We start from the raw sequence: 98,351 nt of genomic DNA on the forward strand, positions 1-98,351 counted from the left end.
TATTCTAGTTTGGGCGGCCCGCGGGGGGGGGGGGGGGGGGGGGGGGGGGTGTGTGTTTTGTGTTTTGGGGGATTACCCCACAACCCCCCCCCCCCCCCCCCCCCCGACCCCCCTCGCTAGGAAGTCACCAGGACGACGGTCAGCCCGTCGTATCCCTTCATGCCGACGGTCTGCAGCGCGGTCGCGTCGACCCGAGGTTCGGCGGCGATCAGTTCGTGCATCCGCCGGAGTCCCACGATCTCGTCGGCGGTGCTCGACGCGTCGGCCACCCTCCCGGCGCGGACGACGTTGTCGATCACGATCACCCCGCCCGGCCGGGCCAGCCGCAGCGCCTCCTGGAAGTAGGCGGGGTTGTTGACCCTGTCCGCGTCGATGAACGTCAGGTCGATCGGGCCTTCGACGCCGGGCAGCAGGTCCAGCGCCTCCCCGATGCGGATGTCGACGAGCTTGCCGACACCGGCGGCGTCGATGCTCTTTCGCGCGACATCGGCGAATTTCGGGTAGTACTCGAGCGTCACGAGACGGCCTTCGGGCGGCAGGGCGCGGGCGAGCCAGATGGTGCTGTAGCCGCCGAGTGTGCCGATCTCCAGGATCGAGCGGGCGCCGATCATCCTCGCCAGCAGGTGGAGCAGCTTGCCCTGGTTCGGGGCGACGGCGATGGCGGGCATCCCCGCCTCCGTCGAGGCGGCGAGAGCCGCGTCGAGGGTCGGATCGGACGGGATGAGCGCGTCGAAGATGTACTCGTCTACTTCGGACCAGATTTCTTGAGACATGGAACCTCCCCAGGTCAACCTAGCGCCGTGGGTCGGAGCCGCGTGCGTCCATCGGGGCGGTCGTCCGGACGAACCTCAGGCGGCGCGGCGGCCCGCCTTCGGGATGACCAGCGGGGTCCCGGTTTCGGGGCACGGCATGACCCGGCACGGCAGTTCGAAGATTTTTTCGACGTTGTCGGCGGTCACGACGTCTTCAGGTGTACCTGTCGCCAGGACCTCTCCGTTCCGCATCGCGATCATGTGCGTCGCGTAGCGGGCCGCGTGGTTGAGGTCGTGCAGCACCGCGACCAGCGTCCGGCCCTGCTCCTGGTGCAGCTGCGCGCACAGGTCCAAAATGTCCATCTGGTGTGCGATGTCCAGATAGGTCGTCGGCTCGTCGAGCAACAGGAGGTCGGTCTCCTGCGCGAGTGCCATCGCCATCCACACGCGCTGCCGCTGGCCGCCCGACAGTTCGTCGACCAGCCGCTCGGCGAGGTCGTCGACGCCGGTGGCGCGCATCGACTCCGTGACCACGGTGGCGTCCTCTCGGGACCACTGGCGCAGCAGGCGCTGGTGCGGGTACCGGCCGCGCGCGACGAGGTCGGCGACGGTGATGCCGTCGGGCGCGATCGAGCTCTGCGGCAGCAGGCCGAGCCTGCGGGCGACCTCCTTGGCGGGGAAGGAGCTGATCACCTGACCGTCGAGGAACACCGAGCCCTGGCGGGGTTTGAGCATCCGCGCGAGCGCGCGCAGCAGGGTCGTCTTGCCGCAGGCGTTCGGGCCGACGATGACGGTGAAAGACCGGTCGGGGATGACCACCCCGAGGTCTTCGGCCACGGTCCGGCCGTCGTAGGCCAGCGTCAGGGCGTCCGCGTGCAGGCGTGACGTCGTGCGCTGCTCGGTGAGGGTTTCCACGGTCTCCACGCAGGTTAGGCTAACCTAGTAGTCCGCCGGTGTGGTGTTCCGTAGGTCGCAGTCGGCTCACATCGCCCTTCGATGGCATCATCCGCAGTGCGCTTTCGCGGTGCAATTCCGCGTGCGTTCTCGGTGCGATCGAAGGGGAGGCATGGAGGACTACCGGATAGTCGCGGACGAGATCTCCGCCGATGTCGAGGCGGGCAGGCTTCGTCCTGGCGACAGGCTGCCTCCGCAGCGGCGGTTCGCCCGTGAGCGCGGAATCGCCAACTCGACCGCCGCCAGGGTCTACGGCGAACTCGTCCGGCGAGGTGTCGTGGTCGGCGAGGTCGGCCGGGGCACGTTCGTCCGCGCCGGGAGGCCGCCGCTGGAGACCGCGCTCGCCGAGCCGGGCGGCGCGACGGTCGACCTCGAACTCAACTTCGCCGTCCTCCCGGAGCAATCGGCGCTGGTCGGGAAGGCATTGGAGCCGCTCCTGCGGGACGACGTCCTGACAGCGGCGTTGCGGCCAGGGAGCGTCACAGGCTCGAAGCAGGCCAGAGACGCTGTCGCCGGACTGTTCGCGAAGGACGGCTGGACGCCGGAAATCCTCTTCGCCGGAAGCGGCCGCGAAGCCATCGCGGCTGCCATCGCCGCCTTCGTGCCGATGGGGGAGCGGCTCGCCGTCGAGGCCATCACCTACCCCGTGGTCAAGGCGCTCGCCGGGCGGCTCGGCGTCCAGCTGGTGCCAGTCGAAACCGACGACAAGGGTCTCATTCCCGAGGCGCTCGAAGCCACGTCCGTCCGCGCCCTCTACGTCCAGCCGACCCTGCACAATCCGCTCGGGTCCACAATGGACGAAGCTCGGCGCGTCGAGCTGGCGGAAACCGTGCGCCGGCTGGACATCCCGGTGATCGAGGACGGGATCTACACCTTCCTTCGGCCCGAGATCGCTCCTTTCGCGACGTACGCGCCGGAGCGCACGGTGTTCACCGACAGCATGTCCAAACGGCTCGCCCCGGGGCTGACCACCGGATTCCTCGCCGTCCCGGCGGAATGGACGGAGCGGCTGGCCGCGGCGGTGCGCTCGGGCGGCTGGGTCGCGCCCCGGTTCGCCGTCGAAGCCGCCACCCGGTGGATCACCGGCGGCACACTGGAAACCGTCGAACGGGCGAAACGGCTCGACGCGGCCGAACGCCAGCGGATGACGGCGGCACGGTTGGCCGGGTTCACGCTGCGCGCCGATCCGGCGGCGTACCACTGCTGGTGGGAACTCCCGGAACACTGGCGTGCCGAAACCTTCGTCGCCGCGGCCGCGCGGCGCGGGATCGCGGTCACCCCGGCGGCCGCGTTCGCCGTCGTCCCCGGCCACGCCCCGAACGCGGTGCGGCTCGCGGTCTCGTCGCCGCCTCTCGAGACGCTCGGCGCGGCTCTGGACGTCCTGGCCGGTCTCGCTTCCGGGCGCCCCGAGGACGCCGGCGTCGACTGACTGCCCGAAACGCGTCAGGGGCGGGGCATCCACTTGCCGATGAAGCTGCCGCAGGTGACGGTCTGCCCGGTGAGCCGCGACCTCAGCGCGTTCTCCAGCCCGAGGTAGTCGAAGATCGGCGCGTCGCCCGCGACCTCGGCGGGCACCGGCCCGCCCTTGGCCAGGGTCGGCATGCTCACCGTCTGGAACAGCACGAGGTAGTCGCCGTCGCGGTTGAGTTCGTCGGCCGTCGCGAGCATGCGCTGTGGGGCGTCGGCGACGATTTCCAGCGGTAGCGGCCATTCCAGCGGGAACGGGTTGCGCAGGCCGAAAGCGGGATAGGCGAACGGGTTGTCGGGCAGGACAGCTGTCCGCCCCGCGGGGAATCGCGTGACGCAGTCGTGGATCTGGGAGATGTAGGCGAAAGTGCCCGGGTTCGTCCGGATCCCGCGCATCGACGGCGTCACCGTGCCGAGGTCACCGGTCAGCTTCTCGTGCGCCATGTCCAAGTACGCGGCCTTGTCGTGGTGCGCGATCACGGCCCAGCCCGACACCAGCACCGCGACCATGCCCATCGCGGTGGCGGCCAGCAGACCGAGCGGGCGGGGCGGCTCGGGCAGTGGCGGCAGCGCGTCCGACAGCTCCAGGATCGCCGTCAGCGCCAGTGTCCCGGTGAACAGCGTCGGGGTGTCGTTACCCCAGGACAGGCTGGTCATGAACCCGGTCGCGAAGACCAGCGCGCCCATTCGGGGAAAACACCGCAACCGCCCCTTCGCCACCCAGTTCACCAGCAGCGCGACACCGAGGATCCACCAGAGGACGTCCGCCCAGCGCGACGCGCCGGTGAAGTGCCCGTCGACGACAGTGCCGACCACCACCGCCACACCCGCCAAGAGCAGCAGCCGCGCGACGATCGCGCCGGTGAATCCGGCGCGGTCGCGGAAGTGCCCGAGCAGCGCGAGAAGTGCTCCCGCGATCGCGAAGAAGGTCAAGCCCCGCACCGGGGCCCGCAACAGGGTCTCGGGATTTTCCAGCCACAGACCGAGAAGCCGTTGGCCGTACGCGGGAAGGCCGCCGGTGAGCTGCTCGGCCATCGCGCCGAGCCCGCCGTCGAAGGTGACGAGTCCGATGTAGAAGAGCAGAAAAGTGCCCAGAGCAAGCAGATCCCAGGCCAGGCGTCCCCACCAGCGGCCGACGCGGAACGCACCCTCCCGCAGCGAAGGGTGCAGCAGCAACCAGCACAGCGCGATCACCGGGACCGGCGCGAAACTCTGCTTGACGAACACCGCGGCGCCCAGCAGCACCAGGCCGAGCCGTCGCGGCCACGCCTTGCCTTCGCGCAGCCCGGAATCCAGCGCCCAGAAGCCGCAGGCGGTCAGGAAGATCCCGTCGATCGTGTGCCACGCCATCAGCGGGAAGGCGTTGAGGTTCAGCAGCGACGCGGCCGCCGTCAGCCCGGTGAGCCCCGGGCCCCAGTCACGGACCCGGCGACGGGTGACCAGCACGGCGAACGCGATGGTCGCCAGGATGATCTCCAGCATGCTGAGCACGCTGGAGACGAAGAACAGCGGCCCCGGCAGTACGAAGTCGACGGCGTGCAGGAACGCCGAACCCAGCGGCCGCGCGGAGATGATGTCGGAGTGCGGGACCTCGCCGTGCATCACCCGCCACGCCTGGGCGAGGATGAAGCCCTGATCAGACGGGTGGAAACCGAAGCGTCCCACCCGGAGTTCGGTGGCGAAGGCGAGTGCGAGCACCCAGGCCGCGTGCAGCGAAAGCCGCAGCACTGTCCGGGACGGACGTACCACTGCCACGTCCGGTCCGGCCGAAACCGGGGGACTGGCGACGTCCACACTGCCCCTTCCCGCTCGTCACTGCCTCGGCCCGTGCCCGCCGACCCCCCGGCGTATCGGAAACCGATGGTAGCGGCCGGGGGCGTCCCCCGATCGAGCCCGGCGGCAGCGACGTCAGGGACGACGGCGCCAGACCAGCCTGGTGACCGCGCCCGCCACCGACGCGAGCGGAGCCTTCCGGGGCAGGCCACGGGATTCCGGCGCGGACTCCGGCATCGCGCGGTAGACGAGATGGGCGAAGAACCGAGCCGTCTTCGGTGCGACGAGCGTCACCAACTCGGCGGCCGTGCCTTCGGGCAGGTTCAGGATCTCCGGTCGTTTCTCCAGGGCCTTCACCACGAGAGCGGCGGCGCGCTCGGGGGAGCTCGACGGCATGCCGCGGTAGGACCCGGTGGGCGTGATCATGTCGGTGCGCACCAGCGGCATGCGGACCGAGGTGAAGGTGACGCCGTCGGAAAGCGTTTCCCGGCCGGCGGTCAGCCCGAACTCCTCCAGCGCCGCCTTCGACGCCAGGTACGCGGAAAACCGCGGTGTGTCGGTCTGCAGTCCTTGGGTGGTCACGTTGACGACGTGGCCGAACCCGCGCGCGGTCATCGACGGCAGCAGGCCCAGCGTCAGCCGCACCGGGCCGAAGTAGTTGATCGCCATCGTGCGCTCGAAGTCGTGGAACCGTTCGGTGGACAGCGAAAGCGAGCGCCGGATCGAGCGGCCCGCGTTGTTGACCAGCATGTCGACGGCGCCGTGCGCGGCGAGCACGTCCTTGACCAGAGCGTCGACTGCGTCGCCGTCGGTGAGGTCGCACGGATACGCCGACGCCTTCCCGCCCGCCGCGACGATCTGCTCACGAACCTCTTCGAGGTCGTCGGCGCGCCTGGCCACGAGGATCACTTCGCCGCCCTTCGCGGCGACGGCGAGCGCGGACGCGCGCCCGATGCCCGACGAGGCGCCGGTGATCAGCACCTTGCGGCCGTCGAGCGGTTCCGGCCCCGGACGGCGGCGGCCGCGATCGGGGTCCAGGTGCGCGAGCCAGTACCGGTAGAGCGGACCGGCGTACTCCTTCAACGGCGGCAAGGTGATCCCGCTGCCGTCGAGGGCGGCCGTGGTCGCGCTCGTGTCGAAGTCGACCTCCAGGCTCAGATGGGGCAGGACTTCGAGCGGGATGCCGAGTTCCGTCAGCACCGCCGCGCGGGCCGAACGCCCGCCCGGGACCTGGTCGAATCCGGCGGCCGCGGATTTCGCCAGCCGGGTTCCGGCGCGCTTCAGCGCTCCGGACGGTCGTGAGGGGAGGACGGCGGAGATCTTCGGCGCGTTCGCGGCCCGCGCGAAGGCGTTGTAGACCTCGTGCAGCGGCTGGGGGCGCGGCGACGCGAGGTGGTACGTGCTGCCACTGGGCGCGTCGACGTGCATGAGGTGTTCCATCGCCTCGACGACGTAGTCGACCGGGACGATGTTCGTGGCGCCGAGATCCGGCGCGGCCAGCGGGAGACGGCGTGGCAGCGCGGAGAGCCGCGAGATCGCGGGGAGGAAGTAGTACGGGCCGTCGATCTTGTCCATCTCGCCGGTGCGCGAATCGCCGGCGACGGCGGACGGCCGGTACACCCGGAACGGCGTTTTCCCGTGCCGTCGCACGAGTTTCTCCGCCTCGAACTTCGTCGCGTGATACGGCGACGCGAAGCTCTGGCCGAGGTCGAAGTCGGCCTCGGTGAACCGTCCGGCGTACTGCCCGGCCACCGCGATCGAGGAGACGTGGTGGAAGAGGCCGGCGTTCGCGGCCGCGGCGAACTCGAGGACGTTGCGGGTGCCGTCGACGTTGGCCGCGCGGTTGGCCGCTTCGTCCGCGGTGAGGTCGTAGATCGCGCCGAGGTGCACGACGTGGTCGAGGTGGCCCAGGCGGGCGGGATCGATGCCCAGCGAGGGTTCGGTCAGATCGCCGGTGACGGGAACGAGCTTCTCGTGGCTCGGGAGCTTCCCGCGCGAGGTCTCCCTCACGAGAACATGGACGGCTACGGTCTCAGGTCGCCGCAGTAGGTGTGCGACCAGGCGTTTTCCCAGAAAACCCGTCGCGCCCGTCACAAAGTAGGTGGTCATGGCCGGCTCCTTCCGAACGGGGCCGACTCTACCTACTCAGAAGTAGGAACGGTAGTTGTCATTCACTGTGATCCGGATGTTCGGCCACCGCGACCACGGCGTCGCGGAGCGCGGCGCGCAGGCGCCCCACGTCCAGCGGCCCGAGTACGGCGGCCTCGCCGGGCGGAGCCACGAGCACGATCTTGTCGCTGCTCACGAACACCGTCACGTCCCGGCGCCTGCCCGCGAGATCCCGGCAGCCGACCGACCATTCGTCCCGCGGTGCCAACGTCCTCATCCTCCCGTATCCCATGGTCTCCCTTTCTCGTTCGTGGCTGGGACGAGGTGGTTTCGGGGCCGTGACGCGGGTTACGCCACATTCCTACTGATGGGTTAACCGACCGTGCGTCCTGTGATCGACTTCGGGTTTCACTAGGCCGGACGAGGGTGGACCGGAGTAGCGTCCGAGGGAACGCCTGCCCGGGAGGTCTTTGTGTCCGAACCCAGGAAGATCGTCATCGTCGGTGCCGGCCTCGCGGGGGCGACGGCCGCCGGGACGCTGCGAGAACGTGGCTACGCGGGTGAAATCCTGCTGCTCGGTACCGACACGCATCGCCCGTACGAATTACCGCCGTTGTCCAAAGGGCTGCTGATGGGCAATACCGATGAACCCGATTGGGTGCACGACGCGGGTTTCTACGAAGAGAAGGACATCGCTTTCCGGAGCGGTGCCACCGCGACCAAGATCGAACTCGGCTCGCGGCTCGTGCACGACGACGCGGGCGGTGAGCACCGCTTCGACCGGCTCGTGCTCGCGACCGGCTCACGGCCTCGGTCGTTGCCGGTGCCCGGCGGCGACCTCCCCGGCCTGCGGACCCTGCGGACTCTCGACGACGCGCTGGCACTGCGTTCGGCGTTCAAGGACGCCGAACGGGTGGTGATCGTCGGCGCGGGCTGGATCGGCACCGAAGCCGCGGCGGCCGCCCGGGAACACGGCGCCGAGGTGACCGTGGTCGACCAGGTGAGCTCGCCGCTGCACGCGGTACTTGGCGAGCAGGTGTCCGGTGTCTTCAAGGACCTCCACACCGCGCACGGGGTGAACTGGCGGCTGGGTGAAGGTGTCGCGGGGTTCACCGGCGGTCCGGACGGGGTGACCGGCGTCCGTCTCCAGAGCGGTGACGAGCTTCCCGCGGACGTCGTGCTGGTCGCCGTCGGCGCCGCCCCGCGGATCGACCTCGCGCACGCCGCCGGACTGGAACTGTCCGACGACGGCGGTGTCTGCGCCGACGCCGGTCTGCGGACGGCCGCGCCCGACGTCTACGCGATCGGCGACATCGCCGCGCATTTCCATCCTCGGTACGGGAAACGCGTGCGGGTCGAGCACTGGTCGAACGCGAAATGGCAGGGCGAACATGTCGCGGGGAACCTGCTGGGGGAGACCGAGCCGTACTTGAAGAGCCCGTACTTCTTCTCGGACCAGTACGACCTCGGCTGCGAATACCGTGGCCTCGCCGATCCCGAAACCGATCAGCTGGTGGTGCGCGGTGATCTCGCGGCGCGGGACTTCACGGCGTTCTGGACGCGGGACGGGCAGGTGACGGCCGCGATGAACGTCAACCAGTGGGATGACGGGGACGCGCTGAAGGCCCTTGTCGACGGTCGCGCGACTGTGACCGCGGAACAGCTGGAGACGGCTGATCTCAAGGGGCTTGTCTGATCCTTCGGGATGTTATGAACGGGACTTTCATGGCAAATTTTGAGATGAAAGTCCCGTTCATAACACGCGCCGAGTCAGGATTCAGGGGGTCAGGCCTCCTGCGCGACCGCCAAAGGCACCGAAGCGACCGAGGGCCGCGTCAGGGTCCCGAAGGCCAGCAGCGCGAGCACGCCGAAGGCCGCCATCACGATCCCCATCGGGACCGCCGTACCCGGACCACCCAGCCCGACCAGCGGCGTCGCCAGCCCGCCGACGACGAACTGCAGCACGCCCAGCAGCGCCGACGCCGAACCGGCGGACCGCGCCTGCTCGGCGAGCGCCAGCGAACTCGCGTTCGGCGCCACCATGCCGATGCTCGACACCAGGATGAACAGCGGGATCAGCAGCCCGATCAGGCCGAGGTCCAGCACGGTCGCGGCGAGCACGCCGAACCCGGCCACCCCGGCGATGACGAGGCCGACGGTCAGCAGTGTCCGCTCCGGGAAACGTCCGACGATGCGCCCGTTCAGCTGGCCGACGAGCACGATGCCGATGCCGTTGAGCCCGAACACCAGGCTGTACGCCTGCGGGCTGAGCCCGTAGACACCCTGCAGTGCGAAGGACGAGCCGGAGATGTACGCGAACAGGCTGCCGAACATGAGCCCGGAGGCCAGCGCGTAGCCGAGGAAAGGGCGATCGCGGAGCAGGCTCGCGTACTTCCGCATCACGGAACCGAAGCGCGCCGGCGTGCGGCGTTCCTCGGGCAGGGGTTCCGGCAGCAGGAAGAAGACGACGGCGAGCAGGATCGCGCCGAACACGGTCAGGCAGACGAACACGCCGCGCCACGAGGTCCAGTTCAGGATCTGGCCGCCGATGATCGGCGCCAGGATCGGGGCGAGCCCGTTGACCAGCATCAGCAGCGAGAAGAACTTCGTCATCGCCGTGCCGGAGTAGAAGTCGCGCACGGTCGCCCTGGCGATCACGATGCCGGCCGCGGCACCGAAGGCCTGCACGCCGCGGGCGGCGATGAGCAGTTCGGCGGTCGGGGCGACGGCGCACAGGATCGAGCCGACCATGTAGAGCGCGAGGCCGGCGACGAGCGGTTTGCGGCGGCCGATCGCGTCGGACAGCGGTCCGAGGATCAGCTGGCCGAGGGCGAGCCCGATGATGAACGCGCTGAGCGTCAGCTGGACGGTCGCGTCCGCGGCGCGGAGTTCGCCTGCCATCTGCGGCAGCGCGGGCAGGTACATGTCGATGGACAGGGGCCCGAAGGCGGACAGGCCGCCGAGGATCAGGACGAACCGGGCGCGTCCGGTCATGGGCGGTCGTTGCGCGACGATTTCTTCCACTCGCTCGGGCGCGATGGTCATGCTCTTTCCTTCCCCAGCACACGGTTCCGCGAGGAACAACTTGCTTAGAGTAGGTAACTATTCCCACTGTGAGTCTCGCCACCCGGACTTCGCAAGACTGATCCGATCAATTTTCGACACAAATCCCGGCGACCCCTAGATCTTGCCGGAGGTCGTCGGGTATACATCGGATGTCTGTTCGTTGCTGTTGGAGCCGTTGATTGTTGACGGTTCGGCCGGAAGGGAAAATCCGTGCAGCTGTTGCGACTCGGGGAGCCGGGGAGTGAGCGTCCGTTCGTACGTGCCGGGGACGGCACGGTGCGCGATCTCTCGGGGCTGACCGCCGACATCGATGGCAGCTTCTTCGCGAGCGACGGGGTCGCCAGGGTCGCGGCCGCGCTGGCCGCCGGTGAGCTGCCCGAAGCCGGTCCCGAATTCGCGCGAGCCAGGGTCGGCGCGCCGATCGCGCGACCCGGCAAGGTCGTCTGCGTCGGCCTCAACTACCGGCAGCACGCCGAGGAGTCCGGCGCCGAGGTCCCGACCGAGCCGGTCGTCTTCATGAAGGCCGCAGACGTCGTCGTCGGCCCGGAAGACGACGTGCTCGTGCCGCGTGACTCGACCAAGACCGACTGGGAGGTCGAGCTCGGCGTCGTCATCGGCAAGACCGCGCGCTACCTCGAAAGCGCCGAAGAGGCCCTCGAGTACGTCGCCGGGTACACCGTCTCGAACGACGTGTCGGAGCGCGAGTTCCAGCTCGAACGCGGCGGCACCTGGGACAAGGGCAAGTCGTGCGAGAACTTCAATCCGCTCGGCCCGTGGCTGGTCACCGCCGACGAGGTGCCCGATCCGCAGGACCTGGGCCTGCGGCTGTGGGTCAACGGCGAGAAGAAACAGGACTCGTCCACCAAGGACATGATTTTCACGGTCGCCGAGATCGTGCATTATCTGAGTCGGTTCATGGTGCTTCGCCCTGGCGATCTCATCAACACCGGTACCCCGCAGGGCGTCGCGCTCGGCCGGCCCGATCCCAAGCCGTACCTGCGGGAAGGTGACGTCATCGAGCTCGAGATCGACGGCCTCGGCCGCCAGCGCCAGACCGTCAGGCAGGCGTGATGGCGAAGATCGTGGGCATGGAGGTGCTCGACGTCCGCTTCCCCACTTCGCGGGAGCTGGACGGTTCGGACGCCATGAACCCGGACCCGGACTACTCGGCCGCGTACGTCGTGCTGCACACCGACGGCGGCCCGGACGGCTACGGCCTCGCCTTCACCATCGGCCGCGGCAACGACGTCCAGGCCGCGGCGATCCGCGCGCTGGAACCGCACGTCGTCGGCCTGGACGTGCCGACCGACGCGGCCGCGCTCGGCGCGCTGTCGAGGGCACTGGTCGGCGACTCGCAACTGCGGTGGCTCGGCCCGGAAAAGGGTGTCTCGCATATGGCGATCGGCGCGGTGGTCAACGCCGCGTGGGACCTCGCCGCGCGCGTCGCCGGGCTCCCGGTCTGGCGCTTCGCCGCCGAGATGTCGCCCGAGGACCTCGTGTCCCTCGTCGACTTCCGCTACCTGTCCGACGCGCTGACCGAGCAGGAGGCGCTCGACATCCTCCGCGCCGCCGAGCCCGGCCGCGCCGAGCGGATCGCCAAGATCGAGCGCGACGGATACCGCGCGTACAGCACTTCCCCCGGCTGGCTCGGCTACTCGGACGCGAAACTCGCCCGGCTCGCCGAACAGGCCGTCGCGGACGGCTTCGAGATGATCAAGCTGAAGGTCGGCGGTGATCTGGAGGACGACGTCCGCCGGATGAAGATCGCCAGGGAGACCGTCGGTGCGGACATCCGGGTCGCGGTCGACGCGAACCAGCGCTGGGACGTCTCGTCGGCGATCGCCTGGATGACCGAGCTGGCGCCGTACGACCCGTACTGGATCGAGGAACCCACCTCGCCGGACGACGTGCTCGGGCACGCCGCGATCGCCAAGGCGCTCGCCCCGATCCGCGTGGCCACCGGTGAGCACGTCCAGAACCGTGTGGTCTTCAAGCAACTGCTGCAGGCGGGCGCGATCTCGGTGCTGCAGCTGGACGCCGCCCGGGTCGGCGGGTTCAACGAGAACCTGGCGATCCTGTTGCTGGCGGCCAAATTCGACGTCCCGGTGTGCCCGCACGCCGGCGGGGTCGGGCTGTGCGAACTCGTGCGGCACCTGTCGATGTTCGACTTCGCGGCGGTGTCCGGCTCGGAGGTCGACCGGTCCATCGAGTGGGTCGACCACCTCCACGAGCACTTCACCGACCCGGCCGTCGTGACCCGCGGCCGCTACCTGGCGCCTTCCGCGCCGGGCTTCTCGGCACGGATGCACGACGCGACCCTGCGCCGGTTCACCTTCCCCGACGGTCCAGAATGGACGGAGATCGACAGTGAGTGAGTTCGAAGGCCTTGTCGCCGCCGTCACCGGCGGTGCCTCCGGCATCGGCAGGGCGACCGCGGATCTGCTCGCCTCGCGCGGGGCGACGGTCGCGGTGCTCGACCTGAAACCGGACGACCTCCCCGAAGGGCTCACCGGGTTCCGCTGCGACGTCGGTTCCGACGACGAGGTCCGTTCGGCGATCGACGCGGTCGCCGAGCGTTTCGGCAGGCTCGACGTCCTGGTCAACAACGCGGGTATCGGCGCCCAGGGCGACGTCGCCTCGAACAGCGACGACGAATGGCACCGGGTGCTCGACATCAACGTCGTCGGCATGGTGCGGCTCGCGCGGGCCGCGTTGCCGCATCTGAAGAATTCGCCGTCGGCGGCGATCGTCAACACCTGTTCGATCGCCGCGTGGGCGGGCCTGCCCAACCGCGCGCTGTACTCGGCCAGCAAGGGCGCGGTGCTCTCGCTGACCCTGGCGATGGCGACCGACCACCTCGCCGACCGGATCCGCGTCAACTGCGTCTGCCCCGGCACCGCGGACACCCCGTGGGTCGGCAGGCTGCTCGACTCCGCCGGCGACCCGGAGGCCGAGCGGGCCGCGCTGGCCGCTCGTCAGCCGATGGGCAGGCTGGTGACGGCGGACGAGGTCGCGAACGCGATCGTGTATCTCGCCAGTCCGCTTTCGGCTTCGACCACCGGCACGGCGCTCGCCGTCGACGGCGGTATGTACGGGCTGCGCCCGCGCGGCCCGGTCCAGCAGTAGCTCCCTACCCGGTTCCGGCTGTCATCAAGGAGGATGCGGTGCGTACGAGGGTGATCAAGGTGGCCGCCGCGGCCACCGCGCTCGGGCTGGCCCTGTCGGCCTGTGGGTCCACGAAGGACAACGTTCCGAAACCGGGTGCCGGTGGAGCGCAAGGCGGCAAGGTCGGCGCGACGATCCCGTTGCTGACCTCGCCGTTCTGGCAGGCCTACAACAACTACGTACCGTTGAAGGCGAAGGAACAGGGCGTTGACGCGTTGCCGACGGTCAACGCGGACAGCGACTCGGCGAAGCAGATCACCGACGTCAACACCCTGCTCAACCAGGGCGTCAAGGGTCTTGTCGTGACGCCGCTGGACTCCGCGGCCGTCGTGGCGGGCCTCAAGGCCGCGGAGAACAAGGGTGTCCCGGTCGTGGCTGTCGACGTCGCGCCCGAGAGCGGCAAGGTCGCGATGGTGGTGCGCGCGGACAACAAGGCGTACGGCACCAAGGCTTGCGAGGCGATCGGCGCGAAGGTCACGTCGGGCAAGGTCGTGCAGGTCATGGGCGATCTCGCCTCGGTCAACGGCCGCGACCGTTCCGAAGCGTTCCGGGAATGCATGAAGGCGAAGTTCCCGGGTGTACAGGTGCTGGAGGTCGCCGCCGAATGGAAGGCGGACAAGGCTTCGTCCGGTTTGGACAGTCTGCTGACCGCCAACCCGGACATCAAGGCCGTGTACATGCAGGCGGGCGGTGTCTACCTGGCGCCGACGCAGCAGGCGCTCAAACGCAAGAACCTCTACTTCCCGGTCGGTGACCCGAAGCACGTCGTGCTGGTCAGCAACGACGGGATCCCGCAGGAACTGGCCGCGATCCGCGCGGGCGAACTCGACGCGACCGTCTCCCAGCCCGCCGACGACTACGCCAAGTACGGCATGTACTGGGTCAAGAAGGCGATGGCGGGGGAGACCTTCAAGGCCGGGCCGACCGACCACGGCAGCACGATCGTCGAGGTCCGGCCCGGGATCCTCGAAGACCAGCTTCCCGCGCCTGTCGTCACCAAGGACAACGTGGACGACAAGGCCCTGTGGGGGAACAACCTGTGAGCGCGCTGCCCGCCGGGTCCGCCGCCGTGCCGGTGGTCAGCGCACAGGGCGTCGGCAAACGCTACGGCCCGACCGTGGCGCTGTCCGACGTCAGCATCACCGTCAACCCCGGCGAGTCGCACGCGCTCGTCGGGCGCAACGGCGCGGGGAAGTCGACGCTGGTCTCGATCCTCACCGGACTGTCCAAAACGGATACCGGGTCGGTCGAGTTCGGCGGCGTCCCCGCGCCGCCCTTGTCCAAACAGGACGACTGGAAACGCGCCGTCGCCTGTGTCTACCAGCACGCGATGGTCGTCCCGCAGCTGACCGTCGCGGAGAACCTGTTCCTCAATCGGCAGTCCGGCAAGGGTTTCGCGATCGGCTGGCAGCGGTTGCGCCGCGAGGCCAGGGAACTGCTCGACTCCTGGGACGTGGGTGTCGACGTCGACACCCTGGCGGGCGAACTTTCGGTCGAGGACAGGCAGTTCGTCGAGATCGCCAGGGCGCTCTCCTACGGCGCCCGGTTCATCGTGCTCGACGAGCCGACGGCGCAACTGGACAGCCAGGCGATCGAGCGGCTTTTCGACCGGATGCGCCAGATGCAGGCGAACGGGGTGACGTTCCTGTTCATCTCGCATCACCTCCACGAGGTGTACGAGGTGTGCCAGGCGGTCACCGTGCTGCGCGACGCCAAGCACATCCTGACAGCGCCGGTCTCGGAAGTCGGCCGCGCCGAGCTGATCGACGCGATGACCGGTGAGCAGGGCGGGCTTTCCGTCCGTGACGCCTCGACGCGTGAGGCGCTCGCTCCGGACGCCGCCGAGGTGCTGGCCGTCGACGGGCTTTCCGGTGACGGCTTCGAGGACGTGACGTTCCGGATCCACCGCGGTGAGGTGATCGGGCTCGCGGGCAGCAACGCCAGCGGCAAGCACCAGGTCGCCGAAACCGTGTACGGACTGCGTTCGCCGATCGCCGGCACGATCCGGATGGACGGGAAGCCGCTGAAGCGCGGTGACATCCCGGCCGCGATCCGCGCCGGGATCGGCTGTGTGCCGAGAGATCGGCATCACGAAGGACTCGTCCTCGAACACTCGATCGCGGACAACGCCACACTGTCCATTTTGGACCGTATGGGCAAGGGTGGCCTCGCGTCGCCGGGCGCGCGATACGGGCGGGCCGCCAAGGCGCTGACGGATTACGACATCGTCGCGGCCGACGCAGACCAGCCGGTGTCCGACCTTTCCGGGGGCAACCAGCAGAAGGTCGTCCTGGCCCGCGCGCTGGCCGGGGATCCGCGCCTGGTCGTGCTGATCAATCCGACGGCGGGCGTGGACGTGAAATCGAAGGAGGCACTGCTCGCGGTCGTCGACCGGGTGCGGGCCGAGGGCAAGGCGGTGCTGATCGTCAGCGACGAGCTGGACGATCTTCGCCTGAGCGACCGGGTACTGGTGCTGCGCGCCGGCGCCGTGGTCGCCGAACACCGGGCAGGCTGGTCCGACGGCGACCTCGTGGCCGACATCGAAGGAGTCGAGCGGTGACCGAGTTGATGACCGATCCGAAGACTTCGTCGTTCGCGGCCCCGCCGCGCCGCCGGAAGTTCCGCTGGCTGCGCGAACTCGCCCTGGTGCCGGCGCTCGTCGTGGTGCTGATCATCGGAGGACTGATCAGTGACACGTTCCTGACCTTCGGCAGCATCGTCGGCATCCTGTCCGCCTCGGCGGCGCTGTCGATGGTGGTGCTGGGCGAATCACTCGTCCTGCTGACCGGGAAGTTCGACCTGTCGCTGGAATCCACCATGGGCATGGCGCCCGCGCTCGGCGCGATGCTCGTCATCCCGGTGGCGTCCTCGGGCTTCGGCACCGAGATCCCCGGCTTCGCGGGCATCCTCGCCGTGCTGGTGGCCGGTGCCGCGATCGGGTTCGTGAACGGGTTCCTGATCATCAAGCTGAAGCTGAACGCCTTCATCGTCACCTTGGCGATGCTGACGGTGCTGCGCGGCACGCAGATCGGATCCACGCAGGGGAAGACGCTCTTCGACCAGCTGGACGTGTTCACCGCGCTGGCGACGACGACGTTCGTCGGGCTGCCGATGTCGGTGTGGCTGGCCGCGGCGCTGTTCACCGCTTTCGGCCTGGGGCTCCGGTATCACCGGATCGGCCGGTCGCTCTACGCCATCGGCGGGAACCGGGAAGCCGCGCGGGCCGCGGGTATCCGCGTCGACCGGATCTCGTGGGGCGTGTTCGTCGTGGCCGGTGTGCTGGCCGCGCTCGGCGGGCTCGCGTACACGGGTTACGTCGGCGCGCTCGGCGCGGATCAGGGCGATGGGCTGATCCTGCAGGTTTTCGCCGCTGCGGTGATCGGCGGTGTCTCCCTGGACGGTGGGAAGGGCACGCTGGTCGGGGCACTCACCGGCGTCCTGCTCCTGCAGACGGTCACCAACCTGCTGCAGGTCGCGCAGGTGCCGCCCGAGTGGCTCAAGGCGATCTACGGCGTGATCATCCTGGTCGCGTTGATCATCTCGCGCTATGCGAGCGGAAAAGCCCAGACGTGAAAGGGGAGTCGACGTTGCCGACGGAACCACTCGGTCTCCCCAAGGGCGCCCCGCGCCCGACGGAGACTTCAGCGCGCGTCAGGAGGCACAGCGTCGTCCGCCGTGCCGAGGGCGTTGCGGAGCCACTGCTCCACCCCCGCCACGTGCACGGTGGCCCAGGAACGCGCGAGTTCGGGTTCGCGGGCGGCGATGGCCTCGTAGATCGCCGTGTGCTGCTCGCGGGTCTTCGCGACCGCGCCCTCCTGGGTGAGCCCACGCCAGATGCGGGCGCGCGCGGTGGGGCCGGACAGGCTGTCCAGCAGCGAGCACAGCACCGGATTGCCGGAGCCGTCCGCGATCTTGCGGTGGAACTGCAGGTCGTTCGCGACCAGCGCCTCCACCGTCGGCGAGTCGGCGAGTTCGTCGAGCAGGCGGCCTAGTTCCGCGATGTCCTCGTCGCCCATGTGCATCGCGGCCAACGCCGTCGCCGCCGGTTCGAGGATCCGGCGGACGGCGAGGAAGTCCAGCACGGTGTCGTCGCGGTGGAAGTCCACCACGAACGTCATCGCGTCGAGGAGGAGATTCGGTTCGAGGCTGGTGACGTACGTTCCGTCGCCCTGGCGGACGTCGAGCACGCGGATCAGGCACAACGCCTTCACCGCTTCGCGCAGCGAGCTGCGGGACAGGCCGAGCCGTTGGGCCAGTTCGGCCTCTTTCGGCAGCCTGTCGCCAGGAGCAAGCTCGCCGGAGATGATCATGTCCTTGATCTTGTCGATCGCGACATCGGTGACCGGCATGTTCCACCGCCCTCCCCGAAGACCTCGGATGTTTGAGTGTCAGTTGACAGAGTGCCATGTTTCGAGTTGAGGAGGCGCGGTGACCCACGGTGTCGCACTACAAAGAGTGGCACTCCACACCCGGTTGAAGCCGGGCAAGGAGGCCGAATACGAGTCGGTCCACGCCGTCATCCCGCCTGACCTGGACGAAGCCCTGCGTGGTGCGGGCGTGCGTTCGTGGCGGATCTGGCGTGACGGTCTCGACCTGTTCCACGTGGTGGAGGTGGAGGACTACGCGAAGATGCGCGAGGTCCTGCGCGAGCATCCGGCCAACATTCCGTGGCAGGCGCGGATGTCGGAACTGCTCGACGTCGAAGACGACTACTCGGGCGGCGATTCGGGTCTCGGCCTGGTTTGGGAGCTTCCGTGAAGATCTCCCTGTCCCCACTGGGGCTCGGCTGCGCGCAGCTGGGCAACCTGTACCACGCCATCGCCGACGAGACGGCCGAAGCGACCGTCCGGCAGGCGTGGGACGAAGGCATCCGGTATTTCGACACCGCGCCGCACTACGGTCTCGGGCTGTCGGAAAGACGGCTGGGCGCGGCGCTTTCGGCGTATCCCCGCGCGGACTTCGTGGTGTCGACGAAGGTCGGCCGGGTGCTGGAGCCCGATCCCGGCGGTGCGTCGCGCACCGACTCCCAGGGCTTCGTCGTTCCCGCCGCCTACAAACGCCGCTGGGACTTCAGCCGCGACGGGATCCTCCGGTCGCTTGAGGACAGCCTGGAACGCCTCGGGCTCGACCGGGTGGACGTCGTCTACGTGCACGACCCGGACGAACATTTCGAGGACACCGTCAACGGCGCGTTCCCCACGCTGCTCGAACTGCGGGAGCAGGGGGTCGTCGACGCCATCGGCGCCGGGATGAACCAGGCGCCGATGCTCTCGGAATTCGTCCGCCGCTTCGATCTCGACGTGATCCTGCTGGCGGGCCGGTACACCCTGCTCGACCAGCCCGCTCTCGACGATCTTCTCCCGCTGTGCACGGAACGCGGGGTGGACGTGGTGGTGGGTGGCGCGTTCAACGCCGGGATCCTCGCCACCGCTTCGCCGGGCACGATGTACGACTACGCCGAGGCTCCGGCCGAACTGGTCGAGCGGGCCCAGCGGATCGCCGAGATCTGCGAGCGGCACGGTGTCGAACTCCCGCAGGCCGCGCTCGGTTTGCCCGCCGCGCATCCGGCCGTGGTGTCCGTCGTCGTCGGCGCGCACGATCCCGGCCAGGTCCGGCTCAACGCCGAACGGTTCCGGCGGCCGGTGCCGCGCGAGTTGTGGACGGACCTGATCCGTGCGGGACTGTTGCGTGAGGACACCGTGCTGCGACAGGAGGACCGGCCGTGATCGACGCGCACCACCATCTTTGGGACCCGTCGCGGCGGGACTACCCGTGGATGACGGGCACGGCGCTGGAACCGATCCGCCGTCCGTACACAGTGGACGATCTCCGCGCGGTGACCGAAGCGGCCGGGGTGAAGGGGACCGTGTTGGTGCAGACGGTCTCGTCGGAGGAGGAGACGCGCGAGTTCCTCGCCACCGCTCAGGCCGAACCGCCGATCGTGGGCGTGGTCGGCTGGACCGACCTCGCCGCCCCTGACGTCGCCGAGCGCGTGGCCGCGTTTTCCGGTCCACTGGTGGGAATCCGGCATCAGGTGGAGAACGAGCCAGACCCGTCTTGGCTGACGCGGCCCGACGTCCTGCGTGGTCTCGCCGCTCTCGGCGAGGCAGGGCTGGCGTACGACCTGCTGGTGAAACCGCCCCAGCTTCCCGCGGCACTCGCCGCGGCGAAAGCGTTGCCGGATCAGGTTTTCGTGCTCGACCACGCCGCGAAGCCGCCGATCTCCTCGGGGGACTGGCAGCCGTGGGCGGACGGTGTCGCGGCCTTGGGCGAGCTGGACAACGTGTACTGCAAGCTCTCGGGGCTGGTGACCGAGGCGGACTGGGCGCGGTGGAAGGTCGGGCAGCTGGCGCGCTGGGCGGAGCACGTGCTGGAGTCCTTCGGGGCTTCGCGGCTGATGTTCGGCTCGGACTGGCCGGTCTGCGAACTCGCGGCCGCGTACGAGGTCGTCGTGGACACGGCGTTCTCGCTGACGGGCTCGTTGAGCGACGCTGAGCGGCTGGAGTTCTTCGAGCACACCGCGCGGCGTGCGTACCGGCTCTCGTGAGCACGAGAGTTCGGGTATGACAAAGGACCGGCGCGAAGCCGGTTCGAAGAAGAAGGTGGGCGGCGCGGGGTCCGGGCGCCTGAGAGCCGCCGATCAACGACCTGCGACAGGGGGAAACAAGATCAGAATTCGTCCTGCTTGACCATCGTCCGCAAGCGGGCCAGTGCGCGGTGCTGCGTCACACGCACGTTGCCGGCGGAGATGCCCAGCGCCTCGGCGGTCTCGGCGGCGGAAAGGCCGACGGCGATACGGAGGGCGAGGATCTCCTGCTGTACTCGCGGCAGGGTGGAGAGCAGGCGGCTCAGCCGGGCACCGAGGTCCAGGTGCAGGGCGTGCGTTTCGGGTTCGTTGTCGCCGATGGGCCGTTCCGGCAGTTCCGGTACCGGCTCCGACCGGTCACGGGAGACCGAACGGTAGGCGTCGGCGACCTTGTTGGCGGCGATCGCGTGCACGAGATAAAGGAACGAGCCACCGCGATCCTGATAGCCCGGCAATGCCTTGAGCACCGCCATGCACACTTCCTGCGCGACGTCGTCCGCCGACAGGTAGGACAGGTCGCGGCCGCCCATTCTGGCGCGGCAGTACCGGACCACGACGGGGCCGATCATCCGCAGCAGTGACTGGATCGCGGCGGGATTCCCGTCGCCCGCGTCCTTGACGAGAGGATCGAGGTCCTCTTTCGTCAGCCGTCCGCCCGGTCGAGGCAGGTTCTCCGGAGTCGTGTATCCGGGGACCGCATCGGGGGTGACGGTTCTGGACGCGCTTGAAGTTGCTTGCATGGTCGTCCTCCCCGGCCGACCCTGCGACCGTCGCTGTCGAGGGGTCAACACTCCGTAACGATTGAGGGCGGCAGGTGCTCCGTAAGATCAGATCCACCTACCGCCGTTGCGACGCAGCGTAATCGTAGGCGTCGATCGGACGGCAGTAAAGATTTCAACTAGAGATAGCCCATTAGACGGAGTCGGCTTAATACAACCGAGACTCTGCGTCGCGAAAAGGGCCTCGGTGATCGCAGCATGTGCGCGGCACTTAGCGTACCGCGACCAAGGCGACCGCGGTCGCTACGACGAGTGCCGCCGTTGTGACAGCAAGGATCGGGTTAAGGGGTTTCGGGGTTTCGGGCCTGCGCAGTGCTCGTTCACGGAACGAACCGATGGCGACCAAGGTGATCACCATGGCGCCCGCGAACACGACCGGGACGACCGTCGTTCCCCAACCTCGGCGAGCGGCCGCGTGCAAAAGCAGGAGTGTGCAGGCGGTAGCCGCGAGCGCCGTCCGGCGCCAGGCCAGCCCGGTCCGTTCCGCTTGCGCTCCGTGATCAGTCGAACTCATGAGAAGACCACCAAGGCCGCGGCCGTCAGGGTGATCGCGAGGATCCCGGCGGTCAGCAGGATCAGCATCCCGCTCTTCGGCAGCGGCCGCCCCGCGCGCATCGCCGTCTGCACCTGCCGCCAGCGCGGGTACGCGCTCGCCGCGAGCACGGCGGCCAGTACGACGCACAGGCCCGCGAGCACGGTGCTCAGCGCGGTCGGGCCGGGGACCAGCTGATGGACGGCGACGCCGCCGGCGAGCAGGCCCAGCGCCGTCCGGAGCCAGGCGAGGAAGGTCCGTTCGTTGGCGAGGGTGAATCGGTAATCGGGTTCCGAACCGCCGTCGTGCGGTCCGTTGATCTCTGCCACGCCACGAACACTAAGCCTTGCGACGCGCGAAGACCCACCAGCGAAGAACCGCGAAGCGCGCGATGCCGCCCACGACGCTGGCCGCGAGCAGGGCACCGGTCTGTTCCAGCGCGGTCGGCTCGGTGATCACCGCGTCGAGGGACGCGAGCACGATCGAGCCGTACACGGCGTAGAAGGCGAACGTCACCAGGTCCTGGAAGTGCCGTTTGCCCGCATGACTCTTCCGGGTGGCGAAGGTGACCCGGCGGTGGAACTCGGTGTTCCCGACGGTCGTGACCGCGAGCGCGACCAGATTGGCCACCTGGGGGCCGAGGATCGGTTGCAGAAGAAGGAACAGCACCGCTTGCAGGCCGGTGGCCACGACACCGGCCACGACGTACCAAGCGGCGTGGTGGCCGAGCTCGTGGTGTCGTTCCGGCGCGCGCCGGATGATCCGGTGCCCTGGCGCCCACCTGGTGGTGGTCATACCGACGACGCTACCCCGTTTCACAAACTTGTGAAGCTAATGAACTACCTGAGAAAATGTGATCCCGGCGACAGCGTCGCCGTTTGGCCTGCGAAGACGCCGGGTACGCCACGGGAACCGGGTCGAGTACAGCACGCCCCGGACAACGTCCGACGAGGAGGGAGCGGCCGATGAGCGACCGTGAGACGGCAGAGCCGGAAACGTTGAATCCCAGCGAGGCGCTCGACGAGGACGAACTCCGCGTCGACCCGCTCGAAGAAGGTGTCGAACCACCGGAGCACTGGAGCGGGGCCGACCGGTTCGGGACCACGCCCGCGGAGATCCGCGAGGGGGAGTCGCACGCCATGAGGCTGGCCGAAGAGGAGCCGGACGTCGGCGAAAAATGATCTTCACTCAGACGGCAGGCCATGGCGCGACCCCCTAGCGTGGTCGGTCAGGTGCAAGACCGCGACGAAGGAAGGGCAGAGATGCTGACAGTCACCGAAGCCGCCGCCGAGGCGATCACAGCACTGACCGGGCAGGAAAACGGGCAAGACGGAGGCGGACTGCGGTTCGCGATGCATTCCCAGCAGGGGGACAGTCCCCAGCTCGCGGTTTCCGTCACGCCCGAGCCGGAAAGCGGCGACAAGGTACTCGGCGCAGACGGCGGCCCGAAGGTGTTTTTGGAGCCCGAAGCGGCCGCGTTGCTCGACGACAAGGTGCTCGACGTCCAGCAGGACGAGACCGGTGAAGTCGCTTTCGCCGTACTCCCGCAGGCTCAGCCCCAGCCTGGCAGCTGAGCCCGGCGGGTTCAGGCTTCAAGTCCGGGCCCAGGCACGGACCAGCTCGCCGGCCCGTTCGCGCAAGAGCTTCGCCGCGTGCGTACGCGCGTGGTCGAGCGAAGGCGCGTGGTCGATCAGGGCGGCGCTGCCCACGACCCCGAGGCCGGCGAGCTGGCTCTCGTCCAGCTGGATCCGTCCGGCCAGCACCATCAGCGGTACCGCGTGTTCCCGCGCGCGGTCCGCGATACCCGCCGGAGCCTTGCCGTCGAGACTTTGCTCGTCCAGCGAGCCCTCACCGGTGATGACGAGGTCGGCGCGTTCGATGGCGTCCGCGACCCCGGTGAGCCCGGCGATGAGCTGGAAGCCGGATTCGACCGTCGCGCCGAGTCCCGCGATCGCGCCGGCGGCGACCCCGCCGCCGGCCCCCGCTCCGGGAAGGTCGGAGACGTCGGGAGTCCCGGCGTTCCGTAACGCCTGCGCCCAGCGGGACAAGGATTCGTCCAGCTGCTCGACCTCGCGCGGGCCCGCTCCCTTCTGCGGGCCGAAGATCGCGGCCGCGCCACGAGAGCCGAGCAGCGGGTTCGTCACGTCGGTGGCGACGGCGACCTCGACGGAGCCGAGCCTTTCCCGCACCGGGCCGAGTTCGGCCGAAGCGACGCGGCCCAGCGTGCCGCCGCCGAGTCCGACCGGTGCGCCGAACGCGTCGAACACGCCGGCGCCCAGCGCCGCCAGCATCCCGGCGCCGCCGTCGGTGCTCGCGGTCCCGCCGACGGTCAGGACCAGCCGCCGCGCTCCGTTGTCGAGCGCGTGCGCGAGGAGTTCGCCGACGCCCCAGGTGTGCGCGGCGAGCGCCACTCCCGGGCTCGGCTCGACGAACTCGATCCCGCACGCGCGGGCCGACTCGATGTAGGCCGTTCCGTCCAGCATCACGTAGCGCGCGTCGACGGTGTCTTCGAGCGGCCCGCGGACCGGAAGTTCCACGAGGTGCCCGCCCGCCGCGACGAGGACGTCGAGCGTTCCTTCGCCGCCGTCGGCGACCGGGCAGGAGGAGACCTCGGCCTCGGGCAGCGCGTCGCGGACGCCGTGGGCGATCGCCTCCGCGGCCTCGACCGCGGTCAGGCTTCCCTTGAACTTGTCGGGCGCGATGACCACACGAGTCATGGACGAACCTCCGTCAGCGGGTTTCCGCCGGTGAGCACCGACGCGACGTTCTCGGCCGCGAGCACGGCCATGGCAGTACGGGTCTCGACCGTCGCCGATCCGAGATGCGGCGTCAAGACGACGTTTTCGCGATCGAGCAGGCGCGGCTCGACCTCGGGCTCGGCCTCGAACACGTCGAGGCCCGCTCCGGCGATCTCCCCGGCTTCGAGCGCGTCCGCCAGCGCCGCTTCGTGGACGACGGGACCGCGTGTGGTGTTGATCAGGTACGCGCCGGGTTTCATCGACCTCAGCGCGTCCGCGTCGATGAGGTGCCTGGTCTCCGGCGTCAGGGGGCAGTGCAGCGAAACGACGTCGGAGCTTTCCAGCAGTTCTTCGAAGGGCACATATTTCGCGCCCAAGGTCTTCTCGACGTCTTCGGCGGCCCGTGACCGTCCTGAGTAGACGATCCGCATGCCGAAACCGAGCGCTCGCCGTGCGACCGCCTGCCCGATCTGGCCGAGGCCGACTATCCCGAGCGTCTTGTCCTGCAGCGAGGCCCCGAGCAGGAACCCCAGGTGGAACGACCACGGGGTGCCCGAGCGGAGCAGTCGTTCGCCCTCGCCGAGCCGTCGCGTGACCGCGAGGATCAGCCCGAAGGCCAGATCCGCTGTCGCGTCGGTGAGCACGCCGGGCGTGTTGGTGACGGTGATCCCGCGGCCTGACAGCGCCGCGACGTCGACGTTGTCGTAGCCGACGGCCACGTTCGCCACGACCTTCAGGTCCGGGCCCGCCGCGTCGGCGACCGCGCCGTCGATCCGGTCGTGCAGCATGCCGACGATCGCGGACGCGCCCCGGACGAACTCGTGCAGCTCGTCCGGCGTCAGCGGCCTGTCGGCGCGCGACAGTTTCACCTCCCCGGCTTCGGCGAGCACTTTCAGCGCTTCGTCGGGGATCCACCGGGTCACCGCGATCGTCGAGGTCACCCCCTCAGCCTAGTGTGCGGCAGTTGGTATCCCAAACCTGAGAGATCCCCGGTATGAGGGAGGTGCTTCCCCTGTGCGGGGGAGTCGTCACGGCCGGGCGCCGCGGGATGGTCGGAGTGCGGAAAGGTTCCGCGACCAGGGAATTCCAGGGGTGGGAAATGAACCGATCACGAGAACTTGCGGCAGTCGGTGCCGCGACGGTCCTCGACTGTCTGGTCGTCGGCGGCCCGGTCGCCGTGGTCACCGGCATCGTCGAGGACACGAACGTCCCGGGTCTCAAGGACCGCAGGGTCGGGATGTCGGTGTACGACAACGGCAAGCGTGACAGGGTCGGCTATAGCCGGGGGCCTGATCCGGACCGCGAGTTCGTCGTGCCGCCCTGTATGAGCAGCGCGACCTTCGAACGGGTCGAGACCGGGGATTTCAAGGCTGTCGAATGGTTCCCGCCCGGCAGCGGGATCAGCTGAGCCGAATCACGGGAGGCCGGCGACCTTCTTGCCGCTGACCTGCACGAGGGCGCCGATCTCAGTAGGCGCTTAGATCGACGATGAAGGAATTGGGACGTTGAGTGTCCCAATTCCTTCATCGTCACGTGTGCACTGTCGACACTGGCCGGACCTGCCTTCCTGTCGTGGATGCCGCAACTGGAGCTCCTGTGCTATGTTCATATGAAGAACACGTGTGCGCAATACGAACAATGCGACAAGCCGGGAGTGCGGATGGCGGAGCTTCTGTCGTTGAAGGAGGCCGTGGCGCGGCTGGTGCGTGACGGGGACATCGTCGCGCTCGAGGGCTTCACGCACCTCATTCCCGTGGCCGCGGGCCAGGAGATCATCCGTCAGCGCCGCACCGGCCTGACGCTGGTCCGCATGACCCCGGACATCGTCTACGACCAGCTCATCGGCGCGGGCTGCGCGAGCAAGCTGATCTTCTCCTGGGGCGGCAATCCCGGTGTCGGCTCACTGCACCGCTTCCGCGACGCTGTCCAGCATTCGTGGCCGGTACCCCTGGAAATAGAGGAACACAGTCACGCGGGCATGGCGAATCGGTACGTCGCCGGTGCTTCGGGGCTGCCGTTCGCCGTCTTGCGCGGCTACACCGGCACCGATCTGCCCGCTCAGACGGACACGATCAAGCCCATCACCTGCCCGTTCACCGGTGAGCTGCTCGCCGCCGTCCCCGCCCTCAACCCGGACGTGACGATCGTGCACGCCCAGCGCGCCGACAGGTCCGGGAACGTCCAGATCCGGGGGATCACGGGCGTGCAGAAGGAAGCGGTGTTGGCGGCGAAGCGTTCGCTGGTCACCGTCGAGGAGGTCGTGGACGAACTGGAGCCCCGGCCGGGCGCGATCGTGCTGCCCTCGTGGGCGGTCACCGCCGTCGCCGAGGTGCCCGGCGGTGCGAAGCCGTCGTACGCGGCGGGGTACTACGAACGGGACAACGACGCCTACCAGGCATGGGACGCGATCGGCCGGGACAGGGAGAGCTTCACCCGCTGGCTCGACGAGCTGACGGGAGTGAAGGCATGACCGGGTACACCTCCGACGAGATGATGAGCGTCGCCGCCGCCCGCGCGCTCGGCGACGGGATGTCCTGTTTCGTGGGCATCGGCCTGCCCAGCACGGCCGCCAACCTGGCCCGCCGCGGGCACGCGCCGAACCTGACGCTGATCTACGAATCCGGCTGTCTCGGCGCCAAACCGACCAGGCTCCCGCTGTCCATCGGCGACGGCGAACTCGCCGACACCGCGGACGCTTTGGTCAGCGTCCCCGAGGTCTTCAACTACTGGCTCCAGCCGGGCCGGATCGACGTCGGCTTCCTCGGTGCCGCCCAGCTGGACAAGTTCGGCAACATCAACACCACCGTCATCGGCCCCGACTACGCCAACCCCAAGGTGCGCCTGCCCGGGGCGGGCGGGGCGCCGGAGATCGCCGCGTCCTGCCGCGAGGTGTTCGTGGTGCTGCGGCAGAGCACCCGCACGTTCGTCGAGAAGGTCGACTTCGTGACATCGTTCGGTCATGGCACCGGAAAGGGCGACCGCGAGCGGCTCGGCCTGCCCGGCGCCGGGCCGACGCTGGTGGTCACCGACCTCGGCCTGATGCGCCCCGACCCCGAGACCGCCGAGCTCACGCTCACCGAACTGCACCCCGGGGTCGCCGTCGATCAGGTCGTCGAGGCGACCGGGTGGAAACTGAAGGTGTCCGGCGACCTGGGGACCACCCCGGCGCCGACCGAGGCAGAACTCCGCATCCTCCGAGACCTCAAAAGGGCGAGCGCATGACCGACGTCTTCCTGTTCGACGCCATCCGGACCCCGTTCGGCAAGTACGGCGGCGCCCTGTCCGGGGTCCGCCCGGACGACCTCGCCGCCACCGTGCTGCGGGCACTGGCCGAGCGCAACGACCTCGACCCGGCCACCGTGGACGAGGTCGTGCTCGGTGACGCCAACGGCGCGGGCGAGGACAACCGCAACGTCGCGCGGATGGCGGCGCTGCTGGCCGGCTGGCCGACGACCGTGCCAGGTGCCACGGTCAACCGGCTGTGCGGCTCCGGCCTCGACGCGGTCATGCAGGCGAGCCGGTCGGTCCAGGTCGGCGACGCGTCGCTCGCCGTGGCGGGCGGGGTCGAGTCGATGAGCCGTTCGCCGCTGGTCATGCAGAAGCCGGAGAAGGCCTTCCCCGCAGGCAACCAGACGCTGTACTCCACCGCGCTGGGCTGGCGCATGGTCAACCCGGAGATGCCGGAGCAGTGGACGGTCTCGCTCGGCGAGTCCACCGAGCTGCTCGCCGAGCGCTACGGCATCGGCCGTGACGAGCAGGACGCGTTCGCCGTGCGCAGTCACGTCAACGCCGCCCGCGCCTGGGACGAGGGGTTCTACGACGACCACGTCGTCCCCGTCGAAGGCGTCGAACTCACTCGTGACGAAGGCATCCGGCCGGGCTCCAGCACAGAGAAGCTCGCGAAGCTCAAGCCCGTCTTCCGTCCACAAGGGACGGTCACGGCCGCGAACGCGTCGCCGCTGAACGACGGCGCTTCCGCGCTGCTGCTCGGTGACGAGGCGGCAGGGAAACGGCTCGGCAAGGCGCCGCTGGCCCGGATCGCCGGCCGCGGCGCGGCGGGTGTCGACCCCGACGTCTTCGGCATCGGCCCGGTCCGCGCGGCCGAGATCGCCCTGGAGCGCGCCGGGATCGGCTGGGAAGACCTGGCGGCGGTGGAACTGAACGAGGCGTTCGCCGCGCAGTCGCTGGCCTGCCTGCGTGACTGGTCGAAGCTCGATCCGGAGATCGTCAACGTGAACGGCGGCGCGATCGCGATCGGGCATCCGCTGGGCGCCTCCGGCGGCCGGATCCTCGGCACGCTGGCCCATCACCTGCGCCGCACCGGCGGCCGGTGGGGACTGGCCGCGATCTGCATCGGCGTCGGCCAGGGGCTGGCCGTCGTCCTCGAAGCCCAGTGACCCACTGACCCGCGCTGGAGGGAACACCATGTCCGCAGAACTGAGGCTCCCGCGCTACCGGCGCGATCCGGAAGGGACGCATCCACCGCTCGACCACGCCGGCTACCGGTCGACGGCGCTGCGGCACCCCCAGGAGCCGCTGATCGTGCTCCCGCACCTGCTGACCGAGGTCACCGGTCCCGCGCTCGGGCCGAGGCGGATCGGCGAGTTCGACAACGACCTCACCCAGGGACATCCGGGGGAGCCGCAAGGGCAGCGGATCATCGTCACCGGACGGCTGCTCGACGGTGACGGGCGGCCGATCCGGGATTCGCTCGTGGAGGTCTGGCAGGCGAACGCGGGCGGCCGCTACCGGCACACCTTGGACCGCTGGCCGTCGCCGATCGACCCCAACTTCGACGGCGCGGGCCGGACGCTGACAGACGGCGAGGGGCGCTACACCTTCACCACCATCAAACCGGGCGCGTACCCGTGGAAGAACCACGACAACGCCTGGCGGCCGGCGCACATCCACTTCTCCGTCTTCGGCAGCGCGTTCACCCAGCGGCTGGTCACCCAGATGTACTTCCCGGAAGACCCGCTGTTCTCGCAGGACCCGATCTTCAACTCCATCCCGGACGAGAAGGCGCGGCAGCGGATGATCGCGCGATTCGACCTGGACCGCACCGAAGCCGAGTGGGCGCTGGCCTTCCAGTTCGACATCGTCGTGCGCGGCCGCGAGGCGTCGGTCTTCGAAGACGAGGAGGACGAGCACTGATGCCGGAGACGACGCCTTCCCAGACGGTCGGCCCGTACCTGTCCATCGGCCTGCCCTGGCCGGACGGGCCGGACGTCGTCCCCGCGGGCGAACCGGCCGCGATCCGCGTCCACGGCCGGGTGTTCGACGGTGCGGGCGAACCGGTCCCGGACGCGATGATCGAGACCTGGCAGGCCGACGCCGACGGCCGGTTCGACCACCCCGACGACCCGCGCGGAGCGGTCGCGAGCGGGTTCCGGGGCTTCGGGCGCTGCCCGACCGATCCTGGCGGCAACTACGGGATCCGGACGATCATGCCCGGCTCGCTTCCCGGTCCGGCGGGCAGCACACAGGCGCCGCACATCGACGTCTCGGTGCTGGCCCGCGGTCTCCTGCACCGCGTCGTCACCCGGATCTACTTCGAGGACAACGACAATTCCCAGGATCCGGTGCTGGCTTCGGTCCCGGAGGCCCGCCGGGGCACCTTGATCGCCACCAAGACGGACGAGGGCTACCGGTTCGACGTCCGGCTGCAGGGCGAGGGGGAGACGGTGTTCTTCGATGTCTAGCTTTTCGATGTCCGAGCCGGTGACGGTGCACAGCATCGCGGAAGGACCCGCGGACGGTCCTGTCGTGGTGTTCAGCGGATCGCTCGGCAGTGATCACCGCATGTGGGAGCCACAGGTGAAACCCTTGGTAGAGCAGGGTTTCCGGGTGATCCGCTACGACAGTCGCGGGCACGGCGCGTCCCCGGTGCCGCCCGGGCCGTACACGCTCGAAGACCTCGGCGGCGATCTGCTCGCGCTGCTCGACGAGCACGGTGTCGAACGTGCCCACATCGTCGGGCTCTCGCTCGGCGGCATGACCGGGATGTGGCTCGGCGTGCACGCGCCGGACCGGATCGAGAGCCTCGTGCTCTGCTGCACGTCCGCGAAGCTCGGGCCGCCGAGCATGTGGGCGGACAGGGCGAAAACGGTCCGCGAGAGCGGCACCGCGGCGGTCGCCGAAGCCGGGGTCGGCCGCTGGCTCACCCCTGGCCACGTCGCCGCGTATCCCGAGCAGGCCGCCTTCCTGCGCGAGATGATCGCCGCCGTCCCCGCCGAGGGATACGCGGCGTCCTGCCAGGCCATCGAACGGATGGACCTCGTCGGCGACCTGCCCAAGATCGAGGCGCGGACACTGGTCATCGCCGGAGCCGAGGATCCGGCGACCCCGGTCGAGCACGCCGAGGTGATCGCGGGCGGTATCCCGGACGCGCGGCTCGCGGTCGTCGAAGGCGCCGCACACTTGGGGAGTTTCGAACAGCCGGAGCGATTCACCGCGCTCATCCTCGAACATCTGGAGGTCGCTCGATGAGTGAAGACCCCTACGAGACCGGCATGAGGGTGCGCCGCGAAGTCCTCGGCGACGCGCACGTCGATCGGGCGGTGGCCCGCACCACCGAGTTCAGCCGACCGTTCCAGGACTACATCACCCGGGGCGCCTGGGGTTCGGTCTGGTCGCGCGACGGGCTCGACCGCAAGACCCGCAGCTGCGTCACGCTGGCCACGCTCACCGCGCTGCACGCCCACGACGAACTCGCGATGCACGTCCGGGCAGCGGTCCACAATGGACTCACCGCCGAGGAGATCTCCGAGGTGCTGTTGCACACCGCCGTCTACACGGGCGCCCCGGCAGCCAACGCGGCGTTCGCCGTGGCACAGCGGGTACTGGCCGAACTCGGTGAGCCTGCCGCCAAGGAAGAGGGTGAAGGTTAGGGTTCTCCTATGGACGAAGGCGAGGTGACCGAGCGCGGAGCGCACCATGTCCAGTCTCTGGAACGCGGACTGGCCGTGATCAAGGCGTTCAACGCGGAGGCGGCGGAACTCACGCTGAGCGACGTCGCCCGCTCCACCGGGCTGACCAGGGCGGCCGCCCGCCGGTTCCTGCTCACCCTCGTCGACCTGGGGTACGTCCGCACGGACGGCAAGTACTTCTCGCTCACCGCGCGGGTCCTCGAACTCGGCTACTCGTACCTGTCGAGCCTGTCTCTGCCGGAGGTCGCCCAGCCGCATCTCGAACGGCTGTCCGCCAGGGTGCACGAGTCGAGTTCGGTCTCCGTGCTCGAAGGGCTGGACATCGTCTACGTCGCGCGCGTGGCCGTTTCGCGGATCATGACCGTCAGCATCAACGTCGGCACCCGCTTCCCGGCCCACGCGACGTCGATGGGGCACGTTCTGCTGGCCGACCTCGAAGGCGAAGACCTGCACGGCTACTTCGACGCGGCCAAGCTCGAGAAACTGACCGCGCACACGCTGACCAGGCAAAAAGACCTGATCGCCGAGTTGGAGCGGGTCTACCGGCAGGGATACGCGGTGGTCGACCAAGAACTCGAAGAGGGCCTCCGCTCGATCGCCGCGCCGATCCGGGACAGGCGGGGCAAGGTCGTCGCCGCGGTCAACCTCTCCACCCACGCGAGCCGCACGACACCCGAGTCCGTCGAGCACGAACTGCTGCCGTCGCTGCTCGAAGCGGCACGCGCCATCGAGACCGATCTGGCTTCGGCGCCGCCGACCAAGGCGAGACATGGCTGAGACCGCCGGATTGCTGCTCGCGGCCGGGGCCGGGCGCCGGTTCGGCGGGCCGAAGGCGCTGGCCGTCCTTGACGGTGAGCCGCTCGTCGTCCGGGCGCTGCGGGTGCTCACCGACGCGGGCTGCACACCGGTCCGGGTGGTGCTGGGTGCTTCGGCCGACGAAGTCCGCGCGCTCCTGCCCGCCGCCGAGGCCGCCGTCGTGGCCGAAGACTGGGAGTCCGGCATGGGCGCGTCGCTGCGCGCGGGACTGAGGGCCTTGGAAGCGACAGGAGCCGAGGCCGCCGTCGTGCATCTCGTGGACCTGCCCGGGGTCGGTGCCGAAGTGGTGCGCAGGGTCGCGACTGGGGCAGACGAGAACACCGTCGCGCGTGCCGCTTACGACGGTGTCCCCGGTCATCCCGTCGTGCTCGGCCGCCGCTGGTGGCCGGAGATCGTGGCGAGCGCGTCCGGGGACAAGGGCGCGCGGGACTGGCTCAAGGACCGCCCCGATCTGCGGCTCGTCGAATGCGGCGACCTCGGCACCGGACACGACGTGGACCGCCGCGAGGATCTTCCAGGCTGATCTCCGGCTCCCCGAGGCTTACGATCGGGACGTGACCGTCGAATCGCCGGAGAAACTGGCCGAAGCCCTCGAATCGGTCGGCTACCTCGCCGACGACGGCATCGCCACGGCCGGGTTCCTCGCCTTGCGGCTCGGCCGCCCGCTGTTCTGCGAAGGCGAACCGGGTACCGGCAAGACCTCGCTCGCCTTGGGACTGGCCGAAGCGCTCGGCCTGCCGCTCATCCGCCTCCAGTGTCACGAGGGGATCGACGCGGCGCAGGCACTGTACGAATGGGACTTCCCCCGGCAGCTGCTGCATCTGCGGGCGCTGGAAGCCGCCGGTGACGGCGGCCTCGATGTCGAGGCCGCCGAACAATCCCTCTACACCGAACGTTTCCTGCTCTCCCGGCCGCTGCTGAAGGCGTTGCAGACCGCGCCGTGCGTACTGCTGGTCGACGAGATCGACCGGGCCGACGACGAGTTCGAAGCCTTCCTGCTGCAACTCCTCGACGAGAACGCGGTGACGATCCCCGAGTTCGGCGAGGTGCGCGCCGAGCATCCGCCGCTCGTGGTGCTCACCTCCAACCGGACCCGGGAGGTGCACGACGCGCTGAAGCGCCGCTGCCTCTATCACTGGCTCGAACATCCGGACCTCGGCCGCGAGATCGAGATCCTGCGCCGCAAGATCCCGGACCTGGGCGAAGGGCTCGCGGCGCAGGTCGCGACGGCCGTGCACCGGCTCCGCGAGATGGAGCTGCTGAAGCCGCCCGGGGTGGCGGAATCCCTCGACTGGGCTCAGGCGCTCCTCGCGCTGGGAATGTCCGAATTGGACGCCACGGCCGGCGCGCGGACCCTCGGTTCGGTGCTCAAGTACAGCGAAGACCTCGACAGGGTCCGCGCCAAATTGGACAAACTGCTCGCCTGAACGTCAGCGCCGCCGCAGCGAAGCGTCGAGCAGTGCGGGCGGGGTGTCGTGCTTCTCCTCCGGCGCGAGATCGGTGCCCGGGGCGACGATCTCGTCGATCGCGTCGAGGACGTCCGCCGAGAGCACCGTGTCCGCGGCGGCGAGCTGCGACTCCAGATGCTCCAGCGTGCGCGGCCCGATGATCGCGCTCGTCACGCCCGGATGCGCGACGGCGAAGCCCAGCGCGAGCTGGATCAGGCTCAACCCCGCCTCGTCGGCGACCTTGACCAGCCGCTCGACGGCTTCGAGCCGGGCCTGGTTGATGGGCCGGGCCAGGTCGAAACGCTGCGGCAGGACGGCCGAACGATTTGTTTTGATCTCCCGGCCTTCCCGGACCGCGCCGGACAGCCAGCCCGAAGCGAGCGGGCTCCACACCAGCACGCCCATCCCGTACTCCTCGGTCACGGGCAGCACCTGCGTTTCGATGCCGCGCTGCAGGATCGAATAGCCGGGCTGCTCGGTGACGTACCGGCTCAGGTGGTGTTCGCGGGCGGCCCACTGGGCCTGCACGATCCGGTACGCGGGGAAGGTCGACGAACCGAAGTAGCGGATCTTTCCCGCGCGCTGCAGATCGGTCAGCGCGGAAAGCGTCTCCTCGTCGCCGGTCTTCGGGTCCCAGCGGTGGATCTGGTAGAGATCGACGTGGTCGACGCCGAGCCGGCGCAGGCTGTTGTCCAGTTCGGTGACCAGCCATCGGCGTGAGGCGCCCTGGTGGTTGCGTTCGTCGCCCATCGGCAAGACGGCCTTCGTGGCCAGCACGAGGTCTTCGCGACGGCCGGCGATGGCCTTGCCGACCATCTTCTCCGACTCGCCGTCGCTGTACCTGTCGGCGGTGTCGACGACGTTGATCCCGCCCTCGATCGCGGCGTCGACGATGGCGGTGGCCTCGTCCTGGGTGGTGCGCCCGATCGCGCCGAAGTTCATCGCGCCGAGCGCGAGGGTGCTGACCTGCACACCGGTCCTGCCCAAGGTGCGGTACTGCATGACGGTGTCCTCCATGGCAAGATAAGCAAGCGGAACAATGCTCCGCTAACGATACGGAGCATTGTTCCGCTTGGCAACCCGTGCAGGTGGAGGAGTGGCGTGATGAGTGAAGAGGGCACCAAAGGCAAACGCGCGGACGCCCGGCGCAACGAGAAGACCCTGCTCGACGCGGCCGCCGCCGTCTTCGTCACCTCGGGCGTCGAAGCGCCGGTCCGCGACATCGCGGCCAAGGCGGGTGTCGGGATGGGCACGATCTACCGGCACTTCCCGACCAGGGCCGACCTCATCGTCGCCGTCTACCGGCACCAGGTCGACGCGTGCGCCGCGGCCGGGCCGGAACTGCTGGCGGCGAACGATTCCCCGTACGAGGCGTTACGGCGCTGGATCGACCTCTTCGTCGATTTCCTGGTCACCAAACACGGTCTGGCGGCGGTCCTGCAGTCCGACAACGCCGGGTTCGAGACGCTGCACACCTACTTCCTCGACACCCTCCTGCCCGTCTGCGCCCGGTTGCTCGACGCCGCGGCGGAGGCCGGCGAGATCCGCTCGGACCTGCAGGCGATCGAGGTCATGCGCGGCGTCGGGAACCTCTGCATCGGCGCCGGCAACGATCCCCGCTACGACGCGCGCCGGATGGTCGGCGTCCTCATCGCCGGACTCCGCGCCTAGCCGTTGAGCATCTTCAGGAAGCCGTTCTCCCACAACGCAGAGTCCGCGTCGTAGCCGACGTACTGCGAAGTTCCCTTCGGCGTCACGTAAGTACGGCCCGCCGCGGCGCCGTCCTGCCGCACGTCGACCTTCGCCTGCCGCAGCTTGACCGGGCTCACGGCGTCGAACACCTCGGACGACGCGAGCGCGTCCCACCAGAACGCCGACCCGTCCTGGACGTACGGCGCCAGATCGGGCTGCGTGACGATGTCGTGCACCAGTTTCGCTTCCGCGGTCCGCCCTTCCTTGCCCAGACGCTCCACATAGGACGGTGTGATGGGGACGTCGTTCGTGGCGTCGAGCGGGACGATGTCCACCCGGCGGATCCCGGCGAAGACCTTGTCCGCCGAAGCGGGGTCGAGCCACATGTTGACCTCTTGGGTACCGTCGAACTTCGCCGCGTCGGGGCCGAACACGTTGCCCGGGACGTCGAACGCGCCGCCCATCACCGCCAGCCGTGAGATCCGTTGCGCCACACCGGGAACGTCCATCGCCTTCGCGACATTGGTGAGCGGGCCGGTCGCGATCACGACGACGGGCTTGGCGGACGTGAGCACCGTCGCGGCCAGCAGCGTCGACGCCCGGACCCGTGACGGACGATCCGGTACGCCCGCGTCGCCGAGGGCGCCGTTGAGGATGCTTTCGGTCCAGGCGCGGCTGTCTGCGGGCATCGGGTTCACCCCGGTGTCGGAACCGTCGGCGACCGGAATGCCGGAGAGGCCGCATTTCCCGAGGGCGGTCCGCACGTGGGTCAGCCCGCGCCCGGGGATTCCGGCGCCGTTGTTGGTGACGGTGACCGCGCGCAGGTCGATGCGGTGCTGTTTGTGCGCCTGGCAGAGGTACGCGAGCGTCGCGATGTCCGCGAAATCGGAGTCGCCGTCGAACACGACAGGGACCGGCGAAGAGGCGGGGGCCGCCGAGGCGGCGGGGGCGGCCGCCGCGCCGACGACACAGGCGAGCAGGACGGCGAGCACGGCACGGGACGAGAACATGGCGTCACCGTAGCGAGAATTCCCGGCAGGACCTAGGTCCTCTTCGGAGCCGAACACCTGGCGACGGCTCGGCGAGCGCGCTACAACTCGACTATGGAACGGACACAGTGTTGTGTGGTGGGGGGCGGTCCGGCGGGGATGGTGCTGGGGCTCCTGTTGGCGCGGGCCGGGGTCGAAGTCACCGTTCTCGAAAAGCACAAGGACTTCTTCCGCGATTTCCGCGGCGACACGGTGCATCCCCCGACGCTGATGCTGCTCGACGACCTCGGGCTCGGCGAACGGTTCGCGGAACTGCCGTCGCGAAGGCTGGAGAAGATGCGGATGGTGATCGGCGGCACGACGATCGTCGCCGCCGACTTCAGCCGGATTCCCGGGCCGCACAAGTACATCGCGATGGTCCCGCAGTGGGACTTCCTGAACCTGCTCGCCGAAGCCGCGGCCGGCGAACCGACGTTCACCTTGAAGATGGGGGCGGAGGTGACCGGCCTGCGCGAGGGCGGCGGCGTGCGCTATCGCGATTCCGACGGTGCCGAGCGGGAACTGGCCGCGTCGCTCGTGGTCGGCTGCGACGGCCGGGATTCACTCATCCGGGCCGAAGCGGGCCTCGTTTCGACGGACTACGACGTGCCGATGGACGTCTGGTGGGTCCGGGTGCCCAAACGCGAAGACACCGGCAAGGAAGCCCAGGTGTTCGGCTGTTTCGCGAACGGGCTCGCCGGCGTGACCATGGACCGCGGCGACTACTTCCAGACCTCGTATCTGATCAGGAAGGGGCAGGACGCCGAGCGCCGGGCCGAGGGGATCGAGAAGTTCCGGGAGCGGATCGGCGGCCTGTTCGGCTGGACCGACGAGCAGCTGAACGAGATCGGCGGCTGGGACGACGTCAAGCTGCTGAAGGTCCGGATGTCCAAGCTCCCGCACTGGTACTCCGGCAGGGTGCTCTGCATCGGCGACGCCGCGCACGCGATGTCGCCGGTCGGCGGGATGGGCGTCAACATCGCGGTGCAGGACGCCGTGGCGGCCGCGCGGATCCTCGCCGCCCCGCTGCTGCGCGGCACGCTGACCGCGCGGGATCTCGCCCGCGTGCAGCGGCGGCGGTCCGTGGCGGTCTCGCTCGCCCAGAAGCAGCAACTGGGGGAGCACAAGATGCTCATCGAGCCCGCCCTGGACGGCACGCTGACCGCGCGGACCATCCCGCTGCCGCTGCGGATTTCCGACCGCTTTCCGCAGCTCACCGCCATCGCGGCGTTCCTCGGCGGCGTCGGCCCGCTGCGCGAGAAGACCCCGGTCTTCGCCCGGCGAGGCACATAATGAAGGAGTGAGCGATCCATTGGCCGGGTTCGTCGGCTTCGCGGAGGCACTGCGCGAAGCCGGTTTGCCGTGCGACGCGCACCGGGTCCAGGCGTACCTCGCGGCCGTGGGCGAGGTCGATCTGGCCGATCCCGAGCAGCTGTACTGGGCCGGGCGGCTGACGCTGTGCGCCGACCCCGACGACCTCCCGCGCTACGACGCCGCGTTCGACGCCTGGTTCACCGAAAAGAAGGTCGGACCACGACGGCGAGGGCGGGAGACGCCCCCGAAGCGCGCGAAGATCGCCTCGCTCGCCCAAGCGCCGAGCCAGGGCGAGTCCGGAGCGGAGCCCGATCAGCTCCGCGTGGCGGCGAGCGAGGACGAGATCCTGCGACAGCGTGACCTCGCCGAACTGAGCGTCGCCGAACGCGCTCACCTTCGGGAACTGCTCGCGAAGCTGCGCCCGGCCCTCCCACCGCGGTCGTCGTCGCGTCGTCGCGTGGCCAGGCGGGGCACGCTCGATCCATCGCGCACGCTCCGGGCGATGCTGGCGGGCGGCGGCGAGCCCGTGCGCCTGGCGTATCGGCGAAAAGGCACCAAACCCCGTCGTCTCGTCTTCCTGATCGACGTCTCCGGCTCGATGGGGCCGTACGCCGACGCCCTGCTGCGGTTCGCGCACGTCGTCGCCCGGCACGCTCCCGGCCGCGTCGAGGTGTTCACCCTGGGCACCCGGCTCACCAGGGTGTCCCGCCAGCTCCGGCTGCGCGACCCCGAGCACGCGATGCTCGCCGCGGCCGCCGCGGTCCCCGATTTCGCGGGCGGGACGCGGCTCGGCGAGACCCTGCGGGCCTTCCTCGACCGCTGGGGACAACGCGGCGTGGCCAGGCGATCCGTGGTCACCGTGTTCTCCGACGGCTGGGAGCGGGGCGACCCCGGCCTGCTCGGCGAGCAGCTCGCCAGGCTGCGGCGGCTCGCGCACGTCGTATTCTGGGTTAATCCGCACGCGGGGCGGGCAGGTTACGCTCCCGTGCAGTCCGGCATCGTGGCCGCGCTCCCGTACCTCGATCGGCTGCTCGCCGGGCACAGCATGGCCACATTGGAACGACTGCTGGTGGAGATCGCCGATGCGTGACGTACTGGACGAACTGCACCGCCGCTGGGCGGCAGGCGAGACCGTGGGGGTCGGCACGGTGGTGGCGACGTTCTCGTCGGCACCGCGCAGCCCCGGCGCGGCGATGCTCGTCGCCCCGGACGGCACGGTCACCGGCAGCGTCTCCGGCGGCTGCGTCGAAGGCGCCGTCTACGAACTCGCGCAGCAGGTCGTCTCCGAGCGGGCCCCCGTGCTGCAGCGCTACGGCGTCAGCGACGACGACGCGTTCGCCGTCGGGCTGACCTGCGGCGGGATCATCGACATCTATGTCCAGCACGTCGATCGCGACTCGATGCCGGAGCTCGGCGACGTCGTCGAATCGGTCCACAGTGGACAGCCGGTCGCCGTGGCCACGGTGATCGAGCACGAGCGGGAAGGCCTGGTCGGCGAGCATCTGATCGTCTGGCCGGACCGGGTCGCCGGTTCGCTCGGATCGTCCCGGATGGACGACGCCGTCGTCGACGACGCGCGCGGCATGCTCGTCGGCGGCCGCACCGGCACCCTGCACTACGGGCCGGACGGGCAGCGCCGCGGCGAGGGGATGACGGTCTTCGTCAACTCCTTCGAGCCGCCCGCGCGCCTGCTGGTCTTCGGCGCGATCGACTTCGCGGCAGCGATGGCGAAGATGGGCGCGTACCTCGGCTACCAGGTCACGGTCTGCGACGCGCGGCCCGTGTTCGCGACGAAGAGCCGCTTCCCCGACGCGCACGAGGTCGTCGTCGACTGGCCGCATCGCTATCTCAAGGCCGAAGCCGACGCGGGCCGGATCGACGGCCGGACCGCGATCGCCGTGCTCACCCACGACCCGAAGTTCGACGTGCCGCTGCTGGAGGTCGCGTTGCGGCTCGACGTCGGCTACGTCGGCGCGATGGGTTCACGCAAGACCCACGACGACCGGTTCTCGCGGCTGCGTGAGGCCGGGGTCAGCGAGGCGAAGCTGGAACGGCTGTCGTCGCCGATCGGCCTCGATCTCGGCGCGCGGACGCCGGAGGAGACAGCGGTGTCGATCGCGGCGGAGATCATCGCGCTGCGGTGGAGCGGTTCGGGGTCGCGGCTCGCGGAACTCACCGGCCGGATCCACGGCTGACACCGGGCACCGGGACGGCCTGGCTGGACTTGACCACCTCGAAGGCGGGCAGGGTCTCGAACCGTTTGACGTGCTCGTCGAACAGGTCCCTGGACAGGTACCGGCTCGTCTTGAGATCCGCGGTGAGCAGGACGACGACGTAGTCCCACTGTCCGACGATGCTGTAGCAGTGCTGGACGCGGGGTTCGGCCAGCATGCGCTCGCGGAACGCCGTGTGGTGCTTCAGGTCGTCGTCGGTCAGCGCGACCAGGATGACCGACGTCATCGCGGCGCTCAACGCCTCCGGATCGAGCACGGCGACCTGCGCGCGGATCACGCCCTCGGCGCGCAGCCGGGTCAGCCGCCGCTGGACCGCGCTCGGGGAGAGGCCGACGGCGTCCCCCAGGTCGTGCAGCGGGCGGGCCGCGTCGGCCTGGACGAGGCCGAGCAGCAGATGGTCGATCTCGTCCAGAGGCACGCAAGATTTTTGCACGCGGGCGGGAAAATTTACAATCGGTGTGATCGTCTTCCGCTCTAGCTTGGGCTTCATGACCGACCTGCAGCTGGACCACGTCGCCGAGGCGGCGAAGGTGATCGATCCCCTTTTCCTGAACTCCCCGCAGTACAGCGACGAACAGCTGAACGAACGGCTCGGCCGGCCGGTGCTGGTGAAGGTCGAGACGCTGAATCCGTTGCGCAGCTTCAAAGGCCGCGGCGCGGACTACTTCGCCGCCGGACTGGAGCCGGGCACCACCATGGTGTGCGGGACCAGCGGCAACTTCGGACAGGCTCTCGCGTTCGCCGCCCGGAAACGCGGTTTGCGGGCCGAAGTGTTCGTCCCCGCCGACATCTCGCCGGTCAAACTGCGGCGGATGAAGGCGCTGGGGGCGCGGGTGCGCCGGGTCGACGGCGAGGCGAAGGACGCCGCGGCCGCCTTCGCCGCCGAAGCCCCGGATCGCGTCTTCGTGGTCGACGGCAGGGAGCCCGCGATCTCCGAAGGCGCGGGCACGATCGGCCTGGAACTGGCGCGCGAGAGCGGGATCGACACGGTCGTGCTCCCGGTCGGTGACGGCGCGCTGATCGCCGGTGTCGCGCTCTGGCTCAAAGCGCATTCGCCGGACATCCGGATCGTCGGCGTCGGGGCCGAGTCCGCGCCGGCGATGGTGAAGAGCTGGCGGGCGGGCGAGCCGATCACCGTCGATCGAGTCAACTCGTTCGCCGCCGGCATCACGATCCGGTCCCCGGAAGCGGAATCCGTGCGGCGGCTGCGGTCGCTGGTCGACGACTTCGTGCTGGTCGGCGACGACGATCTGCGCGCGGCCATGCGGCTGGGCGCGGAAACCCTCGGCGTCCTACCGGAACCCGCCGGTGCCGCCGGCCTCGCCGCGCTGACCGTGCACGATCTCCCGGGGGATCGGGTCGCCACCGTGATCACGGGCGCGAACGCCGTTTGGCCTCGTGAGTGGTAAGTGCCGTTAGAACGACACTTACCACTCACGACCCGCTGTACCGAATGGACACTCGCCCATTCTCCGCATCTGCGCCCCTTTACCTTCTCTGGAAACGCACCTGCGGACCCATACCTGAGTCACCCCCTGGTGGGGGTTGTCCCCGTCGATCAGAAGTAGCACGCTCGGCTGTGAGTCCGATCACGGTCGCTCCGGGGTCGGTCCGTGACAACTGCAATGACCGGCCGCTCCCGAACGACCCCGGACCAGCGCGGGGTTTCTCTTTGCTTTTGGAGGCCTGATGCGCATCACCGTCACCGTCGACGGCACCAGCTACACAGACGACGTCGAACCCCGAACCCTGCTCGTGCACCACTTGCGCGAACAGGTCGGGAAGGTAGGCACCGTGGTCGGTTGCGACACCAGCAACTGCGGGGCCTGCACCGTCCACCTCGACGGGCAGAGCGTGAAATCCTGTTCGGTCCTCGCGGTACAGGCCGACGGCTGCGAGATCACCACGATCGAGGGACTTGCCCGCGACGGCGAACTGCATCCGGTGCAGAAGGCCTTCCACGAGAATCACGCGCTCCAGTGCGGTTTCTGCACTCCCGGCATGATCATGCAGTCGATCGACCTGCTCGCCGACAATCCCGATCCGGACGAAAAGGCCGTCCGAGAAGGACTCGAAGGCAATCTGTGCCGCTGCACGGGGTACCAGAACATCGTCCGCGCGGTCCGCGACGCCGCCCACCAGATGCGGCCCGGCGCCGGTCCGGAAGCCGAGCGGCTCGCCTCGGACACCGCCTCCCGTGTCGGCGCGGGTGGTGAGTGATGACCTCCACGATCGAACCGGAGGTCGGCAAGGCCCGCCGCCGCAAGGAGGACGAGCGCCTCATCACCGGCCGGACCCGCTGGACCGACAACCTGACGCTGCCCGGGATGCTGCATCTCGCGGTGCTCCGCAGCCCGTTCGCGCACGCCAAGATCGTCTCGATCGACGTCACCGAGGCCAAGTCCGCGCCGGGTGTCGTCGCGGTGTTCACCGGGAAGGACCTCGACCCGGAAAGCGCCATCGGCATGCCGTGCGCGTGGCCGATCACCCCGGACATGAAGTCGCCGAGGCGGCCCATCCTCGCTTCGGACACGGTGAACTTCGCCGGTGAGGGTGTCGCGGTGGTCGTCGCCCGGACGTCGGCCGAAGCGCATGACGCGCTCGAAGCGATCGACGTCGACTACGACGAACTGCCGGTCGTCCTCGGTCTCGAAAACGCGCTCGCCGAGGGTGCGCCCCTGGTGCACGAGGAGCTCGGCACCAACCAGAACGCGGTCTGGGTCTTCGATTCCGCCGATGCGGGAACGGGTTCCAGCGTCGAAGACGCGATCTCGAACGCAGAGAAGTCGGGGATCGTGCTCAAACGGCGGTTCCGCCAACAGCGGCTGGTGCCGGCTTTCATGGAACCGCGCGCGTGCGTCGTCGACCCGACAGGCAGCCAGCTGGTCATGTGGTCGGCCACCCAGGTCCCGCACATCCTCAAGACGATGACGGCGGCCACGCTCGGCCTCCCCGAGCACAAGGTGCGGGTGATCGCGCCGGACGTCGGCGGCGGATTCGGCGGCAAGATCGCCGTCCTGCCCGAAGAGATGATGTCGACGCTGATCGCGCGGCGGCTCGGCAAACCGGTCAAGTGGACGGAGTCCCGGTCGGAGACGATGGTCGCCGCGCACCACGGCCGCGACCAGATCCAGGACCTCACCATCACCGCGAACCGCGACGGCACGGTGACCGGCCTCAAGGTCGAACTGCTCGCCGACATGGGCGCGTACCTCGGCCTCGTCGGCCCCGGCGTGCCCATCCTGGGCGCGTTCATGTTCAACGCCATCTACAAGTTCCCGGCGTACCACTTCGCCTGCACCAACGTGTTCACCACCACCACGCTCACCGACGCCTATCGCGGCGCCGGGCGGCCGGAGGCCACGTTCGGGATCGAGCGGATCATGGACGAGCTCGCCGTCGAACTGGGCATGGACCCGATGGAGCTGCGCGAGAAGAACTGGATCAAGCACGAGGAGTTCCCGTTCACCACGGTGGCCGGGCTGACCTACGACACGGGCAACTACGAGGCCGCCACCGGCAAGGCCAAGGAACTCTTCGACTACGACGGCCTCCGCCGCGAACAGAAGGAGCGCCGGGACTCGGGCGATCCGGTCCAGCTCGGCATCGGCATCTCGACGTTCACCGAGATGTGCGGTCTCGCGCCGTCGCGGGTGCTCGGCTCGCTGGACTACGCGGCGGGCGGCTGGGAGCACGCGGAGATCCGGGTGCTGCCCACCGGCAAGATCGAGGTGATCACCGGCGCCTCCGCGCACGGTCAGGGCCACGAGACGGCGTGGAGCCAGATCGTCGCCGACAAACTCGGCGTCCCGTTCGAGGACATCGAGGTCATCCACGGCGACACGCAGTCCTCGCACAAGGGGATGGACACCTACGGCTCCCGGTCGCTGGTGGTCGGCGGCATCGCGGTGGTCAACGCGGCGGACAAGGTGCTCGCGAAGGCCAAGCCGATCGCGGCGCATCTGATGGAGTGCGCCGAGGACGACCTCGAGTTCTCGGCGGGCAAGTTCTCGGTCAAGGGCACGGATTCCGCGACGTCCATCCAGGACATCGCGTGGGCCGTGTTCTCGGCGCACAACCTGCCGGACGGCGTCGAACCCTCGCTGGATTCGTCGGACACGTTCGATCCGGAGAACTTCTCCTTCCCGCACGGCACGCATCTGTGCGCGGCCGAGGTCGACACCGAGACCGGGCGCGTGCGGTTGCGCTCCTACGTCTGTGTCGACGACGTCGGCGTGGTCGTCAACCCGCTGATCGTCGAAGGCCAGGTGCACGGCGGGCTCGCGCAGGGCATCGCGCAGGCGCTGTTCGAGGAGGCCGTCCACGACGAAGGCGGGACGCTCACCACCGGGACGTTCGCCGACTACCTCCTGCCGTCGGCGGCGGATCTGCCCAGCTTCACCACCGACCGCACCGAGACACCGTCGACGACGAACCCGTTGGGCGCCAAGGGAGTCGGCGAGGCGGGCACGATCGCCTCGACCCCGGCGGTGGTCAACGCCGTCATCGACGCCGTCCGGCACTTCGGGGTGAACGACATCGAAATGCCGTTGACCCCGATGCGGGTCTGGCACGCCATCCGGTACGGGTCGGCCGCCGCGGGCGGGCTGGGTTCCGAAGCCGGTGGCGGTCTCGGTTCGATCGACGCCACCGGAGGTGCCCAGTGATCCCGGCCCCGTTCGACTACGTCGCTCCGTCCACAGTGGACGAAGCGGTGGCCGCTCTCGCCGAAGCGGGCGAGGACGCCAAGGTGCTGGCGGGCGGGCAAAGCCTGCTGCCGGTGCTGCGGATGCGGCTCGCCACGCCGACCACGCTGGTCGACCTCGGGAAGGTCGGCGAGCTGCGCGGTGTCCGCGAGGACGGCGACGTGCTGGTCATCGGTTCGATGACCACGCATTACGACGTCCAGCGGGACGTGCTGGTCGCCGAGCACGCCGCGCTGCTCAAGGCCGCCACCGACACGGTGGCCGATCCGCAGATCCGCCATCGCGGCACGTTCGGCGGCGCCATCGCGCACGCCGATCCCGCCGGTGACCTGCTGGCTCCCGTCCTCGCGCTCGGCTGCGAACTCGTCGTCGCCGGTCCGGGCGGGCGGCGGACGGTCGCCGCGGCGGACTTCTTCCAGGACATGTTCACCACCGCGCTCGCCGCGGACGAACTCCTGGTCGAGGTCCGCGTGCCGAAGCACACCGGCTGGCGCGCCCACTACGAGAAGTTCAACCGGGTCGCGCAGGCGTGGTCGATGGTCGCGGTCGCGGCCTGCGTCCGCACCGAAGCGGGCACCATCGAGGAGGCGCGGGTCGCGCTCACCAACATGGGTTCGACACCGGTGCGGGCGGCGGCTGTCGAGGCGGCTTTGGTCGGCTGCGCGGCCACCGCCGACGCGATCCGCGGGGCCGCCGAACACGCGGCCGAGGGCACGAACCCGACGGCCGACGGCAACTCCGATGTCGAATACCGGCAGCACCTCGCGCGGGTGCTGACCGGCCGGGCGGTTCTCGCCGCGGCAGGGTCCTAGAGAGAAGGGAGGTCGGCCCGTGCGGCTCGACCACGCGTTCACCGTTCCCGCCCCGGTCGGCGAGGTCTGGAAGGCCGTCGTCGACCCGGAGCGGGTGGCGCCGTGCATGCCGGGTGCCACCGTCACCGAAGTAGACGGGGACGCCTTCAAAGGCACGGTGAAGGTCAAGCTCGGGCCGATCTCCCTGCTCTACAAGGGATCCGGCCATTTCGTCGAGAAGGACGCCGAAGCGAAGAAGGTGGTGATCAAGGCTTCCGGCAAGGACGCCAGGGGAGCGGGTACGGCATCGGCGACGGTGACACTCACCCTGTCCGAGAAGGACGGCGTCACCCACGGCGCCGTCGCGACGGAACTGGCCGTCACCGGTAAGCCGGCGCAGTTCGGGCGCGGGATGATCTCCGAGGTCGGCGGCAAGATCCTCGACTCGTTCGCGGACTGCCTGTCCGGCAAGCTCGCCACCACGCCCGAACCCGAGAAGCCCGAAACCCCGGAGCGTCCGCCGTTGAAAGCGGTGAAGCCGGTGGCCGACGGCGAGGCCATCGACCTGATGGAGTACGCGGGCGAATCCGTGGTCAAACGGGCGGGGCCGATGCTGGTGGCCCTCGCCGGGGTCCTCCTGATCGTCGCGATCGTGCGGGCTGTGACGCAGCGGACGAAATAGCGGCTTCCGCCAGCCGTTGAACCCGGTATGAAGGCGGATCACGAAGTCGACGTGGCGGTGATCGGGGCGGGCCAGGCCGGTCTGTCGGCGGCGTACCACCTGCGCCGCGCGGGATTCGCCAACGAGGCGGGTTTCGTCGTGCTCGACCACGGGAAACGGCCCGGCGGCGCGTGGCAGTACCGCTGGCCTTCGCTGCTCGTGGAGAAGGTCCACGGCATCTACGACCTCCCGGGGATGGCCTTCGGCACCCCTGATCCGCAACTGCCCGCCGCCGACGTCGTCTCCGAGTACTTCGGCCGCTTCGAACGCACCTACGACCTTCCGGTCCATCGCCCCGTCGACATCCTGTCGGTGAGCTCCGTGGGAGATCGGCTGGTTGTGACGAGCGCGGCGGAGACCTGGGCCGCCCGCGCGGTGATCAGCGCGACAGGCACCTGGGACAGGCCGTTCTGGCCGCACTACCCGGGGCAGGAGACCTTCCGCGGCCGCCAGGTGCACACCGCCGGCTACACCGGCGTCGGGGACTTCCGCGGCAAGCGCGTGGTCGTGGTCGGTGGCGGCGCGTCGGCCGTGCAGCTGCTGCTGGAGATCGCGCCCTTCGCGCACTCGACGCGCTGGGTGACCCGGCGCCCGCCGGTCTGGCGCGACGAGCCGTTCAGCGAGAACTGGGGCCGCGAGGCCGTCGCGAGGGTCGACAGGCGGGTCCGCGAGGGCCTGCCGCCGGAAAGCGTCGTCAGCGTGACCGACCTGGCGGTGACGCCCGAGGTGCGGGCGGGGCTGGACGCGGGAATCCTCGACCGCCACCCGATGTTCGAGCGGATCACCCCGGACGGCGTGGTGTGGGCGGACGGCACCTTCGAACCCGCCGACATCATCCTGTGGGCCACCGGTTTCCGGGCCGCCATCGACCACCTGGCGCCGCTGCGCCTGCGCGCGTCAGGCGGCGGGATCAGGATGGACGGCACCCGCGTCGTCGCCGAACCACGGCTGCACCTGATCGGCTACGGCCCGTCCGCCAGCACCGTCGGCGCGAACCGGGCGGGCCGGACGGCCGTCACCGAGATCCGGCGCCTGCTCGCGCGCTGAGGTCGTCGAGGATCCCGGCCAGCGCGGCGGGCCGCCGGAAGAACCCGGCGTGACTGCTTTCGAGCTCGCGGACGTCGAACGGGTTGTCCGGGGTGAGCGCGTCGCCCTCGGTGATGTAGAGCTGGCTGGTGACGACGACCTGGAGGAACTGCTCCTCGGTGAGCTCACCGGAGATGGCGTCGCGCAATGCGGCCCGCTGCGCGCGGTCGGCACCGCGCCAGTTGATCCGGATGAAGCCCTGGTGTGTCGGGTCGCCGACCAAGAGCGGCGCCGTCGCGGGGAAAAGCGCGGACGACGACCACGCGGGCAGCGCCGGGTACTCGCCGGGATGGCGCTCCACCGGGCACTGGGCGGCGATGTAGACGAGCCGGTCGATCAGTTCGGGGATCGCGTTGGCGGCGGCGGTGACCGGGAGCCCGCCGAAGCTGTGCGCGACCAGGACGACCGGGCCGTGGTGGCGCACCCGCTGGACGGCGTCGACGACCTGCCCGATCAAGGCGTCCGCGGTCACGCCGCTCATGGCCGACGGCTCGGCCGCGAAGGTTTCGAGGTCCTGTTCGTAGTAGGCCCGCGTGAACCCCGCGCCCCGGCCGGGGAGATCGAGCGCGAGCGTCCGATGCCCGCGTGACGCCATCTCCCGCTGGGTGGCCGACCAGGCGTGGGCGGAACTTCCCGAACCGTGCACGAAGACGAAAGTGGGAATCATGTGTTCGAGTGTGGCGGATCCGGGCGCGCACGCAGAGAACCTCGGCACCAAAGGGCGGAAAAGAATGATCGGCGGGGCGCGCGGTTCGTTTTCCCTTTCGTTTACCGGTGGCTGGGAAACGAGTTCTCACCAGGGAATCCGGCTCGCTCGTTTGTCAGGAAAATTCCGGTCGGGGAACTTTCGGGCTGTTCTCGTTCCGGCCCGTATCTCGGGATCCCCCGGGTCGCTCCTGTGCTTCGTGGTTCACGAGCGGCGCGTCGACACGGCGCGCGGCCGCGGAATTCGTAACGGGGGATGGCTTTGCCAGGGGAAAAGATTATGGCGTCTGTCGATAACGTCACGTCGGTTCATCACGTCCGGTCCGGTACCTGCCTGCCGGAGCTGCTCGGGCATTGGGCAGGAACGCGGCCGGAAGCGGTCGCCGTCGTCGACGACGACCGCGAATTGACCTTTCGCGGACTCGAAGAAGTGAGTGTGGAGCTGGCCGCGTACCTCGCCGGTCTGGGGATCGGGGCGAACGATCCCGTGGGCCTTTACGTCGAGCCTTCCGTGGACCTGATGGTCGGCGCGTGGGGCGTTCTCGCCGCCGGTGCCGCCTATCTGCCGTTGTCGCCGGAGTACCCGGAAGACCGGCTGCGGTACATGCTCGAAGACAGCGGTACCGGCGTCGTCGTCACACAGCCGCACCTCGCCGGACGGCTCGCCGGGCTGGTGCCCGCCGGGACCCGGATCGTGTCGGTGGCCGACGTCCGCGGCACGACCGGCGAGGTCCCGCGCGGGCCCCGGCCGGACTCGCTCGCCTACGTCATCTACACCTCCGGCAGCACCGGCAAGCCGAAGGGCGTGATGATCGAGCACCACAGTGTCGTGTCCCAGATGCGCTGGCTGCAGGCCTGCGGTCACCTGGACGCGAGAGTCACGGTGCTGCAGAAGACGCCGATGAGTTTCGACGCCGCGCAATGGGAGATCCTGGCGCCCGCCGCGGGCGCCCGGGTGGTGATGAGCGCGCCGGGAAGCTTCCGTGACCCCGAAGCCCTGATCGACGCGGTGATCGCGAACGACGTCACCACCCTGCAGTGCGTTCCGACGCTGCTGCAGGCCTTGCTCGACACGGAACGCTTCGCGACCTGCACGACGGTGCGGAAACTGTTCTCCGGCGGAGAGGCGCTTTCCCGTCAGCTGGCCAGGGAACTCGCCCGTGAGCTGCCGTCGGCGCGGCTGGTCAACCTCTACGGGCCGACCGAATGCACGATCAACGCGACCGCCCACGTCGTCGACCCGGACACGATCGGCGAGGGCACCGGGACGGTCTCGATCGGCGTGCCCGTCGACAACACCCAGTGCTTCGTGCTCGACGCCGTGCTCGCCCCGGTCGACATCGGGGAGACGGGCGAGCTGTACATCGGCGGTGTCCAGCTGGCCCGCGGCTACCTGAACCGGCCCGAGCGGACGAGCGAGAAGTTCGTGCCGAACCCGTTCGTGCCGACCGAACGGCTGTACCGCACCGGGGATCTCGCCTACTGGAACCCCGACGGCACCCTCCAGTTCGTCGGCCGCGCCGACAACCAGGTCAAGCTGCGCGGCTACCGCGTCGAACTGGACGAGATCGCGGTGGCGATCGAGGACCACACGTGGGTGCGCCGTGCCGCGGCGGTGGTGACCGACGACGCGCGGACCGGGTCGAAGGCGCTCGTGGCCTGCGTGGAGCTGAATCCGCGCGAAGCCGCGGTGATGGATCAGGGCAACCACGGCGGGCACCACCAGTCGAAGGCCAGCAAACTGCAGGTCAAAGCGCAGCTTTCGGCTCCGGGCGTGCGCGCCGATCTCGCGGGCCGCCCCGTCGTCGCGCTGGAGGGCAAGCGGGAACCCGGCAGGCAGCGGCGGGAAGTCTTCGCTCGCAAGACCTATCGCTACTACGAGGGCGGCGCGGTCACCCGTGACGACCTCATCGCGCTCCTGGCCCCTGGCCCGGCCGGCACGCACTCCCGGGAACCCGGCGAACTCGCGTTCGCCGAACTGGGCGAGCTGCTGCGCTGGTTCGGCCGGTTCCAGAGCGACGAACGCCTGCTGCCGAAGTACTCCTACGCCTCGCCGGGCGCGCTGTACGCGACGCAGCTGTACCTGGAGACCAGCGGTCTCGACGGCATCGGCGCCGGGATCTACTACTACCACCCGATCGACCACACGCTGGTCCTGATCGGCGCGAGCACGGGTGCCGGGCATTCGGTGCACTTCATCGGCCGCACCGGGGCCATCGAACCGGTCTACAAGAACAACATCCGTGAGGTCCTCGAGTTCGAGGCGGGCCATATGGTCGGCGTGTTCGAGGACATCCTGCCCGGATACGGCCTCACGATCAGCCCGTCGGGGTTCGACCCGGCGGTGGCGGCGCGCGCCGGTGCCGCCGCCGAAGACCACTATCTCGGCACGTTCTCCTTGCATGTCAACGACGGAGAACCGGGCAGGGATGACATCGAGCTGTTCGTGCAAGCCCATCCGGGGCGGGTCGAGGGACTGCCCGCCGGCACCTATCGCTGGCGGAACGGGGATTTCGAGCGCGTCTCCGGCAAACTGATCGAGTCCAAGCACGTGATCGCGATCAACCAGCAGGTGTACGGACGCGCGGCCTTCGGCATCACCGCGGTCAGCCGGGCCGCCGACGAGTGGCTCGAGTACGTCGGTCTCGGCACGAAACTGCATCACCTGCAGCGCAACGGTGCCGGGTTCGGCTTCATGTCCGCGGGCTACAGCTCCAAGAGCGGTAACCCGTTGCCCGCCGCCCGGCGGATCGACGACATCCTCGCCGGGCAGGGGATCGCGCCCGGGCCGTCGTACTTCTTCGTCGGCGGCAAGGTGAGTCCGGAGCAGGCGCGCAGCGAAGGGATGCGCGAAGACGCCGTACACATGAAGGGCCCGGCGGAGATCATCCGTGACGAACTCGCGACCACGCTGCCCGACTACATGATCCCCAACCGGGTGCTGGTGCTGGACGAACTACCGTTGACCGCCAACGGAAAGGTCGACGCGCACGCGCTGGCGGCAGCCGACGCCGTCCGCTCGGCGAGCGGCGGCACACCGTACGCCGCACCCTCGACGAGCCACGAGCGGTGGCTGGCCGGGGTGTGGGGCAAGGCGCTGAAGTACGACGACGTCTCGGCGCGGGACGACTTCTTCGCCGCCGGCGGCAACTCGCTGACCGCGGTCTCCCTGGTGAACCGGATCAACCGCGAGTACGGCACCCGGTTGCCGCTGCAGGTCGTCTTCGAGTGTCCGAAACTGGCCGATCTGGCCGCCCGGATCGGCGAGGACTCGGCCACGCCGTCGTCGCGGCTGGTGCCCTTGGCGGCAGGTGGCGGCGACCCGGTGTTCTGCTGGCCCGGACTCGGCGGCTATCCGATGAACCTGCGGCTGCTGGCTTCGGAAAGCGGTCTGGCACGGCCTTTCTACGGTGTGCAGGCGCACGGGATCAACAACGGCGAAACGCCGTACGCCACCGTCGAGGAGATGGCGAAGGCCGACGTCGCCGAGATCCGGCGCGTCCAGCCGGAGGGCCCGTACACGCTGTGGGGGTACTCGTTCGGCGCGCGGGTCGCGTTCGAAACGGCGTGGCAGCTGGAGCAGGAAGGGCAGCGGGTGGCCGACCTGCTGCTGATCTGCCCGGGCAACCCCGAGATCGAGGGCGGCGGGGAGCGCGTGGCGAGCTACACGAACCCGGCGTACCTGACGATCCTGCTGTCGGTCTTCCTCGGGTCGGTCTCCGGGCCGGAACCGCTGGCCTGCCAGGAGACCGTCCGCGACGAAGACGGATTCGTGGCCTTCGTGGCGAAGCTGCTGCCCGCCCTCGGCGAACCGCTCGTCCGGCGCATCGTCCGGATCGTCGAGGAGACCTACGAGTTCGACTACACCTTCCGTGAACTCGCGCGGCGGCGGATCGCGGCGCGAGTGACCCTGTTCAAGGCCGACGGCGATGACTACTCGTTCGTCGAGAACAGCTCCGGGTACTCGGCCACGCCGCCGGAAGTGGTCACGCTCGAAGGCGATCACTACAGCGTTCTCAAGGAACAAGGGGTCGCCGAACTGGTGTCGGCGATCCGTGCCCGGCTCGCACCCCTCTGAGCTAAGGAGAACCACCAGTGCCCGACTCCCTCGGTCCCCGCCTCAAGGTCGGCGTCGTCGTCCCGTCCACCAACACCTCGGCCCAGCCGGAACTGGACGCGCTGCGTCCCGACGGCGTCACCAACCACACCGGCCGGATGGTCATCGACGACGACGCGATGGTCGACGAGCCCGGGTTCGGCCACGTCATGCACAGCATCCGGCGATCGACGCGGCCGGCGATCCGGAGCGTCACCGGCTGCGAACCCGACTGCGTGATCATCGGGGTGTCGCCGGAAAGCTATTGGGAGGGAAAGGATTCGCACGGCAGCGTCCTCGACGCGATGCGGGAGGCCGCCGATGGCCGCCCGGTGACGATGAGCCCGGACGCGATCAACGCCGCGCTCGCGGCGCACGGTGCCCGCCGGATCGCGGTCATCACGCCGTACCTGCCGGTCGGCGACGACTCGGTGAGCCGCTTCTTCGACGACAGCGGTTACGACCTGCTGAACCTCCAGGGCCTCGGCATGCCGAGCCCGGCCAAGATCTCCCACGTCACCGAGACCGAGCTCCGGGAGGCGGTCAAGGAGATCGACAACGCCGACGTCGAGGCCATCGTCCAGGTCGGCACCAACGTCGCCATGGCGCGGCTCGCGGCGGCCGCCGAGTTCTGGCTCGGCAAACCGGTCATCTCGAACAACGTCGTCCTGTACTGGCACGCCCTGCGCCGCAACGGCATCGCCGACCGGGTGCGTGGGTTCGGCTCCCTGCTTTCGGAGCATTGAACACCCGGTATTTGACTGATCATTACAGAACGTGCGATGCTGGCGGCATGCCCCGTCCCAAGGGATTCGATCCCACCGAGGCGCTGGACGCCGCGGTCGGCACGTTCTGGCGCAAGGGATACGCGGCGACGTCGGCCCAGGACCTGGTCGACGGCACCGGCCTGGGCAGGGGAAGCCTGTACAACACGTTTTCGAGCAAGCAGCAGCTGTTCAAGGAGGCGCTGCGCCGCTATGAGGAAACGTCCGCCACCCGGGTGGAGGAGATGCTGGTCGCCCCGGGGACCATCCGGGAGCGGATCCGCCGCGTGCTGATGGACGTGGTCCACGACGAGATGGACACCTCGGCCACGCATCGCGGCTGCCTGGCCGTCAACGCCGCCCTGGAACTCGGCGGCATCGACGACGAGGTCACCGCCCGCATCCGCCACAACTTCGAACGGGTGGAGAACGCGTTCCACGTCGAGTTCGCCGCCGCCCGGCAGGCGGGCGAGATCGGCGCGGGCCGGGATCCGCGGGCGCTGGCGCGGTTCACCCTCGCCGCGATGTACGGCCTGCGGGTGCTGGGCAAGACCGCGGACCGGCAGGCACTCACCCAAGTCGTCGAAACCACCATCGAGGCGTTCTGATGTTCCAGGTTTCGTAACAGGACCCCGCGTTCGAGCGGTTTTCCTTCGTGCTCGTTCTTTAACGAGCATTCCACTCACGACGGCAAACAGACGACGGCAAGGAGCGAAGGCAAGTCATGACGGAAACCGTCGCGGTGCTCGGCACCGGAATCATCGGCGCCCCTGTCGCCCGCAACCTGAGCAAAGCCGGGTTCGCGGTCCGGGCCTGGAACCGCACCGCGGCCAAGGCCGAGGCCCTCGCCGGGGACGGTGTCCGGGTCGCGACGAGCGCCGCGGAAGCCGTCGCAGGCGCTCAGGTCGTGTTCACGGTCCTCACGGACGGCCCGGCGGTCCTGGCGGCGATCCGCGCGGCCGCCCCCTCCGCAGGCACGATCTGGGTGCAGCTCAGCACCGTCGGCGAGGCTGTCGACGAGCTGGTCGCGTACGCCGAAGAGCAGGGCCTCGTCTTCGTCGACGCGCCTGTCCAAGGCACCCGCCAGCCCGCCGAACAGGGGCAGCTGATCGTGCTGGCGGCGGGCGCGTCCGACGCGCGCGAGGCCGTCCAGCCGCTGTTCGACGCGATCGGCAAGCGCACGCTGTGGGTCGGCGAAGACGGCCGCACCGGCGCGGCGAGCCGGCTCAAGCTGGTGCTGAACACCTGGGTGATCGCTTTGACCCACGGCGTCGGCGAGGCACTGGCGCTGGCCGAAGGACTCGGTGTCGACCCGCGGCACTTCGTGGACGTCGTCACCGGCGGCCCGATGGACAACGGCTACTTCCAGGCCAAATCCGCCGCGATCCTCAAGAACGACTACACCACCGCCTTCTCGGTCGACAACGCCGAGAAGGACGCCCGGCTGGTGCTCGAAGCCGCTGCCCGCGCGGGTGTCCGGATGGACGCCGTCGAGGCCGGGCAGGCCCGCTTCGCCCGCGCGTCCGAAGCCGGGCACGGCGATGAAGACATGGCGGCCGGCTACTTCGCCAGCTTTGACAAATAGGGCGGGGGTCGGCGCGGCCGCGTCCAGTCCACTGGACGCGGCCGCGCCGTAACTCTTCCCAGCCCTAGCCCTTCACATACCGCACCTGCCCCGACTTCCCGTGCTCGAAGCCCTCCCTGCCGGAAAGGTGCTCCGGGACGCCGACCTCCCACCAAGCGCCGGCTTCGGTCCACGAGCTTGGCTGCGTCCGCACCACGACCACCGCCGGTCGCTTCTCGGCCACCGCGGCTTCCCGCGCCTTCGCGTATGCCGCCCGCACGTCGTCCACAGTGGACGCCGTGAACACCGCGCACCCCAGAGACTCCGCGTGCCGCGCGAAGTCGACCCGAGGTGGTGACGCGTGCGCGCTCCGGCAGTCGGCGAGGAAGTTGTTGAACGGCTTGCCGCCCTGGCCCTCCTGCAGACGCGCGATGACCGCGAAGCCGTCGTTGTCGCAGACCACCGCGACGAAGGGATGCCCGGCGAAGGCTGCCGAGAACAGCTCCGAGTTCAGCATCAGGTACGAACCGTCGCCGAGCATCGTGGTGACCAGACCGCCGGTGTGCGCCATCGCCGCGCCCCACGCGCCCGCGAGTTCGTACCCCATGCACGAGAAGCCGTACTCGACGTCCATGCTGATCGATCCCGATCCGCGCCAGCCGCCGATCAGTTCTCCCGGCATCCCGCCGGACGCGGTCATCACGTAGTCCTGCGGCTCGGAGAGGTCGTTGACCGCGCCGACGACCTGGGCGTAGGTCGGCACCTCGCCGGAAGTGACACGCAATGCGTCGATGTGCGCGTCCCATCGGCCGCGCTCCGCCGCCGCGCGCTCCGTCCACAGAGGATCGACTTGCCAGCTCTCCAGCTGGGCGGCCAGATCCGTGAGGCCTGCCTCGGCGTCGCCCACCACGGCCAGCGCGCCGTGCTTGACCGCGTCGAACCGGGCCGCGTTCAGCGTGATCAGCCGGACGTCGGGCGAGAACACCGTCCAGGACGCCGTGGTGAAGTCCTGCAGGCGGGTGCCGACGGCGAGCACGACGTCCGCCTCGGCGGCCAGGACGTTCGCGGACGCCGAGCCGGTGACGCCCAGTGGCCCGGCGTGCAACGGATGGCCGTGCGGGACCAGGGTGCGCCCGGCCGTGGTTTCGGTGACCGGGATGCCATGCCGCTCGGCGAAGGCCAGCGCGCGCTCACCGGCGCCGGAGTACCGGACCCCGCCCCCGAGCACCAGCAACGGTTTCCGCGCCGACCGCAGCACTCCCGCCGCTTCGGTGAGGGCCCGGCGATCGGGCCGCGGGCGCGGCGGGCGATGGGTCACCGGCTCGAAGAGCGAGTCGGGAAAGTCGTAGGTCTCGACCTGGACGTCCTGCGGCAGCGCCAGCGTCACCGGGCCCGCGTCGGCCGGATCGGTCAGCACCCTGGCGACCTGCGGCAGCGTCGAAAGCAGCTGCTCGGGCCGGGTGATCCGGTCGAAGTACCGGCTCACCGCGCGGAAGGCGTCGTTGACCGTGGCCGTCGGATCGCCGAAATGCTCCACCTGCTGCAGGACCGGATCCGGGGCCCGGCTGGTGAAGGTGTCGCCGGGGAGCAGCAGCACCGGCAGCCGGTTGGCGTGCGCGACCCCGGCCGCGGTGACCATGTTCAGCGCACCGGGACCGATCGACGACGTCACCACGCCGACCTGGCGACGGTGTGCCGCCTTGGCGTAGCCGACCGCCGCGAGCGCCATGCCCTGCTCGGTCTGCCCGCGCCACAGGGGAAGCTCGTCTCGGTGCTCCTCCAGTGCGGTGCCGAGACCGAGGACGTTGCCGTGCCCGAAGATCGCGAACACCCCGGGGAACAGCGGGACTTCCCGCCCGTCCAGGGTCTCCGACCGTTGCGCGAGCAGCCAGCGCACCAGGGCCTGTGCCGTGGTCAGCTTCATGACACCCGTCCTTCGTGGCTCGTGACCGGGCAGCGCGGATCGAGTTCCAGGTCGTGCCACGTTTCACGGACCCAGCCGTGCGCCGGGTCGTCGCAGAAGGCCATCGACCGCTCTTCGGCTGGCCCCGCCAGGACGTTCAGGTAGTACATCGGATAGCCCGGCGCGGCGACGCAAGGACCGTGATAGCCGCGCGGGATCAGGAAGACGTCGCCGTCCCGGACCGCGACGTCCTCGTCCAGCTCACCGTCCGAGGTGTACGTCCGGTGAAGGCCGAACCCTTCGCGCGAAGTCGCCACGCCGTCGCGTCCGGCGACGCGGAAGTAGTAGATCTCCTCGTTGACGACCTCGCATTCGGACGCCTCGTCGTGCTTGTGCGGCGGGTATGACGACCAGTTGCCGCCGGGGGTGATCAGCTCGCACGCGTTCAGCTTGTCCGCGTGGTCCCAGACACCGGGCACGCCGAAGTTGGTGACCTGCCTCGTCGCCTGCCCCGCTCCGCGCACCTCGACGGGCACGTTCTCGGCCGGTCCGTAACGCGGTTCGAGACGACGGGAGCAGCGCGCCATCGGCAACGCGACCTCGATACCTCCGGTTGTCGACAACTCGACTTCGGCGTCGCGCGGCACGTAGGCGAAGTCCGTGACCCGGGTGAACACGGAGTCCCGCCCCGCGAGGTCGAAGACCTGCCCGTCCACCCGGACGGTGCACGCCCCCGCCAGCGGCAGCACGAACGCTTCGAACTCGCCTGTGCGCACGACCCTGGACTCACCGGCTGCCAGCGAGAGAACCCTCAGCCCGCTGTAGGTCCAGCCCGCCGAGTCCGGGGTGAGCCGGACCGGGTCCCGCTCGTCCGAAAGCGTCCCGAGTGGACGGTGCAGCTTGCTCACAGCAACTCCTCGATCTCGTCGGCGGTGGGCATGGCGTCGGCGCAGGCCAGCCGGGAGGCGACGAGCGCGCCCGCCGCGTTGGCGTAGGCGGCGATGCGCACCGGATCCCAGCCGGACAGCAGACCGTGGATCAGCGCACCGCCGAAACCGTCTCCGGCGCCGAGCCCGCAGACGACCTCGACCCGCTGGGGAGGCACGGTCCACCGGCCCGCGGCGGTGGCCACCAGCACTCCCTCCGCGCCCTTCTTGATCACCGCCAGTTCGACACCCCTGGCCAGCATCCGGGACGCGGCCTCGTCGGGGTCCGCCGTACCGACGGCGACCTCCGCCTCGGTGCGGTTGCCGACCGCGACCGTGACGTGGTCGAGCATCCAGCCGATCTCTTCGCGCGCGGTTTCGGTGTCCGGCCAGAACATCGGCCGGAAGTCGAGGTCCAGCACGGTGTGCGCCCGGCGTCCGCGCCGCTGGAGCATCTTGCGCTGGGTGCCGCGGGCCGGTTCGACGGAGACGCCGGTCCCGGTGACCCACAGCAGCGGCACCGTTTCCACGACGTCCCATGGCACGTCGACCTCGTTCAGGGTCAGATCCGGCGCGATGGGGGACCGGTAGAACAGCAGCGGAGGGTCCGCCGGCGGGTCCAGCGCGCAGAACACCACCGGTGTCTGCAGCCCCGCCGACGTCCCGACGTGCTCGGGGGACACACCGAACTCCCGCAGCGCCTGCCGGACGTAGTCGCCGAAGCCGTCCGGGCCGACCTTCGTCAACACCGACGTCGAGCGGCCGAGCCGTGCGGCGGCGACCGCGACGTTGGTCGCGGTGCCGCCGAGCGACTTGGCGAAGGTGCTGACCCCGGCCAGCGGCACGCCGCTCTGCTCGGGGTAGAGGTCCACCCCGACGCGGCCGACGGTCAGTGCTTCGAGAGCGGTCATGAAGGGGACTCCGCGGCTCGCAATTCGTGTTCGAGGGCTTCCAGTTCGGCGCCGCCCGCCATCTGCCGGGTCAGTTCGGCCAGGTCGATCTCGGACTTCTCGTAGGCCCCGAGTGGCGCGCCCCGTTTGAGCAGCAGGAAGCGATCGGCCACCGGGTACGCGTGATGCGGGTTGTGCGTGATCAGCACGACGCCGAGCCCGCGATCACGGGCCTGCGCGACGTACTTGAGCACGACACCGGCCTGCTTCACGCCCAGCGCGGCTGTCGGCTCGTCGAGGATCAGCACCTTCGCGCCGAAATGCACCGCCCGCGCGATGGCGACGCACTGCCGCTCGCCACCGGACAGCGTGCCGACAGGCTGCTCGACGTCACGCAGGTCGATGCCCATGTCGGACAACGCCTTCCTGGTCGTCTCGCGGCCCTTCTTCCGGTCCAGCGCCCGGAACGGGCCGAAGCCGACCGTCGGTTCGGAGCCGAGGAAGAAGTTTCGCCACACGCTCATCAACGGCACGACCGCCAGGTCCTGGTACACCGTCGCGATGCCGCGATCGAGCGCCTCGCGTGGCGACGCGAACTTGACCGGCTCGCCCTCGACGAGGAACTCGCCCTTGTCGTGCTGGTGGACCCCGGCCAGGATCTTGATCAACGTGGACTTGCCGGCGCCGTTGTCGCCGAGCACGCAGGTCACCTCACCGGCGTTGACCACGGTGGAGACGTCGCGCAGCGCGATCACGCTGCCGTAGGTCTTGCCGACCGCTTTGACCGAGAGCAGCTCTTCGGCTTGGCTGTGGTTCATCGCCGGACCCTTTCCGCGCGCCGCCGGAAGGCGTTGTTGACCAGGACCGCGGACAGCAGCATCACCCCGAGGAACAGCATGAACCAGTCGCTGTCCCAGCGGGCGAACACGATGCCCTGCCGCGCCATGCCGAAGATCAGCGCGCCGATCGCGGCGCCGATCGCCGAACCGAACCCGCCGGTCAGCAGGCAGCCGCCGATCACGGCCGCGATGATGTACTGGAACTCCAGCCCGATGCCCTGGTTCGCCTGGACGCTCGCGAACCGCAGGATGTTGATCGAACCGACCAGCCACGCGGCGAGCGCGGTGGTCATGAACAGCATGATCTTGGTGCGCACCACCGGGACCCCGACCGCGCGGGAACTCTGCGCGTTGCCGCCGACGGCGAAGATCCAGTTGCCGAAGCGGGTCCGCACCAGCAGCCAGGCCGCCAGCACGGCGAACCCGATCCACCAGGCGATGGAGATCTGGAACGCGGTCCCGCCGATGTCCACTGTGGACGCGAAGACGAAACCGGCGGACTCGTAGCCGTCGGTCGAGCGCATTCCGGAGACCTGGACGGTGCCGGTGACCAGCCGCGTGACGCCGAGGTTGAGCCCCTGCAGCGCCAGGAACGTGCCCAGGGTGACGATGAAGCTGGGCAGCCCGGTGCGCATCACCAGCCAGCCGTTGAACGCGCCGACCGCGAGGGCGAAGACCAGCGACGCGAACAGCGCGAGCCAGACGTTCCAGCCCGCCTGCGTCGCCAGTGTCGCGGTGACGAGCGCGGTGGAGGCCGTCATCACGCCCGCCGAAAGGTCGAACTCGCCACCGATCATCAGCAGGGAAACGGCGACCGCCATGATGCCCAGCGTCGAGGCGTCGTCCAGCCAGGTCGCCACGCCGCTGCCGCTGAAGAACTGGTCGGTGACGACGGTGAAGAACAGGAAGACGACGACGGCGCCGAGCAGCGAGCCGATCTCGGGCCGGACGACCAGCCTGTCGAGCAGTCTCGGTTTCGCGATCCGTTCGTCGAGGGTGGTGGTTGTCATCGCGTGCCCCTTTGCACGTACTGGCCGACGGTGTCCACAGTGGATTTGTCGACCAGATCGGGCCCGGTGAGCACCGGCTTCCCGCCGCCGACGACGTTCGCGTTGTCCCGGTAGAGCTTGAGGAACTGCACCGGGAGATAGCCCTGCTCGTACTGCTGCTGGTCGACCGCGAAGACCACTTCGCCCGCCTTGATCGCGCCGACCACGTCGGTGTTCAGGTCGAACGTGCCGACCTGCGCCGCCGAGCCGACCGCCTTGATCGCGCTCACCGCCCGCGCGGCGACCTGCGAGTTCAGCGTCAGGACGGCATCGAGGGAGGAGTCGGTCTGCACCGCGCCCCTGATCCGGGATTCGGCGTCGGTGGGGTTGCTGATGTCGACCTGCAAGGTCTGCACGTCGCCCGCGAAGCCGGTCTTGGCGCCGTCGCAGCGCTGGGCCTGCCCGACGTTGCCCGCTTCGTGGACCACGCAGAGCAGCTTCTTCTTGCCGAGCTCCCTGAACTTCTTCCCGGCCTCCTCGCCGGCGATGGTCTCGTTCTGCCCGACATGGGTGAGCGCGCCGTAACTCGCGCTCTTGTCCTCACCGGAGTTGATCGTGATGACCGGGATCCCCGCGCGGACCGCGTTCTCGATCGAGGTCTTCAGCGCCTCCGGGTTCGCCATCGACACCACCAGCCCGCCGACCTGCTGGGCGACCGCGTTGTCGATCAGCTTGGCCTGGTTGCCGGGGTCCCCGTCGGAGTTGTACTCGACCTGGACGTCGAGTTGCCTGCCCGCCTCCTCGGCGCCGTTCTTGACCACGTTCCAGAACGCGTCGCCCGCCGTGCCGTGCGAGATGACCGCTACCCGCAACGGCCCGCTGGGCTGGGTCTTCGCCGGGCCCGCGCCCGCGGCGGGTTTCTCCTCGGCCTTCGGCCCGGTGCACGCTGACAGGAGCAGCAGCCCCGCCGCGACCACCAAAGCTTTCCTCAAGCGATGGGACATCGTCGTCTCTCCTCGCTTCTTCCGTTACCTGGCAGCCGGGAGCCGGCTGACGATTCCGTCGAGATGCGCCAGGCTCCTGGCCACATCCCGCTTGGGCAGATCTTCCGGGCTCTGCTCGCTCAGCGCGGTGTCCTGTTCGAGCACGTACCACCCGTCGTAGCCCGCCTCGTGGACGAACCTGACCATCGCTTCGATGTCGACGTCTCCGTCGCCGAGCGGGACATACAGACCTTTGCCCACAGCTTCGGTGTAGGGAAGCCTCCCGGCACGGACGTCTTCGGCGAGTTCGCCCCGCACGTCCTTGAGATGCAGGTGACCGACCCGTTCGGGGTATCGCTTGGCCAGGGCGACAGGATCGGTCCCGCCGATCAGGAGATGCCCGGTGTCCAGGCACAGCGGGAGAGCGGAATCGGCGAGGAAGCGCTCGACCTCTTCCTCGGTTTCCGCGTGTGTCCCGACGTGCGGGTGCAGCACGGTGCGAAGCCCGTGGCGCGCGGCGATCTCCCCGATCGCGCCGGAGGTCGCGATCAGCGTCGCCCATTCGGTGTCGCTCAGCCTCGGCCTGTCGTCGTAGCCGTCGAGCCCGGTCGCGGCGGCGAGTACGAGCATGTCACCACCGCAGGCGGCGAACAGCGCGGCGGACTCCTCGGCCTCGGCCAGCGCGGCTTCGGGGTTTTCGTGCAGTGCCACGGCGAGGAAGCCACCGACGAGTTCGAGCTTGTATCCGCCCAGCAGTGCACGCAGCCCGGCCGGATCGCGCGGCAGGTACCCGGGCGGGCCGAGTTCGGTCGCGCGGACCCCCAGCTCCGCCATTTCGCCCAGTACGGTCCCCGCGTCGAGTACGCGGCCCCAGCCGGGGACTTCGCATACGCCCCAGGAGATCGGGGCGGCGGCGATTCGGATCCGGGACGTCGTCACTGTCATCGGCGGCCTCCTGCGGGCGAGTGCGGGGATCGGGGCGTTGGAGCGCTCTATTGATTAGAGCGCTCTAATCATGTAGCGTCCGTCACAGTAAAGTCAAGGGCAGGGGGAGACGGGGGTAACTGGGAATGGCGAGACCGACGATGGAGGACGTCGCCGCGAAAGCGGGGGTGTCCCGGGCGCTCGTGTCCCTGGTGATGAGGAACGCGCCGAACGTCTCCGACGAACGGCGGACGCGCGTACTGTGCGCCGCGCACGAACTGGGCTACGAGCCGCACGCGATGGCTCGATCGCTGGCCAGCCGCACGTCGACGGTCCTCGGCGTGATGGTCTCCGACCTCCGCAACGCGTTCTTCGCCGATGTCGTCGAGGGGCTCGACGCCGCGGCCGAAGCGGCCGGATTCCACTTGATCCTCAACACCGGCGGCCGCAGCCCCGCGCGCGAGCGCGCCGCCCTGAAGAGTCTGCTGTCCTTCCGTCCCGCAGGAGTGATCCTGCTGTCGCCCGTCGTGCCCGCGTCGGCGATCGAGGAAGCGGCCGCGCAAGGCCCCGTCGTCCTGGTGTCGCGCACCTCGCGCGTAGCGGGAGTGGACACGGTGAACGACGACGGCGAGGCTGGGTCCGCGCTCACCGTCGATCACCTGGTCTCCTTGGGGCACCGAAGGATCGCCCATCTGGACGGCGGGGTCGCCGCCGGTGCGGCGGCCCGGCGCCGGGGGTATCAGCAGGCGATGCGGCGGCACCGGCTGCATCCGCTCATCGTGCGCAGCGAGCACACCGACACCGCCGGTGAGAAGGCCGTGCACGAACTGCTCGGCGACCATCCGCGCGAGGGGTTGCCGACAGCATTGGTGGCGGGTAACGACTTCAACGCCGTCGGCGCGATCTCCGCACTGGAAGAGGCGGGCCTGCGTGTCCCCGAAGACGTTTCCGTCGTCGGCTACGACAACACCTCGCTGGCCGCGCTGAAGCATCTCTCGCTGACCACTGTGGACCAGCCGCGGACCGAAATGGGCAGGCTGGCCGTCGAAGCACTGCTCGAACGGGTCCGGGGTGAACGCACCGAACCGGTCCGGCATCTGCTGAATCCGTCGCTGGTGGTCCGTTCGACCACCGCAGCCCTGGAAAGGTAACGACATGAGGTTGGGACTCGCCGGCACCGGCCGGATCGGCACTTCGCACGCCGAAACCTTGAAGAGCTTCGACGAGGTTTCGTCCGTGGTCGTCGCCGACGTCGACGCCGGACGCGCCCAGGCGGCCGCGGCCAAACTCGGCGTCGAAGCGGCCGCGGACATCTCCGCGCTCTTCGCGTCCTCTTTGGACGGATTGGTGATCACGGCGGCGACGGACGCGCATCCGGAGCTGATCCTCCGGGCCGTCGACGCGGGGATCCCGGTGTTCTGCGAGAAGCCGGTCGCCGCCGACATCCCCGGCACGATCGCGGTGATCGACAAGATCTCCGGTTCGGACGTGCCGGTGCAGATCGGCTTCCAGCGCAGGTTCGACGCGGGCTACGTGGCCGCCCGGGCGGCGGTGGCCTCGGGCGAGCTCGGCTGGCTGCACACCCTGCGCGCGACCACGCTGGACCCGGCGCCGCCGCCCGCGGAGTACGTCGCGCATTCCGGTGGCCTGTTCCGCGACTGCGGAGTGCACGACTTCGACGTCGTCCGGTTCGTCAGCGGCCGCGAGGTCGTCGAGGTCTACGCCGTCGGGGCGAACAAGGGCGAGCGGTTCTTCGTCGACGCGGGCGACGTCGACACCGCGGCCGCGACCCTGACCCTGGACGACGGGACCCTGGCGGTCGTCTCGTTGACGCGCTACAACGGCGCGGGCTACGACGTCCGGCTGGAAGTCCTCGGCTCGGCGGGGAACGCCGTGGTGGGCTTGGACGACAGGGCACCGCTGACCTCGGTGGAACCCGGCGTCCCGCCGCTGCCCGGCCCGGCTTACCCCGGATTCATGGAACGGTTCCGTCCCGCGTACATCAGTGAACTGAAGGCGTTCCTGGACGTCGCCGCCGGTCGTGCGCCGAGCCCATGCGGTGCGGCGGACGCGCTTGAGGCGTTCTACATCGCCGAGGCGTGCGAGCTCTCCCGCCGGGAACGCCGCCCGGTCCGCGTGGACAAGGTCCGCGTCTGACGTAGGGCGATCACTCGTGATCAGAGCCGGAACTCGCGTGATCAGAGCCGGAACTCGCGTGATCAGATGACGTTCACCGTGTTCGCCTTCTGATCACGTGAGTTCCGGCTTCAATCACGCGAGTCACGTGCCTGATCACGTGAGTTCCGGCTTCGGCCCCCTCGGCTGTGCGAAGGCAGCTTCCTGCCAGAACCGGCCACCGCTCCTGGCCTGTCACTACGGTGACCCTGACGGGCGGCGGTTCGCGCCGCCGGACGCGCGAGGAGTGCGGATGCAGCCGAACCCACCGGAGCCCGGGTTCCCGCAGTACGGCCCGCCACCGATGGCGGGCGCGCCCACCCAGTGGGGTGGCGGGCCGAGCCCGGTGGCGCGGCCCAAGCCGAGGGCGAACGCCGGGGCGGCGATGGCCGCGGGTGTCCTGGCGCTGCTCACCGCCGGCATGCTCGTCTGGTTCGCGCTCTACAACGTCGTCCACGCCTCTGGGGCGTCCGGTCGCTGGTCGGGTATCGAGGTGCAGAACGTGGTCGGCGGCGTCATCACCGCGGGATTGCTGGTGGTCGCGGCGGGATTCACCTTCGCCCGCAGGATTCCCGGCGCGTGGACGCTGTGCGGGATCTGCCTGTTTTACGTGGTGGCGAGCATCGCGATGGCACCGTTGGTGTGGGGTACGCCTTTCGGCACTCATCTCAAGTGGATCTTCGGCTTCGAGAAGAGCAACGGCGTCGCGACCGCGCTCGCGATCATCTTCGGCGGCCTGACGGTAATCACGGCGGCGATCGCCGGCAGCGTGAAGTCGTACGAGAAGCCGCGCGGTTAAAGCTTGTCCAGGATCAGCTTCGCGCGTTCCTCGACGAGGCGGTAGCCGGAGCGCGCGGCGAGTTCCAGCGCCAGCTCCCCGTGTGTCCGGGCTTCCTCGGGCTTTCCCAGTTTCAGCAGGGTTTCCGCGAGACCGGTCCGCGCGGCGGCCTCGCACCAGAAGAAACTGGTCGTCCGCGCGATCGACAGCGCGAGCCGGTGATGTTCGGCGGCCTCCTCGGGCAGGCCGAGCCGCAGGCAGACCTCGCCGAGCCCGACGAGTGTCCAGGCCTCGGTGCCCCGGTCGCCGATCTTGCGGGTGAGTTCGACGGCTTCGAGCGCGTCCGCGCGGTTCTGCTCGCTCGGGTCGCGCCCGCTTTCGAGCACGGCCCTGCCGGACAGCGCCGTCGCTTCGCCGTAGGTGTAGCCCAGTTCGCGGTTGGCCGCGAGCGCGCGGGTGTAGAAGTCGTAGGCCTCGTCGGGAAGGCCGAGGTCGCGGTACACGTTCCCGAGGTCGACCAGCAGCACCGCGACGCTGAACCGGGCGCCGTCCCGTTCGGCGACCGTCAGCGCGCGGGTGAAGTTGGCGAGCGCTTCGTCGAGCTGACCGGTCTGCCAGTACGGGAAGCCGAGGTTCGCCAACGCCATCGAGATCCCCGGCAGGGCCAGTTCTTCGCACAGCCGCAGGGATTCCAGCCCGCAGCGGATCGCCTCCTGCGGGTCGCCGAGGCGCTGGTGCACCGCGCTCAGGTTGTTGAGCACGGCCGCGCGCCCGGCGTCCCAGCCGTCGAGGAGGTCTCCGCGCAGGGCGCTGGTGAGGTGTTCGCGTGCTTCGTCGTAGCGGCCGCTGTTGACGCAGGCGAGCGCGATACTCAGATGCATCGCCGCCTGTGCCTGCCCGGCGCCGCTGCGGCGGGCGGCTTTGAGCGCCGTCGAGGCCGTGTCGATCCATTCCGCGTGGTGACCGCGCTGGTGGAAGAACGCCCGGAGAGCGTCGGCGAGATGCCAGGAGAACTCCGGCGGGCCGTGTTCGGCACTGTGCTCGACGGTCGCGGCGAGGTTCGGCCACTCGGCGTCCAGCCAGGCCAGCGCCTCCTCGGTGTCGCGGAAGGGTTTGTCATCCGGTTCTTCCCGCGGCAGGCGCAGGAAATGCGGGATGAGGACGCGGCCCGCGGCGTCGGCGGTGCTCAGGTAGCTCTCGAAGAGCCGTCTCTCCGCGGTGTCGCGTTCGGACTTCGTGTCCTCCGACCAGGTGCGGCCCGCCGCGAAACTGCGGAGCAGGTCGTGGAACCGGTAGCGCCCCGGGGTGTAGCGCTCGACCAGGTGCGCCGCCGCGAGCGCTTTGAGCTGCTGGTTCGCCTTCGAGTGCGGGGCGCCGGTCAGTGCCTGCGCGGCGGGCGCGGTGAACGTCTGGCCGGGGACGAGCGCGAGCCGGCGGAACAGCAGGCGGTGCTCTTCGGGAAGCGCCCGGTAGGAGACGCCGAACGCCGTGGTCACGGCACTTTCCTCGGCGCCGTCGACGGTCAGTTCGGCCAGCGGGTCGCCGCCGGCGAGCTCGCGGGCGAGTTCGGCGATCTCGGGTTCGCCGCTCGCGCCGAGGTTGGCCGCGGCGATCCGGAGGGCGAGCGGGAGATGCCCGCACAGCCGCGCCAGTTCCGCGGCCGCACCGGCCTCGGCGGCGACGGTCTCGCTGCCGAGCACGGCTTCCAGCAGGTGCCGCGCGTCTTCGGCGGGCAGGACGGACAGCGGGAGCGCGCGGGCGCCGGTGCGGGCGATGAGATCGCCGAGCCGCTGGCGGCTGGTGACCAGGACGGTGCCCGAAGGCGGCAGCAGCGGCAGCACCTGGCCGGTGTCGCGCACGTTGTCGAGGACCAGGAGGACCCGGCTGTCGGCGAGGAGGGACCGCAGGAGCGCGGCCCGCGTGTCGGTGTCCGGCGGGATGGCCTTGGGCGCGGTGCCGAGCGCTTGCAGAAGCTGCGTGAGCGCGACAGCCGGGGTGAGCGGTTCGTGGTCGGGGTCGAAGCCCCGGAGGTCCAGGTAGAGCTGGCCGTCGGGGAACGCGTCGCGGACGCGGTGGGCCCAGCGGACCGCGAGCGCGGTCTTGCCGACGCCCGCGGTCCCGCTGATGACCCAGATGTCGGTGCCCTCGCCCGCGTGACGGGTCGCCTCGTCGAGCCGCTCCAACTCGCCTGCCCGCCCGGCGAACCCGCGGACGTCGTGCGGCAACTGCGCCGGACGGACCGGTTCGGGTTTGGTGGTGCCCGCCGTGGGTTCCAGCGCGGGATCGGCGGCGAGGATGGCCGCTTCCAGCCGTCGCAGATCGGGCGAGGGATCGAGACCCAGTTCGGTACCGAGCCGATCCCTCAGCGCGCGGAAGGCTTCGAGGGCGTCATCGGTGCGGCCTTCGCGATGCAGGGCGAGCATGAGCTGCCCGACGAACCGCTGCCGCAGGGGATGCGCGGCGACGAGTTCGGTCAGCTCCGCGAGGGCCTGCCTGCCGCGGCCGAGCCGCAGCTGCGCCTCGGCGCGATCTTCCAGCGCCGTCCAGCGTTCCTCGTTCATGCCACCGCGGAGCCGCTGGGCGACCTCGCCGCTCACGACATCGGACAACGCCTCGCCCCGCCACAGGCCGAGCGCCTCGTCCAGGAGTTCCACGGCGGTCTCGTCGTCGGCCTCGCGGGCTTGCGCTGTCAGCTCGGTGAAGCGGTGCAGGTCGACCTGGCGCGGGTCGACCCTGAGCAGGTACCGGGTCCCCTCGGAGATGATCTCCGGCCCGCCCGCGCCGCGGAACACCGCCCGCAGCCTCGACACCAGCGCTTGAACGGTGTTCCGGGCACTCGCCGGCGGTTCTTCGGGCCAGAGCAGGTCGATGATCCGGTCGCGCGGCACCGGCTTGCCCGCCTCCAGCAGCAGAACCGCCAGCACGAGCCGTTGTTTGGGCGAGCCGAGATCGACCGGACCGCCACCGGCCCACGCCTCGACGGCGCCGAGGACGCGGAACTCCACCCGGCCACCTCCGCTCACCCTTGTCAGAGCCTGCAAGCGTAGTGCAAGCGCGCTGCATCCGGACGCCGTGATCCTTCAGTGGTGTCCACCGAGGACCCGTCGCCGGAACCGTGCCCAACCAACAGACGGGCAGGACCCCCCATTCGGTTCCGGCACGACGGTGGACACCTTCAACTTGCGCAGACACCGCCTTCTGAAGGCGGTGGGGGTTGGGGGTAGTGCCAGCTCGACGTCTTCCCCCGTGTCGTCGAACTGGCGCTTCTTCTTGACTGGGGCTGGGGTTTTCCGTGAAGGCCGCCTTGAGGGATGCAGAGTCCCCCAAGGCGGCCTTCACGGATTTTTGGCGTTTCACGACAACTCCCTGATCGCTTGACAATCCTGCCCGCCTGCCTGCACCCTTTCACTACTTAATTAGTGAAAGGGTGTTGCCAGTGGTCACCTTCCACCTGGACAAGGGTTCGGGCGTCGCGACGTACGTCCAGCTCGTCCAGCAGGTCAAGAACGCCCTCCGGCTGGGACTCCTGGAGCCGGGGGACCGGCTGCCGACGGCGAAGGAAGTGGTCGCCGAGCTGGCGATCAACCCCAACACCGTCCTCAAGGCCTATCGCGAGCTGGAGCGCGAAGGGCTTGTCGAGGGGAAGCCGGGTCTCGGCACCTTCGTCCAGAAAACGCTCGGGGGTGCTTCGTTCGCGGAGCACACGCGGTTGCGGAAGAGCCTGGGGGTCTGGGTTCGCGACGCGCGGGAATCAGGGCTGGACCAGGAAGACGTCGAGGCGTTGTTCACCTCGGTGGTGGTCGATGGCTTTCGAGGGGAACGAACGGCATGACCGATAAACCCGTCATCGAGGCGACCGGCCTCGGCAAGCGCTACCGCCGCAAGTGGGCGTTGCGCGACTGCTCCCTCTCCGTTCCGAAAGGACGCGTCATCGCCCTTGTCGGGCCCAACGGCGCCGGCAAGACGACGTTCCTGCACCTGGCCGTCGGCCTGCTCGAAGCGACCGTCGGCTCGGTCTCGATCCGGGGAACCGCCGCGTTCCTCGCCCAGGACAAGCCGCTGTACTCCGGCTTCAGCATCGCCGAGATGCTCAAGTTCGGCAGGCGCCTCAACCCCGGCTGGGACGACGAGTTCGCGCTCAAGCGCATCGATTCACTCGGGCTTCCCCTGAAACACAAGGTCGGCAAGCTGTCCGGCGGGCAGCGCGCGCAGGTCGCGCTCACGCTCGCACTCGCCAAACGCCCGGATCTCCTGGTGCTGGACGAGCCGCTCGCGAACCTCGACCCCCTGGCCCGGCACGAGGTCATGCGCGGGCTGATGGAGGCGGTCGCGGAGACCGGCATGACCGTCCTGCTCTCCTCGCACGTCGTCTCCGATCTGGAGAACACCTGCGACTGGCTGATCGTCCTCAACGGCGGCCGGGTCCAGGTCAGCGGCGACATCGACGAACTCGTCGCCGGGCACCGGATCCTTTCCGGCCCGGTGGAGGAGGCCGACGCGCTGGCCAACCGCGTCGCGATCGTGGACGAGGCACGGGCGGGCAGGCAGGCGACCGTCTTCGCCCGAACCGAACGGGTTCCACTCGGTCCACAGTGGACCGAGCGGCCCGCCAACCTGGAGGAGCTGGTCCTCGCCTACCTCCGGCGGCCCGAATCCGCGAGCCTGCCTCGCCCGACACTGGCCTCGGCGTAAGGGGGAACGATGCTTTGGCTCACCTACCGTCAGCATCGAATGCAGCTGCTGATCACGGCAGGCCTGCTCGTCGTCGTCGGGATCCTGTTGCTGGTCAACGGAAACGCCGCGGCGGACAGTCCGGATCCGGCGAAGCTTTTCGCGGATCTGTACCGGTACCTCTCCTGGCTCCAGGTCGTGCCGGTGGCCATCGGCGTCTTCTGGGGCGCGCCGCTGGTCGCGGCCGAATACGAACGCGGCACCACGAAACTCGCCTGGACCCAGTCGATCTCACGGTTCCGCTGGCTCGGCGTGAAGCTGGGATTCCTCGCTGTCCTCGCCACGCTCGCGGGTCTCGCTTTCGGCACGATGACGCAGCGCTGGCTGGAGGCCTTCCCCGCCGATCGCGGCGACACCGCCTTCACCAGCCGCTTCGACAACCCGGTCCTGTTCGCGATGACCGGTGTCGCGCCCGGCGCGTGGTGGCTCTTCGGATTCGTGCTCGGCACCGCCGCGGGGGCGCTCATCCGCAAAACCCTGCCCGCCATCGCCGTCACCATCGCCGTGACGGTGGGCTTGATGATCGGCTTGAGCAACGTCCGTGACTTCTACGTCGAGCCGGAACTCGTCACCCTGGGCGCCGGCCGGGAGCCCGCAGGCCGGGTCCTCGAAATGATCAGGGACGCCGCCGGGGAGATCACCGCGCTCAAGGTCCTGCCCCAGGACTGGTACTGGCGCTTCCAATGGACCGAGGCCGCGATCCTCGGGGGCGTCTCGCTCCTGCTCGCCGTCGCCGCGACCTTCGCCATCCGACGCCGCTCCTAGAAAGGGACAAGTTCTTGCTCTGGCTCACCTGGCGGCAGCACCGTACCCAGCTGCTCGTCACCCTGGGGTTCCTGGCCGTGATCGGGGCGATCCTGTTCCTGTCCGGGCAGGCCGCCATCGACGCTTCGAACGGCAAGACCTCCCTGTACTGCCATGGAGGCGGCATCCCGTGCCGCGAGTACGACGCGGGGCTGGAAGATCTCTATCAGCGGATCTACCCAGTGGTCGCGATGGTGCCGTTCGTTCCCTTGCTGGCAGGCGTCTTCTGGGGCGCGCCGCTGCTGGCCAAGGAGTACGAGCGCAACACCCACCAGCTCGCGTGGACTCAATCGGTGAGCCGCGGGCACTGGCTGGCCGTCAAGTTCGGCGTCCTCGCCGGATGCGCGGTCCTGGCCGGATTCGCCTCGGGGCAGATGTTCGGCAGGTGGCTGGAAATGTTCCCCGGCAAGGCGGAGACCTTCGCCGAGACGTCCTACTTCGGCGCGGTCGGGGTCGCGCCCGCCGCCTGGTGGCTGTTCGCCTTCACCCTCGGTGCGGCGGCCGGGGTGCTCGTGCGCAAGACCTTGCCCGCCATCGCGATCACGGTCGCGGTGTTCCTCGCGGCTTCGATCGTCTTGCTGTTCCTGAGGCCGCATTACGCCGAGCCGGTGCGTACGACCGGCTCTGACCCGGCGACGATGGGGGCTCTGATCGTCAAGGTGGGCAGAGTCGCGCCGGACGGCCACGACATGAGTTCGCTGGACGAGGTGCCCGGTTGCCCGTCGGGACTGGGGAAGACAGCGTGCGCCGAGGCGGCGGGCTATCGGGACTTCACGATCTATCAGCCCGTGAGCCGGTTCTGGCGGTTCCAGTGGACCGAGGCGGGCATCCTGCTCGCCGCGACCGCGGTGCTCGGGGGCGTCGCGGCAGGGGGAACGGTCCGCCGCCGTCGCTGAGACGGCGGCGGACCGGAAACCTCAATCCAGCTGCAGCTCCGGCCGGTACATGTCGAACCAGTGGTAGAGGTCCAATGCCCGGTCGATCCCGGTGCGCTGGACCGAGGGCATCGTCGCCGGGTCCACTTCGGACGCCCGGTGCAGCCAGTCCCGGTCCACCAGCGAGAACACCGGGTTGTCCCGTTCGGCCAGGGCCTCCTTGGCCTGCTGCTGCAACGCCGCCGCGTAGCCGGGGTCCTGTGTGGACGGATACGGGCTCTTGACCCGATCGCGCACCGAATCCGGCAGCACGTGCTTCGTGGCGTGCCGCAGCAGGCTCTTTTCCCTGCTGTCGAACGTCTTCAGCGACCAAGGCGTGTTGTAGACGTACTCGACGAGGCGGTGGTCGCAGAACGGCACCCGCACCTCGAGCCCGACGGCCATCGACGCCCGATCCTTGCGGTCCAGCAGCATCCGCACGAACCGGCTCAGGTGGAGGTTGCAGACCGTCCGCATCTTCCGGTCCTGCTCGCTCTCGCCGTCGAGGTGTTCGACCTGGGCGACCGCGGTGGAGTACTGGTCGGCGATGTAACCGGGCAGGTCCAGCTTCTCCCGGACGTCGCCGCGCAGCAGGGCACCCCGTTCACTGGTGAGCCCCGTCCGGAAGGCGAGCCAGGGGAAGGTCCCCGAATTCACCGCGGCGTCGTCGTGGAACCAGCGGTACCCGCCGAAGACCTCGTCGGCCGACTCACCGGAAAGCGCCACCGTGGATTCCGCGCGGATCGCCTTGAACAGCAGGTAAAGCGACGTGTCCATGTCGCCGAGCCCGGCCGGGATGTCCCTCGCGGTCAGCACCTTGCGGCGGATCTCGGGGTCGCTGAGCTCGGCCGGGTTCAGCACGACGTCCTTGTGGTCGGAGCCGACCAGTTGCGCCACGTCGCGGATGAAGGGCGAATCCGGGGTGTCCCGCATCTCGTCCGGCTGGAAGTTGTCTTCCTGGCCCTGGAAATCGACCGAGAACGTGCGCAGCCGCTCACCCTGTTCGGCCAGCCGCGCGGCGGCGAGACCGGTGACGGCGCTGGAGTCGAGGCCGCCGGACAGCAGGACGCAGCGGGGCACGTCGGCGATCAGCTGACGGTGCACGATGTCGGTCATCAGCTCGCGGACCCGCTCGACCGTGGTCTCCTGGTCGTCCGTGTGCTGCTTCGCGTCGAGCTTCCAGTACGTCCGCGTGCGGATCCCGGAACGGTCGACGGTGACGATCGTGCCCGGCCCGACCTCGTACATGCCCTTCCACAGTGACCAGCCCGGAGTCTTGGTCATCGTCATCAGCTCGCGCAGACCGTCGGTGTCGACCACCTTGCGCGCCATGGGGTTCGCGAGGATCGCCTTCGGTTCGGAGCCGAAGAGGACGCCGTCCGGGGTCGGGTAGTAGTAGAACGGCTTGATGCCCATGCGGTCGCGGATCATCACGAGCTTCTCGTCGCGCTCGTCCCAGATCGCGAAGGCGTACATCCCGTTGAGGTGGTCGACGACCTCGTCGCCCCACTCCAGGTAGCCGTGGAGCACGACCTCGGTGTCGCTGTCGGTCTCGAATTTGTGGCCCCGCTGGGAAAGTTCTTCGCGCAGCTCGGTGAAGTTGTACGCCTCACCGCTGTAGACCATGGCGGCCAGCCCGGCCTCGGCCATCGGCTGCCTGCCGCCCGGCAGGTCGATGATCGCCAGCCGCCGGTGACCCAGCGCCACCTGGGGCCGCACCCAGGTACCCGCGTCGTCCGGCCCGCGGCACGCCATGGTCGCGGTCATCGCGTCGATGACTTCACGGCGTTGTGTCAGGTCCGTGCCGAAGGAGACCCACCCTGCGATTCCGCACATCGCTACCTCCCGGTGATTAGTTAGCGCATACAACTATCCGTAACACCGGTGTAACACGGTTCGCGCGGCTTGTCTGCCCGAATTGCACGCTCCGTCCGCAGTCGTCACCGTCTGTGGGACAGGTCACCGGGCATCAAGAAGTCGTAAAGGCACCCGTTCGGGGCATCAAGAGGCCGTCAGGCGTTCGCCGGAAACGGCCTGACCAGGCGCAGTGTTGCGGGGTCCTGGTCACCGATGGGGTGACCTGTCCTGAGAGGTGCCTAGTGGCCGACTTGCTCTACGCCGTGCTCCTGATCGGCGTATTCGTGGTTCTCGCCCTGACCCTTCGCGGTCTGGAAAAGCTGTGACCGGCACGGGAACCGTGGCCAACGTCGTCGGCGGACTGCTGGCGCTGGGGCTGATCGTCTATTTGTTCATCGCACTGGTCAGGCCGGAGAAATTCTGATGTCAGACACGATGGCCGGCCTCTTGCAGGCCGGCCTCCTCCTCGTCGCGCTCGCCGTGGTCTACCGGCCACTGGGCGACTACATGGCGCGCGTCTTCTCGACCGAGAAGCACACCAAGGCCGAACGTGGCCTGTACCGCCTGTTCCGGGTCAACCCCGGATCGGAACAGCACTGGAAGACCTACGCGTCCGCCGTGATCGGCTTCTCGTTCGTCTCCGTCGTCTTCCTATACCTGCTTCAGCGGCTCCAGGCGATCCTGCCGTGGAGCCTCGGCAAGGAACCGGTCTCCCCGGCGGTCGCCTTCAACACCGCCGTCAGCTTCGTGACCAACACGAACTGGCAGTCCTACAGCCCCGAAGCGACCATGGGTCACTTCGTGCAGATGGCCGGACTGACGGTGCAGAACTTCCTGTCGGCCGCCGTGGGTCTTTCGGTCGCCGTCGCGGTCGTCCGTGGCTTCGTGCGCGCGAAGACCGACCGCCTCGGCAACTTCTGGGTGGACCTCACCCGCGGCACGATCCGGATCATGCTGCCGATCGCGTTCGTGGCGGCGATCGTGCTGATCGCGCTCGGCGTCGTCCAGAGCCTCAAGAGCGGTGTCGACGTCCTCAACCCCGACGGCAGCACCAGCAAGATCGCGCTCGCGCCCGCCGCGAGTCAGGAAGCCGTCAAGGAACTCGGCACCAACGGCGGCGGCATCTTCAACGCCAACTCCGCCCACCCGTTCGAGAACCCCAACGCCTGGACCAACCTGATCGAGATCTTCCTGATCCTGGTCATCCCGGTCTCGTTGACCCGGACGTTCGGCAAGCTCGTCGGGAACACCAAACAGGGTTACGTCCTGCTCTCGGTGATGGCCACGCTGTTCACCGCGATGCTCGCGGTGACCTGGCTTTCCGAAGCCCACGCGAGCGGCCCCGCGTCGCTGGCCGCCGGGGCGAACCTGGAGGGCAAGGAACAGCGGTTCGGCATCGGCCTGAGTTCGCTGTTCGCCACCGCGACCACCGGCACGTCGACCGGCGCGGTCAACGGCGCGCACGACAGCTACAGCGGGCTCGGCGGCGGCGGGGTCCTGCTCAACATGCTGCTGGGCGAGATCTCGCCGGGCGGGGTGGGCACCGGTCTCTACGGCATCCTCGTGATGGCCGTGATCGCGATGTTCCTCGCCGGGCTGATGGTCGGCCGGACGCCGGAGTACCTGGGCAAGAAGCTCGGCAAACGCGAGGTCACCTGCGCGGCCGTCGCCATGCTGGCGATGCCGACCGTGGTCCTGCTCGGCTCCGGCATCGCGCTGACGCTGGCCGACACTCCGGCCGCCATGACCAACTCGGGCGCGCACGGCCTCTCCGAGGTCCTCTACGCCTACGCGTCGGCGGGCAACAACAACGGCAGCGCGTTCGGCGGGCTCACCGTGACGAACGACTGGTTCCAGTCCTCGCTGTCGGTGGCCATGCTGCTCGGCCGGTTCATCCCGATCCTCGCCGTGCTGTGCCTGGCCGGATCCCTTGCCTCGCAAAGGAAGGTCCCGGAGACCGCCGGCACGCTGCCCACCACCGGACCGCTCTTCGGCACGATGCTCGCGGGCACGATCGTGCTCGTCGCGGCCCTTACCTTCATCCCGGCGCTCGCGCTCGGGCCCATCGCAGAGGCACTCGCATGACCATGACACAGGAACGCACTCCCGAGGAGACTTCCCAGCACCACAGCGAGAACACCGGCCGGGTAGGTGTCGGGATCTTCAGTCCCCGCCAGCTGCTGACCTCCCTTCCGGAGGCGCTGCGCAAGCTGAACCCCAAGCATCAGCTGGCCAACCCGGTCATGTTCGTGGTGTGGATCGGCTCGGCGCTGACGACGGTCTTCGCCGTCACCGACCCGAGCGTGTTCACCATCCTCATCACGATCTGGCTGTGGTTCACCGTCCTGTTCGCGAACCTCGCCGAGGCCGTCGCGGAGGGCCGGGGCAAGGCGCAGGCGGAAACCCTGCGGCGCAGCAAGAAGGAGACCATCGCGCGCCGCCTCACCGAGGACGGCGACGAGGAGAACGTGCCGGGTGCCGACCTGCGCGTCGGCGACCTCGTGGTCGTCGAGGCCGGTCAGGTCATCCCGGGTGACGGCGACGTCGTCGAGGGCATCGCGACCGTCGACGAATCGGCCATCACCGGCGAATCGGCCCCGGTCATCCGCGAATCGGGCGGTGACCGGTGCGCGGTCACGGGCGGCACCACGGTGCTCTCGGACCGCGTCGTCGTGAAGATCACCACCAAACCCGGCGAGTCCTTTGTGGACCGCATGATCGCTTTGGTGGAAGGCGCGTCCCGGCAGAAGACGCCGAACGAGATCGCGCTGACGATCCTGCTCTCGACGCTCACGATCATCTTCCTGCTCGCCGTCGTGGCACTGCAGCCGATGGCGGGCTACTCCGGCAGCCAGCAGTCCGTGATCGTCCTGACCGCGTTGCTGGTCTGCCTGATCCCGACCACGATCGGCGCACTGCTGTCCGCGATCGGCATCGCCGGGATGGACAGGCTGGTGCAGCGCAACGTGCTCGCGACGAGCGGCCGCGCGGTGGAAGCCGCAGGCGACGTCTCGACGCTGCTGCTGGACAAGACCGGCACGATCACCTTCGGCAACCGCAAGGCCACCGAGCTGGTCCCGGTCGGAACGTCCACTTCGGACGACATCGCCAAAGCGGCGAGGCTGTCCAGTCTCGCCGACGGCACGCCGGAGGGCCGCAGCATCGTCGAACTCGTCGCGAGGGAGCACGGGCTCCCGGAGACGGCGTCCGACGAGGAGAAGCTCGCGGACTTCGTCGAGTTCACCGCGCAGACCCGGATGAGCGGCATCGACATCGGGGAACGCCAGGTCCGCAAGGGGGCCACCGCGTCGGTGCGGGCGTGGGTCCGCGAACGCGGCGGCGACATGCCGGACGAGACCGAACGCGTCGTCGACGAGATCAGCCAGCAGGGCGGGACCCCGCTGGTGGTCGCGGAGTACGACGGCTCGAAAGCGTTCGTGCGTGGCGTGATCCGGCTGTCCGATGTGGTCAAACCGGGGATGAAGGAGCGGTTCGTCCAGCTCCGCGCGATGGGCATCAAGACCGTCATGATCACCGGGGACAACCCGCTGACGGCCAAGGCCATCGCGCAGGACGCGGGTGTCGACGACTACCTCGCCGAGGCCAAGCCCGAAGACAAGATGGCGCTGATCAAGAAGGAGCAGGAGGGTGGGCGGCTGGTCGCGATGACCGGTGACGGCACCAACGACGCCCCCGCGCTGGCGCAGTCCGACGTCGGCGTCGCGATGAACACCGGGACCTCCGCCGCCAAGGAGGCGGGGAACATGGTGGACCTCGACTCCGACCCGACGAAGCTGATCGAGATCGTGGAGATCGGCAAGCAGCTGCTGATCACCCGCGGCGCGCTGACCACCTTCAGCGTCGCCAACGACCTCGCGAAGTACTTCGCCATCCTGCCCGCCATGTTCACCGGCATCTTCGCCCAGCTCGGCGCGCTCAACGTCATGCAGCTGGCGACGCCGAAGTCGGCGATCCTCTCGGCGGTCATCTTCAACGCGCTGATCATCGTCGGCCTGATCCCGCTCGCCCTGCGCGGCGTCCGGTACAAGCCTTCGTCGGCGTCGGCGTTGCTGCGCCGGAACCTGCTGGTCTACGGCCTCGGTGGCATCGTCAGCCCGTTCCTCGGGATCTGGCTGATCGACCTGCTCGTCCGTCTCATCCCTGGAATCGGGTAACACCATGAACGCACTGTTGAAGCAGACCCTCGCCGGGCTGCGCGTCCTGCTCGTCTTCACGGTCCTGCTGGGTGTGGTCTACCCGTTGGGTGTCTGGGCCGTCTCCCGGATCCCCGGTCTCCAAGGCAACGCCGAAGGCTCGATCATCAGCCAGGACGGACAGGCCGTCGGCTCGTCCCTGATCGGCGTCGACCCGGTGGCGGCAGACCCGGCCAAGGACCCGTGGTTCCACAACCGCCCGTCCGCGGGCTCGAAGGACGCGCTCGGCCCCGGCGACCCGTCTTCGTCCGGCGCGTCGAACAAGGGCCCGTACAACGAGGACCTGGTCGCCGCGATCGGCGAGCGCAAGAAGCTCATCGCCGCCCGCGAAGGTGTCCACGAGTCTCAGGTGCCCGCCGACGCGGTGACGACGTCGGGATCGGGGATGGATCCGGCGATCAGCGTCGCGTACGCGGACCTGCAGGTCGCCCGTGTGGCGCGGAACACCGGCCTCTCCGAGGAGAAGGTCCGGCAGCTCGTGGCGGAGAACACGGGCGGCGCCGGGATCGGTGCGCCGGGGGTCACTGTGCTGAAGGTCAACTTGGCCGTGCGCGACGCGGCCGGAGGAGCACACTGACAGACGTGGACGAGAACACGACCAAGCCGCGCCGGGGTGAGCTGAGGATCTACCTCGGCGCGGCCCCGGGCGTCGGCAAGACCTACGCGATGCTCGGCGAGGCGCGCCGCCGCCTCGACCGGGGTACCGACGTGGTCATCGGCCTGGTCGAGACGCACGGGCGGAAGAAGACCGCGGACCTCGTCGAAGGGCTGGAGACCGTGCCGCGCCGCCGGTCCGAGCACCGCGACCACGAGTTCGACGAGATGGACCTCGACGCGCTGCTCGCCCGCGCGCCCGAGGTCGCCGTGGTCGACGAACTCGCGCACACCAACGTGCCGGGATCGCGCAACGAAAAGCGCTGGCAGGACATCGACGAACTGCTCGCCGCCGGCATCGACGTCCTCTCCACGGTCAACGTGCAGCATCTGCAGAGCCTCAACGACGTCGTCGAGCGGATCACCGGCGTCACCCAGCAGGAGACGGTGCCCGACGAGGTCGTGCGGCGGGCCGAGCAGCTGGAGCTGGTGGACATCACGCCCGAGGCGCTGCGGCGGCGCCTGGCGCACGGCAACGTCTACCCGGCCGAGCGGATCGACGCGGCGCTGGGCAACTACTTCCGCCCCGGCAACCTCACCGCGCTGCGGGAGCTCGCGCTGCTGTGGGTCGCCGACCAGGTCGACGTCGCCCTGCAGCGGTACCGGGCCGAGCAGAAGATCACCGACACGTGGGAAGCACGCGAACGGGTGGTCGTGTCCATCACCGGCGGCCCGGAGAGCGAGACGCTGATCCGCCGCGCGAGCCGCATCGCGAACCGCGCGGGCGCTGAACTGCAGGTCCTGCACATCCTGCGCGGCGACGGGCTCGCCGGGATGGGGCCGACGGCGGTCGGCAAGTACCGGAAGCTGGCCGAAGAGGTCGGCGCGACCTTCCACACCGTCGTCGGCGACGACGTGCCGACGGCGCTGCTCGACTTCGCACAAGGGGTCAACGCGACCCAGCTGGTCGTCGGGACCTCGCGGCGGTCACGGGTGGCGAGGCTGTTCGACGAGGGCATCGGCGCGGCCGTGGTCCAGCGGTCCGGCCCGATCGACGTCCACATGGTCACGCACGCCCAGGCGGGCGGACGGCTGCGCGCCCGGTTCAACCGGAGCCCTTTGACGCCATCACGCCGTCTGACCGGCTGGGCGCTCTCGCTGGTGCTGCCCGCTTTGGCGACGTTGCTCGGAGTCCTGCTGAGAGACCAGCTCGACTTCTCCACCGACGTGATCGACTACGTCCTCGCGACAGTGCTGGTCGCGCTCGTCGGCGGGCTCGGCCCCGCGCTGCTCGCGGCAGTGGTCTCGGCCGGGCTGCTGAACTTCTTCTTCACCCCGCCGCTGTACAACCTCACCGTCCACGAGCCCCGCAACGTGATCACGCTGGTCGCGATGGTGCTGGTGGCGATCCTTGTCGCGGCGGTCGTCGACACGGCCGCCCGGCGCGCGACACAGGCCGCGCGGGCGCGGACCGAGGCGGCGCTGCTCGCCTCCTACGCGCGGACCGTGCTCTCGCACACCAACCCGATCGAGCGGCTGCTGGAGAAGGTCCGCGAGAACTTCGGGATGACTTCGGTGACCCTGCTGGAAAAGCGGAACGGCAAGTGGAAGCGGGTGGCGAACGCCGGCTCGGATCCCTGCGCCGACCCGGACCAGGCCGACGCCGACATCGCCGTCACCGCCGACGTCCACCTGACGCTGCGCGGCCGCGCGCTGCCCGCGTCGGACCGGGGCGTGCTGGAAGCCGTCGCCGGGCAGGCCCTGCTGGCCCTGCGGCAGCAGCGGACGGCGAAGGCGGCCGTCCGCGCCGAACGCAAGGCCGAGGCGACCGAACTCCGGACGGCCTTGCTGTCGGCCGTGGGACACGACCTCCGGACGCCGCTGACGTCCATCAAGGCGTCCATCGGGAGCCTGCGCGCGACCGACATCTCACTGTCCGAAGAGGACACCGACGAGCTGCTCGAAGCGATCGAGGAATCGGCCGACCGGCTCGCCGGGCTGATCGACAACCTGCTCGACTCGTCGCGGCTGGCGACCGGCGCCGTCCGCCCGCTCCTGCGCCCGGTCGGCTACGACGAGGTCGTCGCGCACGCGCTGTCCAATGTGGACAACTCGGACTCGGTCGTGGTCGCGATCGACTCGCGGCTGCCGTCCGTGTGCGCCGACCCCGGCCTGCTGGAACGGGTCGTGGCGAACGTGGTCGACAACGCGCTGCGGCACGGGGCGTCCGCCCAGCCGATCTCGGCGCGGGCCAGCACGCATTCGGAGCACGTCGAACTGCGCATCATCGACCACGGACGCGGGCTGAAGAAGGGCACCGCGGACTCGGCCTTCGCGCCTTTCCAGCGGCTCGGGGGAGACCGGGACAGCGTGCCCGGCGTCGGACTGGGGCTTTCGGTCGCCAAGGGGTTCACCGAGGCGATGGGCGGGCGGATCCGGGCGGAGGACACGCCCGGCGGCGGGCTCACCGTCGTCATCTCGCTGCCCGCATATGTTGGTCAGGATCCGGAAAAGAGCCTCCTCGCTTTCGACGACGAGGGCCTGGAAAACGAAGAGGAGGAGCGAGTGCGATGAGCGCAGACACCGCGTCGGCGACCGTGCTGGTCGTCGACGACGAACCGCAGATCGTGCGAGCCCTGCGGATCAACCTGTCCGCCCGCGGCTACAAGGTGATCACCGCGCACGACGGGACGGCCGCGCTGAAGGCCGTCGCCGAGACCAAACCCGACGTCGTCGTGCTCGACCTCGGCCTGCCCGACCTCGACGGCACCGAAGTGATCGCCGGCCTGCGCGGCTGGACGACGGTGCCGATCATCGTGCTGTCCGCGCGCGGCGACTCGGCCGACAAGGTGCAGGCCCTCGACGCCGGCGCCGACGACTACGTCACCAAACCCTTCGGCATGGACGAACTGCTCGCGCGGCTCCGTGCCGCCGTCCGACGCTCGGCGACGTCCACTGTGGACGGTGTGGACGCGGTGGTGGACACAGGATCCTTCCGCATCGACCTCGCGGCGAAGAAGGTGCGCCGGGACGGAAAGGAAGTGCACCTCACCAAGACCGAATGGGGTGTGCTGGAACTGCTGGTGCGCAACCGGGGACGGCTCGTGGCGCAGAAACAGCTGCTGCACGAGGTGTGGGGGCCGACCTACGAGACCGAGTCGCACTACCTGCGGGTGTACCTGGCGCAGCTGCGGCGGAAGCTGGAACCGGAACCCTCACGGCCGCGGCACCTGCTGACGGAACCGGGGATGGGGTACCGCTTCGAAGTGTGAACCGGTGGGGCTTCGGTACCACCCCGACCCACTACGGCCCGGCACCCTGGTCGCCTGAAGTACGTGAAGGCCCCCTTCATTGCGCTAGGCGCAATGAAGGGGGCCTTCACGTACTTGCGAAGTCTTACTGGGCGCTGCTCGTGGACGTGTCGGTGCCGGAGGTGCTGGACCCGCCCGGCGAAGAGTCCGGGGCGCCGCTGGAGCTGGAGCCGCCACCCGGCGGGCTCGACGGGGGATCCGACGTCGGCGTCGTGGGCGTAGTCGTCGGAGTGGGCGTCGGCGTCTTCGTCGGTGTGGGCGTGGGCTTCGGAGTGGTCGGCGTCGGGGGCACCACCGTGTGCGGCGGCTCGCCGCCACCCGGCGGGGGCACCACCGGCGGCGGGGCGACGACGCTCGTCGTCTCCTTGCCGTCCGCGCCGACCGACGTGACCGTGGTCGGCGGCGCGGTCGAGCTGGAGGACGCGCCGGGGATCGGTGAGCCGCTGACGGTCATCGGGCCGCCGGGGACGGCGTTGCCCGGGACAAGCTGGACGCCGGCGGGCGAGGTGTTCTGCCCGCCGGGGACGCCGGTGCCGCCCGCGGTGGCGGAGATGCCGGGGCCTGCCAGTTCGGCGATCGCGGCGAAGGCCGTCGCCACCACGAGGCCGCTGACGCCGAGTACGGCGTAGCCGGCGCGGTTGAGCTTGCCGGTGGCGCCGCGCGGGGGTGCCACGGACACGCGTGCGCTCGGATCAGACCCGTCGGGACGGGGCATGGGCTGGCTCCTCGGATGGGGGACTTCGGGGAGTGAAGCGACTGGTGAGAGACACCGAGACGCTTCCGGCTACCCGGGCGAGGTAGCCCAAAGTGGGGACCCGGCGCGGAGATTATCACCGTGGCCTCACTGTCTGCGAACCGCTGCGAACGTTGTGTTCACCCTCCGCGTTCATCCGCATGGTGCACGATAGGGGACGTGAGTGAAGAAGTAACGCGAATCAGGCTGACCGCGTGGGTGCACGGCCGGGTCCAGGGGGTCGGTTTCCGCTGGTGGACCCGCAGCCGGGCGCTTGAGCTGGGGTTGGTCGGCAGCGCGGGCAACCTGGCCGACGGACGTGTCGAGGTGGTAGCGGAGGGTGTCCGTGACCACTGTGAGCGGCTTTTGACGGCTCTCCGATCAGGAGAATCACCCGGTAGTGTGGATCAGGTCGTCGAGCGCTGGTCGCCTGCGAAAGGCGGGATCCGCGGCTTCGTGGAGCGCTGACGCACCGCCTCCCACTGTCACGCTGAGCACAGAGGTAGCCTGGGCCGATTGAACGATCGGTTCCCGCAGCCAGAGGGGTCAGCACGACGTGCACCTGAAGAGCCTGACGCTCAAGGGCTTCAAGTCCTTCGCCTCGGCGACGACGTTGCGTTTCGAGCCGGGCATCACCTGTGTGGTCGGGCCGAACGGCTCCGGCAAGTCGAACGTCCTCGACGCGCTCCGCTGGGTCATGGGCACCCAGGGCGCGAAGGACCTGCGCGGCGGCAAGATGGAGGACGTCATCTTCGCCGGGACCACCGGCCGCGCCCCGCTCGGGCGCGCCGAGGTCACCCTCACCATCGACAACGCCGACGGCGCGCTGCCCATCGAGTACTCCGAGGTCTCGATCACCCGCCGCATGTTCCGCGACGGCGCGAGCGAATACGAGATCAACGGCGACCGCTGCCGTCTGATGGACGTGCAGGAACTGCTGTCGGACTCCGGTATCGGCCGCGAGATGCACGTCATCGTCGGGCAGGGGCAGCTTTCGGCGATCCTCGAATCCAAGCCCGAGGAGCGCCGCGCCTTCATCGAAGAGGCCGCCGGCGTCCTCAAGCACCGCAAGCGCAAGGAACAGACCCTGCGCAAGCTCGCGAACATGCAGGGCAACCTCGACCGCCTCGGCGACCTCACCACCGAGCTCCGCCGTCAGCTCAAACCGCTGGGCAAGCAGGCCGAGATCGCCCGCAAGGCGCAGTGGGTCCAGTCCGAACTGCGCGACGCCCGGCTGCGGCTGTTCGCCCACGACCTGGTCTCCCAGCGCGAGGGTCTCGCCAAGGAAGAGGCCGACGAGCGCGTCGCCCGCCTGCGTCGCGGCGAAGTCGAGCAGGCGCTGGAGATCGTCGCCGCCGAGGAGGCCGAGCTTGAAGGCTCGCTCGCCGAAGACGCGCCGCGCCTGGCCGCGGCCCAGGAGACTTGGTACAAGCTTTCCGCGCTGACGGAGCGGTTGCGCGGCACCGTGCGGCTCGCGCTGGAGCGTCAGCGGCACCTCTCGTCCGACGTGCAGCAGGCGAGCACCGGCCGCGACCCCGAAGAGCTGCTCGCCGAGGCCGAGCACGTCGCCGAGCAGGAGCAGGAGCTCAACGAGGCCGTCGCCGAGGCGCGCATGGTGCTTTCGGAGACCGTCCAGAAGCGTGAGCAGCTCGAACATCTCGTCCAGGCCGCCGAGCGCGCGCATATGGCCGCCGTCCGCGCCATCGCCGACCGGCGGGAGGGGCTGGCGAAGCTCGCCGGGCAGGTCGAGGCGCTGCGCAGCAAGAACGGCGCCACCTCCGACGAGATCGACAGGCTCACAGTCTCGCTCGAAGAGGCCGCCGAGCGTGCCGAGATCGCCGTCGAGGAACTCGAAGAGGCCAAGGCCGAAGGCGGCGTCGAGGAGTCCGACGACTTCGACCTGCAGGCTCACCACGACCGCGCGGTGGAGGCCAACAACGCCGCCAAGGCGCGGGTCGAGGAACTGGTCAAGGCCGAGCGAGCCACCGAACGTGAGATCGCGTCGGAGAAGGCCCGCGTCGAGGCGCTGTCGATGGGCTTGCGCCGCAAGGACGGCGCCGGCGCGCTGCTCGGCGCGCAGCACGAGCTGCCGGGTCTGCTCGGCTCGGTGGCCGCGCTGCTCACCGTCGAGGCGGGCCACGAGGTCGCGCTGGCCGCGGCGCTCGGCCCGGTCGCCGACGCGGTCGCGGTCAACGGCGGGGCCGACGCGCTCGCCGCACTGAAGTTCTTGAAGGACAACGACTCCGGTCGCGCGGGCATTTTGCTCGGCGGACTGGAGTCCATTGTGGACACCAGTGCCTGGCCGTCGCTGCCCCAGGGCGCGCGCTGGGCACGCGAAGTGGTTTCGGCGCCGCCCGCGCTGCGATCCGCTGTCGAGCACGCGCTCGACCGGGTGGCCATTGTGGACGGTCTGGAGTCCGCGCGCCGTCTCGTCGAGGTGTATCCCGAGGTCAGCACGGTCACGCCCGAGGGCGATGTCTTCGGCGCCCGCTGGGCCGTCGGCGGTTCCGCCCGCAGTGAGAGCGTCATCGAGGTACAGGCCGCGGTCGACGAGGCGGGCGATCGGCTGAACGCCGCCGAGCGCACCCTCGAACGCACCGCAGCGGAGCTCGAAGGCGCCCGCACCGGACAGCAGGCCCGGCGCGAAGAGGTCGGCAGGGCCAAGGACGCGCTCGGGGACGCGAAGGTCCGCAAGGCGCGTTCGTCCGAGCGGCTGAACCGGTTGCAGCAGGCCGCGCGCGGCGCGCAGGCCGAGATGGACCGGCTGAGCAGTCAGCGCACCAAGGTCGAGCAGAGCCGCGAACAGGCGCTTCAGCAGCTGGCGGAACTCGAAGAGCGGCTCGCCGCCGTCGCCGACCAGGAGATCGACGAGGATCCGGACACCGCCGAGCGCGACCAGGCCGCCGAAGACCTCGGCACGGTCCGCCAGGAGGAGATGGAGTCCCGGCTCGCGCTGCGCACCGCCGAGGAGCGGGCGCGGAGTATTCAGGGCCGGGCCGAATCGCTTCGCCGTGCCGCGCACGCCGAGCAGCAGGCCCGTGAACGCGCCGAAAAGTCCAGGGCGGCACGGAAACGCGGCGCCGAGATCGCCAACGCGGTGGTCAACGGCGGCGAGATCGCGCTGGAGCGCATCGAGGTCTCCGTGCAGCGCGCCGCCCACGAGCGGGACGAGGCGCAGGCGCAGCGGCAGTCGCGGGAGAGCGCGCTGACCCAGGTCCGCGGCAAGGTCCGCGAGCTGACCGGTGAACTGGAGAAGCTCACCGACGCCGTCCACCGCGACGAGGTGCTGCGCGCCGAGCAGCGGCTTCGGCTGGAGCAGCTCGAAACCAAGATCGCCGAGGACTTCGGCATCGGGCTCGAAGACCTCGTCTCCGAATACGGCCCGGACAACCTCGTGCCGCCGAGCGCGGGCGAGATGGCCGAGTACGAGGCGGCCAAGGAACGCGGCGAGGACGTCACCCAGCCGCCGCCCATGCCGTTCGACCGCGACACCCAGGCTCGCCGGGCGAAGCGCGCGGAGAAGGACCTGAGCCTGCTGGGCAAGGTCAACCCGCTGGCGCTGGAGGAGTTCGCGGCGCTGGAGGAGCGGTACAAGTTCCTCTCGACCCAGCTGGAAGACCTCAAGGACACCCGCAAGGACCTCGAAGCCGTCATCAAGCAGGTCGACGAAAAGATCCTCGAGGTGTTCGAGTCCGCGTACGAGGACGTCGCGCGCGAGTTCGAGACCGTGTTCGGCGTGCTGTTCCCGGGTGGCGAGGGGCGCATGGTGCTCACGCAGCCCAACGACCTGCTCTCCACCGGTGTCGACGTCGAAGCGCGCCCGCCGGGCAAGAAGGTCAAGCGGCTCTCACTGCTCTCCGGTGGCGAGAAGTCGCTCGTCGCCGTCGGCATGCTGGTGGCCATCTTCCGCGCCCGGCCTTCGCCCTTCTACGTCATGGACGAGGTCGAGGCCGCGCTCGACGACACCAACATGCGACGGCTGATCGGGCTGCTGGAGCAGCTGCGGGACTCTTCGCAGCTGATCATCATCACCCACCAGAAGCCGACCATGGAGATCGCCGACGCCCTGTACGGCGTTTCGATGCAGGGCGACGGCATCACCAAGGTGATCTCGCAACGGCTCCGGACCTCCGAAGAGGACCCGGTTCCCGCGTAAGGGTTACTTCGCGACCCAGAACGCGTAGTCGGCGGAGTACCGGACGGCCGTCTGCGCGCCTGCCGCGCAGGTGCCCGCCGGTGCGAGCCCGCCGTGCGTGTCGAGCCGCTGGACGTAGGTGACCTTGCCGAAGATCCCGTCACCGCTGTTCAGATTCGCCTTCAGCAGCAGCTCCGGCACCGCGTTCGGCCGCGGGTTGGACGCGCCGGGAACGGCCGCCGCCCCGACCGTGCTGCCGTCCACAGTGGACGTCCACACCGGACCCTTGCTGTGCAGGGCGATGGTCCGCCCGCGGTGGCTGAGCGTCGCGGCCGGCTGGATCAGCGTCCACGCCCCGTTGGTGCAGCCGTAGATCTGTACGCCTTCGCCCTGATAGGTGGCGATGCGCTTGTTCCCCTCCGGGACTTTGATCGCCTCCGGCACGCCGCCGCTCGTCGCGGCGTACGCGGTCGTGCCACCGCCGATCAGCAAGGCGCCGACGGCGATGGCCACGGTCGTTCGCTTCATGATTTCGCCTCTCCTCATCCCGCCGTGTGCCGGCGGGTCCCGCAACCGACACGGGGATGACCAGAGGCTCGTTCATAACTGTGACACGGGTCACATTTGCCAGAAATCGTTGTGATCAAACGGATTCCGGTTCTTTGCTCACCTCTTCGGTGAGCGGATCCGGGGTGCTGTGCCGCAGCGAGAGCAACCCGCCCACCACGAGCGTGATCACCACGCCGCACAGCGTGTACCACGGCCAGGCCAGCGCCACGGTGTTCCCCGACGCCTTGCCGAAGTCGATACCGATCAGGCTGCCGTCCGGTTTGTTGAACTTGACCCCGAGGATGATGAACGCCATCACGATCACCGTCGCCACGAACGCCACGATCGCGTCCGTCTGCCTGGCCCGCTTGATCAGCAACCCCAGGAGGAACGCGCCGAGGAGTGCGCCGTAGGTGTAGCCGGTGATGCCGAGCGCCTGCACCACGATCGGGTCGGCCGAGGTCTTGTTGGAGGAGGCGAAGAAACCCGCGCACAAGATCAGCGCGCCCGCCCAGACGATCGTCCAGATCCGGCCGTGCTTCAGTCGATCGGCTTCCGGCAGCTCCCGGCCGATCACCCGTTCGTAGACGTCGGTCACCGTGGACGACGCCAGCGCGCCGAGCGACGAACTCAGTGCGGCGGCGAGGATCCCGGCGATCACGAAGCCGGAAAGCCCGCTCGGCAGGTCGTTCACGATGAAGTTGGCGAACAGCTCGTCCTTGTTGGCCAGCCCGAGGCCTTCCGGCTTCGGCTTGGTCGGGGCCAAACCGTTGTACAGCGCCCACAGCAGCACGCCGATGAACAGGAACAGCGCGAACTGGATGAACACCACGAAACCGCTGGCCACCAAGGCCTTCCGCGCGGCGCGCAGATCGTTGGTGGACTGCAGGCGCTGCACGATCAGCTGGTCCGAGCCGTGCGACGCCATCGAAAGCACCGCGCCACCGACCACCGCGGTGAAGAACGCGAACTGCCCGGTGAGCATGTTCGAGGAGAAGTCGAGGATCTGGAACTTGTCGGCGTCGACGGCCTTGCCGAACCAGCCGTCCGGCAGCCTGCCGGCGATCACCCAGATCACCACGACCGCGCCGAGGACGTACCAGAGCATCTGGATCGCGTCGACCCAGACGACCGCGCGGACCCCGCCGAAGAAGCTGTAGAGCACCATCGCGATGCCGAGCCCGACCACGATGGTCCAGTACGAGACGTTCAGGCCGTAGGCCGCCATCACGACCTTGATCGGGATCGCGGTGGCGAACAGCCGGATGCCGTCGGCCAGTGTCCGGGTGAGCAGGAAGGTCACCGACGCGGTGCCCTGCAGCCCGCTGCCGAACCGTTTGCCCAGGAAGGCGTACGCGGTGACCAGGTTGCCCGCCACATAGCGCGGCAACAGCACCATCGACACCACGATCCGGCCGGCGATGTAGCCGATCGCCAAGGCCAGGTACGTCATCCCGCCGTCGCCGGGGGTGGCGATGTAGGCCACCGTCGGCACGGAAAGCACGGTGAGGGTGGACGTCTCCGCGGAGACCACCGAAAGGCAGGCCACCCACCAGGAGATCTTGCCTTCACCGACGAAGTAGTCGGAGCCGGATTTCTGTTTGCCGCCGATCCAGACGCCCAACAGGGGCATGCCGACCAGAAAAAGCCCGATGATCGCGAGGTCAAGTGCGCGCATCCGTATCTCCTATCGCTCGCCGGTCGTCGCCGCTACCCGTAGCCGGGTCACGGTTGAGGAATGCGGGGCGGGCAGCCGCAGGGGACCCGCGCCCGGGGTGATGCTGCCGAGCAGCCGGTCGCCTCGTGCCCCGGTCGCCGACGGGAGGTTCCCCGGGACGCCGGACCAGGTCAGCCAGCCGAGCAGAATGGTCAGGTATGCCTCTTTGCCCGCGCGGGGCAATCCGTGGTCGTCGCTGGTCTTCAAGGCCACGCCGGGCAGGTTCCTGGCGAGCGCGGCCATCAGCGCCGGATTGTCGGCGCCGCCGCCGGAGACGATCAGCGTGACGATGTCGTGGCGACGGCATTCCGCGGCGATCGTCACCGCGGTCAGTTCGGTCAGGGTCGCCAGGAGATCCTCCGCGCCGATCGGCGGGAGCCCGTCGAGTGCCGCGTCGAGGTACGCGCCGTGGAACAGTTCCTTGCCGGTCGACTTCGGCGGCGCGGCGGCGTAATACGGGTCGAGCAGGAGTTTCGCCAGCAGGTCGGGCCGGACGGAGCCGCGCAGGGCGAGCGCGCCGTCGATGTCGGCACGTTGTCCAGTGGCCCGATGCGCGGCGATGTCCATCAGGGCGTTGCCGGGTCCCGTGTCGTAGGCGAGGACAGCACTGCCGTCTCCGGTCGCGGGGACGACGGTGATGTTCGCGATACCGCCGATGTTCAGCGCCGCGACCGGGCCGGAGGCGGCCATGTCCCGTAGCCACAACGCGTCCAGCGTGCTGGCGAGCGGCGCGCCGTGCCCGCCTGCGGCGACGTCGCGCACGCGCAGGTCGGCCACCACGGGCAGTCCGGTGCGCTCGGCGATCCAGGCCGGATTCCCGAGTTGCAGCGTGCCGCGCGCGGTGCCGTCCTCGACCCAGTGGAACACCGTCTGGCCCAGCGAGGCGACGACGTCCGCGTCACCACCGGCCAGTTCCTCGACGCCGCGCGCGGCCGCCTCGCCGAAGGCCTGTCCCACCAAGGTGTCGAGTTTCGTGAGCTGTTCGGCGCTGCAGGGATTCGGTGGCAAGGCGTCGAGCAAGGCTTCGCGGAGTGTTTCGGGATACGGGACTTCGAGCTTGCCGAGCGGGGACAGCACCACCGTGTCCCCGTCGGCGCGCAGTTCGGCGGCCGCCACGTCGATCCCGTCGATCGAAGTGCCGGAGATGAGTCCGATCATCCGGACCCCAGTGCCGGAGAAAACCGTCATTTGGAGTGGTCTAGCCCTCGTTCCGGAGACCGCGCAAGCGAGACCGTTTCTTCTTGTCCGAAATGAGTCCTATCCAGTGGATGCCTGACAAGATCGGCTTCCTTCCCGTGGGGCGTCTACGTCGGGTCGTGCGCGGATGCGAGGATGGCGCCGTGTCGAGCACCCCCTGGTTCTGGATCGTTGTCGTTGCCGTCGTGGTCCTGGTCGCCGTTCTGGTGACCGGGCTGCTCATCGCGCGCCGCCGCCGGATCAGCCTGGACGAGTCCAAGGCTGCCGCCGCCGTCGAGCGCGAGAAGCCGAAGGGCGGCAGTTATACCGCGACTGGCGGGATCTCGCTCGCTCCCGGCGGTGAGAAGACCGAAGAGGCCGAGGAGCCGGAGCATCCGGTCGAAGACCGCCCGGAGACCGAAGGCCAGCCCGCCGTCGGGGACGACGCGGCGGTGCCGAGGGATTCCGCGCAGCGCACGGTACGCGACGTCGAACTTCCTGAACCGGCCGAGGGAGCGGCTCCCGAGCCCACCCCCGTTCCCGTTCCCGCCGAGGAGATCGCCCCGGCGGCCGGGCGCCTGGAGCGGCTGCGCGGCAGGCTGGGCAAGTCCCGTTCGGTGTTCGGGCAGAGCCTGCTCGGCCTCCTGGGCGCCGGCGACCTGGACGAGGACTCCTGGCAGGACGTCGAAGACACGCTGCTCATGGCGGACCTCGGCGCCGCGACGACCACCGAGATCGTCGAACGCCTTCGTGAGGAACTGAAGCGCCGCGCCGTGCGGACGTCCGAGGAGGCGCGCGCGGTACTGCAGGAGGTGCTGACCGCCGCCCTGTCGACCGACGCGGTCCGGGCCGTCCGCGCGCTGCCGCACACCGTCGACGGCGTGAAGCAGCCCGCCGTCGTCCTGATCGCCGGCGTCAACGGCACCGGCAAGACGACCACCACCGGCAAACTCGCGCGGGTGCTCGTCGCGCAGGGGAGCACCGTCGTGCTCGGCGCGGCAGACACCTTCCGCGCCGCCGCGGCGGAACAGCTGCAGACCTGGGCCGAGCGAGTGGGCGCGGAAGTCGTGCGCGGCAAGGAAGGCGCGGACCCGGCGGCGGTCGCTTTCGACGCCGTCAAACGCGGCACCGAGGCGGGCGTGGACGCGGTCCTGGTCGACACCGCCGGCCGTCTGCACACCAAGACCGGCCTGATGGACGAGCTCGGCAAGGTCAAGCGAGTCGTCGAGAAGCAGGCGAAGGTCGACGAGGTGCTGCTGGTGCTCGACGCCACTACCGGGCAGAACGGGCTGATGCAGGCCCGCGTGTTCTCGGAGGTCGTCGACGTCACCGGCATCGTCCTGACCAAACTGGACGGGACCGCGAAGGGCGGCATCGTCTTCCAGGTGCAGCGTGAACTCGGGGTGCCGGTGAAGCTGGTCGGCCTCGGTGAGGGGCCGGACGACCTGGCGCCTTTCGAGCCCGGCGCCTTCGTGGAAGCCCTGCTCAGCAGCTGACGAGAGCATGGTCCGCCTTCTTGTCCCGCATCACCAGGAAGGCGACCACCGCGGCGGCCAGCACGCCAACGGCGCTCACCAGGAACGTCGTCGACATCGCCGAGGTGAACGACTCGCGGGCCGCGGTGATGAGGCCGCCGTCACCGGTGGCGAACGCGTCGCCGATCGAGAGCCGTGCCTGCGCCGGGGCGGATTCCGGCATCTGCGAGGTGAACAGGCTCGACACGATGCTGCCGAGGATCGCGATGCCGAGCGCGGCACCCAGCTGCTGGATGGTGTCGTTGAGCGCGGAGCCGACACCGGCCTGCTCTTCCGGGACCTCGCTCATCAGTGCCGCGATCGCCGACGGCATCGCCAGCCCGCCACCGGCCCCGAGCAGGAACAGCGCCACGGCGGGCAGCAGGAAGCCTTCGTTCGCTGACAGCGTCGCGAGCAGGCCGAATCCGGCGGCCATCACGGTCATCCCGGCCGCGGCCAGCACGCGGTTGCCCGCCTTCTGGCCCAGCGTGGCACCGAGGGTGTTGCAGAGCAGCGACGCGACGGCCATCGGGATGAACGCGAGCCCCGCCTGGGTCGGGGTGTAGCCGAGGACGTACTGCAGGTACTGGGTCAGGAGCAGCAGCAGGCCGCCGTTGCCGATCTGCACCAGCGTGAGCGACAGGCTGCCGCCGCTGAAGTTGCGCTTGCGGAACAGCTTGAGCGGGACCATCGGCGAAGGCGTGTGCCGCTCCCAGAACACGAAGCCGGCCAGGCTCACCACCGCGATCGCCAGCGGGACGAAGGTGCCGGCCTCGGTGATGCCGTGCTTGGGCAGTTCGATGATCGTCCAGACCAGCGCGACCATCCCGGTCGCGGACAGGATCGCGCCGAGCGGGTCGGGCTTCTGCCACGGGCCCTTGGACTCCGGCATCAGCGTGAGCGCGGCGAGTACGGCGATGACGACGATCGGCACGTTGATCAGGAACACCGCGCCCCACCAGAACCACGCGATCAGCACGCCGCCCAGCACCGGGCCGCCGATCAGGCCGAGCATCGCGACCGCGCTCCACGCCGCCATCGCCTTGCGGCGTTCGGTGTCGTCGAAGACGGTGATCAGGATCGACAGGGTGCTCGGCATGATCAGCGCGCCGCCGACGCCCATCACCGCGCGGGACAGGATCAGCTCCAAGGGGTTCCCGGCGAACGCGGCGACGAGTGAGGCCACCCCGAACAGGAGGAGGCCGATGATCATCACCTTCCGGCGGCCGAACCGGTCCCCGAGGCTTCCCGACGTGAGCAGCAGGCCGGCGAACACCAGGATGTAGGAGTCGAGGATCCACTGCGTGTCCTGCGCGCTCGCGCCGAGGTCTTCGGCCAGCGGCGGCACGGCGACCGTCAGCACCATGTTGTCCACGACCAGTACGAGCGTGCTCAGGCACAGCACGATCAGGATCCACCAGCGGCGCGGGTCACGCGTCTCGTTCATCGGGTTGCCCCCAGAGGTAGTTGCGTACATTGTTCTGCTGTTGCGCACACTGTACGCAGAACTCAACGACGTTCGCAAGGGGGTACGTCGTGCGCTAAGGTGGGAGCATGGCAACCGAGCAGCAGTCGATCCAGTCGGTGTGGACCCGCCCCCCTCGCAAGCGGGATCAGCCCGCGTTGAGCCAGGCGCAGATCGTCGCCGAAGCCGTCCGGATCCTGGACGTCGAAGGTGTCGACGCGCTGAGCATGCGCAGGCTGGGCACCGCGCTGAACGCGGGCGCGACCTCGCTCTACCGGCACGTGGCCAACCGTGACGAGCTGATCGAGCTGGTCGTCGACGAGGTCTACGGCGAGATCACCGTGCCGGACAGCGACGATCCGGCGCGATGGCGTGAAGCGGCCGTCGTCGGGGCGCAGAGCGTCCGCGCGATGATCCTGCGGCACCCTTGGATCGCTTCACTGCTCGGCTCGGTCGGCCTGTCGTACCTCGGGCCGAACGTCATGCGGCTCAACGAGCGGCTGCTGGCCGTCTTCGTGACCGCGGGATTCCCCGGTGACGAGGGCGACCAGGCGATCAGCGCGGTCATTTCCTACGTCATCGGCATGGGGACGACCGAAGCGGCTTGGCTCACGACGGTCGCGAAGAGCGGACGAAGCGAGCGCGAGTGGGCGGATCAACTGCGCCCCGCCGTCGAGGCGGCGGCACAGGAACATCCGCACCAGCGGGAGCGGCTCGTCCAGGACGACGTCGAGGCCGACCCGGAGCGGCTTCGCGACGAAAAGTTCCGCTACGGCCTGGACAGGATGCTCGACGGCTTGGCGGCCAGGCTCAAACGGTGACCCCGTCACGCGAAAGGGTCGAACCGAGCGAGGTCGCGATCCGCTGGACGACGGGCGCGATCCGTTCGACGGCCTCCATCGTGAGCCGTCCCGAAGGCCCGGACACCGAGACGGCCGCCGGCACCGGCGCGCCGGGGACCGCGACGGCCACGCAGCGGACGCCCAGTTCCTGCTCGGCCTCGTCGAGCGCGTAACCCTGCTCGGCGATCTTCGCCAGCTCGGTCAGAAGCGCGTCCTGGTCGGTGAAGGTGTGCTCGGTGTACGAAGGCATCCCTGTCCGGGCGAGCAGCGCCGTGACGGCGTCGGGCGCCAGGTGCGCGAGCATCGCCTTGCCCACGCCGGTGCCGTGGGGCAGGAGCCGCCGTCCGACCTCGGTGAACATCCGCATCGAGTGCTTCGAGGGCACCTGGGCGACGTAGACGACCTCGTCCCGCTCGAGAACGGCGAGGTTCGCTGTCTCGCCGACCTCGTCGACCAGCTCCGCGAGCAGCGGCCGCGCCCACGAGCCGAACTGCATGCTGGCGTTCTCGCCCAGCCGGATGAGCCTGGCGCCCAGCGCGTACCGGCGGTTGGTGTTCTGCCTGACGTAACCCAGGTCCACCAGCGTCCTGATCAGCCGGTGGATGGTCGGCATCGGCAGCCCGGACAGGGTCGCCAGCTCTGAAAGACTGGCCTCCCCGCCGGTGTCCGCGAGATGCTCGAGGAGCTCGAAGGCCCGCTGAAGGGACTGGACGCCGCCGTCGCGCCCGTTCTTCTCCGCTGCCACCGTGGTACTCCTAACGTCGGCGTTGATGTTCCGCTATGCAGAAACTATAGTCCGTCATGTAAAACCGTAGGGACGTCTTGTATTAGGGATGTCACTGTTTATCTGACTCGGGGTGTTACTCATGTCTGAAGCTCAGGTGCTCGGCGATCCGGTCGAGCGCGGGGACGAAATCCTCACGCCGGAGGCACTCGCCTTCCTCGCCGGCCTGCACGAGGCTTTCGCCGCCCGCCGCGACGAGCTGCTGCAGGCCAGGAGCAAGCGCCGTGAGGAGGCCAGGACCACCGGCAAGCTCGACTTCCTGCCCGAGACCAAGGAGGTCCGCGAGGGCGACTGGAAGGTGGCCGAGGCCCCGCCCGCGCTGCGCGACCGCCGTGTCGAGATCACCGGCCCGACCGACCGCAAGATGACCATCAACGCGCTGAACTCCGGCGCCAAGGTCTGGCTCGCCGACCTCGAGGACGCCAACACGCCGCACTGGGCGAACGTCGTCTCCGGCCAGGTCAACCTGTACGACGCCGTCCGCGAGAGCATCACGCTGGAAAGCGGCGGCAAGAGCTACGCGCTGAAGGACGACGTCGAGCACGCGACCATCGTCGTCCGCCCGCGCGGCTGGCACCTCGACGAGCGCGGCCTGTCCTTCGGCGGGCGCCAGGCCGTCGGCGCGCTGGTCGACTTCGGCCTCTACTTCTTCCACAACGCGAAGGAACTGCTCAACCGCGGCAAGGGCCCGTACTTCTACCTGCCGAAGATGGAGAGCCACCTCGAAGCCCGGCTCTGGAACGACGTCTTCACCCACTCGGAGAAGACCCTCGGCATCGAGCACGGCACCGTCCGCGCCACCGTGCTGATCGAGACCATCCCGGCCGCTTTCGAGATGGACGAGATCCTCTACGAACTGCGCGAGCACGCTTCGGGCCTGAACGCCGGCCGCTGGGACTACCTGTTCAGCGTCATCAAGTACTTCCGTGACGCGGGCGAGAAGTTCGTGCTGCCGGACCGCAACTCGGTCACCATGACCGCGCCGTTCATGCGCGCGTACACCGAACTGCTGGTGCGCACCTGCCACAAACGCGGCGCGTTCGCGATCGGCGGCATGGCCGCGTTCATCCCGAACCGCAAGGACCCGGAAGTCACCGCCGCGGCGCTCGACAAGGTCCGCGCGGACAAGAGCCGTGAGGCAGGCGACGGCTTCGACGGTTCCTGGGTCGCGCACCCGGGCATGGTGGACATCTGCCGCGAGGAGTTCGACAAGGTCCTCGGCGACAAGCCGAACCAGCTCGACAGGACCCGCGACGATGTGTCCGTCACTGCAGACCAGCTGCTCGACGCGGCTTCGACGCCGGGTGGCGCCACCGCGGCCGGTCTGCGTGCCGCCGTCGACGTCGGCATCCGCTACATCGCCTCCTGGCTGAGCGGGAACGGCGCGGCGGCCATCCACAACCTGATGGAGGACGCGGCCACCGCGGAGATCTCGCGTTCGCAGGTGTGGCAGTGGGTGCGCAACGGCACGCAGCTGGACACCGGCGACAAGGTGACCGGCGAACTGGTGCGCGGCGTGCTGGCCGAGGTTCGCGGCGAACTCGCCGCCGAGATCAAGCCGGAGCTGCTGGAGCCCGCCGTCGAGCTGTTCGAGCAGGTCGCGCTCGCCGACGAGTTCCCGGATTTCCTGACCCTGCCCGCCTACGAACGGATCAAGTAGACAGATGGGGAACGGGCGGCTCACCGAGGACGTCTACACCGCTGCCGACGCGCGCCTCGCCGAGGCGGACGCGCGCGTCGCGGCCAAATATCCCGGCGAGCCGCCCGGCCGCCAGCCCGTGCACACCGTGTACGTGCCCGCGTCGCGGTACAAGACGCGGCTCGTGGCGGACTGGGGCAAGCAGGCCCTGCGGGTCTTCGGCGAACACGCCGATCAGCTGGGTCTGGACGCGGACATCGCCGATCGGGTCAGGACCAAACTCCTGACCGAGCCGATCGAGGATCTGCGGATCGACTTCGAGGACGGTCTCGGCAGGCCGGGCGACGAAGAGGAAGACGCCACCGCGCTCGCCGCCGGGCGGACCCTCGCCATCACGGGCGGGACGCCGTTCGTCGGCATCCGGTTCAAGAGCTTCGAGCAGGCGACCCGGCGCCGCGGCATCCGCACCCTCGACCTCTTCCTGTCGGGTCTGCTGGAAAGCGGGCCGCTGCCGGACGGGTTCGTCGTCACGCTGCCGAAGGTGACCGCCGTCGAGCAGGTCGAAGTGGCGGCGGACGTCCTGGAGCGCCTCGAATCCGCGTACGGCCTGCCCGACGGCACGCTGCGGTTCGAAGTCCAGATCGAGACCGCGCAGTCCATTGTGGACATCGACGGGACGGTGGCTGTGCCGCGGATCGTCGAAGCCGCGCGCGGCCGGTGTTCGGGACTGCACTACGGGACGTACGACTACAGCGCCGGCCTCGGGATCAGCGCCGAGTACCAGAGCATGGAACATCCGGCCGCCGATTTCGCCAAGCAGCTCATGCAGGTTTCGGCCGCGGGGACCGGCGTCCGCCTCTCGGACGGCTCGACGAACAAACTGCCCGTCGGCGACGCGATCCTCCCGGCCTGGCGCGAACATCTGCGGTTGGTCCGGCGATCACTGGAGCGCGGCTTCTACCAGGGCTGGGATCTCCACCCGCACCAGCTGCCGACTCGCTTCGCCGCGACGTACGCGTTCTTCCGCGAGGGGTTCCCGGCGGCGCTGGGCCGGTTGCGGGACTACGCCGACCAGACCGGACGCGGTGTGCTGGACGAGCCGGCGACCGCGCAGGCTCTGGCGAGTTTCCTCTTGCGTGGCCTGGATTGCGGGGCTGTGGACACGGGTGAGCTTTCGTTCTCCCGGACCGAATTGGACGGCTACGCACGACGGACTGTGTGAGCGCTCAGGTTTCCCGCCCGTGGTACCACGCGAGAACCTCGTCCAGTGAGCCGTGGGCGCGGATCCGGCCCTCGTCCATCCAGAGCGCGGTGGTGCACAGCTCCCGCAGTAGTTCGTCGGAGTGTGAAGCGAACACCAGCACGCCGGAGCGGCGGGCGAGGTCGACCAGCCGTTCGCGTGCCTTGGCGAGGAATAGGGCGTCGATCGCGCCGAGCCCTTCGTCGAGGATGAGGATCTCGGGGTCGATGGTGGTCACCACGCCGAGCGCGAGCCGCACCCGCATGCCGGCGGAGTAGGTGCGCAAGGGCAGGTGCAGGTAGTCGCCGAGTTCGGTGAACTCCGCGATGTCGTCGACCCGTTTCGCCATCTGCCTGCGGGACATGCCGAGGAACAGGCCCCGGATCAGGATGTTCTCGTGGCCGGAGACCTCGGGGTCCAGCCCCACCCCGAGGTCGAACACCGGCGCGATCCTGCCGACGACCCGCGTGCTACCCCTGGTCGGTTCGTAGATGCCGGACAGCAACCGCAGGAGAGTGGACTTCCCGGCGCCGTTGTGGCCGACCAGGCCGACTCGATCGCCCTCGCTCAAGGACAGGGAGATGTCCCGCAGGGCCTCGATGATCGGGACCTTCGCGTCGGTGCCGATCTTGCCGCCGACCTTGCCGAGCACCCGTTTCTTGAGCGATCGGGTCTTGGCGTCGAAGATCGGGAAATCGACGTAGGCGCCCTGTACCTCGATGCTCACCACGGTGCCGCCTCCTCGCTGTCGTAAAATGCGAACGGAAGTTATCATTCGCATCTAAGTGCGGTAACGTGCGGCCGGTGAGTCAGCCATCCGCCGATCAGGGCTTCCGCCCGCCGCAACAGGCCCGCAGCCGGGAGTCCCTCCAGAAGGTGCTGGCCGCCGCCGAGCACGTACTGGCAGGTCAGGGCATCGAGGAGTTCACCGTCGGGGCGGTCGCCGAGCAGGCGGGAATGTCCGTGGGGGCGATCTATCGCCGGTTCGCGGGCAAGAACCAACTGCTGTACGCCGTGAAGGACCAACTGCTCGGGCAACTGGAGGCCGGCGTCAGCGAAGCGCTTCGCACGGCGGAGCCCGGGCTGAACGGGATCGTCGTCGCGTTCACTCAAGCTCTGGCGCGGACCTTCGCCCGTCACGACCGGATCTTCCCCGAGCTGCTCGACAGCCAGCGCGCCGAGGGACGCGATCGTGGCCTCCGAGCGCTGGCCACGATCCAGGACGATTTCGTGAAGGCTGCTCGGCCCTGGCTCGAGGAGATCCGACGGTCGGACCGGGACCAAGCCATCCGCGTGGTGGCCCGGACCGCCATCGGTTCCTGCGTGCACCGGGCCGCCAGTGGCCGGTACTGGCCGGACGGCCTGAGCTGGACCGAGTGGGCGACCGAAACGACCGGGATGGCGCTGGCTTACTTGACCTCGACGGGGAAGTCGGGGCCCGCCTAAGGCCGCCGATCCTGTCCGCGCTCGGGCGGCGACACCGTGGCGTGCGCTACTCCGAGCTCGAACGCGACGGCTTGCTCACCCGTACCGTGACCGTCACGGTCACCTGCGAACTGATCGGCCGGTGTGGCTGGCGGGATAACTCCGGTGACCCATCGGCTTTGATCAAGGTCGGGGACCGGGGTGACCTCGCGACGGTGAAGGATCTGGGACCTGATTCCTTCACCGTCGATCTGGGCGCCCGTTGGGATCGTAGGTAGGCAAAGACCGTCCGCTCGAACGCGACTTACCACTCACGACCACAGTGAGGGGCGCGGTCTGGAGGCGGTCTGTCCGTGAAGGCCTCCTCCAGACCCTGAAGGTAGTAAAGGGGGGGCGGATTCATGCGGTCGTCGCAACATGCTCTATTTAGGACAGTAGCATGTTGAGTTTCTCTTGGGGTGTAAGCCATTCCAGTGTTTTGCGGG

General features: G+C 69.3%; 89 protein-coding genes and 2 pseudogenes. 59 read left to right on the forward strand and 32 right to left on the reverse strand.

What is annotated here, in order from left to right; all coding sequences use genetic code 11:
• Window positions 1-116: 116 nt before the first annotated feature.
• Both ACZ6YV_RS35845 and ACZ6YV_RS35850 read right to left on the reverse strand, forming a co-directional pair.
• Entirely contained in the window at window positions 117-773 is a 657-nt protein-coding gene (locus ACZ6YV_RS35845) for an O-methyltransferase (protein WP_465513835.1), read from the reverse strand.
• Window positions 774-848: 75 nt separating this feature from the next.
• Window positions 849-1,676 (reverse strand): ABC transporter ATP-binding protein, encoded by an 828-nt coding sequence (locus ACZ6YV_RS35850; protein ID WP_465513836.1) that lies wholly within the window; start codon window positions 1,674-1,676, stop codon window positions 849-851.
• Between the two features lie 142 nt (window positions 1,677-1,818).
• On the opposite strand from ACZ6YV_RS35850, the gene ACZ6YV_RS35855 reads away from it, so the two are divergent.
• Window positions 1,819-3,135, forward strand: a complete 1,317-nt coding sequence (locus ACZ6YV_RS35855) for an aminotransferase-like domain-containing protein (RefSeq protein ID WP_465513837.1) — start codon at window positions 1,819-1,821, stop codon at window positions 3,133-3,135.
• A gap of 14 nt (window positions 3,136-3,149) precedes the next feature.
• On the opposite strand, the gene ACZ6YV_RS35860 is transcribed toward ACZ6YV_RS35855, so the two are convergent.
• The 3 genes from ACZ6YV_RS35860 to ACZ6YV_RS35870 form a co-directional block, all read right to left on the reverse strand.
• A complete protein-coding gene (locus ACZ6YV_RS35860) occupies window positions 3,150-4,967 on the reverse strand; it encodes a hypothetical protein (RefSeq protein ID WP_465513838.1) in 1,818 nt (605 codons plus the stop codon).
• Window positions 4,968-5,081: 114 nt separating this feature from the next.
• A complete protein-coding gene (locus ACZ6YV_RS35865) occupies window positions 5,082-7,055 on the reverse strand; it encodes an SDR family oxidoreductase (protein WP_465513839.1) in 1,974 nt (657 codons plus the stop codon).
• A gap of 58 nt (window positions 7,056-7,113) precedes the next feature.
• The gene (locus ACZ6YV_RS35870; protein WP_039922712.1) at window positions 7,114-7,332 is read right to left on the reverse strand and encodes a hypothetical protein; all 219 of its coding nucleotides are present in this window, start codon (window positions 7,330-7,332) and stop codon (window positions 7,114-7,116) included.
• 195 nt (window positions 7,333-7,527) lie between these two features.
• On the opposite strand from ACZ6YV_RS35870, the gene ACZ6YV_RS35875 reads away from it, so the two are divergent.
• The gene (locus ACZ6YV_RS35875) at window positions 7,528-8,751 is read left to right on the forward strand and encodes an NAD(P)/FAD-dependent oxidoreductase (protein WP_465513840.1); all 1,224 of its coding nucleotides are present in this window, start codon (window positions 7,528-7,530) and stop codon (window positions 8,749-8,751) included.
• An 89-nt stretch (window positions 8,752-8,840) separates the two neighbouring features.
• Here ACZ6YV_RS35875 and ACZ6YV_RS35880 read toward each other — a convergent pair whose 3' ends face one another.
• Window positions 8,841-10,100: a Bcr/CflA family multidrug efflux MFS transporter gene (locus ACZ6YV_RS35880; RefSeq protein ID WP_465513841.1), complete on the reverse strand. Its 1,260-nt coding sequence runs from the start codon at window positions 10,098-10,100 to the stop codon at window positions 8,841-8,843.
• A 231-nt stretch (window positions 10,101-10,331) separates the two neighbouring features.
• On the opposite strand from ACZ6YV_RS35880, the gene ACZ6YV_RS35885 reads away from it, so the two are divergent.
• Genes ACZ6YV_RS35885 through ACZ6YV_RS35910 form a run of 6 tightly spaced genes read left to right on the forward strand, consistent with a single transcriptional unit; the run spans window position 10,332 to window position 16,859 of the window.
• Entirely contained in the window at window positions 10,332-11,192 is an 861-nt protein-coding gene (locus ACZ6YV_RS35885; RefSeq protein WP_465513842.1) for a fumarylacetoacetate hydrolase family protein, read from the forward strand.
• Window positions 11,192-12,496, forward strand: a complete 1,305-nt coding sequence (locus tag ACZ6YV_RS35890) for an enolase C-terminal domain-like protein (protein ID WP_465513843.1) — start codon at window positions 11,192-11,194, stop codon at window positions 12,494-12,496. Before ACZ6YV_RS35885 ends, ACZ6YV_RS35890 begins: the two co-directional genes overlap by 1 nt.
• Window positions 12,489-13,247, forward strand: coding sequence for an SDR family NAD(P)-dependent oxidoreductase (locus ACZ6YV_RS35895; RefSeq protein ID WP_465513844.1), 759 nt, complete (start codon window positions 12,489-12,491; stop codon window positions 13,245-13,247). The genes ACZ6YV_RS35890 and ACZ6YV_RS35895 overlap by 8 nt, the downstream gene beginning before the upstream one ends.
• A 38-nt stretch (window positions 13,248-13,285) precedes the next feature.
• Window positions 13,286-14,329, forward strand: coding sequence for a sugar ABC transporter substrate-binding protein (locus tag ACZ6YV_RS35900; protein ID WP_465513845.1), 1,044 nt, complete (start codon window positions 13,286-13,288; stop codon window positions 14,327-14,329).
• A complete protein-coding gene (locus ACZ6YV_RS35905) occupies window positions 14,326-15,846 on the forward strand; it encodes a sugar ABC transporter ATP-binding protein (RefSeq protein WP_465513846.1) in 1,521 nt (506 codons plus the stop codon). Before ACZ6YV_RS35900 ends, ACZ6YV_RS35905 begins: the two co-directional genes overlap by 4 nt.
• On the forward strand, window positions 15,843-16,859 hold the full coding sequence (locus tag ACZ6YV_RS35910; RefSeq protein ID WP_465513847.1) for an ABC transporter permease: 1,017 nt from the start codon (window positions 15,843-15,845) through the stop codon (window positions 16,857-16,859). Before ACZ6YV_RS35905 ends, ACZ6YV_RS35910 begins: the two co-directional genes overlap by 4 nt.
• Window positions 16,860-16,927: 68 nt before the next feature.
• Here the strand turns inward: ACZ6YV_RS35910 and ACZ6YV_RS35915 are convergent, their stop codons facing one another.
• Window positions 16,928-17,635, reverse strand: coding sequence for a FadR/GntR family transcriptional regulator (locus tag ACZ6YV_RS35915; protein ID WP_465513848.1), 708 nt, complete (start codon window positions 17,633-17,635; stop codon window positions 16,928-16,930).
• 106 nt (window positions 17,636-17,741) lie between these two features.
• Here ACZ6YV_RS35915 and ACZ6YV_RS35920 point away from each other — a divergent pair, with 106 nt between their 5' ends.
• Genes ACZ6YV_RS35920 through ACZ6YV_RS35930 form a run of 3 tightly spaced genes read left to right on the forward strand, consistent with a single transcriptional unit; the run spans window position 17,742 to window position 19,833 of the window.
• Window positions 17,742-18,044, forward strand: a complete 303-nt coding sequence (locus ACZ6YV_RS35920) for an L-rhamnose mutarotase (RefSeq protein WP_378243032.1) — start codon at window positions 17,742-17,744, stop codon at window positions 18,042-18,044.
• Window positions 18,041-19,012: an aldo/keto reductase gene (locus ACZ6YV_RS35925; protein WP_465513849.1), complete on the forward strand. Its 972-nt coding sequence runs from the start codon at window positions 18,041-18,043 to the stop codon at window positions 19,010-19,012. The genes ACZ6YV_RS35920 and ACZ6YV_RS35925 overlap by 4 nt, the downstream gene beginning before the upstream one ends.
• On the forward strand, window positions 19,009-19,833 hold the full coding sequence (locus ACZ6YV_RS35930; RefSeq protein WP_465513850.1) for an amidohydrolase family protein: 825 nt from the start codon (window positions 19,009-19,011) through the stop codon (window positions 19,831-19,833). Before ACZ6YV_RS35925 ends, ACZ6YV_RS35930 begins: the two co-directional genes overlap by 4 nt.
• Before the next feature lie 122 nt (window positions 19,834-19,955).
• Here ACZ6YV_RS35930 and shbA read toward each other — a convergent pair whose 3' ends face one another.
• The 4 genes from shbA to ACZ6YV_RS35950 form a co-directional block, all read right to left on the reverse strand.
• On the reverse strand, window positions 19,956-20,612 hold the full coding sequence (gene shbA / locus ACZ6YV_RS35935; protein WP_465513851.1) for an RNA polymerase sigma factor ShbA: 657 nt from the start codon (window positions 20,610-20,612) through the stop codon (window positions 19,956-19,958).
• 250 nt (window positions 20,613-20,862) lie between these two features.
• Window positions 20,863-21,165 (reverse strand): DUF202 domain-containing protein, encoded by a 303-nt coding sequence (locus tag ACZ6YV_RS35940; protein WP_465513852.1) that lies wholly within the window; start codon window positions 21,163-21,165, stop codon window positions 20,863-20,865.
• Entirely contained in the window at window positions 21,162-21,512 is a 351-nt protein-coding gene (locus tag ACZ6YV_RS35945; protein WP_465513853.1) for a YidH family protein, read from the reverse strand. The genes ACZ6YV_RS35940 and ACZ6YV_RS35945 overlap by 4 nt, the downstream gene beginning before the upstream one ends.
• A 10-nt stretch (window positions 21,513-21,522) precedes the next feature.
• Window positions 21,523-21,978: a GtrA family protein gene (locus ACZ6YV_RS35950; RefSeq protein WP_465513854.1), complete on the reverse strand. Its 456-nt coding sequence runs from the start codon at window positions 21,976-21,978 to the stop codon at window positions 21,523-21,525.
• Between the two features lie 170 nt (window positions 21,979-22,148).
• On the opposite strand from ACZ6YV_RS35950, the pseudogene ACZ6YV_RS35955 reads away from it, so the two are divergent.
• A pseudogene (locus tag ACZ6YV_RS35955) lies at window positions 22,149-22,349 on the forward strand (hypothetical protein); the annotation flags it as partial.
• A gap of 96 nt (window positions 22,350-22,445) precedes the next feature.
• A complete protein-coding gene (locus ACZ6YV_RS35960; RefSeq protein ID WP_378242938.1) occupies window positions 22,446-22,757 on the forward strand; it encodes an iron-sulfur cluster biosynthesis protein in 312 nt (103 codons plus the stop codon).
• 18 nt (window positions 22,758-22,775) lie between these two features.
• On the opposite strand, the gene ACZ6YV_RS35965 is transcribed toward ACZ6YV_RS35960, so the two are convergent.
• Both ACZ6YV_RS35965 and ACZ6YV_RS35970 read right to left on the reverse strand, forming a co-directional pair.
• Window positions 22,776-23,900 (reverse strand): glycerate kinase, encoded by a 1,125-nt coding sequence (locus ACZ6YV_RS35965; RefSeq protein ID WP_465513855.1) that lies wholly within the window; start codon window positions 23,898-23,900, stop codon window positions 22,776-22,778.
• Window positions 23,897-24,862 carry a 2-hydroxyacid dehydrogenase gene (locus tag ACZ6YV_RS35970; RefSeq protein WP_465513856.1) on the reverse strand — a complete coding sequence of 322 codons (966 nt, stop codon included), beginning with the start codon at window positions 24,860-24,862 and terminating at the stop codon, window positions 23,897-23,899. Before ACZ6YV_RS35970 ends, ACZ6YV_RS35965 begins: the two co-directional genes overlap by 4 nt.
• Window positions 24,863-25,020: 158 nt before the next feature.
• Between ACZ6YV_RS35970 and ACZ6YV_RS35975 the strand changes: the two genes are divergently transcribed.
• The 11 genes from ACZ6YV_RS35975 to ACZ6YV_RS36025 all read left to right on the forward strand — a co-directional run bounded on the left by ACZ6YV_RS35975 (window position 25,021) and on the right by ACZ6YV_RS36025 (window position 33,093).
• A complete protein-coding gene (locus ACZ6YV_RS35975) occupies window positions 25,021-25,329 on the forward strand; it encodes a hypothetical protein (protein ID WP_465513857.1) in 309 nt (102 codons plus the stop codon).
• 252 nt (window positions 25,330-25,581) lie between these two features.
• A complete protein-coding gene (locus ACZ6YV_RS35980) occupies window positions 25,582-26,391 on the forward strand; it encodes a CoA transferase subunit A (protein WP_465513858.1) in 810 nt (269 codons plus the stop codon).
• Window positions 26,388-27,143, forward strand: a complete 756-nt coding sequence (locus tag ACZ6YV_RS35985) for a CoA-transferase subunit beta (RefSeq protein WP_465513859.1) — start codon at window positions 26,388-26,390, stop codon at window positions 27,141-27,143. Before ACZ6YV_RS35980 ends, ACZ6YV_RS35985 begins: the two co-directional genes overlap by 4 nt.
• Complete coding sequence (locus ACZ6YV_RS35990; RefSeq protein WP_378242947.1) at window positions 27,140-28,318, forward strand: thiolase family protein; 1,179 nt, start codon at window positions 27,140-27,142, stop codon at window positions 28,316-28,318. Before ACZ6YV_RS35985 ends, ACZ6YV_RS35990 begins: the two co-directional genes overlap by 4 nt.
• 28 nt (window positions 28,319-28,346) lie before the next feature.
• Entirely contained in the window at window positions 28,347-29,075 is a 729-nt protein-coding gene (pcaH, locus tag ACZ6YV_RS35995) for a protocatechuate 3,4-dioxygenase subunit beta (RefSeq protein ID WP_465513860.1), read from the forward strand.
• Entirely contained in the window at window positions 29,075-29,623 is a 549-nt protein-coding gene (pcaG, locus tag ACZ6YV_RS36000) for a protocatechuate 3,4-dioxygenase subunit alpha (protein ID WP_465513861.1), read from the forward strand. Before pcaH ends, pcaG begins: the two co-directional genes overlap by 1 nt.
• A 7-nt stretch (window positions 29,624-29,630) precedes the next feature.
• Complete coding sequence (gene pcaD / locus ACZ6YV_RS36005; RefSeq protein WP_465513914.1) at window positions 29,631-30,410, forward strand: 3-oxoadipate enol-lactonase; 780 nt, start codon at window positions 29,631-29,633, stop codon at window positions 30,408-30,410.
• Window positions 30,407-30,811 (forward strand): 4-carboxymuconolactone decarboxylase, encoded by a 405-nt coding sequence (pcaC, locus tag ACZ6YV_RS36010; protein ID WP_465513862.1) that lies wholly within the window; start codon window positions 30,407-30,409, stop codon window positions 30,809-30,811. The genes pcaD and pcaC overlap by 4 nt, the downstream gene beginning before the upstream one ends.
• Before the next feature lie 9 nt (window positions 30,812-30,820).
• The gene (locus ACZ6YV_RS36015; protein WP_465513863.1) at window positions 30,821-31,627 is read left to right on the forward strand and encodes an IclR family transcriptional regulator domain-containing protein; all 807 of its coding nucleotides are present in this window, start codon (window positions 30,821-30,823) and stop codon (window positions 31,625-31,627) included.
• Window positions 31,620-32,189 carry a nucleotidyltransferase family protein gene (locus ACZ6YV_RS36020; protein ID WP_465513864.1) on the forward strand — a complete coding sequence of 190 codons (570 nt, stop codon included), beginning with the start codon at window positions 31,620-31,622 and terminating at the stop codon, window positions 32,187-32,189. Before ACZ6YV_RS36015 ends, ACZ6YV_RS36020 begins: the two co-directional genes overlap by 8 nt.
• Window positions 32,190-32,220: 31 nt before the next feature.
• The gene (locus tag ACZ6YV_RS36025; protein ID WP_465513865.1) at window positions 32,221-33,093 is read left to right on the forward strand and encodes an AAA family ATPase; all 873 of its coding nucleotides are present in this window, start codon (window positions 32,221-32,223) and stop codon (window positions 33,091-33,093) included.
• Window positions 33,094-33,096: 3 nt separating this feature from the next.
• On the opposite strand, the gene ACZ6YV_RS36030 is transcribed toward ACZ6YV_RS36025, so the two are convergent.
• Window positions 33,097-34,116 carry an aldo/keto reductase gene (locus tag ACZ6YV_RS36030; protein ID WP_465513915.1) on the reverse strand — a complete coding sequence of 340 codons (1,020 nt, stop codon included), beginning with the start codon at window positions 34,114-34,116 and terminating at the stop codon, window positions 33,097-33,099.
• A 102-nt stretch (window positions 34,117-34,218) separates the two neighbouring features.
• Between ACZ6YV_RS36030 and ACZ6YV_RS36035 the strand changes: the two genes are divergently transcribed.
• Window positions 34,219-34,785: a TetR/AcrR family transcriptional regulator gene (locus ACZ6YV_RS36035; RefSeq protein ID WP_465513866.1), complete on the forward strand. Its 567-nt coding sequence runs from the start codon at window positions 34,219-34,221 to the stop codon at window positions 34,783-34,785.
• Here the strand turns inward: ACZ6YV_RS36035 and ACZ6YV_RS36040 are convergent.
• Window positions 34,782-35,816, reverse strand: a complete 1,035-nt coding sequence (locus ACZ6YV_RS36040; RefSeq protein ID WP_465513867.1) for a nucleoside hydrolase — start codon at window positions 35,814-35,816, stop codon at window positions 34,782-34,784. The genes ACZ6YV_RS36035 and ACZ6YV_RS36040 overlap by 4 nt on opposite strands.
• A gap of 93 nt (window positions 35,817-35,909) precedes the next feature.
• Here ACZ6YV_RS36040 and ACZ6YV_RS36045 point away from each other — a divergent pair, with 93 nt between their 5' ends.
• The 3 genes from ACZ6YV_RS36045 to ACZ6YV_RS36055 are packed head-to-tail and all read left to right on the forward strand — an operon-like array spanning window position 35,910 to window position 39,343.
• Window positions 35,910-37,127, forward strand: coding sequence for an FAD-dependent oxidoreductase (locus ACZ6YV_RS36045; RefSeq protein WP_465513868.1), 1,218 nt, complete (start codon window positions 35,910-35,912; stop codon window positions 37,125-37,127).
• Window positions 37,128-37,134: 7 nt separating this feature from the next.
• Window positions 37,135-38,238: a vWA domain-containing protein gene (locus tag ACZ6YV_RS36050; protein ID WP_465513869.1), complete on the forward strand. Its 1,104-nt coding sequence runs from the start codon at window positions 37,135-37,137 to the stop codon at window positions 38,236-38,238.
• A complete protein-coding gene (locus ACZ6YV_RS36055; protein WP_465513870.1) occupies window positions 38,231-39,343 on the forward strand; it encodes an XdhC family protein in 1,113 nt (370 codons plus the stop codon). The genes ACZ6YV_RS36050 and ACZ6YV_RS36055 overlap by 8 nt, the downstream gene beginning before the upstream one ends.
• Here the strand turns inward: ACZ6YV_RS36055 and ACZ6YV_RS36060 are convergent.
• Entirely contained in the window at window positions 39,321-39,800 is a 480-nt protein-coding gene (locus ACZ6YV_RS36060) for an Lrp/AsnC family transcriptional regulator (RefSeq protein ID WP_465513871.1), read from the reverse strand. The genes ACZ6YV_RS36055 and ACZ6YV_RS36060 overlap by 23 nt on opposite strands.
• Before the next feature lie 70 nt (window positions 39,801-39,870).
• Between ACZ6YV_RS36060 and ACZ6YV_RS36065 the strand changes: the two genes are divergently transcribed.
• The 6 genes from ACZ6YV_RS36065 to ACZ6YV_RS36090 all read left to right on the forward strand — a co-directional run bounded on the left by ACZ6YV_RS36065 (window position 39,871) and on the right by ACZ6YV_RS36090 (window position 46,647).
• Window positions 39,871-40,791, forward strand: a complete 921-nt coding sequence (locus ACZ6YV_RS36065; protein WP_465513872.1) for a threonine ammonia-lyase — start codon at window positions 39,871-39,873, stop codon at window positions 40,789-40,791.
• Window positions 40,792-41,071: 280 nt separating this feature from the next.
• The gene (locus tag ACZ6YV_RS36070) at window positions 41,072-41,602 is read left to right on the forward strand and encodes a (2Fe-2S)-binding protein (RefSeq protein WP_465513873.1); all 531 of its coding nucleotides are present in this window, start codon (window positions 41,072-41,074) and stop codon (window positions 41,600-41,602) included.
• Window positions 41,602-44,049, forward strand: coding sequence for a xanthine dehydrogenase family protein molybdopterin-binding subunit (locus tag ACZ6YV_RS36075; protein WP_465513874.1), 2,448 nt, complete (start codon window positions 41,602-41,604; stop codon window positions 44,047-44,049). Before ACZ6YV_RS36070 ends, ACZ6YV_RS36075 begins: the two co-directional genes overlap by 1 nt.
• Entirely contained in the window at window positions 44,046-44,900 is an 855-nt protein-coding gene (locus ACZ6YV_RS36080) for an FAD binding domain-containing protein (protein WP_465513875.1), read from the forward strand. Before ACZ6YV_RS36075 ends, ACZ6YV_RS36080 begins: the two co-directional genes overlap by 4 nt.
• 19 nt (window positions 44,901-44,919) lie before the next feature.
• Window positions 44,920-45,561, forward strand: a complete 642-nt coding sequence (locus ACZ6YV_RS36085) for an SRPBCC family protein (RefSeq protein ID WP_465513876.1) — start codon at window positions 44,920-44,922, stop codon at window positions 45,559-45,561.
• 27 nt (window positions 45,562-45,588) lie between these two features.
• On the forward strand, window positions 45,589-46,647 hold the full coding sequence (locus ACZ6YV_RS36090; protein WP_465513877.1) for an NAD(P)-binding domain-containing protein: 1,059 nt from the start codon (window positions 45,589-45,591) through the stop codon (window positions 46,645-46,647).
• On the opposite strand, the gene ACZ6YV_RS36095 is transcribed toward ACZ6YV_RS36090, so the two are convergent.
• Complete coding sequence (locus tag ACZ6YV_RS36095; protein WP_465513878.1) at window positions 46,616-47,353, reverse strand: alpha/beta hydrolase; 738 nt, start codon at window positions 47,351-47,353, stop codon at window positions 46,616-46,618. The two genes, ACZ6YV_RS36090 and ACZ6YV_RS36095, sit on opposite strands and share 32 nt — an antisense overlap.
• Before the next feature lie 318 nt (window positions 47,354-47,671).
• Here ACZ6YV_RS36095 and ACZ6YV_RS36100 point away from each other — a divergent pair, with 318 nt between their 5' ends.
• From ACZ6YV_RS36100 to ACZ6YV_RS36115, 4 genes and pseudogenes are all read left to right on the forward strand, one after another.
• Window positions 47,672-51,469 (forward strand): non-ribosomal peptide synthetase family protein, encoded by a 3,798-nt coding sequence (locus ACZ6YV_RS36100; RefSeq protein ID WP_465513879.1) that lies wholly within the window; start codon window positions 47,672-47,674, stop codon window positions 51,467-51,469.
• 17 nt (window positions 51,470-51,486) lie between these two features.
• Complete coding sequence (locus ACZ6YV_RS36105; protein ID WP_465513880.1) at window positions 51,487-52,233, forward strand: maleate cis-trans isomerase family protein; 747 nt, start codon at window positions 51,487-51,489, stop codon at window positions 52,231-52,233.
• Window positions 52,234-52,280: 47 nt separating this feature from the next.
• Window positions 52,281-52,859 (forward strand): TetR/AcrR family transcriptional regulator, encoded by a 579-nt coding sequence (locus tag ACZ6YV_RS36110; RefSeq protein ID WP_378242991.1) that lies wholly within the window; start codon window positions 52,281-52,283, stop codon window positions 52,857-52,859.
• Window positions 52,860-52,960: 101 nt separating this feature from the next.
• Window positions 52,961-53,836, forward strand: a pseudogene (locus tag ACZ6YV_RS36115) (NAD(P)-dependent oxidoreductase); the annotation flags it as partial.
• A 64-nt stretch (window positions 53,837-53,900) separates the two neighbouring features.
• Here ACZ6YV_RS36115 and iolD read toward each other — a convergent pair.
• Genes iolD through ACZ6YV_RS36150 form a run of 7 tightly spaced genes read right to left on the reverse strand, consistent with a single transcriptional unit; the run spans window position 53,901 to window position 61,290 of the window.
• Window positions 53,901-55,739, reverse strand: a complete 1,839-nt coding sequence (gene iolD, locus ACZ6YV_RS36120) for a 3D-(3,5/4)-trihydroxycyclohexane-1,2-dione acylhydrolase (decyclizing) (protein WP_465513881.1) — start codon at window positions 55,737-55,739, stop codon at window positions 53,901-53,903.
• Entirely contained in the window at window positions 55,736-56,626 is an 891-nt protein-coding gene (iolB, locus tag ACZ6YV_RS36125; protein ID WP_465513882.1) for a 5-deoxy-glucuronate isomerase, read from the reverse strand. The genes iolD and iolB overlap by 4 nt, the downstream gene beginning before the upstream one ends.
• On the reverse strand, window positions 56,623-57,555 hold the full coding sequence (iolC, locus tag ACZ6YV_RS36130; RefSeq protein ID WP_465513883.1) for a 5-dehydro-2-deoxygluconokinase: 933 nt from the start codon (window positions 57,553-57,555) through the stop codon (window positions 56,623-56,625). Before iolC ends, iolB begins: the two co-directional genes overlap by 4 nt.
• Window positions 57,552-58,352, reverse strand: coding sequence for an ATP-binding cassette domain-containing protein (locus tag ACZ6YV_RS36135; RefSeq protein ID WP_465513884.1), 801 nt, complete (start codon window positions 58,350-58,352; stop codon window positions 57,552-57,554). The genes iolC and ACZ6YV_RS36135 overlap by 4 nt, the downstream gene beginning before the upstream one ends.
• Window positions 58,349-59,383: an ABC transporter permease gene (locus ACZ6YV_RS36140; RefSeq protein ID WP_465513885.1), complete on the reverse strand. Its 1,035-nt coding sequence runs from the start codon at window positions 59,381-59,383 to the stop codon at window positions 58,349-58,351. The genes ACZ6YV_RS36135 and ACZ6YV_RS36140 overlap by 4 nt, the downstream gene beginning before the upstream one ends.
• Entirely contained in the window at window positions 59,380-60,366 is a 987-nt protein-coding gene (locus tag ACZ6YV_RS36145; RefSeq protein WP_465513886.1) for a sugar ABC transporter substrate-binding protein, read from the reverse strand. The genes ACZ6YV_RS36140 and ACZ6YV_RS36145 overlap by 4 nt, the downstream gene beginning before the upstream one ends.
• A 24-nt stretch (window positions 60,367-60,390) precedes the next feature.
• Complete coding sequence (locus ACZ6YV_RS36150; protein WP_465513887.1) at window positions 60,391-61,290, reverse strand: sugar phosphate isomerase/epimerase family protein; 900 nt, start codon at window positions 61,288-61,290, stop codon at window positions 60,391-60,393.
• A 125-nt stretch (window positions 61,291-61,415) separates the two neighbouring features.
• Between ACZ6YV_RS36150 and ACZ6YV_RS36155 the strand changes: the two genes are divergently transcribed.
• The 3 genes from ACZ6YV_RS36155 (at window position 61,416) to ACZ6YV_RS36165 (ending at window position 64,243) form a co-directional block, all read left to right on the forward strand.
• Window positions 61,416-62,420 carry a LacI family DNA-binding transcriptional regulator gene (locus ACZ6YV_RS36155; RefSeq protein WP_465513888.1) on the forward strand — a complete coding sequence of 335 codons (1,005 nt, stop codon included), beginning with the start codon at window positions 61,416-61,418 and terminating at the stop codon, window positions 62,418-62,420.
• Between the two features lie 4 nt (window positions 62,421-62,424).
• Window positions 62,425-63,426 carry a Gfo/Idh/MocA family protein gene (locus tag ACZ6YV_RS36160; protein WP_465513889.1) on the forward strand — a complete coding sequence of 334 codons (1,002 nt, stop codon included), beginning with the start codon at window positions 62,425-62,427 and terminating at the stop codon, window positions 63,424-63,426.
• 271 nt (window positions 63,427-63,697) lie between these two features.
• Complete coding sequence (locus ACZ6YV_RS36165; RefSeq protein WP_465513890.1) at window positions 63,698-64,243, forward strand: hypothetical protein; 546 nt, start codon at window positions 63,698-63,700, stop codon at window positions 64,241-64,243.
• On the opposite strand, the gene ACZ6YV_RS36170 is transcribed toward ACZ6YV_RS36165, so the two are convergent.
• On the reverse strand, window positions 64,240-67,227 hold the full coding sequence (locus tag ACZ6YV_RS36170; RefSeq protein ID WP_465513891.1) for an AfsR/SARP family transcriptional regulator: 2,988 nt from the start codon (window positions 67,225-67,227) through the stop codon (window positions 64,240-64,242). The genes ACZ6YV_RS36165 and ACZ6YV_RS36170 overlap by 4 nt on opposite strands.
• Window positions 67,228-67,658: 431 nt before the next feature.
• Between ACZ6YV_RS36170 and ACZ6YV_RS36175 the strand changes: the two genes are divergently transcribed.
• Genes ACZ6YV_RS36175 through ACZ6YV_RS36190 form a run of 4 tightly spaced genes read left to right on the forward strand, consistent with a single transcriptional unit; the run spans window position 67,659 to window position 70,653 of the window.
• Entirely contained in the window at window positions 67,659-68,054 is a 396-nt protein-coding gene (locus ACZ6YV_RS36175; RefSeq protein WP_378243017.1) for a GntR family transcriptional regulator, read from the forward strand.
• Window positions 68,051-68,914 (forward strand): ABC transporter ATP-binding protein, encoded by an 864-nt coding sequence (locus ACZ6YV_RS36180; protein WP_465513892.1) that lies wholly within the window; start codon window positions 68,051-68,053, stop codon window positions 68,912-68,914. Before ACZ6YV_RS36175 ends, ACZ6YV_RS36180 begins: the two co-directional genes overlap by 4 nt.
• 9 nt (window positions 68,915-68,923) lie before the next feature.
• Window positions 68,924-69,718: an ABC transporter permease gene (locus tag ACZ6YV_RS36185; RefSeq protein WP_465513893.1), complete on the forward strand. Its 795-nt coding sequence runs from the start codon at window positions 68,924-68,926 to the stop codon at window positions 69,716-69,718.
• 14 nt (window positions 69,719-69,732) lie between these two features.
• Window positions 69,733-70,653, forward strand: coding sequence for an ABC transporter permease (locus ACZ6YV_RS36190; RefSeq protein WP_465513894.1), 921 nt, complete (start codon window positions 69,733-69,735; stop codon window positions 70,651-70,653).
• Between the two features lie 21 nt (window positions 70,654-70,674).
• Here the strand turns inward: ACZ6YV_RS36190 and asnB are convergent, their stop codons facing one another.
• Window positions 70,675-72,507, reverse strand: a complete 1,833-nt coding sequence (asnB, locus tag ACZ6YV_RS36195) for an asparagine synthase (glutamine-hydrolyzing) (RefSeq protein WP_465513895.1) — start codon at window positions 72,505-72,507, stop codon at window positions 70,675-70,677.
• 343 nt (window positions 72,508-72,850) lie between these two features.
• On the opposite strand from asnB, the gene kdpF reads away from it, so the two are divergent.
• The 9 genes from kdpF (at window position 72,851) to smc (ending at window position 85,536) form a co-directional block, all read left to right on the forward strand.
• A complete protein-coding gene (gene kdpF, locus ACZ6YV_RS36200; protein ID WP_020630647.1) occupies window positions 72,851-72,952 on the forward strand; it encodes a K(+)-transporting ATPase subunit F in 102 nt (33 codons plus the stop codon).
• Complete coding sequence (kdpA, locus tag ACZ6YV_RS36205; RefSeq protein ID WP_465513896.1) at window positions 72,952-74,613, forward strand: potassium-transporting ATPase subunit KdpA; 1,662 nt, start codon at window positions 72,952-72,954, stop codon at window positions 74,611-74,613. The genes kdpF and kdpA overlap by 1 nt, the downstream gene beginning before the upstream one ends.
• The gene (kdpB, locus tag ACZ6YV_RS36210) at window positions 74,610-76,703 is read left to right on the forward strand and encodes a potassium-transporting ATPase subunit KdpB (RefSeq protein WP_465513897.1); all 2,094 of its coding nucleotides are present in this window, start codon (window positions 74,610-74,612) and stop codon (window positions 76,701-76,703) included. Before kdpA ends, kdpB begins: the two co-directional genes overlap by 4 nt.
• 4 nt (window positions 76,704-76,707) lie before the next feature.
• Window positions 76,708-77,319, forward strand: coding sequence for a potassium-transporting ATPase subunit C (locus ACZ6YV_RS36215; protein WP_465513898.1), 612 nt, complete (start codon window positions 76,708-76,710; stop codon window positions 77,317-77,319).
• Between the two features lie 5 nt (window positions 77,320-77,324).
• On the forward strand, window positions 77,325-79,910 hold the full coding sequence (locus ACZ6YV_RS36220; protein WP_465513899.1) for a DUF4118 domain-containing protein: 2,586 nt from the start codon (window positions 77,325-77,327) through the stop codon (window positions 79,908-79,910).
• The gene (locus tag ACZ6YV_RS36225) at window positions 79,907-80,608 is read left to right on the forward strand and encodes a response regulator (protein WP_465513900.1); all 702 of its coding nucleotides are present in this window, start codon (window positions 79,907-79,909) and stop codon (window positions 80,606-80,608) included. The genes ACZ6YV_RS36220 and ACZ6YV_RS36225 overlap by 4 nt, the downstream gene beginning before the upstream one ends.
• A 152-nt stretch (window positions 80,609-80,760) precedes the next feature.
• Window positions 80,761-81,276, forward strand: a complete 516-nt coding sequence (locus ACZ6YV_RS36230) for a hypothetical protein (RefSeq protein WP_465513901.1) — start codon at window positions 80,761-80,763, stop codon at window positions 81,274-81,276.
• 284 nt (window positions 81,277-81,560) lie between these two features.
• A complete protein-coding gene (locus ACZ6YV_RS36235; RefSeq protein ID WP_465513902.1) occupies window positions 81,561-81,848 on the forward strand; it encodes an acylphosphatase in 288 nt (95 codons plus the stop codon).
• 88 nt (window positions 81,849-81,936) lie between these two features.
• Complete coding sequence (gene smc, locus ACZ6YV_RS36240; RefSeq protein WP_465513903.1) at window positions 81,937-85,536, forward strand: chromosome segregation protein SMC; 3,600 nt, start codon at window positions 81,937-81,939, stop codon at window positions 85,534-85,536.
• Between the two features lie 3 nt (window positions 85,537-85,539).
• Here the strand turns inward: smc and ACZ6YV_RS36245 are convergent, their stop codons facing one another.
• From ACZ6YV_RS36245 to ACZ6YV_RS36255, 3 genes are all read right to left on the reverse strand, one after another.
• Window positions 85,540-86,043, reverse strand: a complete 504-nt coding sequence (locus tag ACZ6YV_RS36245; RefSeq protein WP_465513904.1) for a DUF3455 domain-containing protein — start codon at window positions 86,041-86,043, stop codon at window positions 85,540-85,542.
• A gap of 115 nt (window positions 86,044-86,158) precedes the next feature.
• Entirely contained in the window at window positions 86,159-87,742 is a 1,584-nt protein-coding gene (locus ACZ6YV_RS36250) for a sodium:solute symporter (protein WP_465513905.1), read from the reverse strand.
• Window positions 87,743-87,751: 9 nt separating this feature from the next.
• On the reverse strand, window positions 87,752-88,969 hold the full coding sequence (locus ACZ6YV_RS36255) for an anhydro-N-acetylmuramic acid kinase (RefSeq protein WP_465513906.1): 1,218 nt from the start codon (window positions 88,967-88,969) through the stop codon (window positions 87,752-87,754).
• 152 nt (window positions 88,970-89,121) lie between these two features.
• Between ACZ6YV_RS36255 and ftsY the strand changes: the two genes are divergently transcribed.
• Window positions 89,122-90,453, forward strand: coding sequence for a signal recognition particle-docking protein FtsY (ftsY, locus tag ACZ6YV_RS36260; protein ID WP_465513907.1), 1,332 nt, complete (start codon window positions 89,122-89,124; stop codon window positions 90,451-90,453).
• On the opposite strand, the gene ACZ6YV_RS36265 is transcribed toward ftsY, so the two are convergent.
• Window positions 90,443-91,918: an MFS transporter gene (locus ACZ6YV_RS36265; protein WP_465513908.1), complete on the reverse strand. Its 1,476-nt coding sequence runs from the start codon at window positions 91,916-91,918 to the stop codon at window positions 90,443-90,445. The genes ftsY and ACZ6YV_RS36265 overlap by 11 nt on opposite strands.
• Window positions 91,919-92,025: 107 nt before the next feature.
• On the opposite strand from ACZ6YV_RS36265, the gene ACZ6YV_RS36270 reads away from it, so the two are divergent.
• Complete coding sequence (locus ACZ6YV_RS36270) at window positions 92,026-92,757, forward strand: TetR/AcrR family transcriptional regulator C-terminal domain-containing protein (RefSeq protein WP_465513909.1); 732 nt, start codon at window positions 92,026-92,028, stop codon at window positions 92,755-92,757.
• On the opposite strand, the gene ACZ6YV_RS36275 is transcribed toward ACZ6YV_RS36270, so the two are convergent.
• Window positions 92,747-93,523: an IclR family transcriptional regulator gene (locus ACZ6YV_RS36275; RefSeq protein ID WP_378236473.1), complete on the reverse strand. Its 777-nt coding sequence runs from the start codon at window positions 93,521-93,523 to the stop codon at window positions 92,747-92,749. The genes ACZ6YV_RS36270 and ACZ6YV_RS36275 overlap by 11 nt on opposite strands.
• A 121-nt stretch (window positions 93,524-93,644) precedes the next feature.
• Between ACZ6YV_RS36275 and aceB the strand changes: the two genes are divergently transcribed.
• Both aceB and ACZ6YV_RS36285 read left to right on the forward strand, forming a co-directional pair.
• Complete coding sequence (gene aceB, locus ACZ6YV_RS36280; RefSeq protein ID WP_465513910.1) at window positions 93,645-95,222, forward strand: malate synthase A; 1,578 nt, start codon at window positions 93,645-93,647, stop codon at window positions 95,220-95,222.
• Window positions 95,223-95,226: 4 nt separating this feature from the next.
• Window positions 95,227-96,423, forward strand: a complete 1,197-nt coding sequence (locus tag ACZ6YV_RS36285; RefSeq protein WP_465513911.1) for a DUF6986 family protein — start codon at window positions 95,227-95,229, stop codon at window positions 96,421-96,423.
• 4 nt (window positions 96,424-96,427) lie between these two features.
• On the opposite strand, the gene wzt is transcribed toward ACZ6YV_RS36285, so the two are convergent.
• Window positions 96,428-97,171: a galactan export ABC transporter ATP-binding subunit Wzt/RfbE gene (gene wzt / locus ACZ6YV_RS36290; protein ID WP_465513912.1), complete on the reverse strand. Its 744-nt coding sequence runs from the start codon at window positions 97,169-97,171 to the stop codon at window positions 96,428-96,430.
• Window positions 97,172-97,245: 74 nt separating this feature from the next.
• Here wzt and ACZ6YV_RS36295 point away from each other — a divergent pair, with 74 nt between their 5' ends.
• Entirely contained in the window at window positions 97,246-97,887 is a 642-nt protein-coding gene (locus ACZ6YV_RS36295) for a TetR/AcrR family transcriptional regulator (protein ID WP_465513913.1), read from the forward strand.
• Window positions 97,888-98,351 lie beyond the last annotated feature (464 nt).

Source organism: Amycolatopsis sp. NPDC102522 (assembly GCF_055584485.1).

Coding starts and splice junctions, on each gene's coding strand:
- ACZ6YV_RS35845 (WP_465513835.1), bottom strand. CDS start 773: ATGTCTCAAGAAATCTGGTCCGAAGTAGACGAGTACATCTTCGACGCG.
- ACZ6YV_RS35855 (WP_465513837.1), top strand. CDS start 1,819: ATGGAGGACTACCGGATAGTCGCGGACGAGATCTCCGCCGATGTCGAG.
- ACZ6YV_RS35865 (WP_465513839.1), bottom strand. CDS start 7,055: ATGACCACCTACTTTGTGACGGGCGCGACGGGTTTTCTGGGAAAACGC.
- ACZ6YV_RS35870 (WP_039922712.1), bottom strand. CDS start 7,332: ATGAGGACGTTGGCACCGCGGGACGAATGGTCGGTCGGCTGCCGGGAT.
- ACZ6YV_RS35880 (WP_465513841.1), bottom strand. CDS start 10,100: ATGACCATCGCGCCCGAGCGAGTGGAAGAAATCGTCGCGCAACGACCG.
- ACZ6YV_RS35890 (WP_465513843.1), top strand. CDS start 11,192: ATGGCGAAGATCGTGGGCATGGAGGTGCTCGACGTCCGCTTCCCCACT.
- ACZ6YV_RS35915 (WP_465513848.1), bottom strand. CDS start 17,635: ATGCCGGTCACCGATGTCGCGATCGACAAGATCAAGGACATGATCATC.
- shbA (WP_465513851.1), bottom strand. CDS start 20,612: ATGCAAGCAACTTCAAGCGCGTCCAGAACCGTCACCCCCGATGCGGTC.
- ACZ6YV_RS35940 (WP_465513852.1), bottom strand. CDS start 21,165: ATGAGTTCGACTGATCACGGAGCGCAAGCGGAACGGACCGGGCTGGCC.
- ACZ6YV_RS35950 (WP_465513854.1), bottom strand. CDS start 21,978: ATGACCACCACCAGGTGGGCGCCAGGGCACCGGATCATCCGGCGCGCG.
- ACZ6YV_RS35960 (WP_378242938.1), top strand. CDS start 22,446: ATGCTGACAGTCACCGAAGCCGCCGCCGAGGCGATCACAGCACTGACC.
- ACZ6YV_RS35965 (WP_465513855.1), bottom strand. CDS start 23,900: ATGACTCGTGTGGTCATCGCGCCCGACAAGTTCAAGGGAAGCCTGACC.
- ACZ6YV_RS35975 (WP_465513857.1), top strand. CDS start 25,021: ATGAACCGATCACGAGAACTTGCGGCAGTCGGTGCCGCGACGGTCCTC.
- ACZ6YV_RS35980 (WP_465513858.1), top strand. CDS start 25,582: ATGGCGGAGCTTCTGTCGTTGAAGGAGGCCGTGGCGCGGCTGGTGCGT.
- ACZ6YV_RS35985 (WP_465513859.1), top strand. CDS start 26,388: ATGACCGGGTACACCTCCGACGAGATGATGAGCGTCGCCGCCGCCCGC.
- ACZ6YV_RS35990 (WP_378242947.1), top strand. CDS start 27,140: ATGACCGACGTCTTCCTGTTCGACGCCATCCGGACCCCGTTCGGCAAG.
- pcaH (WP_465513860.1), top strand. CDS start 28,347: ATGTCCGCAGAACTGAGGCTCCCGCGCTACCGGCGCGATCCGGAAGGG.
- pcaG (WP_465513861.1), top strand. CDS start 29,075: ATGCCGGAGACGACGCCTTCCCAGACGGTCGGCCCGTACCTGTCCATC.
- pcaD (WP_465513914.1), top strand. CDS start 29,631: ATGTCCGAGCCGGTGACGGTGCACAGCATCGCGGAAGGACCCGCGGAC.
- pcaC (WP_465513862.1), top strand. CDS start 30,407: ATGAGTGAAGACCCCTACGAGACCGGCATGAGGGTGCGCCGCGAAGTC.
- ACZ6YV_RS36015 (WP_465513863.1), top strand. CDS start 30,821: ATGGACGAAGGCGAGGTGACCGAGCGCGGAGCGCACCATGTCCAGTCT.
- ACZ6YV_RS36020 (WP_465513864.1), top strand. CDS start 31,620: ATGGCTGAGACCGCCGGATTGCTGCTCGCGGCCGGGGCCGGGCGCCGG.
- ACZ6YV_RS36030 (WP_465513915.1), bottom strand. CDS start 34,116: ATGCAGTACCGCACCTTGGGCAGGACCGGTGTGCAGGTCAGCACCCTC.
- ACZ6YV_RS36035 (WP_465513866.1), top strand. CDS start 34,219: ATGAGTGAAGAGGGCACCAAAGGCAAACGCGCGGACGCCCGGCGCAAC.
- ACZ6YV_RS36040 (WP_465513867.1), bottom strand. CDS start 35,816: ATGTTCTCGTCCCGTGCCGTGCTCGCCGTCCTGCTCGCCTGTGTCGTC.
- ACZ6YV_RS36045 (WP_465513868.1), top strand. CDS start 35,910: ATGGAACGGACACAGTGTTGTGTGGTGGGGGGCGGTCCGGCGGGGATG.
- ACZ6YV_RS36055 (WP_465513870.1), top strand. CDS start 38,231: ATGCGTGACGTACTGGACGAACTGCACCGCCGCTGGGCGGCAGGCGAG.
- ACZ6YV_RS36065 (WP_465513872.1), top strand. CDS start 39,871: ATGACCGACCTGCAGCTGGACCACGTCGCCGAGGCGGCGAAGGTGATC.
- ACZ6YV_RS36070 (WP_465513873.1), top strand. CDS start 41,072: ATGCGCATCACCGTCACCGTCGACGGCACCAGCTACACAGACGACGTC.
- ACZ6YV_RS36075 (WP_465513874.1), top strand. CDS start 41,602: ATGACCTCCACGATCGAACCGGAGGTCGGCAAGGCCCGCCGCCGCAAG.
- ACZ6YV_RS36090 (WP_465513877.1), top strand. CDS start 45,589: ATGAAGGCGGATCACGAAGTCGACGTGGCGGTGATCGGGGCGGGCCAG.
- ACZ6YV_RS36095 (WP_465513878.1), bottom strand. CDS start 47,353: ATGATTCCCACTTTCGTCTTCGTGCACGGTTCGGGAAGTTCCGCCCAC.
- ACZ6YV_RS36100 (WP_465513879.1), top strand. CDS start 47,672: ATGGCGTCTGTCGATAACGTCACGTCGGTTCATCACGTCCGGTCCGGT.
- ACZ6YV_RS36110 (WP_378242991.1), top strand. CDS start 52,281: ATGCCCCGTCCCAAGGGATTCGATCCCACCGAGGCGCTGGACGCCGCG.
- iolD (WP_465513881.1), bottom strand. CDS start 55,739: ATGAAGCTGACCACGGCACAGGCCCTGGTGCGCTGGCTGCTCGCGCAA.
- iolC (WP_465513883.1), bottom strand. CDS start 57,555: ATGACCGCTCTCGAAGCACTGACCGTCGGCCGCGTCGGGGTGGACCTC.
- ACZ6YV_RS36135 (WP_465513884.1), bottom strand. CDS start 58,352: ATGAACCACAGCCAAGCCGAAGAGCTGCTCTCGGTCAAAGCGGTCGGC.
- ACZ6YV_RS36140 (WP_465513885.1), bottom strand. CDS start 59,383: ATGACAACCACCACCCTCGACGAACGGATCGCGAAACCGAGACTGCTC.
- ACZ6YV_RS36145 (WP_465513886.1), bottom strand. CDS start 60,366: ATGTCCCATCGCTTGAGGAAAGCTTTGGTGGTCGCGGCGGGGCTGCTG.
- ACZ6YV_RS36150 (WP_465513887.1), bottom strand. CDS start 61,290: ATGACAGTGACGACGTCCCGGATCCGAATCGCCGCCGCCCCGATCTCC.
- ACZ6YV_RS36155 (WP_465513888.1), top strand. CDS start 61,416: ATGGCGAGACCGACGATGGAGGACGTCGCCGCGAAAGCGGGGGTGTCC.
- ACZ6YV_RS36160 (WP_465513889.1), top strand. CDS start 62,425: ATGAGGTTGGGACTCGCCGGCACCGGCCGGATCGGCACTTCGCACGCC.
- ACZ6YV_RS36165 (WP_465513890.1), top strand. CDS start 63,698: ATGCAGCCGAACCCACCGGAGCCCGGGTTCCCGCAGTACGGCCCGCCA.
- ACZ6YV_RS36180 (WP_465513892.1), top strand. CDS start 68,051: ATGACCGATAAACCCGTCATCGAGGCGACCGGCCTCGGCAAGCGCTAC.
- ACZ6YV_RS36185 (WP_465513893.1), top strand. CDS start 68,924: ATGCTTTGGCTCACCTACCGTCAGCATCGAATGCAGCTGCTGATCACG.
- asnB (WP_465513895.1), bottom strand. CDS start 72,507: ATGTGCGGAATCGCAGGGTGGGTCTCCTTCGGCACGGACCTGACACAA.
- kdpA (WP_465513896.1), top strand. CDS start 72,952: ATGTCAGACACGATGGCCGGCCTCTTGCAGGCCGGCCTCCTCCTCGTC.
- kdpB (WP_465513897.1), top strand. CDS start 74,610: ATGACCATGACACAGGAACGCACTCCCGAGGAGACTTCCCAGCACCAC.
- ACZ6YV_RS36215 (WP_465513898.1), top strand. CDS start 76,708: ATGAACGCACTGTTGAAGCAGACCCTCGCCGGGCTGCGCGTCCTGCTC.
- ACZ6YV_RS36225 (WP_465513900.1), top strand. CDS start 79,907: ATGAGCGCAGACACCGCGTCGGCGACCGTGCTGGTCGTCGACGACGAA.
- ACZ6YV_RS36245 (WP_465513904.1), bottom strand. CDS start 86,043: ATGAAGCGAACGACCGTGGCCATCGCCGTCGGCGCCTTGCTGATCGGC.
- ACZ6YV_RS36250 (WP_465513905.1), bottom strand. CDS start 87,742: ATGCGCGCACTTGACCTCGCGATCATCGGGCTTTTTCTGGTCGGCATG.
- ACZ6YV_RS36255 (WP_465513906.1), bottom strand. CDS start 88,969: ATGACGGTTTTCTCCGGCACTGGGGTCCGGATGATCGGACTCATCTCC.
- ACZ6YV_RS36265 (WP_465513908.1), bottom strand. CDS start 91,918: ATGAACGAGACGCGTGACCCGCGCCGCTGGTGGATCCTGATCGTGCTG.
- ACZ6YV_RS36270 (WP_465513909.1), top strand. CDS start 92,026: ATGGCAACCGAGCAGCAGTCGATCCAGTCGGTGTGGACCCGCCCCCCT.
- aceB (WP_465513910.1), top strand. CDS start 93,645: ATGTCTGAAGCTCAGGTGCTCGGCGATCCGGTCGAGCGCGGGGACGAA.
- ACZ6YV_RS36285 (WP_465513911.1), top strand. CDS start 95,227: ATGGGGAACGGGCGGCTCACCGAGGACGTCTACACCGCTGCCGACGCG.